The sequence below is a fragment of the Paenibacillus sp. p3-SID867 genome (genome assembly GCF_025142895.1).
GTDB lineage: Bacteria > Bacillota > Bacilli > Paenibacillales > Paenibacillaceae > Paenibacillus_AQ.
The window spans coordinates 1-86,220 of record NZ_JAMBDM010000024.1 but is presented as its reverse complement, the minus strand read 5'-3'; the positions used below and the strand labels follow the sequence as shown (position 1 = coordinate 86,220).

91 protein-coding genes are annotated in these 86,220 nt (G+C 49.4%); 11 read left to right on the top strand and 80 right to left on the bottom strand.

Going from position 1 to position 86,220, the window contains the following annotated elements; genetic code table 11:
- The 10 genes from M4D81_RS30645 to leuC all read right to left on the bottom strand — a co-directional run.
- Positions 1 to 1,499 (bottom strand): dynamin family protein (locus M4D81_RS30645; RefSeq protein WP_260069213.1); only part of this gene is annotated, 1,499 nt, incomplete at its 3' end.
- A gap of 296 nt (positions 1,500 to 1,795) precedes the next feature.
- Complete coding sequence (locus M4D81_RS30640) at positions 1,796 to 2,077, bottom strand: hypothetical protein (protein WP_006209564.1); 282 nt, start codon at positions 2,075 to 2,077, stop codon at positions 1,796 to 1,798.
- A 252-nt stretch (positions 2,078 to 2,329) separates the two neighbouring features.
- A complete protein-coding gene (gene nth, locus M4D81_RS30635) occupies positions 2,330 to 3,001 on the bottom strand; it encodes an endonuclease III (RefSeq protein ID WP_260069212.1) in 672 nt (223 codons plus the stop codon).
- 85 nt (positions 3,002 to 3,086) lie between these two features.
- Complete coding sequence (locus M4D81_RS30630; protein WP_260069211.1) at positions 3,087 to 5,816, bottom strand: S-layer homology domain-containing protein; 2,730 nt, start codon at positions 5,814 to 5,816, stop codon at positions 3,087 to 3,089.
- A 78-nt stretch (positions 5,817 to 5,894) separates the two neighbouring features.
- Positions 5,895 to 6,494 carry a GerMN domain-containing protein gene (locus tag M4D81_RS30625; protein WP_260069210.1) on the bottom strand — a complete coding sequence of 200 codons (600 nt, stop codon included), beginning with the start codon at positions 6,492 to 6,494 and terminating at the stop codon, positions 5,895 to 5,897.
- Positions 6,495 to 6,533: 39 nt separating this feature from the next.
- Positions 6,534 to 7,913, bottom strand: coding sequence for an N-acetylmuramoyl-L-alanine amidase family protein (locus M4D81_RS30620; RefSeq protein ID WP_260069209.1), 1,380 nt, complete (start codon positions 7,911 to 7,913; stop codon positions 6,534 to 6,536).
- A gap of 201 nt (positions 7,914 to 8,114) precedes the next feature.
- Positions 8,115 to 8,801, bottom strand: a complete 687-nt coding sequence (locus tag M4D81_RS30615) for a GerMN domain-containing protein (RefSeq protein WP_071218345.1) — start codon at positions 8,799 to 8,801, stop codon at positions 8,115 to 8,117.
- Positions 8,802 to 8,841: 40 nt separating this feature from the next.
- Complete coding sequence (locus M4D81_RS30610) at positions 8,842 to 10,278, bottom strand: N-acetylmuramoyl-L-alanine amidase family protein (RefSeq protein WP_260069208.1); 1,437 nt, start codon at positions 10,276 to 10,278, stop codon at positions 8,842 to 8,844.
- A 237-nt stretch (positions 10,279 to 10,515) separates the two neighbouring features.
- Entirely contained in the window at positions 10,516 to 11,118 is a 603-nt protein-coding gene (gene leuD, locus M4D81_RS30605; protein WP_071218347.1) for a 3-isopropylmalate dehydratase small subunit, read from the bottom strand.
- A gap of 20 nt (positions 11,119 to 11,138) precedes the next feature.
- Positions 11,139 to 12,563, bottom strand: coding sequence for a 3-isopropylmalate dehydratase large subunit (gene leuC / locus M4D81_RS30600; protein WP_071218348.1), 1,425 nt, complete (start codon positions 12,561 to 12,563; stop codon positions 11,139 to 11,141).
- A 185-nt stretch (positions 12,564 to 12,748) separates the two neighbouring features.
- On the opposite strand from leuC, the gene M4D81_RS30595 reads away from it, so the two are divergent.
- The gene (locus tag M4D81_RS30595) at positions 12,749 to 13,678 is read left to right on the top strand and encodes a LysR family transcriptional regulator (protein WP_260069207.1); all 930 of its coding nucleotides are present in this window, start codon (positions 12,749 to 12,751) and stop codon (positions 13,676 to 13,678) included.
- Positions 13,679 to 13,794: 116 nt separating this feature from the next.
- Here the strand turns inward: M4D81_RS30595 and M4D81_RS30590 are convergent, their stop codons facing one another.
- Both M4D81_RS30590 and M4D81_RS30585 read right to left on the bottom strand, forming a co-directional pair.
- The gene (locus M4D81_RS30590; protein WP_233354816.1) at positions 13,795 to 13,983 is read right to left on the bottom strand and encodes a hypothetical protein; all 189 of its coding nucleotides are present in this window, start codon (positions 13,981 to 13,983) and stop codon (positions 13,795 to 13,797) included.
- Between the two features lie 92 nt (positions 13,984 to 14,075).
- Positions 14,076 to 14,888 (bottom strand): carbon-nitrogen family hydrolase, encoded by an 813-nt coding sequence (locus M4D81_RS30585; protein WP_260069206.1) that lies wholly within the window; start codon positions 14,886 to 14,888, stop codon positions 14,076 to 14,078.
- 252 nt (positions 14,889 to 15,140) lie between these two features.
- Between M4D81_RS30585 and M4D81_RS30580 the strand changes: the two genes are divergently transcribed.
- From M4D81_RS30580 to M4D81_RS30545, 8 genes are all read left to right on the top strand, one after another.
- Positions 15,141 to 16,334 carry a pyridoxal phosphate-dependent aminotransferase gene (locus M4D81_RS30580; RefSeq protein ID WP_260069205.1) on the top strand — a complete coding sequence of 398 codons (1,194 nt, stop codon included), beginning with the start codon at positions 15,141 to 15,143 and terminating at the stop codon, positions 16,332 to 16,334.
- A 368-nt stretch (positions 16,335 to 16,702) separates the two neighbouring features.
- Positions 16,703 to 17,806, top strand: coding sequence for a glutamate 5-kinase (gene proB, locus M4D81_RS30575; protein WP_260069204.1), 1,104 nt, complete (start codon positions 16,703 to 16,705; stop codon positions 17,804 to 17,806).
- Between the two features lie 57 nt (positions 17,807 to 17,863).
- Positions 17,864 to 19,111, top strand: a complete 1,248-nt coding sequence (locus M4D81_RS30570) for a glutamate-5-semialdehyde dehydrogenase (protein ID WP_260069203.1) — start codon at positions 17,864 to 17,866, stop codon at positions 19,109 to 19,111.
- Positions 19,112 to 19,146: 35 nt separating this feature from the next.
- Complete coding sequence (proC, locus tag M4D81_RS30565) at positions 19,147 to 20,016, top strand: pyrroline-5-carboxylate reductase (protein ID WP_260069202.1); 870 nt, start codon at positions 19,147 to 19,149, stop codon at positions 20,014 to 20,016.
- Positions 20,013 to 21,227, top strand: a complete 1,215-nt coding sequence (locus M4D81_RS30560; RefSeq protein WP_260069201.1) for a 2,3-diketo-5-methylthiopentyl-1-phosphate enolase — start codon at positions 20,013 to 20,015, stop codon at positions 21,225 to 21,227. The genes proC and M4D81_RS30560 overlap by 4 nt, the downstream gene beginning before the upstream one ends.
- Positions 21,224 to 21,904, top strand: a complete 681-nt coding sequence (locus tag M4D81_RS30555; protein WP_260069200.1) for a 2-hydroxy-3-keto-5-methylthiopentenyl-1-phosphate phosphatase — start codon at positions 21,224 to 21,226, stop codon at positions 21,902 to 21,904. Before M4D81_RS30560 ends, M4D81_RS30555 begins: the two co-directional genes overlap by 4 nt.
- Complete coding sequence (locus M4D81_RS30550) at positions 21,905 to 22,561, top strand: methylthioribulose 1-phosphate dehydratase (protein ID WP_113056887.1); 657 nt, start codon at positions 21,905 to 21,907, stop codon at positions 22,559 to 22,561. It abuts the gene before it with no gap.
- Positions 22,562 to 22,664: 103 nt separating this feature from the next.
- Entirely contained in the window at positions 22,665 to 22,958 is a 294-nt protein-coding gene (locus tag M4D81_RS30545; RefSeq protein WP_071218358.1) for an SdpI family protein, read from the top strand.
- A gap of 40 nt (positions 22,959 to 22,998) precedes the next feature.
- Here M4D81_RS30545 and M4D81_RS30540 read toward each other — a convergent pair whose 3' ends face one another.
- The 34 genes from M4D81_RS30540 to M4D81_RS30375 form a co-directional block, all read right to left on the bottom strand.
- Positions 22,999 to 23,139 (bottom strand): hypothetical protein, encoded by a 141-nt coding sequence (locus tag M4D81_RS30540; protein ID WP_194541975.1) that lies wholly within the window; start codon positions 23,137 to 23,139, stop codon positions 22,999 to 23,001.
- Positions 23,140 to 23,225: 86 nt separating this feature from the next.
- Positions 23,226 to 24,341, bottom strand: a complete 1,116-nt coding sequence (locus M4D81_RS30535) for a DUF6677 family protein (RefSeq protein WP_260069199.1) — start codon at positions 24,339 to 24,341, stop codon at positions 23,226 to 23,228.
- Positions 24,342 to 24,364: 23 nt separating this feature from the next.
- Positions 24,365 to 24,823 (bottom strand): hypothetical protein, encoded by a 459-nt coding sequence (locus M4D81_RS30530; protein ID WP_260069198.1) that lies wholly within the window; start codon positions 24,821 to 24,823, stop codon positions 24,365 to 24,367.
- A complete protein-coding gene (locus M4D81_RS30525) occupies positions 24,820 to 25,311 on the bottom strand; it encodes an RNA polymerase sigma factor (RefSeq protein ID WP_071218426.1) in 492 nt (163 codons plus the stop codon). Before M4D81_RS30525 ends, M4D81_RS30530 begins: the two co-directional genes overlap by 4 nt.
- Before the next feature lie 234 nt (positions 25,312 to 25,545).
- Positions 25,546 to 25,776 (bottom strand): hypothetical protein, encoded by a 231-nt coding sequence (locus tag M4D81_RS30520; protein WP_071218361.1) that lies wholly within the window; start codon positions 25,774 to 25,776, stop codon positions 25,546 to 25,548.
- 53 nt (positions 25,777 to 25,829) lie between these two features.
- On the bottom strand, positions 25,830 to 26,654 hold the full coding sequence (locus M4D81_RS30515) for a CPBP family intramembrane glutamic endopeptidase (RefSeq protein ID WP_260069197.1): 825 nt from the start codon (positions 26,652 to 26,654) through the stop codon (positions 25,830 to 25,832).
- A gap of 63 nt (positions 26,655 to 26,717) precedes the next feature.
- Positions 26,718 to 27,752, bottom strand: a complete 1,035-nt coding sequence (locus M4D81_RS30510; RefSeq protein WP_260069196.1) for a phosphotransferase enzyme family protein — start codon at positions 27,750 to 27,752, stop codon at positions 26,718 to 26,720.
- A 144-nt stretch (positions 27,753 to 27,896) separates the two neighbouring features.
- Positions 27,897 to 28,166, bottom strand: a complete 270-nt coding sequence (locus M4D81_RS30505) for a CD3324 family protein (protein ID WP_071218363.1) — start codon at positions 28,164 to 28,166, stop codon at positions 27,897 to 27,899.
- A gap of 283 nt (positions 28,167 to 28,449) precedes the next feature.
- Positions 28,450 to 29,106 carry an HAD family hydrolase gene (locus M4D81_RS30500; RefSeq protein ID WP_260069195.1) on the bottom strand — a complete coding sequence of 219 codons (657 nt, stop codon included), beginning with the start codon at positions 29,104 to 29,106 and terminating at the stop codon, positions 28,450 to 28,452.
- Between the two features lie 27 nt (positions 29,107 to 29,133).
- On the bottom strand, positions 29,134 to 29,823 hold the full coding sequence (locus tag M4D81_RS30495) for an HAD family hydrolase (protein WP_260069194.1): 690 nt from the start codon (positions 29,821 to 29,823) through the stop codon (positions 29,134 to 29,136).
- 158 nt (positions 29,824 to 29,981) lie between these two features.
- Positions 29,982 to 31,004, bottom strand: a complete 1,023-nt coding sequence (locus M4D81_RS30490; protein ID WP_260069193.1) for a DUF4367 domain-containing protein — start codon at positions 31,002 to 31,004, stop codon at positions 29,982 to 29,984.
- Complete coding sequence (locus M4D81_RS30485) at positions 30,968 to 31,582, bottom strand: RNA polymerase sigma factor (protein ID WP_260069192.1); 615 nt, start codon at positions 31,580 to 31,582, stop codon at positions 30,968 to 30,970. The genes M4D81_RS30490 and M4D81_RS30485 overlap by 37 nt, the downstream gene beginning before the upstream one ends.
- Positions 31,583 to 31,800: 218 nt before the next feature.
- The gene (locus M4D81_RS30480) at positions 31,801 to 32,550 is read right to left on the bottom strand and encodes a DnaD domain-containing protein (RefSeq protein WP_260069191.1); all 750 of its coding nucleotides are present in this window, start codon (positions 32,548 to 32,550) and stop codon (positions 31,801 to 31,803) included.
- 18 nt (positions 32,551 to 32,568) lie between these two features.
- On the bottom strand, positions 32,569 to 33,864 hold the full coding sequence (gene asnS, locus M4D81_RS30475; RefSeq protein WP_194541967.1) for an asparagine--tRNA ligase: 1,296 nt from the start codon (positions 33,862 to 33,864) through the stop codon (positions 32,569 to 32,571).
- A 30-nt stretch (positions 33,865 to 33,894) separates the two neighbouring features.
- A complete protein-coding gene (locus tag M4D81_RS30470; protein ID WP_071218368.1) occupies positions 33,895 to 35,103 on the bottom strand; it encodes an acetate/propionate family kinase in 1,209 nt (402 codons plus the stop codon).
- On the bottom strand, positions 35,100 to 35,972 hold the full coding sequence (locus M4D81_RS30465) for a 3-hydroxyacyl-CoA dehydrogenase family protein (protein WP_071218369.1): 873 nt from the start codon (positions 35,970 to 35,972) through the stop codon (positions 35,100 to 35,102). The genes M4D81_RS30470 and M4D81_RS30465 overlap by 4 nt, the downstream gene beginning before the upstream one ends.
- 134 nt (positions 35,973 to 36,106) lie before the next feature.
- Positions 36,107 to 37,609: an AAA family ATPase gene (locus tag M4D81_RS30460; protein ID WP_071218370.1), complete on the bottom strand. Its 1,503-nt coding sequence runs from the start codon at positions 37,607 to 37,609 to the stop codon at positions 36,107 to 36,109.
- Positions 37,602 to 38,135 (bottom strand): hypothetical protein, encoded by a 534-nt coding sequence (locus tag M4D81_RS30455; RefSeq protein WP_071218371.1) that lies wholly within the window; start codon positions 38,133 to 38,135, stop codon positions 37,602 to 37,604. The genes M4D81_RS30460 and M4D81_RS30455 overlap by 8 nt, the downstream gene beginning before the upstream one ends.
- Positions 38,136 to 38,398: 263 nt before the next feature.
- Complete coding sequence (locus M4D81_RS30450; protein ID WP_071218372.1) at positions 38,399 to 38,917, bottom strand: cell wall elongation regulator TseB-like domain-containing protein; 519 nt, start codon at positions 38,915 to 38,917, stop codon at positions 38,399 to 38,401.
- Positions 38,918 to 38,948: 31 nt separating this feature from the next.
- Positions 38,949 to 40,250 carry an amidohydrolase gene (locus M4D81_RS30445; protein WP_260069190.1) on the bottom strand — a complete coding sequence of 434 codons (1,302 nt, stop codon included), beginning with the start codon at positions 40,248 to 40,250 and terminating at the stop codon, positions 38,949 to 38,951.
- Positions 40,225 to 40,890 carry a redox-sensing transcriptional repressor Rex gene (locus M4D81_RS30440; RefSeq protein ID WP_076320998.1) on the bottom strand — a complete coding sequence of 222 codons (666 nt, stop codon included), beginning with the start codon at positions 40,888 to 40,890 and terminating at the stop codon, positions 40,225 to 40,227. The genes M4D81_RS30445 and M4D81_RS30440 overlap by 26 nt, the downstream gene beginning before the upstream one ends.
- Before the next feature lie 62 nt (positions 40,891 to 40,952).
- On the bottom strand, positions 40,953 to 43,829 hold the full coding sequence (dinG, locus tag M4D81_RS30435) for an ATP-dependent DNA helicase DinG (protein WP_260069189.1): 2,877 nt from the start codon (positions 43,827 to 43,829) through the stop codon (positions 40,953 to 40,955).
- 171 nt (positions 43,830 to 44,000) lie between these two features.
- The gene (locus M4D81_RS30430; protein WP_071218376.1) at positions 44,001 to 44,630 is read right to left on the bottom strand and encodes a hypothetical protein; all 630 of its coding nucleotides are present in this window, start codon (positions 44,628 to 44,630) and stop codon (positions 44,001 to 44,003) included.
- 120 nt (positions 44,631 to 44,750) lie between these two features.
- On the bottom strand, positions 44,751 to 45,134 hold the full coding sequence (panD, locus tag M4D81_RS30425) for an aspartate 1-decarboxylase (RefSeq protein ID WP_260069188.1): 384 nt from the start codon (positions 45,132 to 45,134) through the stop codon (positions 44,751 to 44,753).
- Positions 45,127 to 46,017, bottom strand: coding sequence for a pantoate--beta-alanine ligase (gene panC / locus M4D81_RS30420; RefSeq protein ID WP_260069187.1), 891 nt, complete (start codon positions 46,015 to 46,017; stop codon positions 45,127 to 45,129). Before panC ends, panD begins: the two co-directional genes overlap by 8 nt.
- Positions 46,014 to 46,901, bottom strand: coding sequence for a 3-methyl-2-oxobutanoate hydroxymethyltransferase (gene panB, locus M4D81_RS30415; protein WP_194541959.1), 888 nt, complete (start codon positions 46,899 to 46,901; stop codon positions 46,014 to 46,016). The genes panC and panB overlap by 4 nt, the downstream gene beginning before the upstream one ends.
- Positions 46,902 to 47,185: 284 nt before the next feature.
- Positions 47,186 to 48,175 (bottom strand): biotin--[acetyl-CoA-carboxylase] ligase, encoded by a 990-nt coding sequence (locus M4D81_RS30410; RefSeq protein WP_216530991.1) that lies wholly within the window; start codon positions 48,173 to 48,175, stop codon positions 47,186 to 47,188.
- A complete protein-coding gene (locus tag M4D81_RS30405) occupies positions 48,162 to 49,460 on the bottom strand; it encodes a CCA tRNA nucleotidyltransferase (protein WP_260069186.1) in 1,299 nt (432 codons plus the stop codon). Before M4D81_RS30405 ends, M4D81_RS30410 begins: the two co-directional genes overlap by 14 nt.
- Before the next feature lie 43 nt (positions 49,461 to 49,503).
- Complete coding sequence (gene bshA / locus M4D81_RS30400; RefSeq protein WP_071218382.1) at positions 49,504 to 50,667, bottom strand: N-acetyl-alpha-D-glucosaminyl L-malate synthase BshA; 1,164 nt, start codon at positions 50,665 to 50,667, stop codon at positions 49,504 to 49,506.
- 31 nt (positions 50,668 to 50,698) lie between these two features.
- Positions 50,699 to 51,406, bottom strand: a complete 708-nt coding sequence (gene bshB1, locus M4D81_RS30395; RefSeq protein ID WP_260069185.1) for a bacillithiol biosynthesis deacetylase BshB1 — start codon at positions 51,404 to 51,406, stop codon at positions 50,699 to 50,701.
- Positions 51,406 to 51,825: a methylglyoxal synthase gene (gene mgsA, locus M4D81_RS30390; RefSeq protein WP_071218384.1), complete on the bottom strand. Its 420-nt coding sequence runs from the start codon at positions 51,823 to 51,825 to the stop codon at positions 51,406 to 51,408. The genes bshB1 and mgsA overlap by 1 nt, the downstream gene beginning before the upstream one ends.
- An 18-nt stretch (positions 51,826 to 51,843) precedes the next feature.
- A complete protein-coding gene (dapB, locus tag M4D81_RS30385) occupies positions 51,844 to 52,647 on the bottom strand; it encodes a 4-hydroxy-tetrahydrodipicolinate reductase (RefSeq protein ID WP_216530987.1) in 804 nt (267 codons plus the stop codon).
- A gap of 17 nt (positions 52,648 to 52,664) precedes the next feature.
- The gene (locus M4D81_RS30380; protein WP_071218386.1) at positions 52,665 to 53,204 is read right to left on the bottom strand and encodes a tetratricopeptide repeat protein; all 540 of its coding nucleotides are present in this window, start codon (positions 53,202 to 53,204) and stop codon (positions 52,665 to 52,667) included.
- Between the two features lie 49 nt (positions 53,205 to 53,253).
- Positions 53,254 to 53,583: a nucleotide pyrophosphohydrolase gene (locus M4D81_RS30375; protein WP_071218387.1), complete on the bottom strand. Its 330-nt coding sequence runs from the start codon at positions 53,581 to 53,583 to the stop codon at positions 53,254 to 53,256.
- 227 nt (positions 53,584 to 53,810) lie between these two features.
- On the opposite strand from M4D81_RS30375, the gene M4D81_RS30370 reads away from it, so the two are divergent.
- Positions 53,811 to 54,680, top strand: a complete 870-nt coding sequence (locus tag M4D81_RS30370; protein WP_071218388.1) for a YitT family protein — start codon at positions 53,811 to 53,813, stop codon at positions 54,678 to 54,680.
- A gap of 45 nt (positions 54,681 to 54,725) precedes the next feature.
- Here the strand turns inward: M4D81_RS30370 and M4D81_RS30365 are convergent, their stop codons facing one another.
- The 8 genes from M4D81_RS30365 to M4D81_RS30330 form a co-directional block, all read right to left on the bottom strand.
- Positions 54,726 to 55,583 carry a sporulation protein YpjB gene (locus M4D81_RS30365; protein ID WP_260069184.1) on the bottom strand — a complete coding sequence of 286 codons (858 nt, stop codon included), beginning with the start codon at positions 55,581 to 55,583 and terminating at the stop codon, positions 54,726 to 54,728.
- A 66-nt stretch (positions 55,584 to 55,649) separates the two neighbouring features.
- The gene (locus M4D81_RS30360; RefSeq protein ID WP_071218390.1) at positions 55,650 to 56,282 is read right to left on the bottom strand and encodes a DUF1405 domain-containing protein; all 633 of its coding nucleotides are present in this window, start codon (positions 56,280 to 56,282) and stop codon (positions 55,650 to 55,652) included.
- A 138-nt stretch (positions 56,283 to 56,420) separates the two neighbouring features.
- Positions 56,421 to 57,308, bottom strand: coding sequence for a menaquinol-cytochrome c reductase cytochrome b/c subunit (locus M4D81_RS30355; RefSeq protein ID WP_113056912.1), 888 nt, complete (start codon positions 57,306 to 57,308; stop codon positions 56,421 to 56,423).
- 21 nt (positions 57,309 to 57,329) lie between these two features.
- On the bottom strand, positions 57,330 to 58,001 hold the full coding sequence (gene qcrB, locus M4D81_RS30350; RefSeq protein WP_006209500.1) for a menaquinol-cytochrome c reductase cytochrome b subunit: 672 nt from the start codon (positions 57,999 to 58,001) through the stop codon (positions 57,330 to 57,332).
- Between the two features lie 15 nt (positions 58,002 to 58,016).
- On the bottom strand, positions 58,017 to 58,562 hold the full coding sequence (locus M4D81_RS30345) for a Rieske (2Fe-2S) protein (protein ID WP_015734548.1): 546 nt from the start codon (positions 58,560 to 58,562) through the stop codon (positions 58,017 to 58,019).
- 181 nt (positions 58,563 to 58,743) lie between these two features.
- Entirely contained in the window at positions 58,744 to 59,169 is a 426-nt protein-coding gene (locus tag M4D81_RS30340; protein WP_071218392.1) for a DUF2487 family protein, read from the bottom strand.
- 103 nt (positions 59,170 to 59,272) lie between these two features.
- On the bottom strand, positions 59,273 to 59,452 hold the full coding sequence (locus M4D81_RS30335) for an IDEAL domain-containing protein (protein WP_006209497.1): 180 nt from the start codon (positions 59,450 to 59,452) through the stop codon (positions 59,273 to 59,275).
- 104 nt (positions 59,453 to 59,556) lie between these two features.
- Positions 59,557 to 60,708 carry a hypothetical protein gene (locus tag M4D81_RS30330; protein WP_260069183.1) on the bottom strand — a complete coding sequence of 384 codons (1,152 nt, stop codon included), beginning with the start codon at positions 60,706 to 60,708 and terminating at the stop codon, positions 59,557 to 59,559.
- Between the two features lie 362 nt (positions 60,709 to 61,070).
- Here M4D81_RS30330 and M4D81_RS30325 point away from each other — a divergent pair, with 362 nt between their 5' ends.
- Positions 61,071 to 61,829: a class I SAM-dependent methyltransferase gene (locus M4D81_RS30325; protein WP_260069182.1), complete on the top strand. Its 759-nt coding sequence runs from the start codon at positions 61,071 to 61,073 to the stop codon at positions 61,827 to 61,829.
- A gap of 70 nt (positions 61,830 to 61,899) precedes the next feature.
- On the opposite strand, the gene M4D81_RS30320 is transcribed toward M4D81_RS30325, so the two are convergent.
- The 26 genes from M4D81_RS30320 to spoIVA all read right to left on the bottom strand — a co-directional run bounded on the left by M4D81_RS30320 (position 61,900) and on the right by spoIVA (position 85,600).
- The gene (locus M4D81_RS30320) at positions 61,900 to 62,487 is read right to left on the bottom strand and encodes a histidine phosphatase family protein (protein ID WP_071218395.1); all 588 of its coding nucleotides are present in this window, start codon (positions 62,485 to 62,487) and stop codon (positions 61,900 to 61,902) included.
- A 29-nt stretch (positions 62,488 to 62,516) separates the two neighbouring features.
- Positions 62,517 to 63,119 (bottom strand): anti-sigma factor family protein, encoded by a 603-nt coding sequence (locus tag M4D81_RS30315; RefSeq protein WP_071218396.1) that lies wholly within the window; start codon positions 63,117 to 63,119, stop codon positions 62,517 to 62,519.
- Entirely contained in the window at positions 63,116 to 63,709 is a 594-nt protein-coding gene (locus M4D81_RS30310; RefSeq protein WP_260069215.1) for an RNA polymerase sigma factor, read from the bottom strand. The genes M4D81_RS30315 and M4D81_RS30310 overlap by 4 nt, the downstream gene beginning before the upstream one ends.
- Positions 63,710 to 64,121: 412 nt before the next feature.
- On the bottom strand, positions 64,122 to 65,210 hold the full coding sequence (locus M4D81_RS30305; RefSeq protein WP_260069214.1) for a prephenate dehydrogenase: 1,089 nt from the start codon (positions 65,208 to 65,210) through the stop codon (positions 64,122 to 64,124).
- A 54-nt stretch (positions 65,211 to 65,264) separates the two neighbouring features.
- On the bottom strand, positions 65,265 to 66,362 hold the full coding sequence (gene hisC / locus M4D81_RS30300; protein WP_260069181.1) for a histidinol-phosphate transaminase: 1,098 nt from the start codon (positions 66,360 to 66,362) through the stop codon (positions 65,265 to 65,267).
- A gap of 41 nt (positions 66,363 to 66,403) precedes the next feature.
- Positions 66,404 to 67,210 (bottom strand): tryptophan synthase subunit alpha, encoded by an 807-nt coding sequence (gene trpA / locus M4D81_RS30295; protein WP_260069180.1) that lies wholly within the window; start codon positions 67,208 to 67,210, stop codon positions 66,404 to 66,406.
- Positions 67,207 to 68,403 carry a tryptophan synthase subunit beta gene (gene trpB, locus M4D81_RS30290; RefSeq protein ID WP_260069179.1) on the bottom strand — a complete coding sequence of 399 codons (1,197 nt, stop codon included), beginning with the start codon at positions 68,401 to 68,403 and terminating at the stop codon, positions 67,207 to 67,209. Before trpB ends, trpA begins: the two co-directional genes overlap by 4 nt.
- Positions 68,400 to 69,071 (bottom strand): phosphoribosylanthranilate isomerase, encoded by a 672-nt coding sequence (locus tag M4D81_RS30285; RefSeq protein ID WP_260069178.1) that lies wholly within the window; start codon positions 69,069 to 69,071, stop codon positions 68,400 to 68,402. Before M4D81_RS30285 ends, trpB begins: the two co-directional genes overlap by 4 nt.
- A gap of 15 nt (positions 69,072 to 69,086) precedes the next feature.
- Complete coding sequence (gene trpC, locus M4D81_RS30280) at positions 69,087 to 69,896, bottom strand: indole-3-glycerol phosphate synthase TrpC (RefSeq protein ID WP_260069177.1); 810 nt, start codon at positions 69,894 to 69,896, stop codon at positions 69,087 to 69,089.
- Positions 69,886 to 70,926 (bottom strand): anthranilate phosphoribosyltransferase, encoded by a 1,041-nt coding sequence (trpD, locus tag M4D81_RS30275; protein WP_260069176.1) that lies wholly within the window; start codon positions 70,924 to 70,926, stop codon positions 69,886 to 69,888. The genes trpC and trpD overlap by 11 nt, the downstream gene beginning before the upstream one ends.
- A 19-nt stretch (positions 70,927 to 70,945) precedes the next feature.
- Positions 70,946 to 72,499, bottom strand: coding sequence for an anthranilate synthase component I (trpE, locus tag M4D81_RS30270; RefSeq protein WP_260069175.1), 1,554 nt, complete (start codon positions 72,497 to 72,499; stop codon positions 70,946 to 70,948).
- A 356-nt stretch (positions 72,500 to 72,855) separates the two neighbouring features.
- Positions 72,856 to 73,230, bottom strand: coding sequence for a chorismate mutase (gene aroH / locus M4D81_RS30265; protein WP_009595253.1), 375 nt, complete (start codon positions 73,228 to 73,230; stop codon positions 72,856 to 72,858).
- A 3-nt stretch (positions 73,231 to 73,233) separates the two neighbouring features.
- The gene (gene aroB / locus M4D81_RS30260; RefSeq protein ID WP_260069174.1) at positions 73,234 to 74,328 is read right to left on the bottom strand and encodes a 3-dehydroquinate synthase; all 1,095 of its coding nucleotides are present in this window, start codon (positions 74,326 to 74,328) and stop codon (positions 73,234 to 73,236) included.
- Position 74,329: 1 nt separating this feature from the next.
- Positions 74,330 to 75,499, bottom strand: coding sequence for a chorismate synthase (gene aroC / locus M4D81_RS30255; RefSeq protein ID WP_071218406.1), 1,170 nt, complete (start codon positions 75,497 to 75,499; stop codon positions 74,330 to 74,332).
- Positions 75,500 to 75,667: 168 nt separating this feature from the next.
- Complete coding sequence (locus M4D81_RS30250) at positions 75,668 to 76,471, bottom strand: CheR family methyltransferase (protein WP_071218407.1); 804 nt, start codon at positions 76,469 to 76,471, stop codon at positions 75,668 to 75,670.
- 40 nt (positions 76,472 to 76,511) lie between these two features.
- The gene (ndk, locus tag M4D81_RS30245) at positions 76,512 to 76,955 is read right to left on the bottom strand and encodes a nucleoside-diphosphate kinase (RefSeq protein ID WP_071218428.1); all 444 of its coding nucleotides are present in this window, start codon (positions 76,953 to 76,955) and stop codon (positions 76,512 to 76,514) included.
- A gap of 111 nt (positions 76,956 to 77,066) precedes the next feature.
- Complete coding sequence (locus M4D81_RS30240; RefSeq protein WP_260069173.1) at positions 77,067 to 78,041, bottom strand: polyprenyl synthetase family protein; 975 nt, start codon at positions 78,039 to 78,041, stop codon at positions 77,067 to 77,069.
- A gap of 190 nt (positions 78,042 to 78,231) precedes the next feature.
- Entirely contained in the window at positions 78,232 to 78,834 is a 603-nt protein-coding gene (locus tag M4D81_RS30235; RefSeq protein ID WP_260069172.1) for a UbiX family flavin prenyltransferase, read from the bottom strand.
- Entirely contained in the window at positions 78,834 to 79,706 is an 873-nt protein-coding gene (locus M4D81_RS30230) for a UbiA-like polyprenyltransferase (RefSeq protein WP_071218410.1), read from the bottom strand. The genes M4D81_RS30235 and M4D81_RS30230 overlap by 1 nt, the downstream gene beginning before the upstream one ends.
- Positions 79,699 to 80,430: a demethylmenaquinone methyltransferase gene (locus M4D81_RS30225; RefSeq protein WP_071218430.1), complete on the bottom strand. Its 732-nt coding sequence runs from the start codon at positions 80,428 to 80,430 to the stop codon at positions 79,699 to 79,701. The genes M4D81_RS30230 and M4D81_RS30225 overlap by 8 nt, the downstream gene beginning before the upstream one ends.
- Before the next feature lie 36 nt (positions 80,431 to 80,466).
- Entirely contained in the window at positions 80,467 to 81,327 is an 861-nt protein-coding gene (locus tag M4D81_RS30220; protein WP_071218411.1) for a heptaprenyl diphosphate synthase component 1, read from the bottom strand.
- A gap of 112 nt (positions 81,328 to 81,439) precedes the next feature.
- Positions 81,440 to 81,982 carry a hypothetical protein gene (locus tag M4D81_RS30215; protein WP_071218412.1) on the bottom strand — a complete coding sequence of 181 codons (543 nt, stop codon included), beginning with the start codon at positions 81,980 to 81,982 and terminating at the stop codon, positions 81,440 to 81,442.
- Positions 81,983 to 82,093: 111 nt separating this feature from the next.
- Positions 82,094 to 83,056 carry a 1,4-dihydroxy-2-naphthoate polyprenyltransferase gene (locus M4D81_RS30210; RefSeq protein WP_260069171.1) on the bottom strand — a complete coding sequence of 321 codons (963 nt, stop codon included), beginning with the start codon at positions 83,054 to 83,056 and terminating at the stop codon, positions 82,094 to 82,096.
- A 224-nt stretch (positions 83,057 to 83,280) separates the two neighbouring features.
- A complete protein-coding gene (mtrB, locus tag M4D81_RS30205) occupies positions 83,281 to 83,505 on the bottom strand; it encodes a trp RNA-binding attenuation protein MtrB (RefSeq protein WP_071223937.1) in 225 nt (74 codons plus the stop codon).
- 84 nt (positions 83,506 to 83,589) lie between these two features.
- A complete protein-coding gene (locus tag M4D81_RS30200) occupies positions 83,590 to 83,862 on the bottom strand; it encodes an HU family DNA-binding protein (RefSeq protein WP_006209463.1) in 273 nt (90 codons plus the stop codon).
- Positions 83,863 to 84,121: 259 nt separating this feature from the next.
- Positions 84,122 to 85,600 (bottom strand): stage IV sporulation protein A, encoded by a 1,479-nt coding sequence (gene spoIVA / locus M4D81_RS30195; protein ID WP_071223935.1) that lies wholly within the window; start codon positions 85,598 to 85,600, stop codon positions 84,122 to 84,124.
- Positions 85,601 to 86,220 lie beyond the last annotated feature (620 nt).

Below are 86,220 nucleotides of genomic sequence, written 5' to 3'. Positions count from 1 at the left end.
CGCTCCAGGTCCTGCAGACGGACGGCCGCAGCGTCCGTCAATACCGCCTTCAGCCGGTCGGCAAGCACCAACACGGCCCTGCGGTAGCTGCCCTTGATTTCCTCGGCCAGCTCCCGGTTATAGTTCAGTACGTATTCACCGGACACCGTCGCTTCCGGATTCACGGTCCGCGTAATCATATCCTCCCGCACACCGGGAAGCTCAGCGTCCATCAGGCTCTCCCATTCGGTATTCCACTCCGTATGCTGTTCCACGCTTTTACGGAACAGCGAACGCAGATGCCAATCGATCTGCGATGCGGTCTGTTCCTCCAATCGATGATAGAAAGCCTCGAGACGGCGCCGACGCTCCTCCTCCGTTTTGCCGCCTGTGAACAGAAACCCGACTTTAAACCCGCTTTTGCGGCTTTCCAGGAAAGCCAGACTTAAATCCCGAACATCCGCCGGCGTCAGATTGGCGTTTGCCAGAAGGGCATCCGCTTCTTTGCGCAGCTCCGAGCGAACGGTCTCTGGCAGCAGCTGGACGGTTCTTTTTTGATCCTCCAGCTCCTGCAGCCGCGCTTTCATCGCCGCTGCGGCCTCCTCGCCGCCCATTTCCTCCAGCAGCCGCTCCTTCTCTTCCTGATGGCTTCTGGTATAGGCCTCTACATGTTGATCGGCAGCATGACGAATGGAGCAGGATACGCTGTAGCGCAGCAACGGCTCCTTATGAGATATCAATTCACCGATCAAGGACTTTAGTAGCCCCCATTGATTATAGGGATGATCCTGAGCTTTAAGCGAAGTGCATAGCAGCCCCTTATACGTGATCTTCCACTGGGCGAACGCCTTCTTCACGTCATTCAGATAAGCAGAAAGCGTCAACTCTTCATCACGATGCTTGTCGATCTGATTTACGATCAGGTACAGCGGTTTGCCCCAATCGGACAAACTCTTGGCAAACATCAGATTACTCTCGGACTGCACATGATTATAATCCATGACGTAAAAAACGATGTCAGCCATATGGAGGGCAGAATGCGTGGCAAGCCGGTGCCCGTCATCCGTTGAGTCAACCCCGGGGGTATCCATCAAGACGCCATCTTCGCCAAGCAGCGGCACATCATCCCACACTTCAATTGCGGAATACTCCCGGCCCTCCTTGCAGTATTCGGCAAGTTCGTCAATGGTTACCGTTAAAGGCTCTCCAGGCTCCGCAGCAGATCGGTGAATCAACGCCCGCGGCTCACCGCTTCGGATTGTAACCACATTCGCACTCGTAGGTACCGGACCCGAGGGCAGCACCTTTTTGCCGCAAAGCGCATTAATCATGCTCGACTTCCCTGCGGAAAAATGTCCGCAGAAGGCCAGCGTCAATTCACCACCTGTACCCTTGCGTATTAAATCCTCCGTCAATGCGGAGGAAGATTCGTCATTCCACTCCAAAAAACGGTCGCGAACTCTGGTTAGTTCCGTAACACTGTATCCGATTTCATGCTCAGCCATCAACTTCAATGTCATTTCTCGCTCCTGTCCATTGATCTCTCAATTTCTGACACATTCTATTCACATCATTTTATTTTATCACCGCTTGCACTGTAAAGGAATCATTGCATTTCATTTTCGGCCGTTGTCTTGATATAACAGTCCTTTATCTATGCAAAATGGCAGGTCAAGGAAGTGATCTTCCTTGCCTGCCATGGGTCCAAACCTTCTTAATGCCGGCAAATACAGGAGGAATGAGGTAAAAGTACACACTCGATCACCCTGTAAGAACCAGGTTTATCTCATTTTTTAAAACATCAAATTTGAAGAACTTAAGATACAACGGTGTTTTCTTCTGCCGGAATTAAAATTTCGAATACATTTCCGTGCTGCAGAATGGTTAACCCGCGTGATTTATCGCGCATGACCACCACTTCAGGCTTCTGCGACATACGCTCCAGATAATGCTCGGGAGCATCCCCGGAATGACTGAACGTCACGCCTTCGACTTCTTGCTCTTCATTCTCACTCAGCTGGCTTTGGCTCTCCACAACATGTTCAAAAATATCTGAGAACAATTCAAAATTGTCGGTGTAAACAGAGATGCATTTCATGTGTAATCCCATCCTCTTTTAAATTTAGCTCATGCCGATCCAGGATACCGTCCTCTTTCACCTCGCGAAAAACCGACTTTTGATCACTGTTGTTTCCAGATTTCCATTCACCCATGCGGCTAAAGATAGAAATCCGGAGACAAAGGCAAGCATTGCGCTTGCTTGCAATTATGTCCATTTCGCTAGCTATTCATTAAAGTACCGTGTTCCCAACGAATCAGATGAATCTTTTTTTGTCTATTTCTTGCTGTTTTACAGTTGTTCCTTATTCTTCCTGACTGCTAAGGTTTTCATACGTTTCTTTCCTTCACGGCAAACATCCAGCAATGGGCATACCGGGCATTGCGGATTTTGTGCCTTGCAGTGATACCGTCCGAAAAAAATGATCCGATGATGGGTCAGCGTCCATTCTTCACGCGGTACCCGCTTCATCAGCTTTTTCTCCACTTCCAGCACGGAATCTTTCCAGGCTGCCAGTCCAAGTCGCTTGGAAACCCGCTCCACATGCGTGTCTACCGCGATGGCAGGCACACCAAAGGCATTGGAAACGACGACATTGGCTGTCTTGCGTCCAACCCCAGGTAATGTGACCAGTTCATCATGAGCTTCCGGCACCTCACCGCCATACTGTTCGATCAGAATCCTGCACAAATTCTGAATATGTTTGGCCTTATTCCGGTATAAACCGATCCGCCTAATATCCTGCTCAAGTTCCTCAATCGGTACCGATACATAATCCAGAGGCGTTTTGTATTTCTGGAACAGATCCTTTGTTACTTTATTAACCGTTTCATCCGTGCACTGGGCGGACAGCAGCACGGCGATGGTCAGCTCAAACGCATTGCTGTGATGCAGTTCGCAATGTGCATCCGGAAACATGCTCTCCATCGTGTCCAAAATATGCCGTACCGTTGCCGCATTCATATGATTTCCCTCCCGCAAAAAAAAATCTTGATGCGGAAATCCCCGCATCAAGACGGTGTTTCTCGAGCAATCCCAGGTCGATAATTTACTGTTTTACGATCTCAACAACGACACCGTTGTTTAAGTACAGTACAATATTATCATTTTCCTTAAGGGATTGCACGGACAAAGTAGTGTCACCTTGATGAACAAATACTTTGTCGGATAATACATACCGGAAATTATCGTTAATCGATTTACGTTTTACTTGAATTTCCGTACTGCTTGCCTGCCAGAATGCACGTTCAACCTTCTCCAGAACCTGGATAATGGTTACGCCCTGAATGTCCTTTCGAATCTCTACGCGATCTCCTGAGGTCAATGCGCTTAAATTCGAAGCCGTTGAACCATTCTTAACGACTTTAACTCCGCCGCTTACACCTAACGTCTGGCTATTGCCTGAATAATCCTTCATGGTCAATGCATTTGCGGAAGCATCAACGCTTGTCACTTCGCCAAGCGTCAATTTAACTTCAGCTACCGCTACAGGCGTTAAGCCTTGGAACGTTATATTAACGAGTGCTCCCGGACGCAAATCAGCGAGCAAAATTGCTTGTCCGGTTTCGCCGGTCAATATGGATTTATCGGTATAAATATCGCTTGTGGAGCCGTTAGCTTTCACTCGAATACGGTTCCTTGTGGGTTCCGTTGAAACAACCTCAAATTGTGCGGAAGTTTTGAGTTTTAAGCTCTGTAAGTAATCCTGATTGTTCGACAGTTGGGCTAACACTTCGTCACCAATCCGTAAATCTGCCAGGGATGCGCCTGATCTGCCGAAGATTTCTACAATCGGACTATTGTAGTAAGAGATTTCTTCCACTTTACCGTTAGCGGTCATAATCGAAATCACTTGCTTGGATGTGTTAATGCTGTTAATTTTACCTTCAACTTTGTATACCACTTCTAATGAGAGTACGCGGGTACCAATCAGGGAGACACTTACCTTGCGTCCCGAGACAAGCAGTGGTCCAACTTTATCCAACGTGGTTCCGTAGCTCGAGTCCAGCTTCGTCTTGTCATCCAAGACGATTACACGAGGCTGGTTGTTCGCATCCTTGACAGTCAGCCAATGCGTCTTCCCGTCGTAATTTACGACGGTAACGGCATCCAACTGCTCAATTTGACGACCCGTTACTTCGATTTTCGAAATTTTTTCCTCACCGTTAATGGTCAGTGTTACCTGGTCACCGGATACGGCATCAGCGAGTAAATCGGACAGAACAGGTTTAGCCACGCCGTTTATCATAATTTCCGGCTTCTCTGCCAGATACTTCGTTTCGAGCTGCGTGCTTCCACTTCGCTTGTATGTGATGGTCTTCCCGTTCTCTTCAATGGAATAAAGCATTGCCTGCACGCTACGATCGACGCTTTGCGTAACTTCCAGCGTCTGCAGAACGCTGTTTTCTACCGTAAAGTTCACGGTGTAGCCGTTCTTCAATTCAGCCGGAGCCAAAATTTGATTCTGATATCGAATGACGGTTGCATCATCCCACGTGTACGTGTCCTCATAACCGGTGCTATCCTTAAGGGTTACTCTTTTGTTTACCGTATCCACGTTCTGAACAACGCCTGCTCCCGTCTTGTTAACCAAGCCGCTCTTTACGCGGATTGAAACGATTTTCTTCTGCGGGCTGTACGTTTCGCGTTCAATCGTAAGCAAACTGCCGGCAGCAAGCGTCTTCGGATCGATCTTGGTTCCGTTCTGATCCAGGAACACCGTGCTTGGCTCGTAACTCAGCTCTTCAAAGGTGCTGCCAGTATCCAGCCAAATGACGTTGTTCGGCGACAAACGTGCATATGTGCGGTCAAACCGCTCCACTTGCTGGGTCGAATCCGTAATTTCCACGTAAGCAGCGGTTCCGTTATTCACGATGACCACCGCTTGTGTGTAAGGATTGATCTCCGAGAATTGCAATCTCTTCTCCGAATCCGAGGTGAAATACGCTGTGGAATTATCCAGCTTGAATGAATTCAGCTTGCCATCGGCATAAAGCTCCAGCTTGCCGTTCTCGATCGAAGCGATAGAACCTTTGTATTGGTTCTCGTAATTTGTGGTAATGTAGGCTTGGGCCCGGCTGAGGAACGTTGCAAGCTGGGCACGGGTAACGGCCCCTTGCGGATCGAACTTGTTGCCGTTCAAGCCTTTTGCAAGACCTAACTCAACCGCTACATTAACATAACCCAGACGATCCGGGGATATCTTGGCGTTATCCGCAAAGCCTGTCGCTTTATTTTTGGCTGCATCAGCCTCCGCCGTACGTCCAATGGAACGGACAAGGACTTCGGTTATCCATTCCCGGGATGCTTTCTGCGCGCCCCAAATGACTTTCTCGTCCGTATATCCGGATTCTTTTTGCTTGTCGAGCAGGTTTTGCTGAAAAGCCAGTTCAACATACTTCGTAAAATAGTCATTCACTTTAATATTTGTCGGTAATGTCGCAGCGCCGCTGCTTAATTGATCCTGCATGCTTAAGAACCGGATCGCCATCGTTACGGCTTCCTGCTGCGTTACGGGATCGTTCGGACGAAACTTTCCGTTATTCCCGGTCACGATCCCCTGTGCTGCTAACTGATAAATATACTTTTCTCCCCAATATCCGGCATTCACGTCACTGAATGCGTTTATGGCCGTTTGGGATGCATTTGCCGTTGTCGCATTTGCTGCTTCTTCATCTGCCGAGACGATCGAAGCCCCGCCTCCGAATGCTATAAGTCCGGCCATGACGGCGGAGACCACTTTTTTGGAATGAACATGTTTGCTGTGTCTAAGTACCATTTTCTTTCCCCTCTCAATAACTACTGCTTCATCATATACTAATATTCGACAGCAGATCGTGATCTCCTTCAACCATCATTACCGAGTCATCGGATTTTCCAAATCGACATGACCCATTAACGATTCGGTCTGCTGACCATCCACCAGAATTTGAAGTGATTTCACTTCGTCAAACTGGAAAAAGGTTTTTTTGATCGCATCGATGGCAAACGACTCGCCGCCTGCACCCAGGTTAGCTTCGTCCGGGACCGTCACATCGAGCGTCAGAGCTCCGTTTTCAAATTTCAACGAATTCAGTCCGATTTTCTCCCACAGGGGAACCATATCACCCTTATCGCTCTTTTGTAATGCTTGATAGGCCGCTTCGTATTTTTCTTGATCTTCCTTATACGTAATTTCGGCCGTACCTTCTACCAGCTCCATCAAATCAGGATCCGTGTAATAGGCTTTGATGCTCTCTGTTTTTGCTTCCGGCGTTGTCACTTCGCTGACGCTGCCCGTAGACGATCCACCTGATCCGTTCGACGTTCCACTATGATCCTGTCCTGTCTGATTATCAGGTGCAGGCGTTATTTGCTCCGGTGTATCGTTTGGAGCTGCTCCGGGTTTCTGTCCGCAACCGGCACCAATCAGCATTACGGCTGCCAATAGGCCAGCCGACCATATTTTTTTATTCAAAAGTAGCCACCTCCTGCAATCACGTTCACTGTCGTATCGTTAATCAACCTTTAAATAACCTTTGATGCCTCTGACAATAGCCTCGGCTACTCGATCCTGCGTTGCCGGATCAAATAGCTTGCTCTCATCGGTCTTGTTGCTCAGGAATCCGACTTCCAGCAGAGCGCCAGGCATTTTGGTCTCGCGAATGACATGGAAATTGCCGTATCTCACTCCGCGATCCTTTAAGCCCATAGCCTTTACGATCTCTTTATGGAGTGCATTCGCCAGCGCTTTGTCAGATTCATTGTAGTAATACGTTTCGGTTCCGCTTGCAGTGGAAGGGCCGCTATTAGCATGTATCGATATGAAAACATCAGCCTTCAGATCATTCGCAATTTTTGCGCGATCCTTCAGCTCGAGGAAAGTATCGTTACTGCGAGTCAAAACGACTTCGATATTTTGTTCTTTGGCCAACAGTTTCTCAACTTTCAGCGCCATCGCGAGGTTGAAATCCTTCTCCCTCTTCTTGGTTACCCCGATAGCTCCCGGATCGTGGTCTCCATGACCCGCATCTATGACCACAAGCTTCTTCCCGCCTGCACCAGGTGCAGGGTTAGAGCCCGTATTCAAATCCACAATGAATAGGCCCGATCCGTTCTCAAGGCCTGAAATGGTGTAATTTTTGGCATAGTTGAGATCAATGACAATGCGCACGGTCATCGGATTGCTGTTGTACAAGGAATAACGTACAGATTTGACATCCGGATATCCCGTTACGTCCATCTGACCGGTCTTCATCACGTCATCAAAGCTGGCGTTGCTGCTGAACGTATCCGAGAAATTCGTGTTCACCATATCAATGACGATACGGTCCGGATTGCTAAGCTTTGATACATCCGGCTTGGCATTGCCCGTAACGGCGACCATCAGCCTGTTTTCACTGAAACTGATACCGTCTACAGTCGACGTAGTTACGCCGGGTTCTTCACCAGGGTTACTCCCGTCGTAGGACGAGGTCAGATAGACTGACTTCTGCGCATTATCCCATCTTACTTGAAGGCCCATCTGCTCACTTACAAACCGGATCGGAACCAGTGTTGTTCCGCCACGAAGAACAGGTGCCTTGGTCATTTGTACGCGCTGACCGTTGATATCAGCTTGCTGACTCCCAATCACCATCGTTACTGTCTGCGAGCCGTCTTGGACAGTTACCGTCTTGGTCGCCTTGTTCCAGTACACGTCAAATCCCAGATTCTCGGAAATGACTCGGATCGGAACCATGACGGTGCCATTATTGTTCTCGACCTTCACGCCAGATGACAGATTGATTTGTTGGCCATCCAGGTAAATCTTTGCGCTGTACGAACTCGCATCCGCCATTTTAGGAAACGCAATCATGATGACAACCAGAAACATTAAAAAACCGAACTTCTTCATCCTTCACCCCTACCATCCTATTATTTTGCCACAGATTGGCGTTTCTGCACTCGGCCTGTCCGACATTACCTGACAACCTATAGACGCAAAGTCACGATGAAAGTTGCGAAATTGTTCCCTTTTTACCAAAAAAACACCTATTTCAAAAACCGAAATAGGTGTTTGGTCCTGCATTTGAATTTCGTTAATAGTTCCTTATAACTACTTCCGAGTCATTGGATGCTCGAGCTCAACATGTCCCATTAAACTTTCGATCTGATTACCGTCTACCAGCAATTCCAGGGACTGCACCTCATCGAACTGGAAGAAGGTTTTCTGTAAGGCATCAATCGCAAACATTTCCCCTCCAGCTCCGAGATTGGCTTCCGCTGGTTTGGTGATATCCAGTGTCAAAGCGCCATTTTCAAACTTGAGAGAATTCAACGTGATTTTATCAGACCATAGTGGACTTAGTTCAGCATCACTGCTCGTTTGAAGTCCTTCAAAGGCTTTCTTATATTTATCCTCTTCACCCGTATACGTGATCTCTTTGCTTGCCTCTTTCAAGTCCATGATTTCGGGATCCGTATAATAGACTTTAATATTGACCTTCTTCGCTTGATCCTCGGTAGCTTTCACATCCTTTGTATCCTCAGGGGTTCCAGTACTTTCACCGGTTGTGCCCTGCGGTGGTGTGCTTGCTCCCTCGCCTGCGTTTACAGGTATTGCTTCATCTTCCTTATGATCATCAGCCGCCGTTTCTTCCGGATTATCCTGCGGCGTTTGTACTTCTTCTGTTGCGGTCTCCGGATTTGTCTCGGCAGGGGCTGCAGTCGGCTTCTGTCCACAGCCGGCACTAAATGCAAGCAGCAGCGCCAGCAATCCTGTCATCCAATATTTTTTGTTCATGACTTTCGTCCCCCTCTAAGTTCTTCAAATCTTGTACACATTATTGTACTTTAAGATATTCTTTAATACCCGCTACAATACCTTGTGCAACACGATTTTGGAAATCGTCTTCAAACAACTGGGCTTCGTCACCCTTGTTGCTTAAAAAGCCAATCTCGAGCAGGACAGCCGGCATCGTCGTTTCTCTCGTCACATGAAGACTGCTATATTTGACTCCCCGATCCATGAGTTCAGTCGCCTTGACAAGATGTTTATGCATCACGTTTGCCAAAGGTTTGCTGGCATCTCTCGTGAAGTAAGTCTCAGTGCCGTGCGGACTGCTGGAATTGTTGCTGTTTCCGTGAATCGATACAAATATATCGGCCTTTATGGAATTCGCCACTTTCACGCGATCGCTAAGACCCAGCGTTGAATCGTCGCTCCGCGTCATCACCACATTAATGTTCTTTTCGTTTCTCAGCAAGGCTTCCACTTTCAAAGCAATGTTAAGATTAAGAACCTTCTCCTGATTGCCGTTCGCGCTGATGGCGCCCGGCTGACTGCCGCCGTGACCGGCATCAATAACAACCGTCTTCTTGCCGTTGCCAGTCACCGGAGGAACGGGCGGTACGAGGATTTCTCCCTCTGCGTTCAGATCAACGATGATGATGCCTGATTCCTGTGTCACCGCATAATTCTTAGGTCCGGTCAAATCCAATACGATACGCACCGTTGGCGGGTTATCGCTGAACACGGCATATCTAATATTCGTAACGTCAGAGTAATCCGTAACTTCCATAATGCCGCCGCTTTGCTCGTTCACGGAATGTCCGCTCAGGAAGGAAGCAGAGTACACGGTGTTCGGAAGATCGATAACGATCCGATCATGCCCCGTCATGCTGAACACTTTCGGCGTAACCGAACCTTCTGTAGCAATCATCAACCGGTTGTCGCTAAAGCTGAGCCCAGTCATGCCTGCCTGATTCCCTGTTTCGACAGGCGGAGGTGTTTGACTGCCCGGATTGTTTCCGGCACCTGGATCAACCTCTCCTTCGGAGACCGGTGGAACGGAGCTGGAGAGGAACACTGCCTTCGCCTGGTTGTCCCATTTCACATCAAGCCCCATCTGTTCACTAACAAACCGAAGCGGCACAAGCGTGCTCTTCCCATTCAAGACAGGTGGCAAATTCAGATCAACCTGGGCACCGTTCAATTCTGCCTGCTGGCTGCCGACCACCATGCGGACCGTCTTCTCGCTGTTCTCCACGGTAACGGTTTGGCTGGCCTTCTCCCAGCCTACCTTGAAGCCGAGATTCTCGGAAACCACGCGGATTGGAATCATCACGTTACCTTTCATGTTGGCTACCTGGACGCCCGAAGACAAATTCAATGGTTCCCCGTCAAGAAAAATGGTCGCATTTGAAGAACTGGCTTCACCACTTTTCGGAAACGCAAGCAAGAAGACTATCAACATCATTACAAAACCTAACTTCTTCATGAATCCACCTCGATCATCCCATGATTAAATTTGAAAAGCAAATCTAGCAATAAAACTAAAAATATGTAAATCAGCACATTCCCGGCCAGACGCTGCCGGACAATTACTGACATAAAACAATGGTTCCTCTTATCTTCCGCTGCATATTAATTCCATAATACCAAAAAAAACTTCCATTTCCTACACAGGAAATGGAAGTTTAATAATCTTGTAACCTTTTGCAGTGGAATTGCGAGATTAAGCGAACAGACGCTCCCCATGCTTCTTCTCGTATGCATCGATTGCACTTTCATGCTGCAGCGTCAAACCGATGTCATCCAGTCCTTGAAGCAGGAATTGACGGCGGTGCTCATCAAGATCAAAGTCAATATGGAGTCCTTGATCATCCGTTATCGTTTTGCTCTCCAGATCGACGTTCAGCTTATATCCTTCATTACCTTCTGTGCGCTGGAACAATTCTTCCACCTGCTCCTCCGACAATTTGATCGGAAGAATCCCGTTCTTAAAGCAGTTATTGTAGAAAATGTCAGCAAACGATGGAGCGATGACCACGCGGAATCCGTAATCGAGAATCGCCCAAGGGGCATGTTCACGGGAAGAACCACAGCCAAAGTTGGCACGGGAAATCAGAATGGTCGAGCCTTGGTAACGAGGCTGGTTCAGCGAGAAGCTGTCGATATTGCCTCCCTCTTCATCAAACCGCCACTCGTAAAACAGAAACTGTCCAAATCCTGTACGTTCAATCCGTTTCAAAAACTGTTTCGGAATAATGGCGTCCGTATCTACATTCACCCGGTCTACAGGTGCGACAATACCGTGTAATTTCGTAAATGCTTGCATAAACTTCTCCTCCGTCCTTCTTAGCTCACAACTTCTTCGGCAGCAAAGTTCCAGTCACGTACATCCACAAAGCGTCCTTTAACCGCAGCTGCCGCTGCCATTGCCGGCGATACGAGATGCGTTCTGCCGCCGCGGCCTTGGCGTCCTTCGAAGTTACGATTGGACGTGGATGCGCAGCGTTGCCCCGGCTTCAGTACATCCGGATTCATCGCAAGACACATACTGCAGCCTGCTTCACGCCATTCGAAACCCGCTTCAACAAAAATTTTGTCGAGCCCTTCTTGTTCAGCCTGGATCTTCACTCGACCTGATCCGGGAACAACGATGGCTGTCACATTGCTGGACACTTTATGGCCCTTCGCTACGGCTGCTGCCGCACGCAAATCTTCAATGCGTCCATTCGTGCAAGAACCGATAAAGACATAATCGATCGGAATTTCGGACATTGGCGTCCCTGGCACAAGCGCCATATACTCCAGCGCTTTCTCCGCTGCCTTGCGCTCATTCTCGGTCTTGAAATCCGCAGGGTTAGGAACCGTCGAGGAAATGTCAGTACCCATACCCGGGCTCGTTCCCCAGGTTACTTGCGGGATCAGAGATTCTACATCGAACTCAACCACCACGTCGAACTCGGCGCCTTCGTCTGTCACAAGCTCTTTCCAAGCTGCCACTGCAGCATCAAAAGCTTCGCCTTGCGGAACATATTGACGTCCGCGCAAGTATTCAAACGTCGTTTCATCCGGAGCGATCATGCCCGCTCTGGCTCCGCCTTCGATGGACATGTTGCACACGGTCATGCGCTCTTCCATCGACAATTCGCGGATCGCTTCACCCGTATACTCAATAACATAGCCTGTTGCAAAATCCGTTCCGTATTTCGCGATGACGCCAAGGATCATATCCTTAGCCGTTACACCCGGATTGCGGCGACCGACAAAGCGCACTTCCATGGTCTTTGCTTTGGCCTGCTGCAAACATTGGGTTGCCAGAACATGCTCAACCTCGCTTGTTCCGATACCGAACGCAAGGGCGCCGAATGCACCGTGTGTAGATGTATGGCTGTCGCCGCATACAATCGTTTTGCCCGGATGCGTTAAGCCAAGTTCCGGCCCCATGACGTGCACAACGCCTTGATCAATCGTATCAAGATCATACAGAGTAACGCCAAAATCCTGACAGTTCTTGGTCAGTGTATCGATTTGCTGCTTCGAAATCGGATCCGTAATGTTAAAACGGTCTTTCGTTGGAACGTTGTGATCCATCGTTGCGAAGGTCAGTTCAGGACGGCGTACTTTACGGCCGCTAAGACGCAAACCCTCAAATGCTTGCGGTGAAGTTACCTCGTGAACCAAATGCAGGTCAATGTACAAAATACCCGGCTTGCCTTCTTCTTGATGAATAACGTGGTTATCCCAAATTTTTTCGAACATTGTCTTCTTACTCATCATCATCACCCCATTGTTCTTTACGTCCATGAGAAGATAATTGCTTGTTATCTTCTTTAAATATAAGGAAGATCTACAACGCATCATCTTTACGTTGATAGTAATATATCATTTCCTTCTTCATTGTTCCAAGATATAATATCTATAAAAGTAATAGGATTCAGCTATAACGGAGTGATGCTTAAATGGAACTGAGACAACTGCAATATACGCTGCAAATCGCGGCGGATAAAAATTTTTCCCGAGCCGCGGAGAAGCTTCATATCGCCCAGCCTTCCTTGAGCCAGCAGCTCTCCAAGCTGGAGAAAGAGCTCGGCGTGCTGCTGTTCCAGCGCAATACGAGCAACGTTGAGCTTACCCATGCCGGAGCCAGCTTCGTCGAGCATGCCCAGAAGATCATGGACGCCGTCGAGCAGCTGAAGCAGGAGATGTCGGACATCTCCCAGCTTCGAAAGGGTAAGGTCGTAGTCGGCAGCATGCCGATTACAGGTTCTCACCTGCTGCCACGGGTTTTGCCCGCCTTTAAAAAGGGATATCCGGATATTGAGATCACCCTGTTGGAAGATTCCTCCATGAACCTGGAGAAGCTGACGGCCAGCGGCAAGGCCGATCTTAGCCTCCTGGCGCTGCCGCTGTCCGAGCCGTCGCTGTCCTGGATTCCGATCGGTGAGGAAATGATCGACTTGGCTGTTCCTCCGCAGCATCCGCTTGCGCTGCGGGCAGCCTCCGATCCCGTACGGCCCATCACAATCGATGAAATCCGGAACGAAGCGTTTGTTGTCCTCAAAAAAGGACAGGGCTTCCGGAAGCTCACCTTTGATATATGTCGGGAGGCCGGCTTTGAACCGAACGTTGTATTCGAGAGCAGCAACATCGAGACGCTCCAATCTCTGGTCGCAACCGGAATGGGCATAACGCTGGTGCCCCGTTTTATCGCCCGTGCGAAACGCAGCGAGTTTATTCCGGTCTACTTGCCCCTCGCTGATCCGGTTCCGAGCCGCACACTGGTTGTGGCTTACCGCAACGGCCGCTATTTGTCCAAAGCGGCGGATGCGTTCATCGATACTTTTAAGCAGGTCATGGACAAGCTGGCTGTGGAGAGCGTTCAGGACTAGTGCACGCTGCCCCATAAATAAAGAGAAGAAGCTCAGCCAAGGTCAATGAACAAGACCAAGCTGAGCTTCCTTTCAACGTGAAATTATAGCACTCCCATTTCGTTTCAAACGGAGTTTTATTTGCGCAAATTATGCTGGTCAATCAATCGGTTCTGTTCATCCGCAGTACGGGACTGGTCCTGAATCGACTCGTTCTTTCCGTTGCCGCCCCCGGCAACGTTTTCTACAAAGTTGCGGAACTGTTGTTTCTGCTCTTCTTCCTGCTCATGGTTTTGGCTGTCGAATTGGTTATTGTCTGCCATCATTCAAAGCCTCCTCTCAGACGGATTACCCATAGTATACCCGCCTCTGCCCAGATGAAACTTCATTTTTTAGAGGAGTTTAACAATAAATACTTTTATTGAAAATACAAATTCGGACGACGGTCTTCAAAAACCGGAATGCGTCCTCTCACTTCATCCGTAAGACCACAATCCAGCGTACCGGTCAGGATCATTTCCTGCTCATCCCCTTCGGCAATGACCTCCCCCCAGGGATCGATGATCATGGAGTGACCGAAAAAGTCCGTTTCTCCGCTAGTTCCTACTCGATTACACGCAACGACGTACATTTGGTTCTCGATCGCTCTGGCCATGAGCAGTGTTCTCCAATGATGCAGCCGCGGATGCGGCCACTCTGCTGGCACAAACAGCACTTGAGCGCCGCCTAGTGCGAGGGTGCGAGACAGCTCGGGGAAGCGTATATCGTAACAGATCGACGCGCCCGCTTTTAATTGTTCCAGCTCAAAGGTTACGGGCTGCTGCCCGGCTTGCAGAAACTTCTCTTCATCCATCAGGCGGAACAGGTGCATTTTGGAATATTTGGCGATCTGCTCCCCACTCCGGTTAAATACATACATGCTGTTATAAATCCGATCTTCGATTCGTTCGGCTACAGACCCGCCTACGACTTGGATATGATGTTTTCGTGCAAATTCGCTCAGCATGCGAGAGGTTTCCTGTCCCATGGGATCGGCAAGCTCTTGAATTCGGTCCAGCGCATACCCCGTATTCCACATTTCCGGCAGCACGATGACGTCCGGCTTCCTATCAGCCGCTGCGGCCTGCTCCATCATGCCGAGCATTTTACTCATATTGGCCTTTACGTTTCCTATTTCAATATCGGCTTGGATAAGTGCGATATTCAATTGAGCCTTTGCTTCTCCAGTCATCTTGCAGCCTCCTGTTATTCCGGTTGAATCCAGCACCAGCGCCGCTAATCATGAAATCCATGATCGGGCTCTTTTTCAGGAATTCACCCATTCTCTATATGTCATCATCATAGCCTCCCCCGCCATGTTGCTGCAACACCCAAGCACCATTTCCCTCTATACACCCCTGATAAATCGTGTTAAATTAATCCTAATTGTTTTCAATATCAGCTGTATTCGAGCGTAATTAGATAACGGAGTGATGAAACTGCAATGAATAACAAATTAAACGAATTCCAAATAGAGCCGGCCGAGATGATGTCCCAGCTGCCCACGCAATTTTTCGCGACCTTGGTCTCCAAGGTAAACCGCCAAGTGGCGCAGGGACATGATGTGATCAATCTCGGACAGGGAAATCCCGATCAGCCTACACCGCCTCATATCGTATCCAGCTTGAAGGAAGCGGCCGACAATCCGCAGTTTCACAAATATTCGCCTTTTACCGGCTTTTCCTTTCTTAAAGAAGCCATTGCGCATCGATATAAAGAAGACTACAACGTTGATCTGGATCCGGAGACGGAGGTAGCGATTCTGTTTGGAGGAAAAACAGGGCTTGTACAGCTTCCGCAAGTGCTCCTGAATCCGGGCGATGTATGTCTTGTCCCGGACCCCGGTTATCCGGATTACTGGTCAGGCGTTGCACTGGCCCGTGCCCAAATGAAATTCATGCCGTTAACCGCTGCTAACCGGTTTCTTCCCGACTATGGCGCGATCACACCAGCAGACAGAGAAAAAGCGAAGCTGATGTTTTTAAATTATCCGAATAATCCGACATCCGCCGTCGCTCCCCTGTCCTTCTACGAGGATACGGTAGCATTCGCCGCCGAACACGGGATCGTCGTAGCCAGCGATTTTGCTTATGGAGCGATCGGGTTTGATGGAGATCGTCCAGTCAGCTTTTTACAGGCAAAAGGAGCCAAAGGAGTTGGCGTGGAATTTTACACGCTCTCCAAAACCTATAATATGGCCGGATGGCGCGTTGGCTTTGCCCTGGGGAACAAAAAAATCATCTCGCTGATCAATATGCTGCAGGACCACATCTACGTCAGCCTGTTCGGCGGCATTCAGGCCGCAGCGGCCACGGCTCTGACATCGCCTCAAGATTGTGTTAAGGCGCTGGTCGCACGCTACCAATCGAGAAGGGACGTTTTCTATAGCGCCCTGTCCGAAATCGGCTGGGAAGCTCAAAAACCAGCTGGCTCCTTTTTCAGCTGGCTGCCGGTACCGAAGGGCTTTACCTCGGTATCCTTTGCCGATCTGCTGCTTGAGGAGGCCAAGGTCGCGGTTGCGCCTGGTGTCGGCTTTGGCGATCACGGCGAAGGATATGTCCGCGTCGGCCTGTTAAGCAGCGAAGAGCGAATGCGGGAAGCCGCCTACCGAATCGGTAAGCTGAACCTGTTCGGTTAACCTTTTTCCTTTTGAAAAAACAAAAACGATGTGCTATTCTTGCAATAACAATTGAATGCAGTTTTCAAAAACGCAATGACGGGACCAGTACGAAAGCATATGGCACGATGACCAGAGAGCGAATTCCATGGGCTGAAAGAATTTGCCGTGACCCCCTTTCCGAAACCTACCCCCGAGCGGCCTGGCTTGCCAGGACAGTGCCTTCTGTTACAGGGCTAAAGCCGGATGAGCTGCGCTCATCAACAAAGGTGGTACCGCGGAAGTCAAACTTTCGTCCTTTTTCATACAGGACGGAAGTTTTTTTATTTTCAGGAAATGGATTCGTTACAGCTATCCCTACCCATCATAAATACAAGGAAGTGATCACGATGCTATCGCGCATCGTCGTAAAAATCGGAAGCAGCTCCCTTACGACAGATGAGGGCGGACTTAATCTGGATTCCATCGCCTTCTTTGCCGGAGAGCTTGCCGCTCTCCGCAAAGCCGGTCATGAGGTTCTGCTCGTGACATCCGGCGCCGTCGCAGCAGGGTTTCGAGAGATCGGCTACGAGAGCAGACCGAAGCTGCTGCATGAGAAGCAAGCATCCGCCGCACTGGGCCAAGCGCTGCTGATGCGTGCTTACCAGAATGCGCTGGCCTCCCATCAATTGAAGGCCGCGCAAATTCTGTTGACGAGAACGGACTTCGCGAACCGCAAACGCATGAATAATGCCAACATGACGATTACGGAGCTTCTGAAGCAAGGCGTTATTCCGATTATTAATGAGAACGACACCGTTTCTATTGACGAACTGAAATTTGGCGATAACGATACGTTATCCGCGCTCGTTGCGAACTTGGTCCGCGCCCAGCAATTAATCATCCTGACCGATACGGATGGTTTGTACACGGCTGATCCACGCAAGTCGCCTGATGCAACGAAATATGAGGAAATTGATGAAATTACCGATGAGATTTACAGCATGGCAGGAGGCGCTGGCTCCAGCGTTGGTACCGGCGGCATGCGATCGAAAATCGATGCTGCCAAAATCGCCACCCGCGGCGGTGTCCCCGTCTTCATCGGCAAAGCCAGCGAGACCGGCGATTTGCTTAAGGCGCTTGAACATGCAGGTAAAGGCACCTATTTTGCTACCCACCTATCCTCCCTGCCGATGAAAAAGCAGTGGCTCGGCTTTATGTCCTCGCCGCTAGGCCGGATCGTTGTCGATCCGGGCGCCGAGAAGGCGCTGATTCACGGAGGCCACAGCCTCCTTCCCGTTGGCATAAAACGGATCGAAGGCAGCTTCCATGCCGGGGACGTGGTGGAAGTCGTTAATATGAACAACGAGAGGCTCGGCAGGGGGATCGTCAATTACGACGAAGACCAGCTGCAAGCCGTGCTCGGTTTGACGAGCAGTCAAGTGATCGACATCATCGGGGAAATCCATCGACTTGAGGTCATTCACCGAGATGAATGGATCACGTTAAAATAATCTGGTTCCCATAACCAATAATGCTTTTCCTAATCATCCATCTAAGGAGGAATTATTATGAGTGAGGTTCGCATTAAAGCCAAGCTGGCCAAACAGGCCGCATTCGGTCTTGGCAGACTGAGCACCGAGGAGAAAAATCAGGCTCTGCTCATCATGGCAGACGCACTGATCCAACGGACAGCTGATATTATGGAAGCAAACGCGGAGGATCTACGTCGCGGGAAGGAGCTTGGCACCTCCGCCTCCCTCCTGGACCGATTGGCACTGAATGAAACCAGAATCGAGGGCATTGCCGAAGGCTTACGCCAAATCGTTAAGCTGCCGGACCCAATCGGCGACACCTTGGAAACGATCGATCGCCCGAACGGACTGAACATCGTCAAGAAACGTGTTCCCCTTGGCGTGATCGGCATCATTTATGAAGCACGTCCAAATGTGACGGTCGATGCAGCCGGACTGTGCTTGAAGACAGGCAACGCGGTCGTACTTCGCGGGGGTTCATCCGCCCTCTCCTCCAACCGCAAAATCATCGAGGTGCTTCACGAAGCTATGGAACGCACCGCACTGCCTAAGGATGCGCTTCAGCTTATCGAGGACCCGAACCGTTCCTCCGTGGATGACATGCTGAAACTCAACGGACTGCTGGATGTCATTATCCCTCGCGGCGGGAGCTCGCTGATCCAGAACGTTGTGTTAAATGCCACGGTGCCCGTGATCGAAACCGGAGCCGGGATATGTCATACCTATATAGATGCATCGGCAGAGCCGGACATGGCAGTTGCCATCAGTCTCAATGCCAAGGTGCAGCGCCCTTCGGTCTGCAATTCCATGGAAACCCTGCTCGTCCATGCTGATTATGCCAAATCACATCTGACCGTGCTGGCTGAAGCATTCCGCGAGCGTAACGTCGAGCTGCGCGGATGTCAGCGTACCCTGGATTGCGTTCCTTGGGCTGCAAAAGCGACGCCTGAGGATTACGCAACCGAATACAACGACTATATCTTAAACATCAAAATCGTGGATCACCTGGATGAGGCCATTGAGCATATTTCGATTTATGGCACAAAGCATTCGGAATGTATCGTTACGGAGGATAAGGATCATGCGCAGCGCTTCTTGCAGGAAGTAGACGCAGCTGCAGTTTATCATAACGCTTCGACCCGTTTCACCGATGGCTTTGAATTTGGCTTCGGCGCCGAAATCGGGATCAGCACCCAGAAGCTGCATGCCAGAGGACCCATGGGATTACCCGCGCTTACTTCTTCCAAATATGTTATTATCGGTAGTGGTCAAATACGCGAATAAATCATTCATCTAACACCATAAAGGAGGAAATAACGATGTGCCAATCCCCGCAGAACCGACCTTTAATAGATAAAGCAATCACCTTCTACGGCGCCGGCTCGATGGCCGAAGCGATCGTACGAGGATTAGTCAGCCGCTCTGTCGTGCTTCCTGAGAATATTACGATGCTCAATCGGAGCAATGTTCAGCGCCTTCAGGAACTGAGTGAGCGCTTTGGTGTCCAGATCAACAACGACGATGCCGCTAAAATCGAAATTCTGAAAACTTCGCCGGTGATCGTGCTTGCCATGAAACCGAAGGATGCTGCAAAAGCGTTAAAAGAACTTGGACCGAAGCTCTCAAGCGATCAATTGATCATCTCCGTGATTGCCGGACTTTCGATTTACACGACGCAGACGCTGCTTGGAACCCAGCAGCCCATTGCACGTACGATGCCGAATACATCCGCCTCCATCGGGCTTGGTTCCACAGGAATCGCGTTCTCGAAGGAAATCAGCGAAGAACAGCGCCAACTGGTCATGACCTTGTTCGAAGCTGTTGGTAATGTAACGGTCATTGAAGAAGAGAAGATGGATATCTTGACCGGTATATCCGGCAGTGGTCCTGCTTACTTCTATTACATGATGGAAGCCATGACTGCCGCAGGGATCCGCGGCGGCTTGACGCCGGAGCAAAGCCGCGAGCTGACACTCCAAACCATTCTGGGCGCCGCCCGGATGGTGCAGCAGACCGGGGAACAGCCTTCATCGCTTCGCGCGAAAATTACATCGCCGAACGGATCAACGCAAGCGGCCCTCGAAACGCTCGATAAAGGCGATTTCTTCGAAACCGTCATTGCCGCCGTGAACCGCTGTGCTGAGCGCTCCAAAGAAATGGGCGCCATGCTGAAGGAGCAGATCTCATGAGCCGCTGTATCGCAACGTACCGAATCTATGACGACCAGGCGGATTTTCGTAAGAAAGCGACTTCCATCGCCGTTGGCATGACGGTCGGCAGCTGGACCGAGCTGCCGCAAGCCAAGCGTGAAGCGATGCAGAAGCATCTTGGCGAAGTTGTTGACATTCAGGTTCACGAGGGCTGGGAGCCAGGCAGCCGGTACGCAGACGTTAGCATTGCTTATCCGGACATTAATTTCAGCCGGGATATCCCTGCCCTGCTGGTGACCGTGTTCGGCAAAATTTCCATGGACGGACGCATCAAACTGACTTCCCTGGATTTGTCTCCCGAATTCCTGAGTGCGTTTCCCGGACCGAAATATGGCATCGACGGAGTCCGCGATCTTCTCGGCGTCCAAGACCGCCCACTGCTCATGAGCATATTCAAATCGGTTATCGGAATGAATGCGGACGAGCTTAGAGCCCAATTTATCCGTCAGGCGCTAGGTGGGGTGGATCTTATCAAAGATGATGAAATCCTGTTCGAGAACGACCTCACCCCGATCGAAAAACGGGTCAGCATGTGCATCCAGGCTGCTGCCGACGTGGAACAACAGACAGGCAAAAAACTGCTGTATGCAGCCAATCTGACCGGACGGACGTCGCGGCTGCGTGAGCAAGCGCTGCGTGCGATTGATGCCGGCGCTAACGCCCTGCTCTTTAATGTGCTGTCCTATGGGTATGACGTTTTGCACGAGTTAAGCAGTGATCCGGATATCACCGTGCCTATCGCGGCTCACCCTGCGCTTGCCGGTGCCATTTACCCTTCTCCATACTATGGAATAACGGCTCCGGTGCTGCTCGGCCAGCTGATGCGGATCGCCGGCGCGGATCTGGTGCTCTTTCCTTCTCCTTACGGATCTGTAACGATGCCGAGAGAAGAAAATCTCGCGATACGCGACGAGCTGCACAGCGCTAAACTTGGCGTGAAACGAAGCATGCCGGTACCATCCGCAGGAATTCATCCGGGACTCGTTCCCCGCATCATCCGGGACTTCGGCACCGATGTCGTCGTTAACGCTGGCGGCGGAATCCACGGACATCCGATGGGAACCGAAGCGGGCGGCAAAGCTTTTGTACAAGCAATCGAGGCGACGATGAAATCCTTGCCGCTCGCCCACTTTGCCGAGGAACACGAAGAGCTGAAAGCCGCATTGGACATCTGGGGAGGAGAAGTATGACATCAGGAGATAAACAGCCGATCATTTTTTGCGATTTCGACGGAACCATCACAAACAACGATAACATCGTCGCCATTATGAAGCACTTCAAACCGGGAGGCTTTGAGTCGATCATGCAGGACACGCTTGACCGCACCATTTCAATTCGGGAAGGCGTAGGCCGCATGTTCGCGCTCTTCCCTTCCTCCATGAGAGAAGAAATTACCGAATATGTTCTAAACCATGCAGGGATTCGGGAAGGCTTCAGTGCATTCCTGGATTATTTGAAATCCGAACAGATTGAATTCTACGTCACAAGCGGCGGTATCGATTTCTTTGTCGATCCTCTGCTGAAGCCTTTTGGCATCCCGGCAGACCATATCTTCTGCAACGGCTCCAATTTCGAAGGGGACCGCATTGAGATTACCTGGCCTCATCCTTGCAAGGATTCCTGCCATAACGACTGCGGCATGTGCAAAGTCACGGTGATGGACCGTTTTCCTGTCGATCGGTATTACCGCATTCTGATCGGTGACAGCCTGACCGATTTTGAAGGTGCCAAACAAGCGGATCTGGTTTATTCCCGCTCCTCGCTCACCGAGCAATGCAAGAAGCTAGGCGTACATCATGTACCCTTCGAGACCTTTACCGATATCCAGAACGACATGAAAGATAAGTTTAAACAGGAGGTGCTGTAAGTGGCATTTTCAGATATCCAGCTTGAACAGAAACAGGCTGCCCTGCAGGATCTTAGAGGGATCAAGGAACTGTTCGCTTCTAGAAACTGGTTCCCCGGCACCAGCGGTAATCTATCTGTCCGTGTCGGCGAGTTCAACCCGGAGCAGTTTTATTTTGCGGTGACAGCCAGCGGAAAAGACAAGTCGGTACATACGCCCGAAGATTATCTTTTTGTGGATCAGAACGGCGTGCCTTGCGAAGCAACCGGCTTAAAACCTAGCGCGGAAACCTTGATTCACTGCGAAATTTATCGCAAGACCGGCTGCGGTGCCATTTTCCATGTGCATACCATCGACAACAATCTGATCAGCGATTGGTATGGGGAACAAGGTTATGTCCCTGCCCAAGGAATCGAGCTGATCAAAGCCTTTAATATTTGGGAAGAGGACGCGGCGATTCGCATTCCGATCCTGCCGAACTATGCAGACATTCCACGGATTGCGGAGCTCGTTCCGGATGCGCTCGATCCGGCTGTACCCGGCATATTGCTGCGTAACCACGGCATCTATGCCTGGGGCAAAAATGCATTCGAAGCCAAGAAACATCTGGAGGCTTTTGAGTTTATATTCGAATACGCCTACCGTCGTCTGCTTCTGAATGCAGCCGGATCCAAGTAATATATTCATATTTGCAGATATAGGGCTTGAACAGCCGGATGCTCCCTTATCCAGCGTTCTTGGGGTGCATCCGGCGTTATATTTCCGTTAGGAGTGTGTAAGGATGCTCGAAAGTTTAGCCATTGGCATCGTATTTGTTTTGTATGGTTTGGTCCTCTTTTTGATTCCGCCCAAAAGTTCCAAGAGTTTTTATGCTTATAAAACGACGTCATCTCTCAAAAATGAACGGAACTTTAAAGTTGCCAACGCCTATGTCAGTCTGCTGCTGATGATTTTTGGAGTCATCCTGCTGCTGATCGCCAGGCTTACCGGCCATTTCATGACGACAGGCATTGCGACCGTGATCGTTTTTATCCTGATATACATACTCGTTGAACGAAAATTAAAAAACCTGTAAAACGATTCAAAATCGTTTACAGGTTTTTTCTTTATATAAACTATAGCCGATTCTGCTCATGCTCCGTTAAAGAGATCGAAGGCGCAGGTACCTGATCCGGTGATGCATAAGCATTGAAGATAAACAAACATGTCACAACAAATAGAGCAATATACAACAGATAATACAGATTCTTGGCCACGATATCTCCCTCCATATCTCGTTCATATCTATTTTTGATTAAATCGCTATCGACTTGACCCTAGATGTTATTAATTAATGGACATCTCATTCGTTGTCGCTATCATAATATGAACGCTCTCCCCTTAACGAATCCTTTTTCGAGCCAGTCATCAGCTTGATTCCTCCTCCGATAAGAAGAACGGCGATAATCGCGGTCTTCAAGTAGGAACGAATGCGGTAATCCAGCTGCAGATGAGGAAAATGTGTATCGATATAAGGCATCACAACACTGCTAAATACGAAATAGATTCCGAGTACAAGCAGTCCAAGACCGAGCCAGCGCTGCTGATTCCCAAGTCCCGAGATGATCGGTCGATCGCGCAGCGGCTCCCTGCCGTAACGGCTTACTTGCTGCAGACCGTCAAAGAATGCATAAAACCAGATCAACGGAATCAAGAACAGGAATAGCGACAGCTTAAGTACATCCAACACATAAATGCTGCCAAGAAATAGGACCATGAGCTGCAGTCCGCGTTTTTGCAATCCCAAATACATTTGACCCGCTCCGGGAAACGCCGATAATAAGGTGGCAAACACTTTACTCCGGCGTCCGCTCTCTCTGCCGCTCTCAAGCTCATCAAACAGCGTGCGATCGATAAGAAATTCTCCAGCTTGCTTGCGGTTAACCAGCTGAACCACATCAAACATGCAGTAGAGCCAAATAATGGGCAGCATGCCCAGAAACAGCAGGAATACCGATTCGTGAGTCAAGCCCGTCAAGAACAGCAGAATCGTTCCAAGTCCGAAGAATGCGATCAGGAATGACAACCCTCGCTGCATCAATCCCAGTTGAAAATGCCCCAAACCGGGTATGAAGGACAGCAGTATGGTATAAAAGCGTTCTGACTCATCACTCTTTTCCTGACGAATCTCCATCGGCCGTCCATATTCATCGTGGATAATCGTTACAGGCGTATACCGGATCAAAGCAATTAGCAGGTCAAGCATGCTGATACCCCAGATCATTAAGGCTCCGATAATTCCCAACGCAAAAACCGCGTCGGATGCCGTCATGATCCCAAGCACAAATCCACCGAACAGGCTTGCGAAGAACAAGAATGGATATAGCAGGGCGCGTCCCTTTCTCCCCCAATAATAATGGCCGAGGCCCGGAAGGATATTTAATATAAAGGCAAACCCTTTACTTTTTTGCGGTTGCACTTGGCATCTCCCTTTCTTTTTTCTTATCTGGACATTAGCTGGTCAAGCCAGCCCGTTGTTTTTTCTACCCATTGCTCACTGTAGGAGGGTGTTTCGGATAATGGAACATCATGATTCATTTCGCCGGGAAGAAGTCGGTCAAATGCCCCGGTGAAGAGAAACAGCATGGTAATGGAGGCGGCAATGGTGTAATGGACGATCGCGCGTTCGTACCATCGCTTCGGACGTTCCTGAATCCGCAGCGGTGCTCTATGGGTGTATGGCTTAATTTGTGCGTGCTCCACCACCTGCTGCGTAAATGTTTCCGGGTCTGACAGGCCAGGGAGTTCGGAATCAAGCTCCGCCAGTACCTGCATGTAGATCTCCAGCACGCTGTCATCCGATAACATGAGCTCTTCATAAGAAGACCGTTCTTCTGCCGAGCCTTCTCCTCTAACATATCGTGCCGTCAGCATCTTAAGCTCGTTATCCTTCACGTTCATTTCCATTCCTCCTCCTTCCAAGATTTCCGAATCCATTGTCTGGCCCGGTATAATTTCGATTCCACCGTCTTGACCGTGACATCCAGCTCGGCTGCGATTTGTTCGTAATTTTTCTCTTCCAAATAAAAAGCCGTTATAATAGCGCGGTGATTGTCCGGCAATTGTTTAATTTTCTCTCGAAGTTCCTCTCTTCTCTCCTTATGTACGAGCAGAGAAACCACGTCTTCGTCCCGGGAAGGGAGTTTATCCAGCACTTCATCATGTTCGCCGTGCAGCTGCTCCGGCGGTTTACGGGAAAGCTTCCTCTTCATATCAATCGCTTTATTTAGCGTGATGCGTGTAATCCAGGTTTTAAAGCCTTCAGATCGGTACTGGGGGAGAGCTTTGTATACTTGAATAAACACTTCCTGCGACGCATCTTCCGCTTCCTTGGCATCCCGCAGGACCGAGTATGCCGTATGGAACACGTGCTGGCTGTAATGGTTCACCAGTTCCCGAAAGGCTTCTTGATCACCTTGCAGGATGCGCGTGATTAACGTTTCAGCATCAATAACTCTCCCCTCCTTCCCAAATACATAGACGTCAGCTTTGAAAGCTGCCCCTGCACTTTTTTTAAAAAAATTTTTGATAATTATAAAACTAGACCAACATTGCTTGTCCCATAGTCTGCCCATACCGGTCAAAACAAAAAAAGAACGTCTATCGACGCCCTTCTTAGGAAGTTAATACGATCCTCTCAGCAATTTCGCCAATCCCCGGATGGTCCACTCCGAACAAACCGCGGATACAGGTATTAATACCACGATAATAACAAATAGGACAAGAACATCGCTTTCGGGCACATCCCACGGAATCCAGGAGTTCCATGCGTAACGCAGCAACATGAACCCAAGGATAAAATAAATGACAACCAAACATGCAAAAAATAAATTCATTTGCCATGATCGCTTCATATGCTTTATCATCTCCAACCAGGCTGAAGTTTTTGCCTTATAATTCGATTGATTCACAGGATCATGCCGCTAAGAACAAATAAAACATTCATCACAAAATGCATAACCATCACGGGAACCACCCCTTTGGAACGAATAGCCACGCCACCCATCATGATACCAAAGATTGAAAACAGCAGACAAACCGGCCATGAAAAACCAAGGTGGTAGTGGTATAAACCAAAGGTAACTCCGGTGATGACAAGCCCTTTCAGCTCACCGAATCCACTTACAAAATGACTAAGTATGTATCCCCGCCACAGCAGCTCCTCAAGGACGGCATTGATCAGCGCAAATGATAGTGCATAACCGATAAGAAAGAGAAAATGCGGCTGTCCCCAGTCAATAAAGAATGAAAAAATGGAGCAGACGACAACCAGGAAAATGAGCATGAAACGCCAGATCGGGTCTTGTACCGGGCCTTTGAATATCCATGGAAAATAAATCGTTGTTCCCCATGAACCCGTGGCAAGGTATAACGGTTTTTTCTTCGTTAACATGGCCGCCAGTGCAAAGGGTAATACAAATAATATCAGGCTTAACCTCGATAGGATGATGGCCCAGGCATCGTCCCCCGCTAATCCATGTTTGATGATTTCACCAGAAGAATGATAGAGCATATAACCTATCACCATAATAAGGGCCACGATGGCCGTGTCCTTTATCTGAATCGATATCTTGCGTACGCTTCTTAGCTTGCACAATGTATATATTAACAGGATCAGTCCGATTCCCCACGCCGCGGATAGAAGGAATGATGTCCATTGAACCCATACGATGGTGGCAATCATGATGATCAAGCAGGTGATATGTTCACCTGGGCGGTTCGTAACTTGCAAGCAATTCTCTCCCATTCTGTAACACGTATTATGATATCATGATACCCTTCTATTATGGCCGGATCAACTAGAGATTGGTGCATCGTCTATTTCTATGGGCTCTACCACATTCAGCAGAAACGGGCGTCCGTGCAAATATTCATGAATATAAGCTAGCGCATAGATTTGCTCACCCTTTATACTTTCTGTCTCTCTTGGATTGGAGGCATGGTGGCTATAATTCTCCATCATAATCATGATGAAAAAACACTCCAGAGACTGAAAATAATCCGATCCCAACGATCGTATGCTTTCATATCCTTGAAGCACTTTAAATCGTTGGTACGGAACAAGTGATAACATAACCGCCGCCAGATCGTAAAGAAAAAAACCGTAGCCACATCTACCAAAATCAATCGGGTGAGGAACTTCCCCTTCAAATACCACATTCCCCAAATGCAAATCGGCATGAATGAGACCATAGTTGTAATCATCAGCCTTCATATGATCAAGCTGGGATATAACTTTTTCAGCTGCGAGTTGATACAGTGACCATGAGACTTCCGACAAAAAAGTTCCCGCATATCGTTCCAGCTTGGCGAGCGCTTCTCTATAACTGTTCATCCCCCATACGGGCTTACGAAGATCAGAGGATCTTTTGAAGCCAAGTGCAGCATCATGCAGTCTGGCAATCAAGACACCTACCTGATAAGCTTGACCTTCTGTAAGTGCTTCATGGGCATGCACACCCTCCACCCATTTCATCACGGTGATATGGGTGGAGGTGAATCCATCCTCCGTACCGATTTTCAACCATCTTAACCCACTTGGAGTGGTTATACCTGTCGGCACTTTGATACCTGCTGTAATAAGGGTATCCAGGAATTGAAGCTCCAGGTCTATTTCATTACAGGACCGTCGATCCGAATGAATTCTCAATAAGTATGTTTCATTTAAGCTCGTCCTAACTTTATATGTAATCGTGTCCGAAATACCGATATATTCAATCTTAACCCAGCTCAGGTTATATTGCTGAAGTGCCGATATTGCAACCCTTTTGGCTTTTGCGAGCAGCGCACATCTTTGTTCTTCTGTTACAAATTGAAAAAAATCATTCATGTACTCACCTCTGCTCTATGGTTTGAACGTTCTTGAATGATTATAATTGCTCAGCAGCTGTACTTCCTATATAACGATTGGTTTAAAATGACTTTTATACATAAGAAAAAGCCACATCAGAATCAGTTCCAATGTGACTTTGCATTACTTGTTTTTGGTATATACAATTTTTTTGATGGAATCGCAGGATAAACAAAATTGAGAAGAAAGCTGGTCAATCGTGGCGCCCGACGCAAACAACTGCCGGATTTCCAGGTTTCTTTTTTTCAAATACACCCGGCTGCCCGAGTTTTCTCCCCATTTCTTGCGTAACCCTTCAGGTTTCGGGATATACACCATCCCGCCCTGTACATATTTCTGTACTTCCTTCAACAATTCCTCTGGAAGGATAATATCCGCGTTTATATATTTCATGGTAGCTCTGCTCCTTAAAATTAAAATAAAGGTTTTAAGGATGCAAAGTCCATTAGATAAACGGCCTCTCTACACGAGGTAATCAGGCGGTAACTTTCTCATCGCTCCATGCAAACAACCGCCGTTGTTCATCATATAGACTTTGCATAGAGCACATCTGCAATCTTCCCATCATGATCTTACCCCTCCCTTCACAAATTATGACATTCCGACTGGTTATGACCATTATAACCGATGTTAAGCGAAAAATCGAAGGGCTCAGTCTCATCCTGATAAGCCGATATTAAACCGCTAAGCTTGCAAACGACCGAAGCATTTCCTCCACGGTTTTAAAATAATAGGTGGGCTCGCATGCCGCCAGCTCCTCTTCGGAACCATACCCATACCCTGCAGCAATGCTGTGTATCCCGCAGTTCCGCGCTCCAATCAGATCATGCTTCCGGTCTCCAATCATAACGGCTTCCGATGTATGAATCCGGCATGTATCCAGAACGTGCTGAATGATTTCAGTCTTGGCGGACCGGGAACCGTCCAGTTCGCTCCCGCACACCATGGAAAAATAAGCGGATAGCTGAAAATGCTCAAGGACCGTTTCGGCAAAAACCGTAGGTTTGGAGGTAGCGACATACAAGCGGCGCCCTTGGGATAACAGCAAACCCAATAGCTCACGTATTCCACCATACACCTCATTTTCATAAAGGCCGGTGTCCTTATAATATTCACGGTAGCTCAATACGGCGCCCCAAGCCTCGGCTTCACTAAAATGATATTTTTCGGTAAAGGTCGCCTGGAGCGGAGGACCGATAAAACATTCCAGCTCGGATAGATCGTTTACGATAATCCCATGCTGACCGAGTGCATAACTTACGGCTTTCGTAATGCCTTCACGCGGATCAGTCAGGGTGCCATCCAAATCAAATAAAATATGATGGTATCTCATTAGATTATCCTCCTCCATGCATGATTCCTAAGCCAGATCCTTGATCTCCAGGAGATCCCTAATCACATAAGCAGGTTTATGATGATCATTTAAAGGGGTACCCCGGCGATTATAATAACAAAAATCAATTCCGGCTCTCGTTGCACCTTCATAATCATCCGTAAGCGAATCCCCTATGTACAGCACCTCATCTGGACTTAAAGCCAATTCCTGTAATGCGAGTTCAAAGATCTGCGGGTCCGGCTTCCAGCACTTCACCTCATCCGAAATGATGAAGGAGTCAAAATAATGAAACAAGCCTCCTGTTGTCAAGCGGTTACGCTGTGCTTCGCCAATGCCGTTGGATATGACCCCTAGCGCAAAGTCACCATGCAGATGCTCCAAAATAAGGTCGGCATTAGGCTCCATATGGTTGGAACTGCAAAACAACCCCCAGTAAGTTTCCGATATCTCCCGGAATTGATTGAACTCCCGCTTCAACCTTAGGAAGGTATCCGTAAAGGAATGCTCCAGCACCTGCCTAATATCGTGATTGTTCTGAACTCGCTTCATCCAATAATTAAAATTAATCGGTCCAAACGTGCTCCAGAATTCCTCCCACGTCAAATCCTCATGCAGCCGGTAGTGCTCCAGTGCTTGCTGCATGCATGTCCTTTCACTCTGACTATAGTCTAATAACGTGTTATCCAGATCAAAAATAATGGCCTTGTATCTCATCTCCAACTCCCCTCACATCCATCGGCTGTAAATAATTGAATTCGCTAAAGTGGGGATATTCTCCTGCCCTTGGAAGCTCGTGGCTGCACATACCTGCTCCAACCAACCATAAAAAAACAATCCCTAGAGCCAAAAAAACAGACTCTGTGGGATAGATATTAATTAATTAAACTCTCTGCAATTTCAAGAATTTCCTCTTTCTTAAGAGCAACTTTATTATTTAACGATATATGATAATAAAGGTCATGCTGCTCATCCACCCAAGCCAGACCCTGATTAAAATAAGCGTCCGCGTATTTTACGTAAATCATCTCGTGGCCCTTAACGAGCACTTTTTCCACATGATCTTCTTCGGAAAAATGGATCTCCTGCTTGGGGTTCATTCCGCTGCGTTTGGTCGCGAACACGGTGATCGAAGACTCTATTTCTTTGCCTTTTATATAGGACAGAGAAATGCTACTCACGCTTGGCGGTTTAATCTCCTTAACAAAAACTTTTTTGTTGTTCGTTGAAGCTTCAGCCTGTCGGATTAACTCATTTTGGATATCGTAATAAACTTCCGTCGGTTCTCCATCATGAAATAAATCAGATAAATCCGGATTGAAGGATAGGAATCCTTGACTAAATGAATACTCATTAAGTAATCGGGAGGGATATTCCACATTAGGCATCCCGCGCTTTGTAGCTTCCTCTTGAAGCACTTTGAGCGCACCCAGATAAATTGGACCTGTTTGAAATTTGAGCAATGTATCCTTTCCGTATAACTCTTTCTTCATGTCATTCATCTCTTGGTTATGGATATAATAAGCGATTGCTTGGCCCGGCAAAGCCGAGCGCCAGGCTAAGCTTGAGGACGGTATATCGATAGAATGTAACCTGTCCCATTTTTCTTGTAAATCCCTAGACACTTCAGGTTTAGGTTTGGTCTCCAGCACCACTTTTCCGTCTTTGCTGCGAATCTGTATCAGTTCGGTTGCAGCGTAAACCGTCACTGACAGCGAAGTCACTAGCAGCAGCGACGCTGCTATCACGAGCGGTCTTCTTAACATGTTGGGCTGTGGTTTCTTTGCGGGTAGGCAAGCAACCCGTTCCATGACTGCATCCCTGACATCAATAATATAATGGCTCTTTGGGTCCTGCTCTATCAGCTTTTCTTCCACGTCATTTCGTTTAACTTCCACAGTAGATCCCCCTCTCTGTCAACCATCCACTTTTTTATTTTTTGTATCAGGCGGCTATAGCGTTTCTTGACCGATCCCTTGGTTTTATCGAGAATTAATCCGATTTCCGCAAAGCTTTTTTCCTCAAAAACCCGCAAAATTAGCAGGTTCCGCTCCTCCGGGGACAGCCTACGAAGAGCACGCTCCATGGACTCGCCTATGATATATTTTTGGGCCTCCTGCTCTGCGCTTGCCGCTTGCTCCTTATCCTCTCTCAACAAAGGTGCAATGCTATAGAAGAAACGTTTCCTTCGCAGCATATTTAGACAATGGTGATAAGCAATCTTGTATAACCATGAAGAAAAAGAGGTCTTTGGCACATATGTCTCCAGCTTCTGATAAGCCTTGACCAGAATGTCCTGCACGGCATCTTCCGCATCCTGCCGCTGGTTCAACAGTCTCCAGCAATACATGAAAATCTGCTGTTGATACGCCTCAACGATATGTACAAAGGCTTGCCGATCCCCGTTTAAAACTCGTTCTATGGATTCTTCTAGGCGCAAGTCTCTAGGCTCTGAATACATTGGTTGAAAGCTCACTCCGTTATTCCCCCTTTCATCAGCAATCCATTGTTCAGGTGCCTTCATGAGCTATAACACATGGCAGCGGAATAAAGGGACATCTTTTTTTAATACGGATTGTAGTTATTTTTGAATAACTGCTTCTAATGCACCTTCCATCATGAACCAGATAGCTTGCAAAGGGAATACAGATCATGCACACAAAAAAGCACGCCCGTAGCGGACGTGCTTCTGATCTATCTTCCGATATTTCTAAATTTCTGCGTATAGGCTTTGGCATCCTGTGCGGTACGCACACGGTTGCGGCTCCATTCAAGCAGGATCCGGTCAATGTAGCGGAAATGCAGTTTGCCCGCAAATACCGCTTCTTTCAGAGCCAATAGGATCAACTCATCCGGATAGCGATCCGCATCAACCCAGCCGGAGATCGTTTCCAGCTCCATGGGCGACAGCGGGCGGCCAAACTCTTTTTCGAAAATGGTGAACAAATTCCGCTCTTCCTTCTCAGGAACAGAATTCCCCGAAACAGCTGATTTGCTGGTAGCAGGGCGGGCATTCAAAAGCGGTGACGCAAACTTGGTTCCTTCAGGGGATTTATCTTTGTGCTCTTCAGCCAGACATGAAGCGAGTTTTTCATACAATCCGTGGAGATTGTAGCGCTCGTAATGAATCCCCTGTGTTTCGTCCACATACTCATCAATCCCGATCAGCCCTACCTTCATCAAGCGCTGCAAGCTGGTAGCGATGAATTCAGTGGGAGCCCCCGTCACTTCCGCAAGCTCCTCCAGCGAAGGAAACGCCTTGAACTCCACCTGCTGATAACCAATCAAATGAATGACCAGCATAGCTTCACGGTCGCTTAAACCAAGTGACCGGTAATGCTGGAGCAAGGCATAAGGAATGATCGCCATTCCTTGGCTCATGCCGGCAGCGGCGCCGGCCGTCCACCCATTCACGCCTGTGTCCACGTTACCGTCGTGGTCCATAGACTCACCTCTCACGGCTTACGGGTACAACCGGTACAAAGTACGTGGGAACGGAATCGTTTCACGCACATGGTCCAAACCGCAAATCCAGGCAACGGTACGCTCAAGACCTAGACCGAAGCCGGAATGAGGAACGGTGCCGTATTTACGCAAATCCATATACCATTGATAGGTTTCCATCGACAGATCATGCTCCTTGAAGCGCTCTTCAAGCAGCTGCGGATCGTCGATCCGCTGCGATCCGCCAATAATCTCGCCATAACCTTCCGGAGCGATCATATCCGCACACAGAACGACTTCCGGACGATTCGGATCCGGCTTCATGTAGAAAGCCTTGATTCCCGCCGGGTAATGGGTAATAAAGACCGGCTTGTCATACTTCTCGGCAATGGCCGTTTCATGTGGCGCGCCAAAATCCTCACCCCAAGGAATATCGAAATCTTGCGTATGCAGGAATTCAATGGCCTCATCGTACGTAATCCGCGGGAATGGTGCCTGGATCGCCTCCAGCTTCGAAATATCGCGACCGATCGTTTCAAGCTCCTGGCGGCAGTTTTTAACCACGGATTGCACCACATGACTAATGAACTGCTCCTGTACCTGAAGGCTCTCCTCATGGTCCGTGAAGGCCATCTCAGGCTCAATCATCCAGAACTCGATCAAGTGACGGCGAGTTTTGGACTTCTCGGCACGGAACGTCGGTCCGAAGGAATAAACCTTACCGAGCGCCATAGCGGCAGCTTCCATGTATAACTGCCCACTCTGGGTCAAATAAGCATCCTCATCAAAATACTTCGTGTGGAACAGGTTCGTTGTACCCTCCGCGGAAGTTGGGGTCAAAATCGGCGGATCCACCAGCGTAAATCCGTTGGAATCAAAGTAATCTTGAACCGCGCGGATAATTTCAGCACGGATTACCATGATCGCACGTTGTTTCTGCGTGCGAAGCCACAGATGACGATGGTCCATTAAGTAATCGACACCATGCTCTTTAGGCGTAATCGGATAGTTTTCCGTAAGATGTATGATTTCAATGCCGGTAACCGTCATCTCGTAACCCGATTGGCTCCGCGGCTCTTCACGTATTACACCCGTCACATACAACGAGCTTTCCTGTGTCAGGCTTTTCGCGTCATCCCATACTTGTTCGGATACTTCACTCTTCACAACAACACCCTGGATATATCCGGATCCATCGCGAAGCTGCAGGAATTGGATCTTTCCGCTGGAACGCTTGTTGTTGATCCAGGCGCCGATCGTGACGGTCTCACCGACATGCTGGTTGACGTTACGAATCACACTTTTGGTGGCCATGCTTAAATCTCTCCCTTATATCACTACTATTTAACGGTTGGAAGCTTGTACGATACGATGCGTATCCCGAGCAATAACCAGTTCTTCGTTGGTAGGGATCACAAGTACCTCGACCTTCGAATTCGCCGCAGAAATACGGCGTGGCTCGCCGGAACGAATGCTGTTCAGCTCCTCATCCAATTCTACTCCGAGATAGGTAAGCTGCTCAAGCACTCTTTGACGAAGAACGACCGAATTCTCGCCGACGCCCGCAGTAAATACGATGACATCCACGCCATTCATGACGGCAGCGTAAGATCCGATGTATTTACGAAGGCGATACTCATACATTTCAAAGGCCAATGTGGAGTTCGGATCGCCTTTTTCCATGCCTTCCGTAATCTCACGCATATCACTGCTGATTCCGGAAATCGCCAGCAAGCCGCTGTGCTTGTTCAGCATGGAGTTCACTTCATTGACGGTCAGCTCTTCCTTATTCATAACAAACGGTACGATTGCAGGGTCCAAATCACCGCTGCGCGTACCCATCATGAGCCCTTCCAGCGGGGTCATCCCCATGGAGGTATCGATGGATTTTCCGCCTTTTACTGCTGTCAGGGAAGCACCGTTACCGATATGGCAGGTTATGATCTTCAGATCCTCCAGCGGCCGGTTCAGGAATTCTGCCGCTGCCTGGCTGACATAGGCGTGGGACGTGCCGTGCGCACCGTAACGACGTACTTTATATTTATTATAAAGTACTCTCGGAATAGCGTACAGGTATGATTTCTCCGGCATCGTCTGATGGAACGCCGTATCAAATACAACGACCTGCGGGACGCCCGGCATATTGGTTTCTGCTGCTTTAATCCCCATCATCGATGCGGGATTGTGAAGCGGAGCCAAATCGAACAAGCGGCGGATTTCCGCTTTGGCGTCACTGTCAACGAGCGCGGATTCTTTAAATGACTCCCCGCCGTGCACGACGCGGTGTCCAACGGCCTGAATGCTGCCGATGGAATCGATCACGCCATGCTCCTCGTTCGTGAGCATGCCCAGCACTTTGCGGATGGCCGTGGTATGCTCCAAAATTTCGCTGACTTCGGTTACATCCTGTTTTCCCGTCGGCTTATGCGTCAGAATCGAGGAATCCATGCCGATCCGTTCGACCAAGCCTTTTGCCAGCACGGATTCATCCGTCATGTTGTACAGTTGATACTTCAGTGAAGAACTGCCTGCATTAATTACGAGAATATTCATACCCGGTCACCATCCTTATCGTACTTGAAAAAGCCTTCTCCGGTTTTAACGCCCAGTTGCCCTGCGCGGACCAGTTTCTTCAAGACAATCGATGGACGGTATTTCAGTTCGCCGTACTCGCGGAACATGCGCTCCAGCGCAGCGAGAATGGAATCCAAACCGAAACGGTCGGCCATCTCAAGCGGTCCATGCTGGAAGTTATACCCGATTCTCATTGCGTCATCGATATCCTCCGCCGAAGCCACGCCCTCTTGCAGCAAATGCATCGCTTCATTGATCATGAGGGTAATCATGCGGGTTGTAACGAAACCTGGAGACTCATATACCATGATGCCTTTTTTATCCGAAACTTCTTCAACAAAGCGCTTCGTTTCCGTAAACGTATGATCGGAAGTTTTCAGACCGCGGATGATCTCAACAAGGTCTACCTTGGAAACAGGATGAATGAAGTGCATGCCAATAACACGCTCAGGATATTTGGTAGAGCTGGCGAGCTCCGTCAAACTAAGCGTGGATGTATTACTTGCTAATATCACATGGCTCGGACATACTTGATCAAGCTGTGTAAAGACCTCTTTCTTCGCTTCTAAGTCCTCTATAATGGTCTCAATCACCATATCGCAGGTGCTAAGCTCGGCAAAATGAGTTACTTTTTGAATCCGGTTCAGTATCAATTTCTTCTCTGCCTGGGTAATTCCCCACTTCTCCAATTGTTTATCTAGACTGGTCTCGATCATTCGGTATGAATAGTCCAGTTTCTCTGGAGTTTTCTCTACGAGCAGTACGTCAAGACCTTTGGCTGCCAGCATCTCCGCAATGCCCTGCCCCATAGTCCCGCCGCCTACGACGCCGATTTTTTTGAAGTACATGGTTTCTACTCCACCCTTTCCTTATCTCTATACTTTATTGTACCCCATTTGTCGAAAAATACATTTTCAGAGCACAAAGTATAATAATATCTTAGCACGACAAAAAAGTAAAAAAAAATAACCAGCATAACAATTTATGCTGGTAAAAGCGCGTTTTCACGAAATTGACAACGAAATTGTTCCCCCGAGAGAATTTCTTCCTTCAACAGGATATCAAGAGAATTGTCGAATATCGGCCGTTTCTGTTCCAAGAGATTCTTGGTACGGTTCATTAACTCTTCCAAAATCACATTATTCTCTTTCATTAACTCTTCAGTTGTTACCATGTTCATGTTAACAATGCCCAGCGACGTCAAACCTGACTTCATCATCGTCTCCACGATGTTCAGCGATTGCTCAAAGTCATTGCTTGAACCTGTGCTTCGGCCTCCGTAAAAGATCTCTTCGGCGGCCGCACCGCCAAGCGCGATCATAATTTGCTCTTCCAGGAAGGTTTTCGTGTATAGATATTGTTCCTCCTGCGGATTATGACGAACATAACCTAGCGCTTTACCACGCGGGCTGAGTGCAACTTGCTTCACACTGCCGGGACGCACAAGCTCTGCCATAATAGCATGTCCCAATTCATGTATGGCAACGCGCTTCTTCTCTTCCAAATTCGATTCACGGTCGGAACGCTCACCCATCATTACCTTGTCAATCGCCATGGACAAATGACGCTGATGGATAAACTGTTCATTCTCGCGCATCGTGTAAATGGCCGCTTCATTCATGACGCTCTCGAGTTGTGCGCCCGAGAAGCCGTATGCTTCCTCGGCGATTTTCTCCAAGTCAACATCTTCATGCAACGGCTTATTGCCCGCATGCAGATTCAAGATATGAGTACGTCCCTTCTTATCCGGCAGATCGACCTGAATGTGACGGTCGAAACGCCCTGGACGCAGCAGTGCGCTATCCAGCATTTCTTTCCGGTTTGTCGCGGCAATAACCAGAATACGAGGAGTATCCTGCGAATAGATGCCATCCATCTCGGTTAGCAGCTGATTCAGCGTCTGGTCGTACTCGCGCTGCTGGCCGCCTTCGCGTTTACCGCCAATGACATCGATCTCATCGATGAAGATAATGGCGTTTTGCTTGTTTTCCTTTGCCGCACGGTTACGGGCATCTTTGAACAAATCCCGGATGCGCCCTGCACCAACACCGACATACATCTCAACAAATTCACTGCCGGATGCAGCAACAAAGATCGAATCCGTGTAATGGGCAGCGGCTTTAGCCATCAACGTCTTCCCTGTTCCCGGAGGCCCGGTGAGAAGAATGCCCTTCAATGGACGAATGCCGAATTTCTTAATGTCTTCATGACGAATCAGAAAATCCAGTGCTTCACGCAGCTCTTGCTTGGCATTATCCTGCCCGCCGATTTCTTCGAACGTCAGCTTGGCAGGTCCGCTCTTTTTCCGCTTCCGCTCATTCGCTGCGCCTACAGCGATGCCGCCCTTCATCTTCGCGATAAACAACAAGCCGCCTACAAGTGCTGCAGCGATGAGCAAGGGCACGATGTTCACGCCGACAAACACAAGGAATACGAGCAAAACCGGAATAAAGCCTAACATGATTTCTTTAGCTAATTTAGGCATGATTCCACACCTCCATGTTGCCAGACTGACGCGGCAAGATTATAAATTTACCAGACTTGCCGTCTGACAAGCTGACATAGACGTTGGTGTCATCAATCGTTGCTTTAGCTTTCAAATTCGGAGACTGGGCAGCAAGCTGCTCGAGCGATGATTGAATATCGGTATACTGCTTATTATCCATCGCTTCAGCGACTGACAGCATCGCCTTCTCCCACCATTGATCCAGTGCTTCCGAGGAATGGTCCTCCACCTGGATTTTCAATTCCCGATTGCCAATCACAGACTTGCCTTCCTTCTTAATATGCTGGACCAGGCCTTGCAAATTTGTATCCGGAGCCAAATCAAGATTCAAAGTAACGGTATTCTGTTTAATATCTATATGTGAATCCTTCACGCCGTCATATTGTGACACAACATTGGCCAGCGGATTTTGCAAAGCCATCTGCCGATACAGAAACCATCCGCCAAAGAGAACCGATGCTGAGATCACGACAGTCAGCACGATAGGTACAATGCGTAGTTTCATGAAGTTCCTCCTTCATTTCTGTATGAAATTTTGTCTATCATGTTGCAACACAATAATACATATAACAACGATATATAGGGATGCATGTAGTTTATATGCTCATTTTGTACAAGTATGAGTATATCACATCTTATATACTTTTTCATGCATGTCTGTGAAAATATTTAGAACAGTTTTTCCATATTATTTCTGAATACGCTTACAATTATAGAGAAATAAGAGAGGAACCCGCCAATATTAAAGGGCCCCTCTCTGCTTCTTATTTATTGATTTGGAAGAATAATGTCATTACCGATGGTGTTACCGTCTTGAAAACGATAAAACCGATAACCGCGCTGACCGTTGTGTTCATACTGCAGCTGCCAAGCATACTCGCCCTCATACATTCCAGGCAGCAGCCGCTTAATTTCTACGCCAGGCAATTCGTTATAAATCTGATCCCGCATCTGGTCTTCAGACAACCCCGTATTCAGCAAAACGGATTGGACAGCCTCGGCACCTGCAACAGGTACGTTGTCATCCGTAAATTTCACCCATACCATACGGTCTTGATTGTCCTGATCCTTCCCGCTTATCACCCAGTAGTTATTGTCCTCGCCCCACACCGATTTATAGGTCTTCCCGGACGTAACCAATTGGCCATGCTGTTTGGCGGCAGCAATTGCCATTCTTTCTTCATTCCAAGCATCTTTCATCACATATGAATAATAGAGCTGTAAACCAAGCAGTAACAGCAGCACGCCGGATACACTCAGCAATATCCACTTCGTTTTTTTCTTCAAATCCGTCTTCCTCGCTCCCCTTGATTATTCCCTAGAGGGTTGTAAGACGCTCAAAGGCACGCTGCGCTTCCCGGCGGATACGTTCCTCATCGAGAGTAAGACTCGCGCCATTCTTCACTACCTGCTTGCCGTCAACCCATACATGCTCAACATCCTTCGCACTGGCGGAGTAGATAGCATGAGAAATGTAATCCGTCTTCGGAAGGAAGTGCGCCTGATCCGTGTTCAGTGCGATCATATCTGCCTTCATACCTACCGCAAGCGTACCAATATCCGTAAGGAAGGCTGACTTGGCTCCATATTCTGTACCCATCCGAAGCGCTTCGGATGCTGGAATTGCGGTTGGATCCCCGCTTACTCCTTTATGGATCAGTGCGGCCAGCCGCATCTCTTCAAACATATCCAGATTATTATTGCTGGCAGGTCCATCGGTACCCAAAGACACGGTGACCCCGGCTTTCAGCAGTTCAGGCACGCGAGCGATGCCGCTGGCAAGCTTCAAATTGCTGCCTGGATTATGCGAAACCATAACTTGATGTTTGGCCAGAATTTCGATTTCTTCATCGGTTAGATGGACGGCATGCGCAAGCAGCGTTGGACGGGAGAACATGCCAAGCTTCTCTAGATGGGCAACAGGGCGAAGTCCGTAGTCATTTACATTCTGAGCGACTTCCGTTTCCGTTTCGGACATATGCGTATGCAAAGGCAAATTCAAATCATGTGATGCTTGCACGAATTTTTCGATGAAATCCGGCGGGCACGTATAGGGTGCATGCGGTGAGATCATCGTCGTAATCCTACCGTCAGCCTGACCATGCCAGTCTTTCGCGAATGCAACCGCCTCATCCAACTTCTGCTGCTGCACCTCAGGCGGACATAATCCGATGACACCGCGTGTCAGAACGCCGCGCATGCCTGAGTCCTCCACTACCTTTGCAACCTGATCCATATGATCATACATATCCACAAATGTCGTGGTTCCGCCTTTGATCATCTCCAGCACGGAGAGTGAGGTTCCCCAGTATACATCGTCGGCCGTGAATTTGGCTTCCATCGGCCACATTTTTTCCTGAAGCCATACCTGTAGTGCCAGATCGTCGCCATACCCGCGAAGAAGCGACATGGCCGCATGTCCGTGCGTGTTCACCAATCCAGGCAGGAAAAACAGATGGGTTCCGTCGATGATTTCTGTTCCCTCTTGGACAGTCGGCTCTTCTTCACCCAGGTAGGTGATCCGGTCGTTCTCCACGACCATATATCCGCGTAACACGGATCTGCCTTCCTCTAGTACCGCAAACGTTCCGTTTTTAACCATCCACTTCGTTGTCGTCATGTGCTGCATCCTCCTTGCCGTTATCCAAATAATAGGCCAAACTCTGCAAATCGGTAGTAAAATCTGCCGTATGAATCCGGATATGGGATGGAGCTTTCAGGATGGTCGGCGCAAAATTCAGGATAGCCTCGATGCCTGCCGCGATAAGTTGATTCGCTACATTCTGCGCCTCAAAATCCGGAACGGTGATAATCCCGATACGAATGCCGTACTCATGAACCGTCTTCTCCAGCTCCTCCATCGGCTGTACGACCAAATTGTTAATTTTCATACCAACTTTGGGAGAATACGAATCGAAAACCGCCACAATCTTCATATTGTCCTTCAGAAATGCATTGTAATTCGATAATGCATGTCCAAGATTACCGGCCCCAATCAATGCGACATTGATCTTCTGGTCCAGCTTTAGAATCTGGCGAATTTTCTCGATCAGATAAGATACGTCATATCCGATCCCTTTCCGTCCAAAATCACCGAAATACGCTAGGTCCTTACGAATTTGAGCAGGATTGAGGTCCAGTTTCTGCCCCAGTTCCTGGGAGGAAACCGTGGAGACCTCCCTTTTCTGAAGCTCATTCAAATAGCGCAAGTATACAGGTAATCTGCGGACCACGGCTTCCGAAATTTTTTCCGATTTCATGCATGCTCCCCCTAATAATAGGTTAATAACTACATTTGTTTGTGCTCGTTCATGGTTTCACTTTATTCAGCTTGGTTCTCTATGCCTGCCTCTTCCTGCAGCCATTCCGAAATTCGGGGAACGATCCCCTCTGTCGGCATGTGCTCCATCTTCGGTCCAGGCAAGGAATATAAGAAATACTTCCCGTAATAGGATTCAATGACCCGAGTATCGTAGACGATGACAATTCCCTTATCCTGCGCGGTCCGTACCAGTCGGCCAAATCCCTGTTTGAAGCGAATGACCGCTTGCGGAACCGAAAGCTTCATAAACGGGTTCTTCTTCTGCTGCTGCAGAAGCTCGCTCTTGGCTTCGACCAGAGGGTGATTCGGCGGTTGGAACGGCAGCCGGACGATGGCGAGGCAGGTGAGCGCCTCACCGGGTATATCTACCCCTTCCCAGAAGGAGCTGGTGCCCAGCAGAACCGAAGCGCTGCTATCCTGGAATCTCCGGATTAACTTGGTACGGCTGGTTCCGTCCATCCCTTGTCCCAGTACCGTAATATCGCTGGATCCCAGCGCCTCCTTCAAGGGCTCATGCACCTGACGCAGCATGCGGTACGAGGTGAACAGGACAAGCATGCGACCATGCGTTGCGATGGCCGTATCAGCCAATGATTGCACAAGTGTATTCACAAAGAGTGCATCCCCGACCGAGCCCTTCACGCTCGGAAAATCGCGCGGCACAACAAGGAGAGCCTGCTCCCTGTAATTAAACGGGGACGGCAGCAGGACCGTGTTCAGGTTGCCGTTATCTGCCGCTTCCTGAAGACCCAAATTCTCGATCATGAACTGAAACGATTTGTCCACCGACAAGGTCGCCGATGTCAGGATCACGCTTTGTTTTTTGTCAAAAAACAATTCCTTTAAGTGGGTGCTGACATCGACGGGCACCGCATAAAGCTGCAGCGATTTGCCGCGGAAGTTGCCGTTCGCCTCCATCCAGTATACCGTACCCTCATCGTTCAGCGACATGAAGGTCCTCAGGTCCTCGCGGTGTGCCGCCAGGTCCTTAAACAGACCCGATAGGTCTGTTAACAGACTGTCCGCGCTGTAGTCGTCCAGATCTTCCTTCATTTCGGCAATCAGCTTATCACCCTTGCGAACGACATCGCCCAGCGTCAGATGAATTTGATGCTCCAGCTCAGCCAGCGAATTCCAATCCTTCGGCTTCTTCAGAGGCGATAAGCGAAGCGAGAATTGACCGGCATCCCCCGGAGTCGCGTCTCCGCGCTCCGGAAGCAGTCCGAACAATTGATCGCTGAGCCGGTCCCAATTCTCTTTGACGGTGATCAGATCCGGATAAATCCGGTCGATGACGGAAGACCACTCGACAGCCTTCTCATGGGATGACGCTTGCAGCAGCTGGCGAAGAGCCGGAAGCTGACCGCTGCGGCTGTCTTTGTACATACGGGTCAACGTGTGGACAACCGAAAAATATTTCATCTGCAAGCCAAGGTGCTTGCCGGCGACGTCCTCCAGATGATGCGCTTCATCGATGACGAGACGGTCATAACTAGGAAGCAGCTGGTGATTCGCTTTCACGTCGGTGAACAGCTTCGAATGGTTCGTAATGACAACATCCGCGATGCCCGCTTCATGTTTGGCCCTGTGATAATAACATTTGCGGAACCATGGGCAGGCACGGCCCAGGCAGGAATCCGAATCACTGGAAATGGTCTCCCAGAAATCCCCTCCGCGACCGCCAAGGTTCAGCTCCTCATCATCCCCGTTCTCCGTCTGGGTCAGCCAGACCAGCATCTGCGCCGCGGTGATCACATCTTCCTTCGGGGTATGAAAATCTCTTCTATTTATTTTATGTTCAAATTTTCTCAAACACAAATAATGGCCTCTTCCCTTGAAAATAGCCGCTTTAAAAGGAAAAGGAACAACCTGGGTGAGCAGGGGAATATCCCGGTCACGCAGCTGTTCTTGAAGGTTGATCGTATGCGTGCTCACCATAACCTTCTGTTCCTGCTTCACGCTTTGATAAATCGACGGCAGCAAATACCCGAGGGATTTGCCTGTTCCCGTGCCGGCTTCGATCAATAGATGTTTATTGTTATCGAGTGCCTGCATCACTTCCTGGAACATCATGTCCTGGGCATCCCTGCTCTCGTAATGAGGCAGCGTTTCCTTTAGACGTTCACGGACATCATTCATGTATTGCTCAAAGCTTACATCAGCCAAGGGATTAGGCGCCGTCTCATCCCTGGCAGGAGCAATATCGTTCCAATCGTCAACAGCCAGGGCGAATTGACGATAGTACGTATGGGTGTCTCCGGCTTGTACTGCCTGGAGCTCCCTGTCGGCACGGATGCCGTCAAAGAACCAGGCCAAGTCGCTGTCCTCGTCGGCAAACAGGTCGCTTAACCGCTGCACGGTAAGCAGTGGAAGCTCATCGATCTCCTCCAGGCATTTCAGCAGCGCATAGGCTGTGGCAAGTGCATCGCTGTCCGCCTGATGCGGACGGTCATGCTCCAGGCCGAAATGAGAGGACACCATCCCAAGCTGATAAGAAGGCAGCGAGGGAAAACATATTTTTAAGAAGTGCATCGTATCTAGAATTCGGCCGCTGAACGGTAAATAGCCGCAGCGATCGAGTGCATTTTGCAAAAAGTTAAAATCAAAAGCGACATTATGCCCAACCAATACAACATCGTCGAGCATGGGCACGAGTTCCATCATCATTTCTTCCAATGACGGAGCATCCGCTACATCACTGTCGGAAATGCCGGTCAAACCGGTAATAAAAGGAGGGATCGGAATCCCGGGATTGACATAGGTGCCGTATACGCGGGAGATGCTTCGATCCTCTTCGATGATGGCCAGTCCAACCTGAATGATCTCATCTGCTGACTGGTTGCCCGTGGTTTCAAAATCCAATACGGCAAATTTCATTTCGATAAAATCCCTTTCCTCCAGACTAATTAACAGCATACCAGAAGTTGCGGGTTTTGAACATTCCGGGTAAAAAATCCCCGCTCTCCTCCGTAAGCTCCATACGGCAAAAAGCGATACCAAAGTCTCAAGGATGAGCTCTGACATCGCTTCTTGTTTTAGCTTGATTTTTTACAGCAAAGAGATCAATTGGCTGCCGTACTGGAGCTCACCGCGATTCTGCTTGCAGACCTCCAGATTGATAATGGGGTCAGGAAGCGTCGGGTCGCTGTGAATCGCCAGTGCGAAATGCTCCTCGGCCTTCCCTTGCTGTCCATTCAACACCTCGATGCATCCAAGCGCATTGTATATCATCGCCCGCATCTTCTTGTTGTCTGCCAGGGGCAGGATGGACACCAACACATCGGATGCTGGTATGGTTTGCCCCAAATAAAGATGGGACATCGCAATATACAGCTTGATCAGAAGGCTTTCCGGAAATACGGTGGCGGCCGCCTCAAACTGCTGTATGGCCGGCTGGAACATCAACAACTTGTAATAACCTTGACCGCGAATAAATGCATCAAGCTGCAATTCAGGCGCTTCGGTCGGTGGAAAAACCGGAGGTGAGGCGGCACTCTCGCGGAAGATGGCCATCTTCTCTTCAAAATGGAGCCATTCCTCGATAATGCCCTCGCTCATGCTTTTGAGCATGTTCCAGTTTTGTACCAGCGCCTGTTTTTGGGGACCTTGAGCAGAAGGGTAATGCTTCACAATTTCATCTAACATGTTGTTCATTTCAGCGAATACATGTTGAAACATAGCTGCATCCCACCCTTAGCGGAAAAATGAGATCAGTGCGTCGACCTGAACTCATTTTCTGTAGAAGACGGTCTTTTCATCCCTTTAAGGTCCCGACACATTTTGGTTCTTAGAAGACCTTTAGAGAACCGCGGCGTGAACCTCACGGTATTCCGTGTTTACCGGCTTATTCAATTCGTCAACGATCACGACCGTTGGGGTGTGATTGTCGTATTCCTCTTTGGACATCATGGCGTAAGAAATGATGATGACGTTGTCGCCAGGCTGTACAAGCCTTGCAGCTGCCCCGTTCAGGCAAATCACGCCGCTGCCGCGTTCGCCTTTGATCACATACGTTTCCAAACGGGCGCCATTGTTATTGTTCACGATTTGAACTTTTTCATTCTCCAGAAGATCTGCAGCCTTCATTAGATCCTCATCAATGGTAATGCTGCCCACATAGTTCAGATTGGCTTCCGTCACCGTCGCGCGGTGGATTTTGGATTTCATCATTGTTCTAAACATGGGATCCCCCTACTTTTCGTTGAAGTAACGCATTGTCAATGAGGCGGGTACGGCCAAATCGTACGGCCAGCGCCATAATGACGGTTCTGCCTTCATCCGCAATGCGATATGAATCTTCCACAGGAACAAGTTCCGGGAAAGTGAGCAATTCTGCATAATCAATGTCTGCGAGCGGGGACCGGGATATATAATCCCGAAGAAACGCACGGATCTCTCCTGCCGTCGCCGCTTGTCCCTGCCGGATTGCCTCCTGAGCCGTCCGTAATGAGCCCGACAGCACAAGTGCCTGTTCCCGCTCTTCCGGCTTCAAATACACATTGCGCGAGCTTAGAGCAAGGCCGTCATCTTCGCGAATGATCGGACAAGGCACGATGGTTACGTCCATGTTCAGGTCCTGTACCATTTGCTCAATCACGGCCACCTGCTGGGCATCCTTCATGCCGAAGAAAGCATAGTCAGGTTTTACGATATTAAACAATTTATTAACAACCGTGGTAACACCGTCAAAATGCCCGGGACGGGAGGCCCCGCACAACAATGACGTAATGTCCGATACGGCAATCTTCGTTTTGGTCGGCTGGGGATACATTTCCTGAACCGTTGGAATAAAAACCACATTCACCCCTTCGGATTCCGCCAACGCCAGATCGCGTGCCTCATCCCGAGGGTAGGTCTCATAATCCTCACCCGGTCCGAATTGAATCGGATTGACAAAGATACTGACGACCACCGTACCTGCCATTTCCCGCGCCTTACGCATCAGGCTGGCGTGCCCTTCATGCAAATAACCCATCGTAGGCACAAGTCCTACCGGACCACTGCCGGATTCTCGGCGGTCCTTAAGTTCTGATCTTAATTCCGCAATGGTGCGAATCACTTTCATGATGTCGTGCCCACCTTCTCCTTTTGACTCCCATATAATGTGCTTGTCGTTTCGGAAGCTGCATGATTCTCGGCCTTAAAGACATGCTCCTCGGCCGGGAATGAGCGGTCCTTCACTTCCTTCACGTACTGCGTGATGCCTTCACGGATGATGGAACCGACATCGGCGTAGGTTTTCACAAAACGTTTGTCCCGATAAGGGGACGCGTACTTCAATATATCATGGAATACCAGCACCTGACCGTCACAGTAGCGGCCTGCTCCGATGCCAATCGTCGGTATGCTCAGCGCTTTGGAAATTTCCGCCGCTGCCTCTTCCGTTACCAGCTCCAATACAATGGCAAATGCTCCTGCCGCTTCAAGTGCCTTCGCATCATTCATGAGCCGCTGCGCGTCTTGGGCATCCTTGCCCTGTATGCGGTAGCCGCCAATCTGATTCACCGACTGAGGCGTCAGCCCGATATGGCCCAGCACCGGTACGCCGGACTGTACAATCCGTTTCACGGTGCCGGCGATTTCTTCTCCGCCCTCCATTTTCACGGCATGAGCATGGCCTTCCTGCATCAATCTCCGCACCCCGCGGAGACTTTCATCAATATCCCCGTGGTAGGTCATAAACGGCATATCCGCTACGATGAACGTTTCTTCCGCTCCACGAGCGACTGCACGGGTATGGTATACCATGTCGTCAAGCGTTACCGGAATGGTGGAGTTATAGCCAAGCACGACATTACCGAGGGAATCGCCTACCAATATCATATCAATATCCGCTTCCTCCGCCAGCTTGGCGGAAGGATAATCATACGCGGTCAGCATGGTGATCGGTACACCCTTCTTCTTCATGTTCTTCATCTTTACAATGTTCAGTGGTTGTTTGCCTGCCATTGTGACACAGCCTCCTTTGTGTAAATAAGTTAGACACAATAAAAAAACCTTTTAGCACATACTTGCTAAAAAGTCCGAAAGGCAAAAAAGAGTCACTCGCGATCGTCCCTTCTGTCTCGGTCCTTTCGGCTCAGAGCAGAATCCAACGTAACCGGCATAACAGTTATGAAGGTGTTCTAAAAAAATGTTCATTTCTACTTGCTGAAGAGTGCAATTCGCTCATGACGATACCGCCTCTTGGTCATAGTATAACAAATTCGAGCCACGATTTCACCATGTTTCATTTACCTGGTATCAAAAAGAATTTCACCGGAATATACGGGGATTAGCTCGTCATCATGATTGCGAACCAACAGCGCGCCGTCTCGGTTGAGTCCTGTGGCAATCCCGCTAAAACGGTCACGGGCCGTCTGCACTTGAACTTCCCTGCCCACCGTGCCGGATAATGCTTCCCAGAGAGAGGCTATAGGCTCGAAGCCCTGCTCGTTGTACAATTCATATAAAACCTCCATCTCCGCCATAATGGACTGAATCAGCCCTGTCCGGTTGACGGTTGCTCCGCCAGCCATGCGAATCGAAGTCGCAACGCCGCGCAGCTCCTCCGGAAAATCCGATTCCTTCAGGTTGGCGCTGATTCCGATTCCGGCTATGCAGTAGCGCACCCTTTCGTCTTCTGTTGCAGACTCCAGCAGAATGCCGCAAACCTTTTTGCCTTGAAACAGAATGTCGTTTGGCCATTTAATATCGGTCTGCACACCGGCGCACTTCGCAATTGCACGGCATACCGCTACGCCTGTCAATAGGGTCAGCTGCTGGGTTAAATGCAGCGGCTGCTTCGGTCTGAGCACCAGGCTCATCCATATGCCTTTGCCTCTGGGGGAATGGAATTTCCTTCCCATTCTTCCTCGACCGCCTGTCTGCTCTTCCGAGATTACAAGGGTGCCTTCGGCTGCCCCTTCTTCCGCCAATTGCCGGGCATCTTCCTGAGTAGATGACGTTTTGTCAAGCAGCATCAGCGTTTTACCGAAGGTTTGACTGGTCATCCCCGCTGTCAGTTGCTCCACGCTCAGTTTGTCCGGTTCATCGATCATGCGGTAGCCAAGCCGCGGAACGGCCTCAAAATCATATCCCCATTGACGGAGCTTATTGATCTGCTTCCATACGGCCGTCCGGCTGATGGACAATTTACGACTGATCTCTTCTCCGGACAAAAATTGCCCGGAATGCTCCTGGAACATTTTCAGAAGCGTATTGTCTTGATCATAATCCTTCATTATGAATTACCACCCGCTTTGCTTCTTCAATCAACGATTCCTTATCGTTGTTAATTAAACCTGCCGCCGTTTTCTCCAGCAATTGCCCGAGAAGTGCTCCTAGCCATGGGCCTCCACGCTTGTCCAGCGTTTCAAGCAGTTCGTTTCCGGTAATGGCCAAATCTTTCAAACTCCGAATTCGGAGTTCCCGGAGCCAACCGTCAAGCTGTTCAACTACGCTTAATGAAGCTGAGGCCGCTCCCGTTTGGTTCAATGCCCTCTGCAGCTGCAACCAGCCTTGGGCTGCCTCGGCTCCGTGGACGAGGATCAGCTTAATCCATCGGTGCCTGGCGCTCTCGGTAGCTTCCACTTCCTGCTCTTGCCGATAGGACTCATGAAGCGCTAACAGCTTAACGATGGCTTCCCGCTGCTTATTGGAGAACGTCCACGATCGTAGCAGCTCCTCTGCTTCCTGGGCTGAAATGCCGCAGGCAAGCAGCAGCAGCGCCCAGCGGTTCGTAGAGTGCTCCGGCTCGATCCCATTCATGGCTTCTATCGCTTTCGTGTCATGTCCGGTATATGGAAAGGGCGCCTTCATTCGGGCGTATAAGCCGCTGCGGACAAACAGCTCCAGTCCGCGCAAGGGGGAAGGACCTGTTAGAATCTTTTCAAATTCACTGCGAATGCGCTCCATCGCAATCCAGCTTAAGGTGTCTCTCTCCGAGAGAATCCCTCTCCAAGTATGCACAGCGATGGAGAACCCGAATACGGAAGCGAAACGGATGCAGCGAACCATGCGCAGGGCGTCTTCGCGGAAACGGAGGCGTGCATCGCCCACGCAGCGAATCACCTGCCTGTCAATATCCGCCCGTCCGCCAAACGGATCCACCCAGGAGCCATCAATCCCTCGGGCCATTGCGTTCATCGTAAAATCACGTCGTCGCAAATCCTCCGTTACTTCTTCGACAAAAGCAACCTCCGTTGGATGACGGTGGTCCTCATAACCGCTCTCCACGCGATAGGTCGTCACTTCGAAAGACTGGCCTTCCATCAGCACCGTCACGGTCCCATGCTTGATTCCTGTAGGAATAACCTTGGGAAAGATAGAACAGGTGACCTCGGGCAAGGCGGAGGTAGTTATATCCATATCACTGACCCTGCGTCCCATGTATTCATCACGGACACAGCCTCCGACCCAATACGCTTCATGTCCATGCCGAAGCAGAGTCCGGACCACGTCCGCACTCCGCTCAGCCATATCAGGATCCGCGTTGCGCCATCGTATTGAATTATACATATCTGCCATAGTTTCCCGTTCCTTTATCCGAAAAACAACGAGAGGGTCGAGCTTAGCCGCAGACCGGCTTCAGCTCGCTAACCTCCCGTCCCAATACTCGGTAATATATTTCTTCGTACTTGCCCCGTATTAATTCATTGCAGAACATCGTCTTAGAACGATGGAGACAAGCCTTGCGAAGCCGCTCGCTAAGCGCTTCATCCTTTACTATTTCAAGCACATGCTGGGCCATTGAATAGGTGTCTCCGATTGGAGCCAAATAGCCGGTTTCGCCATGTGTAATCAACTCGGGAATCCCGCCTGCCGTGGAGCCGACGGTAGGCACTCCGCAGGCCATCGCTTCCAGAGCGACCAGGCCAAAGCTTTCTTTCTCGGAAGGAAGCAGCAGCACATCGGCCATCGATATCACGTGCGCAATTTCATCTTGTTTGCCTAGAAAATGCACCTTGCTACCGAGTCCCAGCTCATTGATCCGGCATTGGATTTTCGGAAGCTCCGGCCCTTCCCCGACAAGCAGCAGTTTCGCCGGTACCTGTTCCTGGACCTGGGCGAATATTTCCAGCACGTCCGCTACCCGTTTTACCGGACGGAAGTTGGAAATATGCATCAAAATCTTTTCATTCTCATCTGCATAATCTTTACGCAGCGATTTCGAATCCCGCGGATAATACACCCGGGGATCCACAAAATTGTAGGTAAGGTCAATATCCCGGCTTATATCCAGCAGCTCCCGCGTTTCTCGAATGAGATCCTGAGAGACAGCCGTAACGGCATCACTTTCGTTAATGGCGAGCCGAATCAGGTCCTTCAGCGATTCATCCTGCGCCAGAACCGTAATATCGGTTCCATGCAGCGTCGTGACGACCTTCAGTTGATCTCCGACCATCTGCTTTGCCAAGAAGGCACACACGGCATGCGGCACCGCATAGTGCACATGAAGCACATCAAGCTGCTGCATTTTGGCTACCTGAGCCATCTTTGTCGCTAGCGACAAATCATATGGCGGGTATCGGAACACATAGTAGTCGTTTACTTCAACTTCATGATAAAAAATATTTTTATGGAAAGTTCCTAACCGGAACGGAATGCTGTGAGCAATAAAATGAACCTGGTGGCCTTGCTCAGCCAGGAGTTTCCCCAGCTCTGTCGCCACCACGCCCGACCCGCCCAATGAAGGGTAACAGGTAATGCCGATTTTTAATGGTTGTTGATTCATGTCAGGCCTCCTTTACGTACGCCTCTATATATTATGCCTGCTTGGAGCCGAATAGATGAACAACATACGGACTTTTACAAGCGAAACCTTCTGCATAAGGAATAAGCCTGCGCGCTCCAAGCAGTGAATCCCTGGCCCGCACACGCTCTATGTACCCCTCGGTCAGCGGAGTAGAGACTGCATCTTCTTCAGCCTTTTGGAACTGGGAACGGTAACAAGACAGGGCCTGCTCCTTAACGGCGTAATGATCCGTAACGTCAACGACCAGGTCCGTTCTTCCGATATCATTAATGAAATAAAAATAAAGCTCGTCCACCTTAACCGGCGGCTGCTCGGGCATGTAACGACGAAGCTTGGCATTAAATACCGCTTCCTCAACCAATCGGCTGCAAGCCACATGGTCCGGATGGCGATCCTCCCAATAAGGAGCAAACACAATCGAGGGAGCAAACTTGCGAATCTCGGCTGTGACCACTTCAATGTTCTCCGGCGTCACAAATAAGCCGCGGTCCGGCAGTCCCAGATTCGTACGGACCTTGAGATCCAGAATCCGGGCAGCCTGGTCTGCCTCCTTCTTGCGAAGGTCGACCGTACCGTTGGACGACATCTCGGCCTGCGTTAGGTCACAGATCCCGACCGACAGTCCCGCTGCCGTATGCTTCGCAATCGTTCCTGCCATCCCGATCTCGGCATCGTCTGCGTGTGCTCCGAAGATTAAAACATCCAGTTGGCTGTTCATTAGCTATCCACACCCGGTTTGTATTTATGAACGAGTTCCCGCCATGCAAAATCGCCACGGTCCAGCGCTTTAACAAGAATCTCGGCCGTTGCCACATTGGTAGCAAGCGGAATTCCCTGCACGTCGCACAAGCGAAGCAGTGCGTTAATGTCCGGTTCATGAGGCTGTGCCATCAAAGGATCCCGCAAAAAAATGATCAGATCCATCTCATTGTCCGCAACGAGTGCGCCAATCTGCTGGTCGCCGCCAAGCGGTCCTGAAGCAAAACGGTGAATGCTAAGCTTGGTTTGCTCCATAATACGGGTTCCCGTCGTTCCCGTTGAGTAAAGATTATGATCTTCGAATACATTTTCATACGCGATAACGAAATTGACCATTTCTTCTTTTTTACGGTCATGAGCGATAAATGCAATATTCATAGTAATTTCTCCCCTATGTTAGTCGATAAAATGATCAAATCCATAGACCAAGCCGGTGTACCCCATTACCTTCTCTATAGCCATCTTCACGCCCGGCATGTAAGCTGCACGCTCATAGGAATCATGTCGAATCTTCAAGCTCTGCCCGTAACCGCCAAATATAACTTCCTGCTGGGCAAATACACCCGGCAGACGAACGCTGTGAATACGGAAGCCGTTATAATACCCGCCTCTGGCGCCCTCGATGACCTCTTCTTCCTTCGGATTGCCCTGCCGGATCTCCTCGCGGTTTGCGGCAATCATTTCCGCTGTTTTGATCGATGTTCCGGAAGGCGCATCAAGCTTCTGGTCGCCATGAGTTTCAATGATTTCAACATGAGGCAAATATTTGGCAGCCGCAGCGGCAAACTTCATCATCAGGATTGCTCCGATGGAGAAGTTCGGAGCGATCAAACCGCCGATATTCTGCTCCACACACTGCTTGTCCAACTCTTCGATTTGCTCTGGCGTGAAGCCGGTTGTGCCCATGATCGGACGCACGCCGTGCTTAATGGCCAGAGCCGTGTTGATATAGGCAAACTGCGGTGCTGTAAAATCAACCATGACATCCGGTTTCGATTCAACCAGCGCCATCTCCAGATCGGAAGTCACCGTAATGCCGCAAGCAGGAAGACCCACAAGCGTCCCTGCATCAGCACCTGCATCCGATCGGCCTACTGCGGCAACCAGTTCCAGTTCATCATCGCCCAAAACAAGCTTCACTACTTCTTTACCCATACGGCCGCCGGCACCGACGACCGCAACTGTCCATTTGTTTGCCATTCTACATGTCCTCACTTTCAATCCGATGCTGTATCCTGCATATATGATTTCAAGCGCTGTTTGAGTTCCTCCATAATATGCTGAAGCCCACTCTCCTGCGGGTACAATGAAATGACCTCTTTTAGCGTGGAAATGGCGCGCGCATGCTCATCAAGTTCGCTGTAGACCAGAGCAAGCCATACGTAGGCCTGGGCATATAAAGGGTCCATCGCTACGGCTGATTTCAGATGAGACACGGCCTGATAGAGCTCAGACTTGGTTACATCCTTGCGATTCTCGACCATTTTTCTGGCACGCTGCACCAGCTCCGCCGCCTTGATATGCTGTAAGTGAAGCGCATATTCCGGTTTGTCCGGCTGCAGCCTGACGGCTTCTTCCGCGTGAGTAATTGCCATCTCCAGTTTGTTGCTTCTGCCGTAGGTAATGGAGCATCGGTAATGCACTTCCGCATCTCCCGGATTCGCAATGATCGCTTGCTCAAACCAACGTAACGCCTCTTCGAAATCATTCTGAAGTATGCAACGATATGCTTTTTGTATATAACTTTCAGGTTTCACGGGCTGTCCCTCCCCACAGCGGGTTTGGTACAGCATATGTAGCAACAGCCTAATCGGTGTTTATTTTCGTCCAACGATCGGCATCACGCGTCGCAAATTTATGCATGACTTTAGCGTGCGCTTCCGCGAGATCAATGCCTAGGGAATTGGCAAAACAAATCGTAATAAACAATATATCTCCAAGTTCCATTTCGATGGAATTGTCTGCTTCATCCGCTTTCTTCGGTTTTTCTCCGAACTGATGATTAACCTCTCTGGCGAGCTCGCCGACCTCTTCCGACATCCGGGCCATCATGGATAAAGGACTGAAATAACCTTCCTTGAATTGTGATATGTATTGATCGACTTCCTGCTGCATTTCAGCCATTGATTTTCCCAAGACTCTATAACTCCCTTCACTGCACAGTCTGCCTCAACTTGTAAATCCAAGCTGCAAGCAGCATTCTCTCATGACGAGCGATTGGTTTTAAACCTATGTTATCGTAAAGCGGATTTGAAAACAAATAATTTTTTATGGCTGGGACATGATCGGCACATACTAGGTAGGTGTACGAGCAACCCAGACATACGGGTTTAATATCCACCATCGGGAATGCGAGGGGTCTTATGAAAACGTCCAAATTGCTCCATCAGCTTCAAACGATCATTCCGATCATCGCCGGCTCCGCCATTTACGCATTCGGCCTTATGTATTTCATCATTCCGAATGAGCTCATGGAGGGGGGCGTCACTGGTATTACCGTACTGCTTAACTATGCCTTTAACATATCGCCGTCCATCTCAACCATGGCGCTCAATATCCCGCTATTCTTGGTCGGCATGAAAATTCTCGGCAAACGCCAGTCTGTTTACACAGGTCTCGGCATTGCCTCATTAACCCTGTTTCTGTGGCTGTTCGAAGCGTTGATCGACCGCGGTTATGTTGTGCCGTTTCACACCGAACAGGATTATATTCTTGCTGCTCTCTACGCAGGTGTCACATTGGGGGCTGGGCTCGGCATTGTGTTCCGGTTTGGCGGTACGACGGGCGGTTCAGACATTATTGCAAGAATCATTAACCGGAAATTCGGCTTCAGCATGGGCCAAATTATTCTATCCCTGGATATCTTGATCATCGGGCTTTCCCTATTCTTTATCCCGCTCGAACGGATATTGTATACCCTCGTCGCCGTATTCATCGCTTCCAAGGTCATCGATTTCATTCAGGAAGGCGCTTATGCCGCCAAAGCCTTCACCATTATCAGCGATCAGGCACCCGAACTTGCCCATCGCATATCAACCGAGATGGATCGTGGGGTTACGCTAATCCCCGCCATCGGTGCCTACTCCAAGCAAGCCAAGCATATGGTATACTGCGTCGTATCCCGGCAGGAAATTCGCCGCTTAACGGGAATCGCCAAATCGTTGGACCCTCGGGCATTTATTATCATTAATGATGTCAATGATGTGCATGGCGAAGGATTTAAAGAGGAATAGCCCGGTTCGCACCGGGCCACAATTGGAACTGCTATGGATTCCCGCCTACATTTTGCGAGGGAACATCGGTTTTGAGCTATACTGCTGACCACGGTATTTGCGGTATCCCGCAAACGTTAATGCCGCCAAAATGAATGCACCGATGACCAGCTGCCAGGTCCATGGCTCCTTGACCTCTCCCAGCGGAGCTAGGGCAGGTTCATCCTTTTTCTTGCCAAACAACGAGTTGATCATTTCCTCTCCCTGCGAAACCACTTTTTGCACCTGTGCCGTGTCCCCCGATGACACCAGACCCCCTGCATAGGATATCCAGGACTCCATCATGTTGACATCCTCAGGCTTTCGCTGTATGACAACGGAAGGACGGATGAGTTCATAATGTTCACTAAGGCTGGCATATGCTCGTCTCATGCCAGCCTGATCCTGCTGAGCAGCATATTCCCCCATAACCCTCAGGTCTTCACGTATGACCTTGTAATATTGCAGCCATAACGCATCTTTGACATGGATCAGGCTATCGGTTGCCATACGGAGTTTACCTGCGGACACCATCCAGTGCTGCGGCTCCTGCGTAGCCCGTGCCGTGGCTTCTTTCATCTCCAAAATACTCTCAGCCAAGACATGAATACCTTCTACACCGGTCAACCCCTGAAATGACGAAGCCTCAAACAACCCGGATACCCGGCGAATATCCTCCAGCACGGCTTGTACATTGCCTTCCTCCACATGACGGTACAGCTGCTCTACTTCCTTGTTCAGCGCCTTGGCCTGTATGGATGCGGCGGGCGAAGTCTCCGACTGTTCATTTGCCGGGGTAGCCCATACAGAATCACCCATGCTGACGGTAACCAGCATAAGCAGTGCAGACAGGCACAGCAGGAGCTTCGGAAAGGTTCGAAACATGGGACATCCCTCCTACCGTATATGTATGGCAGAAGGGTTGCTCATAGAACCGCGTTGCCTACACGGCTAACGGTGTTTGGAATTCCCGTATTTCATGAAGATCCAGCCGGCAAAACCGCTGAATAGAGTCAAAAGATAGGTGAACAGCTCGACCGCTGAAAGGTCATCATATAGTTGACCCGGCAGCCAAGGAAATACGCCGTACGTATAATCTACGGTGTCATTCAACAGTGTCCATGCCATGGCCCCGGTGAGCGCTGTCCAGCGATAATGAAACAATCGTACGAACAATAACGCTTCCACCGCCATGGCCGTATGTGAAGCAACGAGCATCCAATCCTGCCATGCCAGCACATCCCCTTGGGCTTGTCCGGCAAATATGATAGCAACAGCCCATATTCCATACTTTACCGAAGTAACGACCGCCAGCGCCTCAATGAATTGCTGAAACAAGGAGCCCCCAAGCCCCCGAGGCGGGTAAAGGAGCAGCAGAAGCGCTAAACTGAAGAATAAACTGGCCGTCGGGCTGTCCGGTACGAATATGACCTGCCATAGCAAGCCATGATCCACGGTATCGACCATTTGACCCCCATACCATATGTATCCATAAATCGTTCCAAGGATGTTGCATATGAGCAGCAACCAGAGAATCGATCGCTTGCTTAGAAATTCCCGGCTCCAAAAATACGAAATCGACAAACTCTGTCCTCCTGTCCTGTTCCTTGTATTGTGAATTTTACGACTAATGCCGATTATACCTAATCCCCACATACATTTCATCTATATTTAACATTTAAAAAAACCTGACCGCAATGCGGTCAGGTTCGTCTATGCATCTTACTCTGCAGCGGCTTCTGCCTTTTGGCTTGCAAGCCAATCAGCCAGCTGATCGAGTTGTTCTTCGGTTACTCCAGCTGCAAGCGCCGTGTCTTTCATAGCCGGCATGCCGCCTTGGCCATTTTCAATAATAGCCATGATCTCTTCTTTTGTATGGGTATCCCCGACACCGCGAAGCGACGGTCCGGATGCCCCTTTCAAATCTGCAGCATGACAAGAGATACAGGTAGCTGTCTTAAAGGTTTCCATCGCGGGATTATCCTTATCAACGATCGCTACAATGCTGTCTTCTGGCTGCTTACCACTACTCGTTGGCAGGCCAGCTGCATGTTTCTCTTCCGCCTCTTCTTCACGCTGAATATGCTCAGGCTTCTGTCCGGTAGCTTCCAGCTCATGCACATAGTGCGTCCAGGCTGCATTCGTCAGATAGATGACTGCAAATAACGACAGAATCATAAGGGCCGACGTAATAGGCCGCTTGTAGAACCGCCGCTCTTTCCCCGTATCAAGGAAAGGAACAAGGAGCAATGCGCCGAAGGCAACGCCCGAAACACCAATCGTACCCAGTACTACATAATCACCGGAAGCGTATGGAAGCTTCAGGTATTCATACAGGAACAGGAAGTACCAGTCCGGCATCGGGATTACTGAAGCTCCCGGATCCGCCGGATAACCGAGCGGAGCCGGCTCCGAGATGGTCAGCACAAGGAAACCGACCAGTACAACTACACCAACCATCCATTCCTTCAACAAGAAGTTAGGAATGAACGCTTCTGATTTGCCGGGATAAGCGGTGTAATCCGGCGGCGTAACCCAACCGCTGCCTTTTTTCACACGTGAATCGCCGACATAAACTACTTTCTCATCAGATTTATGACCATGTGCCATAAATATGCGCCTCCCTTCTTCTTATAGTGGACCGGAAATACCTTGTCTGCGGATCATGATAAAGTGTCCTACCAATAGAGCAAGAAGGACAGCCGGAAGGAAGAATACGTGAATCGCGAAGAAACGCGTCAACGTTTCGGCGCCTACGATCGTACCGCCTTGCAGCAATTCTTTAATGATAGGTCCAAGCCAAGGTACGGAGTTCGCAATCTCCAATGTAACTTTTGTAGCGAAGTAAGCTTTGTTATCCCATGGCAGCAGGTAACCTGTCAGACCAAGACCGAGCATAACAAAGAAAATGAGCATACCAACAACCCAGTTCATTTCACGCGGCGCTTTGTAAGAGCCGGTGAAGAACACGCGCATCGTATGCAAGAACATCATCACGATTACCAAGCTTGCGCCCCAGTGGTGCATACCGCGGACAATCTGTCCGAAGGCAACCTGCGTTTGCAGGTACTCAACACTGTTGTAAGCGTTTATGATATCCGGTACATAATACATCGTCAGGAACATCCCCGACAGAATCTGGATGACTGTGATAAAAAACGTCAAGCCGCCGAAACAGTACACAAACGCGGAGAAATGATGCGCCGGGTTTACGTGTTCCGGTACCTCGTGGTCTGCAACGTCTCTCCAAATCGGCGTGATATCGAGACGTTCATCAATCCAGTTGTAGACATTCTTCAACATCTGAATCTACGCCTCCTATTTAACTACGGTATTTGGCACGATGGCGCCGAGGTAAATCCAGCCGTTCTCGATTTTCGTCTCGTACTGGTCAAGCGGCTTCGGCGCTACTGCCAGGTTCTTACCGTCCGGTGTATAACGTGCACCGTGGCAAGGGCAGTGGTATTCATCAGGGAAATTTTTGTTGTTATTCCATCCAACAAGGCATCCCAAATGCTTACAGATCGGTGAAAGCGCTACAATTTCACCCTGATCGTTCTTACGAATCCACGCCGTCAAAGTAGCTGTACTGTTGTACCAGCCGTCCTGCTGTTTGAGCTCGAAATGGAATTCCTGTGGATCGTTGGTAATTTTGCTCTCTTCCGCGACCTTTACAAAAGATCCTTCTTCTTTATTTTGAAGAATCGGATCAACGGCAAAGCGAAGCATTGGCAAAACTACTCCAGCAGCCATATAAGCTGTGGCACCGCCCAACGTGTATGTAAGAAATTGTCTGCGGGACATCTCTTTCTGTCGGGGTGGATTGTGCGATTCTTCATGCTCGTCATTGTGGTTGCTGCTCATTCTGTGTTCAACCCCCTTTGTCAACCGTTCTTAAGTGTCATCAATGATTAAAATCACACGACTTACTAGGACATACTAATAATATCTTAGGCTCCCAAGACCGTCAAGAATTTGAACCCCAAATTTGGGTTCGCTTCCAATAGCCCTTTCATAAATTGTTGGTTTTTTGTCACATTTAGACTCAGCTTTCCTGCTGCCACATTTCACTGATTTGCCCGGTAACGATGGCTGACAAGGGGATGCCTTCGCTAGCTTCCAACCTGCGCCGGGACAGGACCAGCGTGCTTTCAGGCACGTCCTCTATAGAGAGCTCAACATCCGCTGTCATGATAACAACAAATTTAAACCCGCTGGATTTGACATTGTGACAAACTTCATTTAGAAGCTTTATATCTTCAGTATTTCCATATTGTACAGCAGGATATGTAACCAATCTTCCCTTAAACGGAATTTCAGCCAAATCCATAAAATCCCGCAGCCGTTCAAGCGCAGCTGTCGCCTCCCACGGCGTTTCCATACCCGATAATCCGGTAAACGGAATCAGGCAGGTATCAAAAAAAGGTGTAAGTTCCGGCCAAGTCTGCTCGTCCACTTCACTAAATTTCATGCAAGGTACATCCTTTCTACTCACTCATCATCATTTTGTTATCATTATACGAGTGCAAGGGCGGGTAAAGCAAAAAAAAGAAGAAATGCGATAAAGCATTTCTTCAATTCAAAGTCCTCAGTTCATCCGTCAGGTTTCGGAAAGCCACTTCGTCGCCGGAAGCCAGCGCTTCGTCAATTTCTTTATACAGCTCTTCACTCCGATGCTTGCGCAATGCTTCGTCCCACACCATTTCGGCCGCCAGACCTAACATAACCTCGTAAGTAACCTTCATCTTATCCATTAGGATGCACCTCCAAACTAAATTTGCGTATACCTTATATTCTTTCCCTTTAAATGCTTTACTTCCAAAACTTTTTGCGGCTGCTGCGAATGTAACCAAACAACCTAGAGAATCAAATCATTCGAATCGCTGATATGTAAGCCTGCTTCCGCGGCCTTCAAGCCAAGCGCCGTCATTTTGTACGTTGTTCCCATACTCTGGCTCTCTCCTATTCTGAGCATCCCCAAATGCATCAGCATGCGGATAATCCGCTGCTCCAAAATATTTTGTGGACTGTCATAATAGAAAGGACGGATTAGCCAGCCCAGCGATTCGTAAAGAGAGGCTGCGGTGACCCAATCTCTTGCGCATTGACTGATCCAGTATACAAGAGAATTGATATTGGGAATTGCGCCTTTATAAAGTCTTAACCAAAAGCGGAATATCTGTATCACGCTAACTTGATTTCCTTCTTCCATAAGCGCAGTTCCGCTTTCAGTCAGGATCAACCGGGCGTTGTTTTCCCTGATCCATTTTTTAGCGTAAGCATAATCGTACAGCAGTGCAAAGCGATCCGGATATTCAATGCAGGAGCGGCCATACCCGAACCTCCATGCTCCCTTGGCAATCAATGGCTCGGAAATATGCAGTGTACTCATGAGCTGCTGCTGATTTCGCCTATACATGAATCCTTCCTGATTCAACTCGATATCATGTCTGCCGACATATTTAAGAATCAGTTTGAGATCTTCTGCGGCGAGTCCCTGCTCATCCCGGTACACTTCCGGGTCATCACTTAATCGCTGCAGATTTTGATGAAGCCGTTCACGCAGCACGTCACGAAACCGCTCCTTCATATCCGAAGGCACTTGAAACAAATACTTGGTGGAATGGGTGAAGCCGTTAAACAACCAGCCGCTTCGGCGATAACGTGCGACCGCCTCACGCGGACTTTCCGTTTTGGCGGCGGCAGCTTTCTTGTTTGAAGAAGCTTGATCCTCTTTCTCCTCCAATTCCGCCGCATGACGTATCGCAGCCGTCAATTCTTCCAGGCTATAGCCTGTTCGAGTATCAAATGCCAGGTTGTTCAGAAACCGCAAATCGCTTGGTGACAAGCTGCTGACCTGCTCCTCGAAAAACTCTCTGCGTCCGAGCTTGGACAGAATACTCTGGATCAGATCATGCTTTGAATTCCGCTTAGCGTCACAATCATAGTGATTCGCTATATTGCTAAGCTGTCCAATATCGGCATATGTGAGCATATCCGCTAGATTCATCTTCCATCGCCTCGCCGTTTTACAACCATTATGGGAAGGTTTTGGACATTTGATACCTGATACACTTCGGTTTAACGAAATATTTTTTATTTTTTTTGTATATAGAAATGACTATGCTCTCTTATTAAATGATAGAATACTTACTGATTGCTGCTGAGATTTCGCTTATGATGTATTACATCTAAATAAAATGAAAAAACCACTTTATATGAAGGAAATGATTGAATCACTACAGGAGGACATGATCATGAGAACCCCAGAACATGAAATATAACTAGGTGCAAATCGAATCCGCGGACCTCCATTAAGAGCTTTTCAACAATGAAACAACACTCTTAATAAAAGCTTGGAGGTTATGTGAAATGATAAAAGAAACAGCGTTTATGGCCTTTGTTCAAGATATCGATCAACATTTTTCAGGATGGGACTTCTCGCGAATTACAGCATCAGGCCGCATGCAGTCCCATGCTCTCCCCTGGTCTTTAGGCAGCATGGTCATTCCGTTCATGCGAGATGCCGCTACGATGCTGGATATGGGAACAGGCGGAGGAGAGTTCCTATTCTCCCTTCATCCACTGCCGAAAACGGTTTATGCCACTGAAGGGTATAAACCAAACGTACCGATTGCAAGACAAAGACTTGAGCCGCTTGGCGTAAAGGTCGTCTATTTTGAAGAGGATTCCTCGCTGCCTTTGAAGGATCATTTTTTTGATCTGATCATCAATCAGCACGAGTCCTATTCCGCAGCGGAAATCAAAAGAATTCTTAACGAGCAGGGCGTGTTCATAACCCAGCAATCTGGGGGAACCGACTGTTATGGAATCAACGAATGGTTTGGCGTTCCGTTAAATGAAGAGTTCGCGCATTGGGATCTGGCAACCGCTGTCCAGGAACTGCAGGATCACCGTTTCAACGTCACCTTCAGCCGGGAAACCTTTTCACCGCAGCGGTTTTATGACATCGGTGCACTGGTCTATTACCTGCAAGCGATTCCCTGGCAGATTCCCGATTTCACAGTGGAACGGTACCTTGAGCCTTTATATCGGATTCATCAGGAAATCCGGACCAAAGGCTATTTCGAGGTGCAGCAGCATCGGTTTATTTTAATAGCGCAAGCGTAGATCTTCATCCTAATACCAAAAAAGAGCCTTCCCGCGTGGAAGGCTCTTACTTCATTAATGAATCTCCATGTTACGACTGTTTTGTCAACAGATGCTTGGTACAGTTAAACAGCAGGGGCGACCAGTCATCATCTTTTCTCTCAAGGACAGTGAGCGACAAATTGCCGATCCGCTCGCTTAGAACGCCGCGGCACACCAGCTTGTAGAGCTGCGCTAAAAAACCACCGTGGCTGACAACCAGAATATTAGCGTTTGGGTGTTTATGCCACATATCATCCAAAAAGACAAGCCCCCTGGATTGAAGCTCCAGATCCGTCTCCTGTCCCAAATCGAGCAGGTGCCAATCGGCACCGAATCGGGATTCACGTTCTTCCGCTGTCAAACCTTCCACCTGACCGTACTTGCGCTCGCGCAAACGGTCATCCGGCGGCATCAATGGAATGTTCAACATGGACGAGATGATCTTAGCGGTTTCTTCAGCACGGGAAAGTCCGCTACTAACGGCAAAGTCCCACCGATATGGCTCCTGCAGTAGTCGATCCCCAAGCAAACGGGCTTGACGACGACCTTCCTCATTCAGTGGAATGTCCGTTTGACCTTGGATTTTGCCTAACGCATTCCAATCCGTTAAACCATGACGAACCAAGCCGATTTGCATGCCGCATCTCCTCCATCCTAACCTCTTTTTTATCTTCTGACTCGATTTAATTTTTTCAGGAAAAACATGGCGAATCCAATGCCCAATAGGGATAGTATCATCCAATATTCTGGCTGGGTCGGGCTCATATCAACCACAAAAGGATCAATAATGCCGCTGTTGGTTTTCGGAATCTTGTATTCGTCCTGAGAGTTCAGGGTTTGGGCTGTGTCAGCCACCCCCGTTGGGATGATCCCTGTCGTTACCGCTTCCGGAACTGGCTCCGGCTGATTGCCGGTTGCTGCAAAATAAACGAAGCTGCATACAAACAGAGCCAAAAAACCGGCAATCATGAGTGTCAGCCGCTTGCGGAACACTCGGCTTACCGCCCGACTCTTAGACGTTTCCTCCACCAGCCATGGGAAATCACGATAGATGCGGTCCATCACGTTGCGGTTGATCTGTTCAGCGTCCATGTCGGGGATCTCATGTTCCAGAACATGAACCATGTTCTGGCTTTCCACCCACATTTCGTACTCCGCTGCACACGAGCTGCAGGTTTGAACATGTGCTATCAGCCGTTGTCGCCGCAGATCATTGTCCGGCAAATCCCAGACAGTTTCCATCAGCTCTTGGGCTTCATCGCAAGTCATCTGTTCTTCATCCCTCTCAGATCCTCAATTACCGGCTCATAAAAATAGGGTTCGAGCTGAATTTTGACACTGCCGCGAGCTCTGAATAACAATGACTTAACCGAACTGACGCTTTGACCTAAAATATCTGCGATTTCCTGATAATCCAGTTGATCATATTCCCGAAGAATCAGCGCCGATCTCTGTTTCTCCGGCAAATTATTAATCGCTTCCCTTACCATATGTACTCGTTCACTGCGCAGGATTGCCTGCTCCGGAGCAACCTCCAGCGGAGCCACAGGCACGACCCCGCTCTCCTCCAGCGGCAATATGCCGCTCCGATGCTTGCGCAGTTCGCTGAGAACGGTGTTACGGGCTATGGTATAGAGCCAGGTCGAGAAGGATGCATCCACTTCCCGGAATGAGTGCAAACTCCGGAATGCCTTATAAAATGTTTCCGAACATAAATCTTCAGCCATAAGCTCCATGTGCGAACTTTTTAACATATGATAGACAAATGCTAATATTTTTCTCTGATAACGCCGCATTAATTCGGAATAAAGTTCGGTATTGCCTTGCTTAATTTCTTGGATTAGTTGGGAATCCGTCATATGATTTTTCGTTCCTCCTTCACCATCCGGTGCCTCTTCCCTGTCCATTACATCTCCCTCCGGATGCAATGATCAAGGATTTGTGCAAAAGTACCGTCAAACCATATATAGTTACGCCACAAGATGTCTGACTATTCTATGTATTTGGCAATTTCCCCAAATCTTCTACACTAGCACTCTAGCATTATAGCACATATTGGAGAAAAGTTCAGGTTTGTGGCAGCAGCTTTGCCACGGATAGGAATAAAGACAAAAAAAATCCGCCTTCAACATTGAAGGCGGTTGCACACAGTGCAATATTTTGGATAGGAGTGGAGAGAAACCATACTGTACTTTTATTATATGTATACGTTTTCATTTTGTCAACACTGAAAACGCATTTATTTCCGGTTGTTTAAAAACAACCGGAAAATTACTGGTACACCGAGTGTCCTTGCGACAGCAGAAGCTCTTTGGCCCGCTCCTGTTCGATTTCATTGCGGAAGGAAAGCCTCATCACGCCAGGCACATCTTCCCGACTCTCGATAATCTGCATGTTGCTGAGGTTGATGCTGTTCGTCCCCAAATCCGTCGCTATGCGGCCAATGATACCCGGATGGTCAGGCACGTCCAGATACAAATCATATTGGGGAACGATCATTCCCTTCCTTCGCTCCGGCAGCACACTGCGGAATTCCCCCGCTCTGCGGAAAGCCGCTTCAATAGCAGCCCCGTCCTTCGACTCCAGCATGTCCATAAATCTCTGGATTCCTTCGTTCCAGTCTCGTAACAGCGGCAGCATGACATTGCGATTATTTAATAGAATGTCCCGCCAAACGACTGGGTCGCTGGATGCGATACGGGTAATATCCCGGAAGCCCCCTGCAGCCAGCGTACGGTACAACGGATTATCGTCATTGTAGGAGCTGATCTGGTTCACCAAGGCTACTGCGATCACATGAGGCAGATGACTGATAGCTCCAACAATCTCATCGTGCAGCCTAGGCTCCACCTTTACGATGTGAGCACGCGTATACGACAGAAGCTCCACAAGGACGTCCAGCTTCTCCTGAGGGACATCATCCGGCGGAGTAAGCACATAATATGCATTCTCGAATAAAACGGTGGATGCAGCGCCGACACCGGATCTTTCCGAGCCGGCCATCGGATGTCCACCGATAAAATAGGCATCCTTAAGCGCAAGTTGGGATGCGCATTCGGCAATACTCGCTTTGGTACTGCCCACATCCGTAATAATGCATCCGGGTTTAAGCCGCAATTCACTCAGACGTTTTATGTACATCTCGAGACTTCCTACCGGAACGCACAAAAATATGACGTCCGCGACCTGGGCAGCTTCTTCCACCGAAAGCGTAACCTTATCGACAACTCCCTTGGCGATTACCTGGTCGGCATATTCCTGCGTGTGGGCATAACCGGTAACGGTTATGCCTGGTTTTCCTTTGAAGTTTAATGCTAACGAACCGCCGATCAAGCCGACGCCGAAAATAGAAATTTGCATAGTCATATTCTCTCTCTCACTCGTTTCAAGCTGCGATTATGGTTATTTATTAGATCAAGCTGGAGCATTCACTTCTTGGAGCACTTGTTCCAATGCGCCGATGAAAGCCTTGTTTTGTTCTTCAGAGCCAACGGTTACGCGAATGTAGTTCGGGTAAACCTCAAAACCTGGACGTACGATGATGCCTTTGCTCAGCAGGGATTTGAAGACTTCAGTGCCCGGTCTCTTCACATCTACCATGATGAAGTTCCCGTTCGCAGGAAAATAGGATAATCCAAGACGATCAAACTCCCGCTGCACATAAGTGATTCCCTCAGCATTCAATTGACGGCATTTAGCTACGAACTCCTGATCTTTCAAGGCGGCCTTCGCGGCCACTTGGGCCAGGCGTCCTGTATTAAACGGCTCACGCACTCGGTTAATCAAGGAGATAACCTCAGGTTGCCCGATGCCGTACCCGATGCGAAGGGCAGCCAGACCGTATATTTTGGAGAAGGTACGCAGGATGACCAGATTCGGATAACGCTCCATTAACTTGATGCTGGCCGGATACGAAGCGTTCGTTACGTATTCATAATAAGCTTCATCAAGCACAACCATCACGTGAGCAGGGATTTCATCCAGGAAAGATACCAACTCGCTCTCGGAAACGATGGTTCCGGTCGGATTATTCGGATTGCACACCCAAATGATTTTGGTTTTGTCCGTAACGGTTTTTGCCATGCCCGGCAGATCATGTTTCCCGTTAACCAGAGGCACCTCAATGCTTCTCGCACCTTCAATATCCGCATTCGTTTTATACACCGAGAAGGTCTGATCGGCCATAATGGTTTCGTCTCCCGGCTCCAGGAACGCACGAATAATGAGGGCGATGATTTCATCGGATCCGCATCCGAAAATAATCTGATTGCGTTCAATACCAAGCTGATCAGCAAGCTCCGCCGTTAAATCGGCTGAACTTCCATCCGGATACAGGCTGAGCGTTGCCAGCTCAGCGGTAATGGCTTCGGTTGCGCGCGGTGAGCAGCCGTACGGATTCTCGTTGGAGGCCAGCTTAATGACCACATCCAGGCCTAGTTCTTTTTTGACTTCTTCGATGGGCTTCCCGGGTTGATATACAGGAAGATTAACAATTTGCGCTTTCGGTTTCATTCGATATTCGCCTCACCTTTCATAACTGCTTAAACACAACACTATCCCTTTAATTGTGCCACAAACTCTCTGATTTGCAAAAGTCCCTGCTGTCTTGTCTCTTCTTTCTCAAGGAGGGGAATAGTAGACTCGATCTGACGTACTATGGCACTGCCAACAACGACGCCGTCGCAGATTTTAGAGAATCTGGTAACCTGTTCGCCGGACGAAATGCCAAAACCAATCGCGATAGGCACATTGCTGTACTGCTTCACCGTTTCAAGGAATGACTCCACTCCCGAATAAAAATCGTTGCGCTCGCCTGTCACGCCAAGTGAGGATACGCAATACACAAAGCCGGTCGCTTCCGAAGCGATGCTCGCAATCCGCTCATGGGAGGTAGGTGCCACCAGCGGAATCAGGTGAACGCCCGCGTCATGAGCCCGTTTCCGAACCTCTTCGGATTCCTCCACCGGCAGATCCGGAATAATCAGCCCGCTGATATCATGCCTTACCACTTCTTCGAAGAACACATCCAGTCCGGTCTGCAGGACCGGATTGTAATAGGTGAACAGAATGAACGGCAGCTTGCTGCCTCGTTCTCTCGCCAGGCGCGCGGTCTCCATGCAAGTGCGGATGTTCACCTTGCTCTTCAGGGCACGCTCGGAAGCACGCTGGATGACCGGGCCATCGGCGAGGGGATCAGAATAAGGAACGCCGAGTTCGATAATGTCGGCTCCCGCCATTTCAAGCTCATGTATGATATCCAGCGTCGCTTTCACATCCGGATCCCCAACGGTCAGATAAGGAATCAGGGCCGTCTTGTTTTGTTGATTCAACGACGCAAAGGTCTGGTCAATTCGGTTCATTCAGATTTCCCTCCCGTGTAAGCCATGATGGACTCCACGTCCTTGTCGCCGCGACCGGACAAATTAATGACGACAATATCGTCTTCATTCCACGCGGACGCCATTTTTACGGCTTGCGCCACGGCATGTGCCGATTCCAGCGCGGGTATGATGCCTTCCGTTCGGCATAGAAGCTGCAAGGCATCCAATGCCTCTTGGTCGGTTATAGGCACATACTGCACACGCTCAATATCTTTTAAGTAGGAATGCTCTGGCCCAACGCCGGGGTAATCCAGACCGGCAGAAATGGAATGCGCCTCCTGAACCTGTCCATACTCATCCTGAAGCAAATAACTCATCGATCCCTGGAATACGCCTTGGGTCCCCTTGGACATGGTGGCCGCATGAAAATCGGTATCGATCCCTTTCCCGGCCGCTTCGACACCGATTAGACCGACTTCCTTATCTTCCAGGAACGGGTAGAACATGCCGATCGCGTTGCTTCCTCCCCCGATCGGTGCAAGAATCGCGTTTGGAAGTCTTCCTTCCGTCTCCAGAATCTGCTTGCGGGTCTCGTCACCGATAATCCGCTGGAAGTTCCGGACCATCATCGGATAAGGATGCGGACCTACTGCGGAGCCAAGCACATAGAAGGTATCCTCAACGTTGCTGACCCAGTAGCGAAGCGCCTCGTTGCCGGCATCCTTCAGCGTTCTGCTTCCCGAGGTCACCGGAATCACTTCGGCTCCGAGCATTTTCATGCGGAATACATTCAACTGCTGCCGCTTGGTATCCTCTTCGCCCATGAACACCTTGCATTCGAGACCGAGCAGAGCGGCTACGGTTGCAGTGGCAACCCCATGCTGCCCGGCGCCCGTTTCGGCAATGACCTTGCCTTTGCCCATACGCTTGGCTAGCACACCTTGAGCAATGGCGTTGTTGATTTTGTGGGCGCCTGTGTGGTTCAAATCCTCCCGCTTCAGATAAATTTTAGCCTTGCCGAGATGTTTGCTGAGTCGTTCAGCATAATATAAAGGCGTTTCCCGTCCGGAATACTGTTTAAGCAAATAAGCAATCTCCTCTTTGAAGGCAGGATCCTCCGAAAAGCGAATATACTCTTGTTCAAGCTCTATTAAAGCGTTCATGAGCGTTTCCGGTACAAACCGGCCACCAAACACTCCAAAACGTCCATTACGGTCAGGAAGTTGCGTCATTTCCCCTTCACCCTTTCTATGAATGCCATCACTTTGTTTATGTCCTTCACGCCAGGCTCGCTCTCAACGCCGCTGGATACATCCACGCCGTAGGGAGCGTATTGGCCTATTAAATGCGATACATTATCCGAATCCAATCCGCCGGCTACAAACAAGGGGATCCCTTGCCGTTTCGCCCATTCCTGGTAAGGCGGGATGAGATCCCAGGCAAATGTCTTGCCAGAACCTCCGCCATACACCGGATCATACGTATCGATCAGCAATCCGTCGATGCAGCCCGCATACGGATCCAGTGTTGACAGACGTTCTGATTCCGGGCGGTCACTCTCGATCGATATCGCCTTAAAAACGGAAACCGGGAAGCGCTCCTTCACTTCCCGGCAAAATTGCGGCGATTCCTGACCATGCAGCTGCACGACGTCGAGCGCTGCTTCTCGTAGAAGCTCTACCAGCTCATTCAAATCAGGGTTAACCAAGACGCCGACAGCGGCGGGAATCTTGTTATGATCCCATTCCCGCAATACCTGCATAAGCTGTGCAGCCTGCTGCGGAGATACCTTCCGCCGGCTCTTGGCAAATACGAATCCGATATAATCCACAGGTAAGTTTATCATAGATTTTAGCACTTCAACGCTTTGAAGTCCACATATTTTTAGCGCTATACTCATCACTCAACATCCCCTTTATTCGACGTCTGCAGCGATCGGCAAGGGTCCCATCAGATCGTTTACCGCGCGGAACACGTCCTGCTGGCGCATGAAATGTTCTCCAACCAGAACGCCGTGTGCTCCCACATAATGCAAGTAGGAAATGTCGGCCGGGCTCGATATACCGCTTTCGCTGATCAAGGTAATTCCCTGTGGTACTTGTGCCGCGATATCGGCTGTTGTCTGCAGCGATGTTTCAAAGGTCCGCAGATTGCGGTTGTTTATTCCGATCAGCTGAGCTGTTCCCAGCCCAAGAACCGATTCCAGCTCTTCCCCATCATGGACCTCAATCAGGCAATCCAAGCCAATCGAGCCGGCGATGTCTATAAACTCCGCGATCCGCTCAGGCTCCAGTATGCTCGCTATTAAGAGAACCGCGTCTGCACCTAACAGTCGCGCCTCGTAAATCTGAGTCTCGTCGATAATGAAATCCTTGCGAAGCAAAGGAATGTTGACAGCCGCCCTTACCGCTTTCAAATACTCTCCACTACCCTGAAAATAGTCCTTGTCGGTCAGCACGGAAAGACAATCGGCGTCGGCTGCTTCATAAGCTTTGGCGATCATAACCGGATCAAAGTCCGGACGAATTAACCCCTTGGACGGCGAAGCCTTCTTCACCTCGGCAATTAACCCCATGCTGCGTTTACGCCCCATGGACAACGCCTTCTCAAAGCCGAGAGTCGGCGGTAAATCCGCTATTTGCCTCTCTGCCTCCGAGATGCTGAATGTATCTCGCAGCTGAGCAACTTCTCTGCGTTTCGTTTCTACTATTCGATCAAGATACATAACTCATTTCCCCCGTTCTTGAGATCAGCTGCTCCAGCTTGGACTGAGCCAGCCCTGAATCGATAGCTCCCGCTGCGCGCTGCACACCTTCGGCCAAACTATCCGCAAGTCCGGACACATAGATGCAGGCACCGGCATTGGCAAGCACGATATCCCGATAAGCACTGCGCTCACCGCGCAGCACGGATCCGATGATAGCCGCGTTCTCTTTTGCATCGCCGCCCAGAATATCGCTCATCGGATGAACCGACAGTCCCAGGTCATGCGGATGAATATCAAACGTTCGGACTTCTCCGCCACGAAGCTCGGATACTCGCGTAGGTGCAGAGATGCTGATTTCATCCAAGCCGTCATGGCTGGTTACCACCATGGCCCGCTTTAAACCAAGCTCTTTAAGCACCTGTGCGATGGTTTCCGTTTTGTTCATATCGTATATCCCAAGCATCTGCCGATCTGCGCCGGCCGGATTTGTCAAAGGCCCCAGCATGTTAAATACGGTTCGAACCCCAAGCTCTTTGCGAGGAGCTGCGGCATATTTCATCGAAGGGTGATAGATCTGGGCAAACAGGAAACAAATTCCGATATCATTCAGACAGGCTGTCGCTTGCTCTGCCGTCAAGTGGATATTCACGCCCAGCGCCTCGAGCACATCGGCGCTTCCCGCCCTTCCCGATGCCGAGCGGTTGCCGTGTTTGGCCACTCTGACCGAAACCGAGGAGGAGATAATGGCGGATACGGTTGAAATGTTAAACTTATGAATCCCGGATCCTCCGGTGCCGCATGTATCCAGCAGCTGGTTTCGCTCGGTAACGACGCGCCCGCCCGCACCACGCATCGCCTCGGCGAAGCCGGTGATCTCTTCGACCGTCTCCCCCTTCATTCTCAAGGCCGTAAGCAGCGCCCCGATTTGGGAATGAGTTGCCTGGCCTTCCATAATGGACTGCATGACCCCGCGCGCTTCCTCCCGGCTCAGATCTTGACCTTGAATCAGCTTCGTAAGGCTGGATTGCATCGTTTCCATGACGTTCATTACGTTCTCCTCCTTCGGTTTAAGGTGTGTATTGGTACAGGTAATCCTGATTAATTAAATCGTCAGCCCCCATGCTGGACGGAAACATCGCTTCCGCGACGCGGATCGCCTTCAGCATCCCTTTGGCTTTGTTGATGGTTTCTTCATATTCCTTCTCCGGTACCGAGTCCCATACGATGCCGGCCCCCGCCTGGACATAAGCTTTACCCTGACGAAAAATGATCGTACGGATCGTAATGCAGGAATCCATATTGCCGCCGAAGCCGAGATAACCGATGGCGCCCGCATACGCGCCTCTTGCTTCCCGTTCCAGCTCCGCAATAATCCCCATGGCCCTTAGCTTCGGAGCACCGGATACCGTTCCTGCCGGCAAGCAGGACAGAAAAGCATCGAAGAAATCCTTATCCTCTCTCAGCTGACCGGAAACGCTGGATACCATATGCATCACGTGGGAATACTTTTCAATCTCCATGAACGTGTCGCACTTCACTGTGCCGAACTCTGACACGCGGCCCAGATCATTGCGGCCCAGATCCACCAGCATCAAATGCTCGGCTCGTTCCTTCTCGTCCTGCAGCAGATCATCGGCCAGCGCCTGGTCTTCGGCCTCATCGCTGCCTCTAGGTCTGGTACCTGCAATCGGCCTTGTTTCCAATCTTCGTCCATCCACCTTCACCAGGGCTTCCGGGGAGGTTCCAACGATAATGTCGTCGTCCATCTTGAGGTAATACATATACGGTGAAGGATTTAGCGTTCTCAGCACCCGGTATACGTGAAGCGGCGATACTTCGGTCTCAATATGGAAGCGTTGGGACAATACCACCTGAAAAATATCGCCAGCACGAATGTATTCCTTCGCTTGCTCCACATTGGAGAGGTACTTCTCTTTTGTCATATTGGATTTAATGTCGCCCATATCAACATCCGCCGGAATGCCTTTGGAGTTCACGTTCTCCCGCGGTCCCTGTTCTTGCAGCTGCTCGGCTGCGGCTTCCAAGGTACGGCATACATCCCGATAGCTTTGCCGGATGATTTCGTCCGAATCCCCCGGCTTCACATGTACGTTGCCAACCAGCATGATCTGCTGCTTCACATGGTCGAAGACAATGACTTGATCGCAAAACATGAACCGGATATCATCCATTCCGAGATCGTCCATCGCATGTGCCGGAAGCTTCTCATAATATTGGAGCAGGTCATATCCGAAAAATCCGATAGCCCCTCCGGTAAAAGGAGGCATCTCCTTCAGCTGCGGGCTGCGGTACGTTCGCAGCAGCGCCTTTAACTCCTCGACAGGCTTTCCTTTCAGCAGGGAACGCTCTCCGTTCCTTTCAATTTCGATCTTTCCTTTTTTACCCGTAATCATTAAGAAGGGGTCTGTTCCAATAAACGAATACCGTGCCCACTGTACTCCGCCCTCAACGCTTTCAAGTAAAAATGCCCGCTTCCGTTCCGCATATCGTTGAAAAATGCGAATCGGGGTTTCCATGTCGGCTAACAGTCTGATCGCTACCGGAATCAGGTTATATTCACCTGCCATAGCCACCACTTGCTCCATTGATGGATTCGCCATGTCAATCCCTCCTTAATTGATGGTATACAACAAAAAAACCTCTACCGAAGTAGAGGTTAACATTCAGAATAAGTCTATGAAAAAAGAGCGCGGTCAAGGAATTCAGAGCCCATTCAACGACGAACTACAGCGGCTATTGTTCCATTGACGGATACAAGAAATAGGCTTGTAACCAGCCGTGAACATGCTGTACTATTCATCATGAAATCAAGTTCATCCTTAATCCCGATTATGTTATTGCCTAAAATGCCTCAGCTCTTCTCAACTCAACTCATCTGTAAAACCTAACTCTACTCAGCTATTCTGATATCACTATACAGGATGAAGCCCTGTTGCTGCAACCCTAAATTTCTACATCAGGCGTTGGAGCCAGATAAATCCGGGCGCAGCCGCTTGGCTTCATTCAAATACACATGCTTAATCTCGCTCTGGCTTTTATCCGTATTGACCTGAACCATAAACCGGATGCATCGCGGCAGACTGCCTTGGACCGGTATTTCAACCGAACACATCAAAGGGACCAGATCCCAGCCTTCCAGCTGGCGTATCGCTTTGGCCGGAAACGTCGCGTCCAGATCCTGTGTCATCGTAATCCATATATTGCTAATATACTCCGGCTGAAGCTCGTTGCGTCTCACCATCTCTTCAAGCAGCCGCAGCGTTTCCTGTACAATCTCCTGCTCATCGTTGCGGGTGACGGTTGTCGCCCCCCGGATTCCCCGATTCATCATGAACTATCCCTCTCCCTTCAACTGTTCAACCACGGATCGAACAGCTTCTACCGGTACATCCTTAACGATGCTGACGGAGCCGATGGATTCCGGTACGATAAATACCATATTTCCCTCGGCAAACTTTTTATCATGCTGCATAGCTTCCATAATTCGCTCAACCGAGACGTCACCCGGCAAGGTTACCGGCAGATTGACCGCCTTGAGCATGCTCACTGTCTCATTGTGCAGATCCGCAGGTCTGCCAAGCTTTTCGGCAAGGCGGGCCGAGCCCGCCATGCCGATGGCAATCGCCTCGCCGTGCAAGAAGCGTCCGTAGCCGCCAACGGCTTCAATGGCATGACCGATGGTATGTCCGAGATTAAGGATGGCACGCAAACCGCCTTCCCGCTCATCCTGGGATACGACGTTCGCCTTGATCGCGCAGCCGCGCTCCAGGCCATATATCAACGTCTCAGGATCCAGGCTCAGCAGCTTTTGACCATTCTCCCGGCACCAATAGGCAAAATCACGGTCCAGGATCAAACCATGCTTCACCATTTCCGCAAGACCAGAAGACACCTCGCGCGGAGGCAATGACATCAGCGTGTTCACATCGTAAACCACCATAACGGGTTGATGGAACGCGCCGATCATATTTTTGGCTAACGGATGGTTGACCGCCACTTTGCCGCCAACGCTGCTGTCATGGGCCAGGATGGTGGTCGGAATCTGAACAAACGTCACGCCGCGCATATACGTTGCCGCGACGAATCCGGCCAAATCACCAACAACGCCTCCACCCAGCGCAAATACTGACGAGCTGCGATCCAGCTTGCCGTTGATTGCTGTCGTCATTACCTCTTCATAGACCTGAAGCGATTTGGAGGATTCACCGGAAGGGACAATATGGGAAATAACCGTGTATCCTTCCGATTTTAACTGCTCCTCCACTTGAGACAAATAATGAGGCGCTACTTTATCATCCGTTACAATCAAATGAGGGCTCTTACGTGTAATTCCATGCTTCGCGCTCAGCTCACCGATGGTATCCAAAATGCCAGCTCCGATATAAATCGGATAGGAACGCTCTCCCAGCTCTACCTGAAGTGTTCTCATATTAGTAGTTCTCCAGCTGCTTCAGGTAATTCTGGTAATTCGCATGAATTTCTTCCATCGAATCACCGCCAAACTTCTCAAGAAAAGCCTTCGCTACTTCCCATGTCACAACATGCTCCATGACAACGCTGGCGGCCGGAACCGCACAGGCATCCGAGCGTTCAACCTGAGCCGTGAAAGCTTCCTTTGTATCGATATCCACGCTTTGAAGCGGCTTGTACAGCGTCGGAATCGGCTTCATGACGCCGCGAACGACGATCGGCATGCCGTTGGTCATCCCGCCTTCAAATCCGCCCAGGCGATTGGTTGCACGGTGGTATCCGCGATCTTCGCTGTACATAATCTCGTCATGCACCTGGGAACCGGGCAATTGGCCTGCTTCAAATCCGATTCCGACCTCAACGCCCTTAAAGGCATTAATCGACATCACGCCCTGTGCGATGCGGCCATCCAGCTTGCGGTCATATTGGACATGGCTGCCCAATCCGACCGGCACGCCTTCGATGATGCATTCCACGATGCCGCCGATGGAGTCGCCTTCTTTTTTGATCTGGTCTATGTAGGCTTCCATTTTCTTCTCTGTCTCTTCGTCCACCACGCGAACCGAGGAGGCTTCCGTACGCTCGATCAGCTCATCGATCGAAAGATTGTGCGGGGGAGCTTCGATCTCGCCAATCCGGATGACCTGGCCTGCCACTTTAACGCCGAATTGTGCCAGGAATTGTCTCGCGATAGCACCGACCGCTACGCGAACTGTGGTTTCACGGGCACTGGAGCGTTCCAGCACGTTACGTAGATCCTTCAAATTGTATTTCAAACCGCCGTTTAAGTCGGCATGTCCCGGTCTTGGACGATGTACCCGTCTTTTCACCTCGTCGTTGCCCTCAATCGGCTCCACGTTCATAATGTTCTGCCAATGCTTCCAGTCATTATTCTGCACGACCAACGCAATGGGCGCACCGGTTGTATAGCCGTGACGCACACCCCCAAGGATTTGCGCGGTATCCTTCTCGATCTGCATGCGGCGTCCCCGGCCATATCCCTTCTGTCTCCGATGAAGCTGGAAGTTCAATGCTTCGAAATCAAGCTCCAAATTACTTGGAAGTCCTTCGATTATGGTTGTCAGCTGAGGACCGTGCGTTTCCCCGGCAGTTAAAAAGCGTAAGCTCATGATGCTTTTCCCCCTTTAAACTTTTAAGCGTTAAATCGCTAAACTCCGTAAATATCTTCTGCTCATTATAGTATAGGTCTAACGCTTTGACAAGAATGCCGCAAGACAAGCAAAAGCGCCTCTCATCCTCCGGATTGAAAAGCGCTTATGCGTTATGATTAGCTGTCTCTATTGAATTTTACGGTAGAAAAAGGTCTCGTTGCTCTCCAGGCCATATTGTCCCGGATTAAAGATCTGTTCCGTGCTGCCCACAAACAAGAATCCGCCTGGCTTCAGGCTTGAGGCAAACTTCTGGTACAGCTTGTGCTTGGCGCCTTCCGTGAAATAAATCATCACGTTTCGGCAAACAATCAGATCATATCCCGTCTCAAAGCGGTCCGTCAGCAGATTCTGCTTATGAAAGGTTACTTCCTTCTTCAAATGCTCACTGAAGCGGTACACCGAACCTTCTTCCTTAAAATAGCGGGCGGCTACATCCGGAGGCACATCCTTCAATGACCTCTCGACATATAGGCCCTCCTTCGCTTTATGTAATGCGCCGTCATCAATATCTGTCGCCGCGATGCGCGCACGGCTCAGCATCTTCTGTTCGGACAGTATCATAGCAAGCGTGTAAGGCTCCTCACCCGTGGAGCACGCGGCGCTCCATATTTTCAATACCCCGGGATTCTGCTGGGATATCTCAGGCAATATTTTGTCACGGAGAACTTCCCACCGGTTAGGGTTGCGCCAAAACTCCGAGACGTTAATTGTCATCCGGTCTAAAAACTCATGAAATAATGGCTTGTCTTTCATCATCGCGTCGTAGAAAGCCGAAAAGGTTTCAAACCCCTTCTTCAAACGCAGCGTTGTCAGCCTTCGCTTCATCTGCGCCTCTTTATAATCTGCGAGATTGATCCCCGTGCTTCGTTCGATGCTGCGAACAAAGCCGATATAATCCGGATCATCCAGCACAGGTTCATGTTCCGTCATCGTATCATCCTGTTTAATCAGATTATGCCGCTGCCTTAGCTTACAGCCAAGGGGACAGCGTCTTGTTATATTCAACCAATTCCTTCGCTTCAAAGAAATTGGCAATTTCGCGTTGCGCGCTCTCCGGTGAATCCGATCCATGAATCAGATTGTGCGGCGTATGAGCGGAAAAATCCCCCCGAATTGTCCCGGGCAGCGCATCCTTCACATTCGTTTTGCCAATCACTTGGCGGGACAAAGCAATGATGTCGTCCCCTTCCCAAACCATCGCAAACACCGGTCCGGATGTTATAAACCTAACCAGGTTTTCAAAAAAATCTTTGCCTTCATGCTCCGCATAATGGCGCTTGGCCTGCTCGTCTGAAATCTGCAGGAACTTGCCTGCAACCAGCTTGAATCCTTTATCCTCCAAACGGCCGACGATTCGGCCGATCAGCCCACGCTGTACACCATCCGGTTTAATCATTAAAAAAGTACGTTCCATTGGCCTCATCACGCTTCCCCTCATTCTAGGATATTGAACAATTATTCCATGCTCAGGTGATGTTACATGTTTGTACCCGTATTTTAACAGAAAGCAACCTCATGGTTAAGGCTAATATGACCGCTTTGTAATAAAATTTGCGATATCTCTAAGCTGTTTTTTGGTCTTGATGTCAGGCAAAGTATCCAATGCGGCCAATGCTTTACGGATATACCGATCAGCGAGCGCCTCAGATCTCGGTATACCATCGCTTGAGGTTACAAGCTTCACGGCGTCCGTCACATCACACTGGCCATTCAGCGCATGAATCCGATCCAGCTCCTGCAGCAGCGGCTCCCTTCGTTTGCTATCTTCGAGAGCGAATATAACGGGAAGCGTAATATTCCCCTGCCTCATATCGCTCCCCGGCGGTTTGCCAATCTGCTTCTCCGTCCCGCACAGATCCAGGAGATCGTCCTGAATCTGAAAGGCCATGCCGACGTTATATCCGAATCGATACAGGCTGTTTGCGACCTTGCGGTCCGCATCCGCAGCCAGTGCTCCGAGCTGGCAGCTGACGGCAATCAAGAGCGACGTTTTGCGGCGTATACGCAGAAGGTACCTTCTGACGTCCTGATCGGTATTAAAGAAATCACGAATCTGCTCCATTTCCCCGATGGACATCTCGACCATCGCCTTGGCGAGAATTTGATGAATCTCCGGCTGCTTCAGGTGGGTCGTCAACTCCAGCGCCTTGCCGTATATATAGTCGCCGGTATACATGGCAACCCGGTTGTCCCACTTCGCCTTTACCGTTGGCTTACCTCGCCGCGTGTCCGCATCATCGATCACGTCGTCATGAACGAGCGATGCGCTGTGAATCATCTCGAGCGGCACGGCCACATGCTTTAGCTTGTCAATGTCATAGTCGCCGAACTTACCGCCCATCAGCACAAAAACAGGACGGAGTCGCTTGCCTCCTGCTCTAAGCAGATGCAAGGAAGTCTCGGTCAGATCGGGGCTGTCGCCTTCGACGCTGAGATAGAGTTCCTTCTCGATAACGTCCATATCTTTTTTTAATGTTCCGAATATGTCAAATCGTTTCATCTTTTCACCCGTATGCTTAGATTCTCATTCCATAACTCCGGCACTACCTTGCGATCTTAGCAGGCCAAGCTCATCTACGAACTTGAAATATAAGCGTAATCCTTCCTGTTGTCGTTCGTCAAAATCGTAGCACAGGTTCGTTAAGTCGTCATAACAACAGCCGCTAACTCCTTGGATGCGGCCCGGCCTGCTATTCTCCCCATCTCGTATACAATCGATGATCAATGCGCAAGCTGTCCAATACCTTGCCGACCAGAAAATTCACGATATCATCAATGGTCTTCGGTCCGTAATAGAACGCAGGCATCGCGGGAATGATTTTGACACCAAGCTTGGCCAGCGCCAGCATGTTCTCCAGGTGAATCGCATGCAGAGGCGTCTCTCTCGGGACAAGCACCAGAGGACGGCCTTCTTTCATCATCACATCCGCGGCGCGTCCCATCAGATTGTCGGAAGAGCCGTGCGCGACCGAGGATAATGTCCCCATAGAGCATGGCATGATGATCATGCCTTCGACAAGGTAAGATCCACTGGCTATCGTTGCTCCAATGTCGGAGATCGGATGGTAGATGACACGTCCCTCGTACCCGCCGAATTTCTCGGCCAGCACTTCTTCGCGGTTGCCTGTCTGAAAGCCCATTTCCTCCTTCAGAACGCGCCAGCCCGCATTGGAAACGATCAATTGCACATCATAGCCCAGCGAGAGCAGGCTCTCCGTAAGGCGAACTCCGTATATGCTGCCGCTGGCTCCCGTTATCCCGACAACCCAGCTTTTTCTGCGCAAGGATTTCATCAGATATACCGCACCACCAAATCAATCAGAGTGAATACAAACAGAATGATGCTCAGTGTACTGTTCATCGTAAAAAAGGCGGTTTGCAGACGGCTCATATCGTTTGGCGACAAGATGTAATGCTGATAGAATAAAATCCCGCAGGCGATGACCATGCCGATCAGATACCACCAGCCAACCGGTGTGACAAAGAAAAGAATGATAAAGCCAATAGCCGTTACTACGTGAAAACCGCGCGCGAACCACAACGCTTTATGCAAACCGAACCGGGAAGGAATCGAGTACAGCTTTTCTTTTGCATCAAACTTCTCATCCTGGCAAGCGTAAACAATATCAAATCCCGCCGTCCAGAACGCAAGCGCGATATAGAATACAATGGCCTTCCAGTCGATTTGACCGGTTACCGCAACCCATCCGCCAAGCGGAGCCAACGCTGTTGTAAGCCCGAGCACCAGATGGCAAAGCCAAGTAAACCGTTTGGTATATGAATAAATGATAAGCATAAAAATAGCGATAGGCAGCAAACGGAATGCAAACGGATCCAGCATGTAAGTAGCCCAGAAAAACACCGCGAAAGACAGAATAATGAATAAGATAACTTCCAGCGGTTTTAGCAGGCCTGCCGGAATGGCGCGATTTGCGGTGCGGGGGTTCTTGGCGTCGATATGCTGGTCCGTGAGCCGATTCAATCCGAACGCAGCGCTGCGTGCACCGAACATGGCAAGAAAAATCCACCCGATATCTCCCCATGATGGTAATTGGTCAAACACGACGGCCGATCCAAGAATCGCCCCCATAAAAGCGAAAGGCAGAGCAAACAGTGTATGCTCCACTTTAATCATTTCAAGATAAGTTCCTATTTTCTTAAACATCCAGATTCTCCTTGATCCCAATATGTAAGGCTGCTATGCCACCAGTCAAGGGATAGGCCTGAACCTGTTGAAGTCCGGTCTGACGGAAAGCTTCGGCAAGCTCCTCTCGTCCTGGGAACAATGCCAGCGATTCCGGCAGCCACTTATACTGCTCGTAACGCTTGGCTACCAGTTTCCCCATCCGAGGCAGCACTTGTTGAAAGTAGAAATAATAAATGCCTTTGAACGGCTGCCAAGTCGGCTTGGACAGTTCCAAACATACAACCATCCCGCCAGGCTTAACCACGCGTTTCATTTCATGCAGAACCTGCATGTAATCCGGTACATTGCGAAGACCGAAACCGATCGTCGCGTAGTCGAACTGATTGTCTTCGAACGGCAGGCTCATGGCATTTCCCTGAACCAGCACTACCTGTTGGTCCAGCCCATGTTTGGTAACCTTTCCTCGGCCGACATTCAGCATCCCCTCACTGAAATCGAGTCCAACTATGTGTCCGGATTCACTTGCCTGTGCCATACTAATCGTCCAGTCGCAAGTACCGCAGCATAGATCGATGGCCGTATCGCCATGGCGCATGTTCATCTTCTTCATCGTAAACTTGCGCCAAGCTTTATGTCTTCGAAAGCTGAGAATATCATTCATCATATCATATTTTCCCGAAATGCTTTCAAAGACGGAATGGACGTATTGCTCTTTTGGATTTTTGCCGTCATGCTTACTCATGCCTAACTTGGTTGTTTGGTTATCCACAGCATCCCCCTACCCTTCACTTACGACGGACCGGTACGTGCTTAGCCGTTTCAGGAACGGGTCCAGCATACCGGCGTACGGGCTCTCTCCTACACGGTTTGCCAGCAGCAGCTGTACGGCATTTACGGACTCGCGCAGCTTGTCCAGCAGCTTCTCCGAAACCTTGTGCTTCAGGATCAGCTTCCTCCAGTCCTTCATATCCGTTTTCTTGCCAACCAGCATCTTCCGTTCCTCGTCGCTCCCTGACTCGATCAGATGCCAGTACACGTAACCACATCTGCCGACTTCAGGCGTCGCACAGCGTTCCATCTCCTGCACAAGCGTCTCACATTCCGTAATTTCCTTGAGCAGCTTTTCCCATGTTTCTTGTACGGACACCTCAAGCAGCGGAGTAAAAGAAAGAAACAGCTGCATATTCAGCTGTACCGTTAGCCGTAGATATTCTTCAGAAGGCAGCAGCGTTTTTTTCATTTTGCCGTATAATCTCATCTTCATCACGTTAACATCGCTGACAGCCTTGCTAAGAAGCGAGATGACAGCAATTTCGCCCTTTAAGGCAAGGAGTTGATAAAAACGGCTACTGAAATAATCCCCTGCAAGCACTTTTAACTGCCGGGATCGCATCATCGCCTCTCCTTGATTGCCCTCCGTAACGTCGATGCTCTCATGCGTATCGAGTCCCACCTGAACCAGTGAGGTAACCAGTGCGTACAATTCTTCATGTCCGGCAAGATTTCGTCCCGAATCCTTTAAAAATATGTATAGCAAATGAACACGGGCATCCGGAAAATTCGGAAGTTCCGTGTGGTTCTGAATCATATCATAATTTAAATATTTCTCTGCCAGTTCTGGTACGCGATACGGTTTCATTCTCAGCCTCCGTGCACTTGATGTTCTTTTGTCCAATTGAGCCCACAATCCAATCTATTATAACACATGTTCAAGGCACGTACATGCCCTGTCATCTACTATTTTACCCCTTTCATGGGCTGCTGAACTGCTTTAGCCAAAGATTCGTAAATGTTAGGTTGAGAGCGGCCGCAATGGGTTGCGGAACATCGCCGTTCTCAAGCTGGGTAAGAGCTTCTGCATTGCGCAAGTCCCAGGTATCCTTGTTCATGTTCGAAGCAAGCAGCATATACCGCTTCCCTCCCCAGCGATCGATGGCTACCACTCTTAGATACAACTGCTGCACATTATCCGTTCCTTCGAACGTAAAAGACATTATGCTGGCGATATCCTCATATACCTCGGCGGCCGTTTCCGGGGGGTCGCTTAATTTGATATCCAGCGTCAGGGCGCCTTCATCATAATCTGCCCGGCTTATTTTCAGATGAAGAGGAAGACTCATTAGGGAGTCCACGAGTCCGGCATCGCTTAACTCCCGACTGTGATAGGGAATCGCCGCTGCCACAGCGCCAACCTTATAACGGGCTTGCGATTGAAGCCCCATTAACAGTGTGAGCATGATAAATGCAATCGCCGCGGGCAGGAGTACGGCTCGTACGGATTGCCAGTGCTTCATGTCCTCAACCTCCTCTATACCTAGTTTCTTCCGCTCCTCATGAGTCCATACCTCATTGTATAAAGAAAAAAAGCAGGCTATGCCTGCTTCAAGGAAAACGAGCCGATCGGTTTAGAAGAACGATCGTGAAGTCCATACCACGGCTACTCCCAGCGCGGCGATCCTCGCCAGATTCATGAGGACGAAATTTTGCACCGCGATCACAAATGTCTTCTCTTTGGAAGGATGGGCAATGAACAGGGCGCTTTTTTTATAAACCGGGACAAGGGTCACGAACACCAGAAGAATTAACACGGGGTGCACCTTCATCAGGAGAAAAGCCACTAGATCCAGATAAGCAAGGCAGTACAGAATTCGGAACAGCTTCAGAGATGGCCTGAATCCTATATATACGGGTAGCGTGTACCTCTTGTTCTCCATATCCTCATCCATGTCGCAGATGTTGTTGGCCAACATGATGTTGGCAATCCCAAGAATGGCCGGCAGTGATACCACCAGCAGCAGCAGTACCTCAGGAAGGTTCACCTGAAGGGACAGAACGCCGTCCTGGAGGTCCAGAACCGCCAGATGACCACCATCCGCATGGATCCATGCCGCAATAAATAGAATGACAAATCCCATAAACAATCCGGAGAACAGCTCGCCTAGCGGCATCCGCGAGATCGGAATCGGTCCGAACGAATATAATATCCCTACGGCATAAGACAATCCCCCCAGCAGCAGGATTAACCAGCCCGTAGATAAGAACAGCGCGATCCCTGCACCAACGGCTGTCAATAGCAGTACGATGATGACGGACACGACCGCAGGCTCCTTAAGGTTATAACGTACAATGGCATTGTGCTGCTCGTAACCGAACCCGTTCTTTTTAATCGCTTTTTTATAGTCGTAATAGTTATTGATCGCCGTCGTTGCCATATCAAACGACAGCAATGATGCCAGCATCAGGGCAAAATGATATCCATCGAACTGCTGAAAACGAAACAATGCATACAAAGTTCCGAACAGGAACGGAATCATGCTGGCTACCTTTGTCTGAATTTCCACCAGTTTAAAAAAAGCTCGGATTCCCATAACCATCATCCTTTATCCAATTGATCTGATTTCAGATTAAAGGATTTCATGGCCGCGGTCTGTTGGAATTGTACTTGACAAACGAGTTTGCAAATGTGACGAATGTTACTTTTGGAGCAAGATCAAATTTATTCCGTTCTCATATCCAACAAGGGTACCTTTAACAACTCGCATAAAAAAGCCCCACCAATTTGGTGGGGCTTAGCCAAGATCATAATCCTAATTCAGATGCCGGATTCAATCTTCCCGTGCTTGGTCATGACCTCAGCTTTGCCGCGTATTTTCACCGCAGACGTATGATCCGTGAACTGGGCGATAATGACCTCGCCTTTGTCCAGCTTCTCGGTATGATGAAACCGGGTGTCCTGACCTCGGGTAAGGCCAATCACCTGCACGCCATGGTCCAGCGCTTTGACGATAAAATAATCCCCGTTTTGAACGTTCTCCATTGTTCAGACCTCCTCACCGTAAGCTAAAAGAAAAGGCCGTGAACGAATTCACGACCTCTGCTCTTAGGTAATATGTAGAAATCTTTATTTGATTCCGTCTTTGAGCGCTTTACCAGGTTTAAATGCAGGAATTTTGCTCGCAGGGATTTCGATTTCTTCACCTGTTTGCGGGTTGCGGCCTTTCCGTGCGGAACGCTCGCGAACCTCGAAGTTGCCAAAGCCGACCAGCTGTACTTTATCTCCACTTTGCAACGCTTCGGAGATTGCATCGAAAACGGCATCAACCGCTTTAGTTGCATCCTTCTTGGAAAGCTCAGTAGATTCAGCTACTTGTGTAATCAGATCCGATTTATTCATTCTTTCACCTCCCTAACAAGGAATGTGCTCCACTTGCTATTCACTGTTTCCGTTTTACCGCAAATTATACGTGCAATCGGGTATTTTACCCCTATCTCGCGTTTAGAATGCATGACGCGGAACAAATTTATAGTAATACAGCCATCTCATAATTTCAAGCGTTTTGCTTTGCCAGACCAAAGAAAACACGAAAAACAGCCGCTAATCGGGACTTTAGACCCGTTAGCGACTGCGTATTCAACACCTTAGCGATACTCACTTAAAGAATGATCGCGATCAAACCGCCGGAACCTTCGTTGATGATCCGACCTAAAGTTTCTTGCAATTTATATCTTGCATTGTCAGGCATCATCGCGATTTTGCCTTGAATTCCTTCACGAACGATCGAGTGCAGCGAGCGTCCGAATATGTCGGATTCCCAAATTTTGATCGGATCGTTCTCGAAATCCTGCATCAGATAGCGCACAAGCTCTTCGCTCTGCTTCTCTGTGCCGATAATCGGCGAGAACTCGGATTCCACGTCAACCCGAATCATATGGATGGAAGGCGCGGTCGCTTTCAATCTTACCCCGAAGCGAGTGCCTTGACGGATAAGCTCAGGCTCATCCAGCGCCATCTCAGCCAGGGAAGGAGCAGCAATACCGTAACCTGTCGTTTTAACCATTTCAAGCGCTTCAGCGAAGCGGTCGTATTCCCGTTTGGCATGGGAGAACTCCTGCATCAGCTGCAGCAAATGATCTTTCCCGCGAATCTCGACACCCACAACCTCCATCAAGATCCGGTCATACAGTTCGTCAGGTGCAAAGAGATCGATCTCGGCAACGCCCTGACCCATATTCATGCCGCTAAGGCCGGCATGGTTGATGAAGTCATACTCCATGAACTGGCTGACCACCCGATCCACGTCACGCAGACGGCGGATATCTTTCACGGTATCTCTGACCGAGTTCTCATAGTTGCTGCGCAGCCAGTGGTTCTCGTTAAGCACCATAACCCAGCTAGGAAGATTAACGTTCACTTCATGCACTGGGAACTCATACAATACTTCACGAAGAACGCCGGTTACATCATCTTCGGTCATCGTGGCTGCACTCAGTGTCATCACCGGAATGTCGTATTTCTCTGCCAGCTCGTTGCGCAGCTGAAGCGCTTCTTCGCTGCGTGGACGCGTCGAGTTAATGACCACCACGAATGGCTTGCCGACTTCCTTCAGTTCCTCGATGACGCGCTCCTCAGCCTCGACATAAGAGCTGCGCGGAATTTCCGCAATGCTTCCGTCTGTGGTGACAACGACGCCAAGCGTGGAGTGCTCCTGAATGACTTTTCGGGTTCCGATTTCAGCCGCTTCCTGGAACGGAATCGGCTCTTCGAACCATGGCGTCGAGATCATTCTCGGGCCATTCTCATCCTCGTAGCCCTTAGCGCCTTCAACGGCATAGCCTACACAATCCACCAGTCTGACGTTGACCTCAAGACCTTCCGTAACTTTGATCTGTACCGCGTTGTTCGGCACGAATTTCGGCTCGGTTGTCATGATCGTTTTCCCAGCAGCACTTTGAGGCAGCTCATCGACAGCTCTTACTCGATCCGCCTCGTTCGTAATGTTCGGGAGAACAACCGTCTCCATAAACCGCTTGATGAAAGTTGATTTTCCCGTACGGACGGCACCGACAACACCTAAGTAAATGTCCCCTCCGGTCCGTTCGGCAATGTCCTTAAAAATGTCCACTTTTTCCAAAAGAGATCCCCTCCTCAAATTACTCCGAAGGAAAAATGCTTTAAGAGCATCCGCTTCGTGTTCCACTCATAGCCAAAGCCATTGCAACAGATGAGCAGCCTTTACAATGTCGCCAGCATCCCGCCGCCGGTATTCCATGAGTTTTGATGGAAACGGCAAAGCGGCGTAACTCGTACATGCATTTGGACTAGTAACATCATATGTACCGGGTTCAAAAATATGACGGTTGCCCCTTAAAGTCCGTCCAGTTTTTTTTAAGATATCGAATAGGCCTATACCAACTAGACACCGCCATCGAATACCGTAAAGAAAAACTACCGCTGGGGCGCGGTTTGTCTTCATGCAACGCGCCTTCAGACGTTTTCATATGCCTCATGATGTGGGCAACCGGCTCTTGCCCGCACTACTCTTTCAGATTATGAATATGCGCGCACTTTAATAGATATTCCAAAGAGATTCAACCATTTTCAAAAAAATCTATCGAAGAAGGTTCTCCAGGAAAAAATGCAAACCGCCTCTTTGCTTTCGTGTGCTTATTCTTCAGGCAATATCGGTAACCATACAGGGTCAATCATGACCACCCGTCCAACGGGTGGTTTGCTCTTGGGGTATAACCCCTT

Bases quoted from the DNA above. Each gene is read 5' to 3' on its own strand.
- M4D81_RS30570 (WP_260069203.1), top strand. From the start codon at position 17,864: ATGAGTGAGGTTCGCATTAAAGCCAAGCTGGCCAAACAGGCCGCATTC.
- trpD (WP_260069176.1), bottom strand. From the start codon at position 70,926: ATGAACGTCATGGAAACGATGCAATCCAGCCTTACGAAGCTGATTCAA.
- M4D81_RS30590 (WP_233354816.1), bottom strand. From the start codon at position 13,983: ATGATGGCAGACAATAACCAATTCGACAGCCAAAACCATGAGCAGGAA.
- trpE (WP_260069175.1), bottom strand. From the start codon at position 72,499: ATGGCGAATCCATCAATGGAGCAAGTGGTGGCTATGGCAGGTGAATAT.
- M4D81_RS30480 (WP_260069191.1), bottom strand. From the start codon at position 32,550: ATGGACCACGACGGTAACGTGGACACAGGCGTGAATGGGTGGACGGCC.
- M4D81_RS30230 (WP_071218410.1), bottom strand. From the start codon at position 79,706: ATGTTTAAGAAAATAGGAACTTATCTTGAAATGATTAAAGTGGAGCAT.
- mgsA (WP_071218384.1), bottom strand. From the start codon at position 51,825: ATGAATATTGCATTTATCGCTCATGACCGTAAAAAAGAAGAAATGGTC.
- dapB (WP_216530987.1), bottom strand. From the start codon at position 52,647: ATGGCAAACAAATGGACAGTTGCGGTCGTCGGTGCCGGCGGCCGTATG.
- M4D81_RS30210 (WP_260069171.1), bottom strand. From the start codon at position 83,056: ATGGGAATCCGAGCTTTTTTTAAACTGGTGGAAATTCAGACAAAGGTA.
- aroC (WP_071218406.1), bottom strand. From the start codon at position 75,499: ATGAGCTTACGCTTTTTAACTGCCGGGGAAACGCACGGTCCTCAGCTG.
- M4D81_RS30225 (WP_071218430.1), bottom strand. From the start codon at position 80,430: ATGAGTAAGCATGACGGCAAAAATCCAAAAGAGCAATACGTCCATTCC.
- M4D81_RS30460 (WP_071218370.1), bottom strand. From the start codon at position 37,609: ATGCCTAAATTAGCTAAAGAAATCATGTTAGGCTTTATTCCGGTTTTG.
- M4D81_RS30235 (WP_260069172.1), bottom strand. From the start codon at position 78,834: ATGAAATCCTTGCGCAGAAAAAGCTGGGTTGTCGGGATAACGGGAGCC.
- M4D81_RS30430 (WP_071218376.1), bottom strand. From the start codon at position 44,630: ATGTTTCAACATGTATTCGCTGAAATGAACAACATGTTAGATGAAATT.
- M4D81_RS30250 (WP_071218407.1), bottom strand. From the start codon at position 76,471: ATGACGGAACATGAACCTGTGCTGGATGATCCGGATTATATCGGCTTT.
- nth (WP_260069212.1), bottom strand. From the start codon at position 3,001: ATGAATGCGGCAACGGTACGGCATATTTTGGACACGATGGAGAGCATG.
- M4D81_RS30310 (WP_260069215.1), bottom strand. From the start codon at position 63,709: ATGACGGATTCCCAACTAATCCAAGAAATTAAGCAAGGCAATACCGAA.
- M4D81_RS30240 (WP_260069173.1), bottom strand. From the start codon at position 78,041: ATGAAACGATTTGACATATTCGGAACATTAAAAAAAGATATGGACGTT.
- M4D81_RS30510 (WP_260069196.1), bottom strand. From the start codon at position 27,752: ATGAATGATTTTTTTCAATTTGTAACAGAAGAACAAAGATGTGCGCTG.
- panB (WP_194541959.1), bottom strand. From the start codon at position 46,901: ATGGCAGGCAAACAACCACTGAACATTGTAAAGATGAAGAACATGAAG.
- M4D81_RS30580 (WP_260069205.1), top strand. From the start codon at position 15,141: ATGAATAACAAATTAAACGAATTCCAAATAGAGCCGGCCGAGATGATG.
- M4D81_RS30410 (WP_216530991.1), bottom strand. From the start codon at position 48,175: ATGAAGGATTATGATCAAGACAATACGCTTCTGAAAATGTTCCAGGAG.
- M4D81_RS30620 (WP_260069209.1), bottom strand. From the start codon at position 7,913: ATGAAGAAGTTCGGTTTTTTAATGTTTCTGGTTGTCATCATGATTGCG.
- M4D81_RS30465 (WP_071218369.1), bottom strand. From the start codon at position 35,972: ATGTACTTCAAAAAAATCGGCGTCGTAGGCGGCGGGACTATGGGGCAG.
- M4D81_RS30595 (WP_260069207.1), top strand. From the start codon at position 12,749: ATGGAACTGAGACAACTGCAATATACGCTGCAAATCGCGGCGGATAAA.
- M4D81_RS30305 (WP_260069214.1), bottom strand. From the start codon at position 65,210: ATGCAAATTTCTATTTTCGGCGTCGGCTTGATCGGCGGTTCGTTAGCA.
- M4D81_RS30200 (WP_006209463.1), bottom strand. From the start codon at position 83,862: ATGAATAAATCGGATCTGATTACACAAGTAGCTGAATCTACTGAGCTT.
- M4D81_RS30365 (WP_260069184.1), bottom strand. From the start codon at position 55,583: ATGTTTCGAACCTTTCCGAAGCTCCTGCTGTGCCTGTCTGCACTGCTT.
- M4D81_RS30615 (WP_071218345.1), bottom strand. From the start codon at position 8,801: ATGAACAAAAAATATTGGATGACAGGATTGCTGGCGCTGCTGCTTGCA.
- M4D81_RS30505 (WP_071218363.1), bottom strand. From the start codon at position 28,166: ATGAAATATATAAACGCGGATATTATCCTTCCAGAGGAATTGTTGAAG.
- M4D81_RS30555 (WP_260069200.1), top strand. From the start codon at position 21,224: ATGACATCAGGAGATAAACAGCCGATCATTTTTTGCGATTTCGACGGA.
- trpC (WP_260069177.1), bottom strand. From the start codon at position 69,896: ATGTATCTTGATCGAATAGTAGAAACGAAACGCAGAGAAGTTGCTCAG.
- M4D81_RS30325 (WP_260069182.1), top strand. From the start codon at position 61,071: ATGATAAAAGAAACAGCGTTTATGGCCTTTGTTCAAGATATCGATCAA.
- proB (WP_260069204.1), top strand. From the start codon at position 16,703: ATGCTATCGCGCATCGTCGTAAAAATCGGAAGCAGCTCCCTTACGACA.
- M4D81_RS30370 (WP_071218388.1), top strand. From the start codon at position 53,811: ATGAAAACGTCCAAATTGCTCCATCAGCTTCAAACGATCATTCCGATC.
- M4D81_RS30330 (WP_260069183.1), bottom strand. From the start codon at position 60,708: ATGAATCTAGCGGATATGCTCACATATGCCGATATTGGACAGCTTAGC.
- M4D81_RS30405 (WP_260069186.1), bottom strand. From the start codon at position 49,460: ATGGCAGATATGTATAATTCAATACGATGGCGCAACGCGGATCCTGAT.
- M4D81_RS30560 (WP_260069201.1), top strand. From the start codon at position 20,013: ATGAGCCGCTGTATCGCAACGTACCGAATCTATGACGACCAGGCGGAT.
- proC (WP_260069202.1), top strand. From the start codon at position 19,147: ATGTGCCAATCCCCGCAGAACCGACCTTTAATAGATAAAGCAATCACC.
- aroB (WP_260069174.1), bottom strand. From the start codon at position 74,328: ATGAGAACACTTCAGGTAGAGCTGGGAGAGCGTTCCTATCCGATTTAT.
- M4D81_RS30630 (WP_260069211.1), bottom strand. From the start codon at position 5,816: ATGGTACTTAGACACAGCAAACATGTTCATTCCAAAAAAGTGGTCTCC.
- M4D81_RS30500 (WP_260069195.1), bottom strand. From the start codon at position 29,106: ATGAGATACCATCATATTTTATTTGATTTGGATGGCACCCTGACTGAT.
- trpB (WP_260069179.1), bottom strand. From the start codon at position 68,403: ATGACGCAACTTCCTGACCGTAATGGACGTTTTGGAGTGTTTGGTGGC.
- mtrB (WP_071223937.1), bottom strand. From the start codon at position 83,505: ATGGAGAACGTTCAAAACGGGGATTATTTTATCGTCAAAGCGCTGGAC.
- M4D81_RS30355 (WP_113056912.1), bottom strand. From the start codon at position 57,308: ATGGCACATGGTCATAAATCTGATGAGAAAGTAGTTTATGTCGGCGAT.
- M4D81_RS30545 (WP_071218358.1), top strand. From the start codon at position 22,665: ATGCTCGAAAGTTTAGCCATTGGCATCGTATTTGTTTTGTATGGTTTG.
- panD (WP_260069188.1), bottom strand. From the start codon at position 45,134: ATGTTTAGAACAATGATGAAATCCAAAATCCACCGCGCGACGGTGACG.
- M4D81_RS30495 (WP_260069194.1), bottom strand. From the start codon at position 29,823: ATGAGATACAAGGCCATTATTTTTGATCTGGATAACACGTTATTAGAC.
- M4D81_RS30215 (WP_071218412.1), bottom strand. From the start codon at position 81,982: ATGAAGCACTGGCAATCCGTACGAGCCGTACTCCTGCCCGCGGCGATT.
- M4D81_RS30315 (WP_071218396.1), bottom strand. From the start codon at position 63,119: ATGACTTGCGATGAAGCCCAAGAGCTGATGGAAACTGTCTGGGATTTG.
- M4D81_RS30585 (WP_260069206.1), bottom strand. From the start codon at position 14,888: ATGACTGGAGAAGCAAAGGCTCAATTGAATATCGCACTTATCCAAGCC.
- panC (WP_260069187.1), bottom strand. From the start codon at position 46,017: ATGAAAGTGATTCGCACCATTGCGGAATTAAGATCAGAACTTAAGGAC.
- M4D81_RS30220 (WP_071218411.1), bottom strand. From the start codon at position 81,327: ATGAAACCGTATCGCGTACCAGAACTGGCAGAGAAATATTTAAATTAT.
- M4D81_RS30455 (WP_071218371.1), bottom strand. From the start codon at position 38,135: ATGAAACTACGCATTGTACCTATCGTGCTGACTGTCGTGATCTCAGCA.
- asnS (WP_194541967.1), bottom strand. From the start codon at position 33,864: ATGGCCACCAAAAGTGTGATTCGTAACGTCAACCAGCATGTCGGTGAG.
- bshB1 (WP_260069185.1), bottom strand. From the start codon at position 51,406: ATGAACAGCCAACTGGATGTTTTAATCTTCGGAGCACACGCAGACGAT.
- M4D81_RS30340 (WP_071218392.1), bottom strand. From the start codon at position 59,169: ATGAAATTTAGTGAAGTGGACGAGCAGACTTGGCCGGAACTTACACCT.
- ndk (WP_071218428.1), bottom strand. From the start codon at position 76,955: ATGGAACGTACTTTTTTAATGATTAAACCGGATGGTGTACAGCGTGGG.
- aroH (WP_009595253.1), bottom strand. From the start codon at position 73,230: ATGATGAATCGGGGAATCCGGGGGGCGACAACCGTCACCCGCAACGAT.
- M4D81_RS30285 (WP_260069178.1), bottom strand. From the start codon at position 69,071: ATGAGTATAGCGCTAAAAATATGTGGACTTCAAAGCGTTGAAGTGCTA.
- M4D81_RS30320 (WP_071218395.1), bottom strand. From the start codon at position 62,487: ATGCAAATCGGCTTGGTTCGTCATGGTTTAACGGATTGGAATGCGTTA.
- bshA (WP_071218382.1), bottom strand. From the start codon at position 50,667: ATGAATCAACAACCATTAAAAATCGGCATTACCTGTTACCCTTCATTG.
- M4D81_RS30470 (WP_071218368.1), bottom strand. From the start codon at position 35,103: ATGAATATTCTCGTAATTAATGCAGGCAGTTCTTCACTGAAGTATCAA.
- M4D81_RS30530 (WP_260069198.1), bottom strand. From the start codon at position 24,823: ATGAACGTGAAGGATAACGAGCTTAAGATGCTGACGGCACGATATGTT.
- M4D81_RS30440 (WP_076320998.1), bottom strand. From the start codon at position 40,890: ATGAAATCGGAAAAAATTTCGGAAGCCGTGGTCCGCAGATTACCTGTA.
- dinG (WP_260069189.1), bottom strand. From the start codon at position 43,829: ATGAAATTTGCCGTATTGGATTTTGAAACCACGGGCAACCAGTCAGCA.
- M4D81_RS30345 (WP_015734548.1), bottom strand. From the start codon at position 58,562: ATGAGCAGCAACCACAATGACGAGCATGAAGAATCGCACAATCCACCC.
- hisC (WP_260069181.1), bottom strand. From the start codon at position 66,362: ATGAAACCGAAAGCGCAAATTGTTAATCTTCCTGTATATCAACCCGGG.
- leuC (WP_071218348.1), bottom strand. From the start codon at position 12,563: ATGAGTAAGAAGACAATGTTCGAAAAAATTTGGGATAACCACGTTATT.
- trpA (WP_260069180.1), bottom strand. From the start codon at position 67,210: ATGAACCGAATTGACCAGACCTTTGCGTCGTTGAATCAACAAAACAAG.
- qcrB (WP_006209500.1), bottom strand. From the start codon at position 58,001: ATGTTGAAGAATGTCTACAACTGGATTGATGAACGTCTCGATATCACG.
- M4D81_RS30520 (WP_071218361.1), bottom strand. From the start codon at position 25,776: ATGAAGCGATCATGGCAAATGAATTTATTTTTTGCATGTTTGGTTGTC.
- M4D81_RS30610 (WP_260069208.1), bottom strand. From the start codon at position 10,278: ATGAAGAAGTTAGGTTTTGTAATGATGTTGATAGTCTTCTTGCTTGCG.
- leuD (WP_071218347.1), bottom strand. From the start codon at position 11,118: ATGCAAGCATTTACGAAATTACACGGTATTGTCGCACCTGTAGACCGG.
- M4D81_RS30640 (WP_006209564.1), bottom strand. From the start codon at position 2,077: ATGAAATGCATCTCTGTTTACACCGACAATTTTGAATTGTTCTCAGAT.
- M4D81_RS30335 (WP_006209497.1), bottom strand. From the start codon at position 59,452: ATGGATAAGATGAAGGTTACTTACGAGGTTATGTTAGGTCTGGCGGCC.
- M4D81_RS30445 (WP_260069190.1), bottom strand. From the start codon at position 40,250: ATGACGACAACGAAGTGGATGGTTAAAAACGGAACGTTTGCGGTACTA.